Consider the following 108,194-nt stretch of genomic DNA (forward strand, 5'->3'; position numbering starts at 1 on the left):
AATCAAAACCGCGATCATCGATATGGAAACATGGCTTGTTTATCACCGTACACGAGTATCGGCAAAAGTCCCATTGGGTGAGGCTTTAAAATATATCGCCAAATACTGGGATGGCCTCTGCCTGTTCTTATCCTCGAGCGAACAATCCGACCAATCGCATTGAACAGAAAAAACGCACTCTTTGCAGGCCACGAAGCAGGTGCCAAAAACTGGGCGATGCTCGCATCGCTAATCGAGACTTGTAAGCTCAACGCCATCGATCCGCAAAAGTGGCTGACAAGCACACTAACTGCAATCGTCAATGGCCATAAACAGTGCGACATAGACCAACTTTTACCATGGAACTATCCAAACAAGGTGTGATCGAAACATCGCTTACAAACCGCCTGTCGTCCCCGCGTTTAACGGAGAGGACAATGCACTATTTAAATGATTACGGGCATCTTGCTCGCGCTTGTGGGCACCGCCTCAGCCAATGAGACAGTCGACATCACATCACATGCAAACAAATGCTGGAACGCACCAACTGGGGTTGAGCACTTAGAGCTAACAGCTCATTTCGATGTGGAGTTTGATAATGATGGCGCAGTGATAGACATTACTTCGACTGACAAAAAAACTCTCAGCGGCGAGCAGAGGGTGTTCATTTTATCAGTATCTCGCGCTATTGAGCATTGCTCTCCATATCAAGGCATAAAATCCGGAGTTCAAAAAGTCGTCTTCTCAACAGGGCCTCACCCCAAATCAATAGATCCTTTCAAATAGAAAAAGCACCAGAAGGCGCTTTATTCAAATCATATCCGGCAGCGCGTCTTTTAGGGTGCTGCCCCCTGTAAGAACGTGCTGTCTTCGGGCTAATGTTTCTCGATAATCTTGTGCTTCAATATCTTTAAAAAACGGTGCTTCGGGTGCAAGCCGTGCAACCGCCTTCTCTACATCATCCAAAGAGGCACGAAAGAATTCTTTGCGGTAATTCTGGGTATTGACACGGGTTGGCTCAAATTCATTATGAAGGGCGCGCTCCAATGAAGGCGCGTCATCACTATAGATTATAGCGTGCGTGTCGAAGATGAAGGGGACACTAGCGTCTCCAAGTTCTCTCACTCTATCCATCGGGTCAAGACGTCTGGTGAGTCCGATTTTAATTACGTCACCACCAAATGAACCTATGTTCGATATAATATAAACATATCCCGATCTGGTTTTTTCGGCCATTGCTTGAGCGCGTTCAAATTTTGCATGCGCTTCTGCTAAATTCATTTCCAGTAATTTTATCTGCTCATTATAAGCTTCAAGCTTCGGCCCTACCGCTTTTTCTGCGTCTGCTTTTGCTTTATTCAAAAGCCGCTGATAACGGTCTTCCTCTTCTTCTGCACGCTCCATGTCACGAAGTAATTTTTGTTCCTCTCGAGCAAGACGAGCCGCCTCAACCCTCTCATCGCGCTCAACCTTTAGCTTTTCACGGTATTCATGGGTCAAATATAACTCTTTAAGCTTAAGCGATAAATATTGCTTAGAGACATAGGTCGTATTCGACTCGTTCAACTTATCAATTTGGGTGCAAGCGTTTACTATGCGCTTTTCCATGGCATTGGCATTGTTCCATCGAATATTAGCAATGGCGGCGTCACATTCATTGTTAAAAGCCCTCAACGTGAGACGTATATTGCGGTTGGCCATGGTCTTTCCCTTGGCTCGACTACCTTCAACCGTCCAATCAGTGGGGCAAATAACGGCCACCTTATTGCTAACCATAGCCTTCTGCTGATCTCTAACATCAACAATTGCCGCTTTATATTCTTCACTATCTGTAAAATCGAAATGAGGCTCATATACTCCCATTTCTGCAAACGCTATTTTTTCATCAAAAATAGCGACTTCTCTTAAAAGGCGATCATAAATCGACTTTTTCTCCCCATACAAAGACCTTAAATCACCTACTTGTATGTTAAGATCAGTAATCTCAGCACTGAGCCTCAATACCTCAGCGTCCAAATCAAGCACTGGTTTGAATCTTTGCTTGATCGCCTCAATCTCAGAAACTAACAATTTTTTAGATCGATATATACGATATAACAAATATAAAAGGAAAATCGGCAGCAGCAAAATAACTGCTAAAATAATAAAAGCCATTGTTGGTGACATGAACTCCCCCTTTATTCTTAGATTTGGAGTTCATACAAAAACACCCTCTAAAGGCCAGACAATTTTTCTCCGTCTTTCGTCCAATAGAAAAGCGCCCCGTAGGGCGCTCTCATATTATATCAAAATTTCCATTTTCGATTATTTCCCATTTTGGGAATTTTTTTACTTGTTCCCAATTCGGGAATGAGTTATATAATGACATGCAGATCATAGCCAAAAAAGCACTCAAAGAATTCTGGGTTAAGCACAATCAAGCTGAGGCACCTTTGACAGCTTGGTATCTAGCGGTAAGCAAGGCCGAATGGTCTAGTCCGCAGGATATCAAGGCTATGTTCGGCTCCGCAGACTTTGTTAGTGACAATCGCGTTATTTTTGACATTGGCGGCAACAAATACCGTATCGTTGTGCATGTGGCATACAAGTTTCACCGTGTTCTCATCAAGTTTGTCGGGACACATAAAGAATATGACAAAATCAATCCGGAGAAGGTGTGATGGAAAATATTCGTCCTATTAAAACCGAAGCCGACTATGATTGGGCTATTGTCGAAATTACCAAATACTTCGAGAATGAACCAGAAGTAGGCTCCCCTGATGGTGATCGCTTCGATATCCTCGCTACTCTCATTGAAGCATATGAGGATAAACACTACCCTATTACGACACCCGACCCTATCGAAGCCATTCAGGCACATATGGATATGGCCGGATATAAGCAGGCTGCCCTTGCTGATGTAATCGGATCACGCTCTCGCGCTTCCGAAGTTCTAAGCAAGAAGCGCCAACTTACTATGGATATGGCATTCAAACTCAACAGAGACTGGCACATTCCGGCAGAGGTTTTAATTCAGCCGTATCATTTGGTAAATGATGCCCCAAGAGATAAAGCCAACGCAGCTTAACGTTCAAACTCCTTGCCTTCTAATGTCGAGGGGAACCACCCCACCAAGACGGACGAATAAAGCGCCCTAAGGGCGCTTTATTATGCTGCTTTATGATAGACTATCTGATTATAAGGAATGCTAATCCCATTTTTATCAAAAGCATACTTAACCTCTTCAATAGTTTTGCGGCTGACAGTCCAGTATTCAGATGCTGCAATCCAATAACGACAATTCAATACAACTGCATTTTCCGCGAGTTCAGCGACGAAAAAAATCGGTTCGGGTTCATTAAGAACACCTTTTTGGGCAGTTATAATTGAATTAATTAGTTGGAAAGCGGCCTGAATATCATTCTCGTAACTAATGCGCACTTGAAAATCATGCAGCCGAGTATCAAGGCGGCTATAGTTGGTAACTGGGGTATTCCAAAGAACTGAGTTTGGAACCACAATATTTAATCCATCATAAGTGGTCAGCTCCGATGTAAATAGGTCAATTTCCTTAACTGTGCCTGCAACCGCACTTGTTGATATATAATCACCTACCGCAAAAGGGCGTAATATCAGTAACATGATGCCCGCAGCAATATTTTGCAGCGTACCTTGCAATGCTAAGCCAATCGCTAAGCCGATGGCACCTAAAGCTGCCAGTATTGAAGCTGTTTGTATTCCAAACTGCCCAAGAACCATAACCAGAACAATCAACAATGTTCCGTAGCGTATAAATTGACTGAGAAAACCCGTTAAAGTTGCATCAAAACCATGAATTTTGGCAAGAGACTTTTTGGCAATCCGTTCCAAATACCCCGCAATTATCCATCCTAAAAGAAGAATGACAATAGCCCCGATTACTGAAAAGGCATATGTCACCAACAAGTCCGATATTTGTAATACTATTTCATTAGTGTTCGAAATAAACTGCTGTGTTTGCTCGCGCATACTTCCACCATCTTAACCAATTGAAATCACAGCGAGTCAAACATTTCACAGTTAAGAAAATCCTTACTTATAGTTTCTTATTAAAAACTTGAGCACTCTCCTTCAATCCTAAGCTCACGCATACGGCCAATACTCATACCTTAGTCTCACTCCCACCCGTTAAACGACTCGCGTCATATGGAGGCGTTAACAAGTGGGAGAACTATGATGAAATCCTTGTGGCTTACCTATGCGTGGGTATCCATATCGCGCAAGATACGGCGCTCCCACGGCTTTATGCCAAGCTGCAAGCCTGATGAATAAGCCTCAATCTCTGCCCATGATATAGGGCTGACGCTCATTCCTGTTGATCGGCTTGCGTTCAAATCCATGAACCACTGCCAGAGATATTGAAATGCGTCAGGCAAGTCTCGCAGATTGTCCGTACCCACTCACAGAATCTGGTTTAAAAAGCGCAATGCGACGGGCTGTAAAAAACTCAGGCGTACAAAACTTTCGCTTCCATGGTATAAGACATACCACCGCTACAAGAATTCTACGTGCCAGCAACCTACGGGTTGCGCAAAAACTTCTAGGACATGAAGATATAAAAACTACGACAAAATATGCTCATGCACTGGTTGAGGACATCAGAAATGCGCTGCACGCAATTAGTCCCACAGAAATCCCTGCAAAGGACAGTGCATCAAATAATAACATATTGATTTTAAAAGAGAGTTCGAAGTAGGGAAACTTTTCCCCATTCAAGTGCGCTACTTAGCTGCGCTACGCTCCGAACCTATGAAAGCCTTAGAATATAAAGACTTTTTAAGCAAGTTCATTAAATCAAGAAAAAGAACATATTGGATATAAAATGACGCCGTGGCACTTTCGTGGACATAAAACGTCACGGAAAACGCCTCAAGCTTTGGCCACGTTGAAATGAATTATGAATAGTCTCATTAATTTAAAACTATCAAATAACCCTATGACGCTTGCATTAATAACGAAACATGAAATTACCAAAAAGTTGAAATCAACAAAAGTTCAAACCAAGGGTTGACATTGCGATTATCTACCATACATTAGGCGTATCGATATTTGCTTGTTTAGCTTTGCTTTTTGCGCACTTTGTGTGTCTTTAACGAACCTTCTTTCAAAAAATCGCTTTCACGTTCACAGTACGCTCTTGTGCTGGGATATCCTATTGTTGCTAAGAAAGGGTTCGTTATGACCACAGGCACAGTTAAATGGTTTAATTCAACAAAAGGCTTCGGCTTTATTCAGCCTGATAATGGCGGCGCAGATGTATTTGTACATATTTCTGCTGTTGAGCGTTCAGGTATGCAGTCTTTGACAGAAGGCCAGACAATTTCCTTCGATACAGAACGCGATAATCGTTCAGGTAAGACATCTGCTTGCAACCTGCAAGCTGCTTAATTGTATAGCCGCCTTCCTTTGACCACGGACGTACTGGCACTGGAATGGCTATAAATTTTGAAGGCTGAGCAATCGCTCGGCCTTTTTTATTTCATTTAATTACCAACAACTCCAATCGTTTATAAAAGCGAGAAAGAGCCTAAATTGCAAGTTCTAGTAAGAGATAACAATGTTGATCAAGCATTACGCGTTTTAAAAAAGAAAATGCAACGCGAAGGTATTTTACGTGAGCTAAAAGCTAGACGCGCCTATGAGAAGCCTTCCGAGCGTAGAGTTCGTGAAAAGGCTGATGCGATTAGCCGGGCACGTAAAGCCGCTAAAAAACAAGCACAAAAAGACGGCCTTCTTCCAAAGCCTAAAAGAAAAACCCCTCTACAAAGAGTGAGATTATCTTCTCCTCAATCGAGCAGTACATCAGCTGCCATTAACGAGTAGTTTCAAAGGCCTGTTGCGTATTGGGCGATAGGCAGTAATTTGTTAATCGCATAGCCTGAAACCACTATCTGAAGCATCAGCATCCACCGAGCGTCATTTGTTTAATTGGCAGCGCTGATGCATTTGGGTAACCTTCGCTCAAGTTGTTCAACATTCAGAGAAAAACTGCCCATATAATTATTAATTGTCTCATTCACCCCTACCCTTTTATAATGACTGACTGACGGCTTTGGCAGCTTTAAGCGTTATTTGATGCTTGCCATCATGACTCCCAACCATATCAGAACGAAATATGAAACAACACCTGCGATTAATATGCGCAGAATGGGTTATAAAGTGGTAACCTTATGCAGTGTGTTCACGCATGCGCTTATCACCGCTAATTCATTTTATAATTAGTGGTGACACCTCTCCCATCCAATCAACAAATGCAATTAAACGCTTAAGGAAATCATATTCCACAGTCGGTGTTTCTTTAACTTGCTTCAAGAAAATATTGTATTTCAGGAATTTTATCATGAAATAGACTTTGAAGCCGATGAGCATATGACTCTAAACTTACCGGCCAGTCAGTATTGACGTCATCCCACAATATATTTGTTGATCTAATTGCTTTTCTAGCGGCTTCACGACGAAGTTTTATAAATTCAGACGATGTTGAGCAGGCAGATATACGCAAAGAATAATGATTTAAAATCTCCAGATAATTACCATTTACAGCCATTGCTAGCTCCAACGATGGCTTGAATGGTGAAATTCCAACAACCAAATCCTCCCTATACAAACAACATAAATGATGTTTTAACCAATGTTACCATGCCATACTTGTATTGACATGATTAATACTTTCGATATCAAAATAAACATTAATGACAATTGAATTATTACTTTAAAGCATCTTCCTGATGCTCTCTAATCTCCCAGTGTCATCAATTGAGGGTGTATTATTGAGGAACAATGTAAGAACAATGTCTGATTGATAAGATACATCTTTGGGCGTTTATATATATTGCTCAGCATCTACTCCATAATCGTTGCTCACCTAATGCATTACTACGTCATCATCGACCAACATAGACAACTCAAAAGATCACTGCCGCTCTCTCGCCCCCCCATCTCATCCAGGCTTTTGTTACTGATAACACAAGCATCTTCAGCTATCTGAAATATGAATAGATTATTCAGTGAGCGTTCATTCTCCCACACGTAATTTGAGATCAGTTCAATGGCAGGAATGATTATGAAACGCAAATATCTTACAAAACTCGCGGTCGTATCTGTATTATTGATGGCACCTTTTTCTCAAGCCTTCGCCTACTCTATCCATGTTAATAACGGCGTATATGTCATTGAGTGCAAGAATGGTTTCACATCACAAGGAACACATCTGCAAGTTAGCCATGCGCAGACTGAATATTTCTGCCGGGTTCGCGGGAGTAGCATAAAGAAAAAAGACGTGGCCCCGAAGGCTGAAATACAGCCTTTCAAAAAGATGATAATCAGCAACTGACCTGTTAATCAATAGAACCAAGAAGCCCCGTGCAGCGTCAATTGCATGGGGTTTATTTTTTAATACTGCTTTCTCAACACATCATAAGCTTTGATAATGGCAGCATAACCTATCAAGCCAAACCCTATTAATAGCTGCAACAGCGACAATCATGAATTTTTTATTGCGCTTGACAGCAGCTACGGTGTGAAACAAGTCTATTTTGAAATCTTGTTTAATATAGAACGGGTTAAAATGCGTCTCATTCTGCCTACGTTTATGCTATCTCTTACCGTCACCTCTGTATTCGCTCAAGCAACAACGGATGGAGTAGACAAAGCTAAATTTAGCCAGTGTGAAGAATTTCTAAAGAACGTGAATGTTCTCAAGCCCCGCAAGGATAATGCCGTTCGGGACATTCCTGAAGGTTGCATCATTTCAAACAGTATTTATGATTCATCGAGTTTCATGGACTGGTCAATTGAAAGAGCCATCGTCGAATTTGACCGCTTTCAGGATTACTTGTCGGATACGCCTGACTTGAATAAAGCTCCGCCGCAATGGGGACGGATTGCGGTAGACGGTATCCGTATGATACTGCAAAGCGGCAACCATATGTCGAATTACATCACCTCAATTCAACAATGGCCAATGGATGTCTCAGCCTCCTACCGCTTTAATCCAGAAAGCGGATTTCTACATATTCAGAATGCAGAAATCAGCAGCACAAAGCTCGGCAAAGCTTCAATCTCTGCCGAAATAAATCTGCCGGCCGGTTCATCGGTTGCATCACTCATAGCTCATCCAACCGCCACACTTTCACATCTGCGTATACGGCTTGATAATCAAGGCATATGGGAGAGTTTCGCCCTACCTGTACTTGCCAATTACGCTGCCTTGCCCTCAGAAAGCGAAGAAAGAGATCTGGAAGCCGATATTGCGCGCCTGCGTGATTTAGCAAGCAAAGCTATTGAAATGCTGCCCGACAGCCAGATCAATGCTAGTTCCCGACAAGCCTTACTCAAATTTATCCAGGATATGCCACATCCGGCAGGATTCTTTGCAATGGATTTACAATTTGATCCACCTTTACCAATCGACAGTGATTTCATTGAGAGCGGCAAGTTGACAGATCAGGCACTCATTGGTGGAAAAATCACTGCCATCTATAGGGCACGCTAAGGCTTTGAAGTGCGAATGATCAGCCTTATATATGGGCGCATTTATGCAAACATATCAATATGCTGAACAAAAATTGGCATTTATCAATTGTATGGAGAAAAATTCTGAGCAGTTTTATAATGACAGCAATTATATGCGGCAATCAAAGCCGCCTTATCAATGATATTTAGTGTGTTATACTTCCTTTGCCTTGCTGATCATCCAACCAAATGTGACATGATAAAATAAAAAATTATGTCTTTATCCATTGACGTTTCAGTCACTGTCGCGTCGAATAGACATTAATTTGAAACTCATCAGCTCAATCGGAGGCCTGGCCAATGAAGAAAGCTATTCCTATCTTTACCGCTGCCCTTATGCTCAATTTATCAGGTGTTTATCAAATCGCAGAAGCGGCTGTAAGCCCATCCAAGCAACGGGCGGCAGAGGTAAAAGCAATCGTTGATACTGTTGCTAAAAAACTGCCCAAACACCCGATCCACTCAGTTATGTATATCCGAGCCAATAATTTTGAAGTGCTTGCTGGTACCTGTTCGCTTCGCGCACATATTTTAACTTCAAAAACAGTGGCAGAAGGTAAGGCTGACAAAATAAAAGTCCGACTTAATCGTGAACGCTGCCAATAATTATGCAAACAGATCAGTATCGTGTCCAAAGAAACATCTGCTTTTCCGCAATCATAGCGATAATATTTGGCGCGATAACTGCTTTATTGTTTTATTATATCACTATATTTGGCACTGGTAATGACGGCTATTTGATAATTTATTGCATTTTTACTGTGCCGATAGCCCTTATTTTCGGTTTGTGGGGATTGTTTTATCACAGGAGCAAACTTGCATTAATCGGGCTTCTACTTTGCTTCTCCCCGCTTGTGGAACTCAATTTTATTTAAAATCCATATTTATTCTGCAATTCAAATTTCATAATTCATAATAAAAACTCTAAAAAAAGGATATAATTGGCTACGGTAACAATACAATCTTGGCCTAAAGCATCACACCTGATTTGCTTCAATAAAAGCGTGTTTTCAGGAGAGACTATGAGTGATAAAATCTATTCATTGATCGCTCTCATCATCGTAGCAATCATTGCCTTCATTGTTACAAAACCGTTCTGATTATGCTTAATCGGAGTGAGTTACCGTAAAAAATCCGTCGAATAATTTTCTAAAACCCGAATGACACTTTCACGATCCGATAAGCTTAAAGGCAAAAGTGGTTTAGGAAGTGCGGCATCTGCTATTTCAAAATAATCAAGCATTTCGTAAGTAACGCGCAAACTGGAATATTTTTTGAAAACATCCCAGAGCGGTTGCAAGCGCATGTTTAAATCCCGCGCTTTGTTGATATCACCGGTTTGCGCTGCATTTGTTAATTCAACACAAATACCCGGAAATGTGCCAGCTAAGACGCTATACCATGTATCAGCGCCTGCAATCAGTGCATCAGCGCAACCCCAATCTCCACTATAACCGATTTCAAAACCCGTTGGCATATTGACTCTTTGGCGTTGTAAATGTTCTTTGATTTCACAGACTGGCAAAGGGTTCTTAATCCCGACGATATCGGGCATTTGAGCTAAACGGAATATCAAGCGCTCTGAAAAAGTAAAATGAGTCGTTGAAGGGTTGTCATAAATACATAATGGCAGGCCGCTTTGACGGGCAACTGTTGTAAAATGCACAAATACTTCATCTTCGGTGAGTGGTGTGTAGGATACAGCAGATAGTAATCCGGCTGTCGCTCCCATTGCTTTCGCGTCTTTGGCATAATTCACCGCATCATCAGTACGCATGGCACTGATGCCGACGACAAGCGGCACCCGTCCGTTATTCTGTGTCTGCGCCACTTCAATGGCCTGCCGCCTCGTTCTCTCATTCAGGTACATATATGCACCCGTACTACCCAAAAGACCGATAGAATGAACACCTGCGGTAATCATCCGTTCGGTTAATTGCTTCAAAGCTTCACTATTTAAAATCCCCTGTTCGCTGACGGGCGTCACAGGAAAAGCAGAAAGACCGTGAAGCATTACATGTACCCTTAATTCATATTTGGATATTTTTATGAGCGAACATTAAACCTATAGCAATAAGGCGGCCCGCAGGCCGCCCGTAATCAAGATAATTATTTGCTCGACTTAATCGATTTTTGCTCCCAATGACCGGGATTGATCGTCAGCCCACTTGCCTCATCAAACTGAAGAGCTAGCGGATAACGATCTGCAACAGTAAAAAGATTTTCTGAAACTGCAGAGAGTTTAACCGGTTTTTCTTTACCAATTGCAAAAGCAGGTCTGTCACCCACTGCCTGCGCATAAAGCTGACCATCTTTATGCGTAATTTCGACAGTTACAAAAGGACTGAAAACATATTTACCTGTCATTTTAGCCAAGTTATCTTCTGATAATTTCAGATCTTCGGCAGGAACCAATTTTTTCGGCTGCTCAGGCACTGAAGCGAGAATAGCATCCCACATCACTTCTGATGCAATTGCACCCAGATCACCTGTACTAATTCCTGCCCCCAAATCACTTGCAGACATGCCGCCTGCCTTGACATCGTCCCCGACTTCGCCGGTTGAGACTGCATAGAGAACGTCACCGTCATTGACGGTGGCGAAAGGCTGTAACCCTCGTCCCATTGAGGTATGTACTTGCACTGCCAATCTTTGCAGTTCCGCATAGGTCATTTTTTGATTGGTCACAACGAGACTGATGGTTGTATTTTTATTATCGGCACCTTGCGGAACACCATCCCAACCAAGTTTACGGCTATGAGGAACACCTGCAAAAAGATCTGCGGTTTTAGTAGATTCCGGCCAGGTACTGTCTTTAAAGCAAGTGACAATTGATCCATCACGATCAGTAATCACACCGCCTGCATTTACAACCGTAAAAGCAGCGATTTTAATATCACCAATCTGACGGAAAGCGCCCCCTTGACCTGAATAGGAGCCGCAACCAAAGAAGCCACCGGAACGGGCAAAACGCCCTGCTCCCTGCGAACCAAGAGGAAACACACCTGGTCTCACAGCCCGCAATGCAGCCTGCGCCAGTTTTTTATCCGGATAAACTTCATTGAGACGACGGTCGCCAAAATCGTAAATAATGGCACCCACTGTCAGCGCCAAATTATCCCAATAACCATTGCGGATATTGTCGTCTTTCAGACCTGTTGCCACTGCTGTGGTGCTTTCCAAGCCGTACCAAGAGCCTCCTGAAAAAACCACTGCATCAAGTTCCGGCTTTTCATAGCCAAGGCGCAAATAATCCGTGTTCACAGTACCGGGCGCACCGCCGCGCACATCCACTGCGCCAAGTGATTTCTTGCCAAATTTGAATACGGTAACCCCAGTCGGACCTTCTTCATATTCTCCGGTGCCAATTTGAAGTGCCGGCCAGTCAAATTCCAATAATTTCTCGCCAGAATTAATAAGCGGCTTTAAATTCTGCTCTGCCAAAACAGGTGTTGTGATAAGACAAGCTGCTAAAGCAAAGCTTGCCATTCGAAGGGGTGCCCCCCCAGTCGTTCTTATTTTCTGATGTTCCCGAATATAATTTTTTTTATGACCAGTATCCATTCTCTTCTCCCATTGAATGTTACTATTCTATCTATACGAATAGATTATATAGTTATTGTCAATGTGCTTATTTCAGCAATTTTATTGCTATTCAAAATGAATATATGATCAAATTAGAAGATGAAGATATCGAAACAAGTTTTTGTTTATATTGAATAATATCAGTATATTTATCTAATGTTATGGCTTCAATCTAAAACATCCCATTTTTGAACCAATATTACGTAAAATGTAATGAAAAAAATCTGAACATCAAAAAAACGACTCATACGAAAGTCTAAGAAAGATAAAAATGGCTATAAATACCGCTCCCCATAAGGCGGCATCATATAAAACTCAGCTCAAAAAATAATGAATGAGATGGATATCATCCGGCTCCATCTCATAGAGTTTCTTATCTGGTTTTGTGGTTAAAACACCACCTTGGTGCATATAAAAATCAACGGTTCGGCGTGTGGATGTCGCAGATATATAAAAGCCTTTCGCACCCTGTTCTAGCGCGATTTCTTTGCAAAGCCCATAAAACTTGGATGCCAGCTTTTTTCCGCGCCAATCATGGCTGACATGCAAAAACGGCAATTGGCGCAAATCCGGATAATCGATTACAGGACGTGCATCAACAACGCCGGCAGCCACTAATTTTTCATCATTAAATGCTCCTAAAAACACACCGCCATGATCAAAGCAATCAAGCAAGACCGGTGTATAAAGCTCCGGCTCACCATCCGGCCAGTCGCGCGTGTCATAGAATTCAGAGCGAAGATACAAATCGCCATCTTTTACATAATAAACATCTTCAACAATTTCGCGTCGTTCAATCTGCCAGACATTTTTAACTTCATCTCTTTGAAGACGGCGAATAATGATATCGTCCATACTTTTCTAAGCCACATTTTGAATGTAATAAATTTCATGCTTTCTGACAGTTTGGTATCAATTTAACAAGTCGGCAGCCTTTATGAGTATGATTTTTAAAATGAATAGTTTCTGCGTTATCAAAAAAACAAAGCCGCAAAATGCCCTTATTAAAGGATGTCTCTATGGTTATCGACGGTAACATCGCGGCGGTATTAATCCATGTTTCAAACAATTAGCGCATCCCTTTATCGTGGCCCGATTACAATTCAGGACAATTTAAAAACGTGCCAATTTATAGATCCTTGGGGCAATTGCATTGGCTTGAGAGGTGCATGAAATGCGCAGACACAACAGAAAGTTAAACGGATGATTATCTCAGTCGAAATAGCGCCAAAAAGCTTGAAACCACAAATTCATGCGCTGTTGCTGACTTATCTTCATGAGCTCAGCACCTATGATGAAATAGATGATGATTACCCGTTGTCGGCGATGAGGCAGATGACGTGCCGGTACTTTTACAGCTGATTGCCATGCAAAGAGGCATACACTTTACGGCTCGGCTATTGCCAAAACTCTGCCTCAGGATGTGGTCGCCATTCCACTGGAAGATATGCATTGCAATTTCAATATCGGCATCGCTTGGGATAGACAGCGTGAAACCCCGTTGATGAATGACTTCATCCGGTTTATTGAGGCCAATTCCTTTATGATTAACACCCAATAAATAACCTTCAGGAATATTCAATGCGTAATAGCTTAAACCAAAAAGTCATTGAGGTTTGCAATCAAAAGATTGCAGCCAAAGGTGATAATGTCGGCCTTTCTTTTTACGCATTTTTTGCCAATAAAAATGATGATCCGGAGCTGTTGATGGAAGCAGCAGAGTGGTGGATCAGAACGCATAAGCTCGACCACTTTGAAAAAACAGTCAAAATCAAAGCTATGGTTGAGCGTGAGATATCTTAAAATTTCGCTTGTTATTTTAACATCTTCATCAAGGCGGTAAATTAATCAATGCTCAGTCAGCTATTCAAGCCTTTGATTACATCTTTGATCGCAGGCAATATTTTTATATTCACGTCGCCATTCGCATCTGCCGCCAATTGGGAGATTTGTGATCTGACGGTTCAGGTTCAAAAGCCTCAAACGAATGAGCATATGCTTTTTGCAAAGATTATCAGTGTGAAAGCGCAAGGTCAGGCAGAATGTCCAAAAACCGGCGAAGCATTCAACTTTCAGCCGGAAAGTGAGGACTATCAATCCATGATCCCGCGTAAGAAGTGGCCAAAACCAAATCAGATCATTTCTGTACGCTATCGTTATCTGGATGGTATATGTAAAAATTCCGGCCCCTGCCGTATCAAACACTCTTCGCTCATGAAAAACTAGCGCGAGCGATTATAAAAAATTTTGAGCAATCTTGAAAAGTCATAATTCGCTTCCCAGTTTCATTTGAAAGCAAATGAGGAGTCTTAAAGATAATGCTCTGCCCTATTGATAATAGTGAACTGGTCATGTCCGAGCGTCAGGGAATTGAAATTGATTATTGCCCTAAATGCCGTGGCGTCTGGCTGGATCGCGGTGAGCTGGATAAGATTATTGAACGATCAGTTCCCGCAGAAGAGCCAAGAACCGCTTACCATAATGATCAGCGCTCCGGTGATCGTCAATATGACGGGCGCGCTCATGACGGTCGTTACAGACGTGATGATGATTATGAGCATAAAAAATATCTTAAAAAGAAGTCGCTGCTCGGCGAATTATTTGACTTCTAAGATTTGCAGCCATCACTTGCGGTTGTTTCTAAAAGTCCCGTTTTCATCAACGGGACTTTTTTAATGATAGAACGGTTTCTTCAGACTTTGCTGGTCGTGATTACATTGCCCCAAGGATCTTCAAATGTATTCGAAGCGCCGCCACGGCTGTCTTCAAGTACTACAAATGACAATCCTGCGCGGTCTAAATCGCGTTTTTCTGCACGATTACTTTGCCAGGAATTGGCAGCGATATGGTGATGATAGCCGCCGGTTGACAAGAAAACAGCCTTGTCACCATAAGCTTGCACCGTATCAAAACCCAGCTCGTCATGCCAAAAAGTTTCGGCGTGCTGTGCATTGCCAACGCGCAGATGCACATGACCGACAACTGTGTTTTGCGGAGCCTCAAGCCACTCACCGCCTGCATGTTTTCCAGCATCCAGCAAATTGCCAACATCCAGAGCTTCAGTTCCCATCACCACCTGTGAGCCGTTCCATTGCCAGCCTTCATGCGGACGATCGGCATAAATTTCAATGCCGTTGCCTTCCGGATCGGTGAGATAAACCGCTTCACTGACATTATGGTCGGAAGCACCGGCAACCGGAATTTGTTTATCAATAGCAAAGCGCGCCCAACGTGCCAGATCAACACGCGAAGGCAACAAAAAGGCCGTATGATAAAGACCCGCGCTACGTGGATCATCTGGTTTGGCAGAAGAAAACTGCTCGATTTCAAGTAATTCCCGATCACCCGCCCCTAGAATAATCGTATGATTACGACGTGCTATTTCCTGTAAGCCAATTATATTCCGGTAATATTGAGCCAAACTTTCGGCATCGCGTGATTTCAAGCCGACACGGGCAACACGCACCGGCGTTGTCATGGCAAAAGGCAATGGCGAAACGACTGGTGACAATTTCTCATCCATGGTCACTCTCTCCTGTGACAGATCCCCGGCAAAGCCAACACCCGCTGTGGTCAAAATAGATGCCGTACTCGCCAAACCGGCAGCAATAAAGGAGCGTCTGTTCATCGCCTTTTGATCTCTTTTCATCCTCAGCATAAGCGCTTTTCTAATAGAGAGATCGTCTTTATTCATTGTTCAAACAAGTCGTAAAATTGCAAACAGCCTGTTCACAAAAAGAGATCAATAGCATTGGCGGCCTTTATTGAAAGCTGCCATTGCTGATTTCATAAATTTACTTTTTACTGGCAATGCCCGCCGAGAAAATACCAATCACAGTCAGCAATGCGATGCCGAATGTTACATAACGCGCGGCATCAATGGCAGCATCATCTCCTGCCGCCATCAATGTACCTGCCAATGCAGAGACAACACCGGTAGCGCGCGCCTAATGACGCTCAGGCAATGGCGGCACGACCAACAATTAAAAGCTCCATTGTCGGACTGACTGCATTGACACCTGCTCCGATCGCAAAAATGACAAAAGCCATGACATAAGTAAAAGCTGGCCCCTTCCATTCTAAAGTGCGGCTGACAAAAAACGAGGCGACAATAACAGCGATCACAAAACCTGTCGTGACCCAGGCATAATATTGCTGTCCGCCGATATCCTCAACAATGGAAGGTAATAATGCAGCCGTAAAATAAAGGTTCATAGCATAAAGCAAAACGCCGCTTGCCATGACTACAACGATAGCCAAATGACGGCCGGATAATAGTTCAGACCAATTATCTGCACCAGCAATTGGCTGATCCGGCATAGTAGTACTCTGCACGGGTAAATCTCCGGTAAGATTTGAGAATGACATGGAAGGAATTCAGTCAGATTGTTTATTGACGAGCAAAGACAGCCACAGAGAAATCAGTGACACTGTCAAAACAACCAGTGGCGCAACCGCGTGACCGTAATCGGCATTCCAAACTGTGGTTAATGAGGCGGCCACCATAACCAATGCTCCAAGCAATGAACCCAAAGAGCGACTTAATCGGTTTATCAGCAACATACTGGTCGTAAATTCAAGAATGGCGGTCACATAGTGGAACCAGTCCGGATAGCCCCATGCTGCATAAGCAGCAGCGTTTTTTTCATTGAGAAAGAAATTGCTATAAGCACCGAATAAAAAGAAAACAGCCAATATCAAGGCGATTACAGTGGATAGAATTGGACGAAGTTTGCGCATATATGTCTCGCTAAGCAGATAATGAATTCATCCCTAAAGATCTGGACGGAAGGATGATTCCACTATAGTTTGAGCGATCACTCTATTTATTTTTAACAGGCCGTCAAGGTTATTAGAGTGATCACTCTATAAATTGGAGAGCGAAAATGGCGCGCAAAATTAATCCCGAACAGCATGAAGCAAAGAGACAGGAAATTTTAGCAGCTGCCCATGATTGTTTTCTGGCTCACGGACTGCAAGGCGCATCCATATCCATGATATGCAAGGAAGCCGGCATGAGCCCCGGCCATCTTTATCATTATTTTGCCAGCAAAGATGCCATCGTCGAAGCTATGGCGGATGATTACCTGAAGAAATTACACGCTTATTTCGATGTGCATTCCGAAAGTGATGAGACTGCAACTGTTCTGGTATCGGAATTATGGAGCATGAAAAGCTGGACGGAAGTTGAGCATTGCCGCATCACTTTTGAGCTTTTTGCCGAAGCCGCCAGAAATGAAAATGTCCGCCAAATCATGATAGCCAATACGGATAACGTCAGACAACTTTTGATTGCCACTTTGCGCGCCGGACAGGCGCGCGGAGATGTTGACGCAAGTTTTGATCCTGAGCACACCAGTGCGGTCCTCATCTCATTGATTTACGCTGCTCCGATGATACCGCTTATTGCACCTCAAAGTAGTTTTGAAACGAGCCGCGGATTGATTACCATGATGATCCGAAAATTTTTGAAACCAGCAGCATAATGTACAATGGCATCCACTTCACCCTGCCAGCTTTTATTTAAGTAATGGCGACTGAGGCCTGATGTGATAAACAATAGCCAGTCTATTTTCGCATGAGATCAAATGATGCCTGTTGCTAGCGCCCTTAGCCTTTATATTCTTGCCGCCTTGGCCGAAATTGCTGGTTGTTATGCTTTTTGGGCGTGGCTTCGTCTGAATAAAAGCCCGCTCTGGCTTGTCCCAGGCATTCTTTCATTGGTATTTTTTGCCTGGATTTTAACCCGAATAGACTTGGATTTCGCCGGACGCGCCTATGCAGCATATGGCGGCATTTATATAGTCGCCTCAATCTTCTGGTTGTGGTTTATCGAGCAACAAATGCCAAACCGTTGGGATATTATCGGCGCTGGCTTATGCCTTTGCGGCATGATGATTATTATATTTGGGCAACTTGCAAAGATTTAGACAATAAAAAAGCCGCCCTTTCAGGCGGCTTTTTAAAATCACGAATGTATAAGATCAGAACTTATATGCAACACCAAGGCGTACTTCATTAACAGTGAACTTGTTGCGGGAATTAAAATCAAGACCATCAACAGTTCCGGCGAAATCTTTACGACCGTAATCCGTATAACGGTATTCCAGACGCATGATTACATTGTCTGTTGCGGCATAATCAAAGCCACCACCAACGGTCCAGCCAGTACGGGTTTTGCTATGGGAGTATGTTTCACCATCAATAGTCAGTCTGTTTTTCACTTCACCGAACGCAACACCACCAGCCAAATATGGTAGGAAGCGGTCATAAGCGATACCAACACGGGCACGAACAGCACCTGATGTACGCAGTTTGCTTTCTAAGCTATCATCTCCCAAAAACTCATCGGTATCATGAACAGTCTTCTTCAGACCATTAAAGGTTACATCACCATCAATACCGAAGATAAAATTGCTGCCGGTATCAAAGTTATAACCCGCATAAAGACCACCGAGGAAACCGTCAGGCTTTACTTTTTCCGAGCCATCCTCACCGCTGAATTTTGAAGAAGCCCAACCATAACCAATCTGACCACCGACATAACCGCCAGCCCAGCTGAATACAGGCGCAACAACTACCGGAGCTGGTTCTTCATAAACAATCGCATCAGCTGCATTCGCATTGTAACCAGCCAAAACAACAACTGTTGATGCCATTAAAATCGACTTGATATTCATACCAATCCCCAATCACTGTATAAGCGAATTCAATTACGTTTCGAATATAAATATAAGCCAATTGCAAAATATGTCTGTAGCAAAATGGGCACAGTGACCATTAACTTGATTCCAAAAATCGCTCACACTTTATTTACCAAGTCAATAAAGCATCTAAGTCATTGTGAAATATGATACATTATTTATAAAGCAGTAAAACGAAAAGCCCGTAACACATTTATGTGAACGGGCTTTTTTTACTTTGACAGGTTATTTTTTATTTAATCAGCAAGCTTAAACTCAAATAAAGAAGCGCTGACAAAATACCGGTTGCAGGTAATGTAACAACCCAAGCCGCCCCAATTGTCATAACATGGGATCGGCGAACCAGTTTACGGCGGCGCCGTTCTTCCGGAGCAATTCTGTCTTCTGTAGGAATAGTCAAGTGTGCTTTACGCAAACGACGTTCTGCATCCCATTCACGAAAAAATCCAACGCCGAAAATAGCGCCGACCGCAATATGGGTTGAGCTTACCGGCAAGCCAAGCCAGCTGGCAATAATGACGGTTACAGCAGCGGAAAGCGCTACACAATAAGCGCGCATCGGATTAAGCTTGGTGATCTGGCTACCGACCATCCGGATAAGTTTTGGTCCAAACAGGAACAAGCCAACCGAAATACCAAGCGCACCGATTAGCATCACCCAAAAAGGAATCGTTACTTCCTCGGCAAACATACCTGTATGCGAAACCTGTACGATGGCAGCCAACGGCCCGACGGCATTAGCCACATCATTGGCACCATGCGCAAAGCTCAAAAGAGCTGCAGACACAACCAATGGAATACCAAACAGAACTTTGATGGACTTGTTGCGGTTTTCAAGACCTTCAGACTGGCGACGGATAATCGGCACCATAATGAAACCAATCAGCACACCAATAGCGAAGCCTGCTAATAAAGCCGCCTGAATAGAAATCGGATAGATGTTCTGCATCGCTTTGAGAACAAGATAAGTTGCAAATGTCCCGGCCATAAAGCCAACCAATACAGGCACCCATTTGCGTGCCGCAGCAATTTTATCCGGCTGATACACAATACGCGCTTTGATAAACCACAAGAAGCCCGCGGCAATAATACCACCCAAAACCGGCGAAATCACCCAGCTTGCTGCGATCATCCCGATCGTACCCCAGCTGATCGCGCTCAAGCCTGCCGCTGCAATCCCTGCCCCCATTACGCCACCAACAACAGAATGTGTAGTGGAAACCGGAGCACCAATCCATGTGGCTATATTGACCCAAATCGCAGAGGATAGAAGCGCTGCAACCATAGCCCAGACAAAGGATTCCGGCGTTCCCATTGATTGTGGTGCGATGATACCGGTGGCAATTGTAGAAACCACATCGGCACCGCCGATAAAAGCTCCAGCACTTTCGAAAATGGCAGCAATCGCAATGGCGCCACCCATGGTCAGCGCATTGGCACCAACAGCCGGCCCCATATTGTTAGCGACGTCATTTGCACCAATATTCAATGCCATATAGGCACCAAAGATAGCGACGATGACAATAAAGAGGCTGTTATTGGTTTGCCCTAAAGATACCAATGCGATCAAACCGGCTAACACGATAAAAACAAAGCCAAGGCCGGGGGCAACCATAGGACGCGCTGTATAACTAGCTGCACGTTCAAGCGTTGAAAAACGCCCGAGGTCACGATCAAGCGTATCGAGATGATCCGCTTCGAAGTCATTGCCAGACATAGTGTCTCCGCAGTTTCGAAAGTCGCAAGATGTCACCAGACACACCAGTGCATGATGCAACGATCCATTGATAAATGATGAAAACGAACATAGAGGTTGATGAGTTCGATTTAATCAGGCTTTTTTAATTATACACATAATTCAAACTTCATACTGAACACGAGTGCATAAACCAGCCAACGAATAGCAAAACCTGATTGTATATCGTCCTCATTGTGGAAAAAGCAGAAACAATCCAATTCATCGTGATACGTTTTACTGAGATGGTTCGAAATTTTTAACCATTACACGAAAATCTGAATAGCCAGAATTGAGCAAAACCGATTCTCAATCGGCCTTATAGCAGGTCATACAATAATTACGCATTTTTTTGTCAAATTCTTCAAAAGGTGATAGTAATTTGAATACGATCAATGATTACAACTAACCACTACAATATCGAAAACATGTTATAATTCTGCCTCATAACCGCGATCAAAACCTTATCAAGGTAATAAAATTTATCTCATAGCGCTTATTCAAAACCATGAGCGCTTTCAGCATTTATATGCATAATAATAAACACGTTACCACTTCAATAGAAAATGATCTCAACTGTGTTTTTCGCAAATCTATTTTACAATTTAAAATTTGAAACGAATTCAGTAGTAATGGCCTGCATTACAAAAGCACTTCATACTTTGACAGCCAGGTTGCAACACAACAAAAGACTATCAAGATACAATCAAAGCCAAGCACTCGATTGCACACAGGAGATAAATTTTCAAATTAAGAATGGTGGTGCGGACGGCGGGACTTGAACCCGCAAGCTCTATGAGCGGCAGATTTTAAATCTGCTGTGTATACCGATTTCACCACGTCCGCGGATGATGCGATTCATATGTCACAAGTCAGGCTCTAAGTTCAAGAGCTTTCTTCTGTTTTTCGCTTCAATACCACAAATAATCAAAGAGATAGCTGTTCTTTATCACTGGTTGACGCGCAATACATCGCTCATACAAAAAAACGGCCGCAAAAGACTACGGCCGCTTATTTTTTTAAGAAAAAGCTTAAATATCTTCTAACTACGCGGAACCTTCGGAACCGTACTTCTTGCCTTTTTCACCGGCTTTTCATTATCCGGAGCTGTTGTTACTTTTTCCTTCGCCTTAGCGATTGTTTTTTTAGGCTTTGCTGCTGGTTTCTTAACAGGTGACGCTTCTTTTTTTGGGCGCACAACACGTTCTGCCACTGTTTCAAGTTTCAGAACTTCATTACCCTGCTTGTCCGTAGCTACATCCAGTTTGACAGTACCGCCATTCTTCAGCTTGCCGAACAAAACCTCATCCGCCAACGGTTTCTTGACATATTCCTGAATGACACGACCCAGCGGACGTGCACCCATTCGCTCGTCATAACCTTTATCGGCGAGCCAGCTTATGGCAGCTTCGCTCAGTTCAATCGTTACGCCACGCTCGGCCAATTGTGCTTCCAATTGCAGCACAAATTTCTGTACCACTTGGTGAATAACAGCAACAGGCAGCGGGCCAAACGGAATGATCGCATCCAGACGGTTACGGAATTCCGGCGTAAACAGGCGGTTGATTGCTTCCAGATCATCGCCTTCACGCCGTCCCGAACCAAAGCCAATAGCCGCTTTTGCCATATCAGCCGCACCGGCATTGGTTGTCATGATCAAAATCACATTACGGAAATCGATCTTTTTGCCGTTGTGATCGGTAAGTGTACCGTGATCCATTACCTGCAACAAAATGTTGAAGAGATCAGGGTGCGCCTTTTCAATTTCATCCAGCAAAAGCACACAATGCGGATGTTGATCCACACCATCAGTAAGCAATCCGCCCTGATCAAAACCGACATAGCCGGGAGGCGCGCCGATCAGACGTGAAACCGTATGACGTTCCATATATTCGGACATATCAAAGCGTAAAAGTTCGACGCCAAGTGACGCCGCCAATTGGCGCGCAACTTCTGTCTTTCCCACACCCGTCGGGCCTGAGAAAAGATAGGAACCAATCGGCTTATCAGGTTCACGTAAGCCCGCACGGGCAAGCTTGATCGCAGCAGACAATGCATCGATTGCCAAATCCTGCCCATAAACAATACGTTTAAGCTCGGCCTGCAGATTGGCAAGCACCACCTGATCGTCTTTAGAGACAGTTTTCGGCGGGATGCGGGCCATGGTCGCAATCGTTGCCTCAATCTCGCTCAAACCAATTGTTTTCTTGCGCTTGTCCTGCGGCAGCAACATCTGGCTCGCACCGGTTTCATCAATCACATCAATTGCTTTATCCGGCAATTTACGATCTGAAATATAACGCGCCGAGAGTTCCACCGCCGATTTGATCGCCTCATCGGTATATTTCACTTTATGGAAATCTTCGAAATAAGGGCGCAGACCATTCATGATCTCAATCGCATCAGGAATGGTTGGTTCCACCACATCAATTTTCTGGAAACGGCGCACCAATGCACGGTCTTTTTCAAAAAACTGCCTGAACTCTTTATAGGTTGTCGAGCCCATGCAACGGATGGCACCAGAAGAAAGCGCGGGCTTCAGCAAGTTAGAGGCATCCATAGCCCCGCCCGATGTCGCACCTGCCCCGATAACCGTGTGAATTTCATCAATGAATAAAATCGCGCCCGGATATTCTTCGAGCTCTTTAACAACCTGTTTCAGACGCTCTTCAAAATCACCGCGATAGCGGGTACCTGCAAGCAGACTACCCATATCGAGCGAAAAGATCGTCGCATCGAGCAGCACTTCCGGCACATCACCATCAACGATACGCTTGGCCAAGCCTTCCGCAATCGCTGTTTTACCAACACCCGGATCACCCACATAAAGCGGATTATTTTTGGAGCGACGGCAAAGCACTTGGATTGTACGGTCAATCTCGCTTTGACGACCGATCAAACGATCAATACGGCCACTTTTAGCTTTTTCATTCAAATTGACGCAATAAGCCGTCAATGCATCCGGTTTTTTCTTCGGTGTTTCGTCAGTTTCACTATTCGCCGAATTTTCTTCTGAACTCGCCTCAGCCCCGCGCGGGATACGAACTTCGTTGCTTTCAGGCGCTTTTGAAATACCGTGAGAAATGAAATTGACTGCATCATAGCGAGTCATTTGCTGCTCTTGCAGGAAATAAGCCGCATGACTTTCACGCTCGGCAAAAATTGCAACCAGCACATTGGCACCGGTCACTTCTTCACGGTTGGAAGATTGGACATGGATAACCGCACGTTGAATCACACGCTGGAAAGCGGCTGTCGGCTTTGAATCTTCGTCATAGCCGGTCACCAGATTATCCAACTCGCGGTCAATATAATCCGTTACAACGCGTTTTAAATGTTCAAGGTCAACACTACATGCACGCATCACCGCGCCTGCGTCCTGATCGTCAATCAACGCCAGCAACAAGTGCTCCAGCGTTGCATATTCGTGGTGCCGTTCGTTGGCAATGGTCAGGGCCTGATGCAGTGCCCTTTCAAGACTGGTAGAAAACGATGGCATATGACCTCACTTTTTCTCCATCACGCATTGCAGCGGATGCTGGTTTTGGCGAGAGAATTCCATGACCTGATTAACTTTAGTCTCAGCAACCTCATAAGTATAAACGCCACATTCGCCCACACCATGATTATGAACATGCAACATGATACGGGTGGCATCATCAATCGATTTCTGGAAAAAACGCTGCAAAACATGCACAACGAATTCCATCGGCGTGTAATCATCATTCAAAATAAGGACGCGGTAAAGGTTTGGCTTTTTTATGACAGTTTTTGTGCGCGTAATAACAGCTGTTCCGTGGCCGGTTCCACCACGGTCGTCCTCTTCATGATCCTGCATTACGATATTAAAAGATTTCATCTTGTCGAAAACCACTTAAAGCCCCAGCTGCATCGGATGATACATATGTAGAGAATGTTTTAAAGATTTTAAGCCCTCTGGCAAAAGTTACAACAGCCAAGAACACGAAACTGACAGCAATTTTAACGGACTGCTTTCAACCACAAAAATGCAAAATCAGTATGCCCGCATTCAACGAACATACTGATCGGATTTTTTAAAGCAATTGACTACAATCAGACTTGCTTAGTACCAGCCAACTGCAACTTGCGCTTCTTCAGACATGCGATCCGGCGTCCAAGGCGGATCAAAGGTCATGGTAACTTCAACATGGGAAACACCTTCAACCGTACCGACCGCATTTTCAACCCAGCCCGGCATTTCGCCTGCCACCGGACAGCCCGGTGCTGTCAGTGTCATCTCGATTTTGACCGTATAATCATCTTCGATGTCGATCTTGTAAATCAAACCGAGCTCGTAAATATCGGCCGGAATTTCCGGATCATAAACAGTTTTGACAGCCGCAATAATATCATCGGTCAGCCGCAGCAGCACATCTTCAGGAATGACCGAAGATGTATGAAAAGGAGAGCTTTTTTCCGCCTCATCCTGCGGCTTGTTATCGGTTTCTTGTGTCATCATTCTTATCCGAAAAATTTCTTGGCTTTTTCAAGCGCTTCTGCAAGCACATCAATTTCAGCAAGTGTATTATACATTGCAAAGGATGCACGGCATGTAGAACTAACACCAAAGCGCTTCAAGAGTGGCTGCGCACAATGGGTGCCGGCACGAACAGCCACACCTGCACGATCAATCACCATCGACACATCATGGGCGTGAATGTCGTCCAGCATGAAGGAAATGATTGCACCTTTATTTGGTGCTTTGCCGATAATGCGCAAACCTTCAATTTGTTCCAGACGTTCATGCGCATAATCACGCAATCTTTCTTCGTGCGACCAGATGGCGTGACGGCCGACGCTTTCCATATATTCAAGCGCTGCCCCCAAACCAATTGCCTGCACGATTGGTGGCGTTCCTGCTTCAAAACGGTGTGGCGGATGATTATAGGTCACATTTTCAACTGTGACATCTTCAATCATTTCACCGCCACCTTGAAACGGGCGCATTTTTTCCAGCATTTCTTTGCGTCCATAAAGTACGCCGATACCGGACGGCCCGTAAACTTTATGACCTGTGAAAACATACCAGTCGCAGCCCATATCCTGCATGTCCACATGCATGTGGACTGCACTCTGGCTACCATCCACCAATACGGGAATGCCCCGTTCATGGGCAATGCGCACGATTTGTTTAATCGGCGTTACTGTGCCCAAAGCATTTGACATATGTGTAATGGCAACCAGCTTGGTTTTTTCGGTCAGTGTTTTTTCAAACTCTTCAAGGTGCAAAGTGCCCTGATCATCGACAGGGGCGAAAACCAGTTTTGCACCTTGCCGCTCACGAATAAAATGCCACGGTACGATATTGGAATGATGCTCCATAATGGAGAGCACAATTTCGTCACCCTCCCCGATTTGCGGCATTCCATAACCATAAGCGACAGTGTTAATCGCTTCGGTAGCATTTTTGGTAAAAACAATCTCGTCGGTTGAATTGGCATTGAGAAAACGGCAAACCGTCTCACGCGCCTTTTCATATGCATCGGTTGTCGCATTAGACAAGAAATGAAGACCGCGATGCACATTGGCATATTCATTGGAATAGGCTGCCGTTACCGCGTCAATCACAGTTTTCGGTTTTTGCGCAGAGGCACCATTGTCCAGATAAACAAGCGGTTTTCCGTGCACTTGCCGTGACAAAATCGGAAAATCAGCACGAATAGCTTCAACATCATAAGCCGATGCAGGCGTCATAATTTTGTTCATGATTATTCCCTTTGCCAACGGCAATCATGTCCGGGCAGTCAAATCTGCCCGGACGTGATTAATCAGGCATGCGCTTCAAGCCAGTCGGAGAGAATTGCTTCCAATGCTTCCACCAATGACTCGTTTTCAAGTTCTTCGATGATTTCAGCAATAAATGCCTTAACCAATAAGCCACGTGCAACCGGCTCAGGAATACCACGTGCCATCAGATAGAACAGATGATCATTGTGGATTTCGGTAACAGTTGCACCATGACCGCAAGCAACGTCATCAGCAAAGATTTCAAGTTCCGGTTTTGCATCAAACTCGGCACCATCAGACAGCAACAAAGTGTTGCATGCCATACGGGCATCGGTTTTCTGTGCAATCTGGGCAACTTTAATCATACCCTGAAACACACCCCGTGCTTCACCGGTCACAACGTTACGTACGATTTCAACCGAGCGGGTGTTTTCCACCAGATGGCCGACAGTCATAGTGACGTCTGTGTGGCTCTTGTCACTAAGCAAGTTCAATGTGCGCATCTCGAAGTCGGAATCTTCGCCGAGAACATCAACGTGGATTTCCTGACGAACCAGATGACCACCTGCATTGACAATGTAAAGCGTGAGCTTGGCATCGGCACCAATTGTTGCATTGAACTGAGAAAACTGTGTCGAGCTTTCATCAAACTCGCGAACAATTACCCAAATGATATCCGCACCATCTTCCACGCTCACATGACTGACCGAAGATGACAGGGTTTCACTGGTACCACCGATCTGGCGCTCAATGATTGTAGCCTTAGTGTTCTTGCCAAACTTTGCCGGAAAACGCACATGGCTTTGGCCGCCGAACTGCACATTCTGTAACTCAAGTGGAGCTTGCAATTCTGTGCCGTCGGCCAGTTCCAGTGCCCAACCATCGGAAACATAAGCCGTGTTGATCTGCCCGACAGCATCATCAAAGCCCTTTGTTACCATTGTGCCAGCAATCGAACCATCGTGCAGCATATCGCGCACGAGGGTTACAGTGACATCACTGACCGCCTTGGCAGCTTGCGCAACACCGTTAACCACAGCCAGTTGGCTGGAGCCTGCAACTAATACAGGGCGCAGTTTTACGTCTGAACTGCTGACAAACGGTGCGGTACTCTTAAATAATGTGCGCAGATCCGTATAATGCCAGCTTTCAATACGACGTGAAGGCAAGCCATTATTTTTGAGTTCTTCAAGCGCATTATCACGCGCAGCAAGAACCTCCGGTGTGCCGGAAAGCGCCCCGATGCGCTCGCCAAACATATCAATGAGAGCGCTTTCAGCCGGTGTTTTCGGCCTGACGGTCTGAATATTCATAACCAGCCCCCCTTCAAGCGACTTCGCCGATGGTGTCAGCGTAACCATTGTCTTCCAGATATTTTGCCAGATCCTTGTCGCCAGATTTAATAATCTGACCTTTGTAAAGAACGTGAACGGAATCAGGCACGATGTAATCGAGCAGACGCTGATAGTGAGTAATAACAATCACTGCACGATCAGGCGAACGCAATGCATTCACACCGTCGGAAACGATCTTCAACGCATCAATATCAAGACCACTATCTGTTTCATCAAGGACGCAAAGACCAGGCTGCAACAGTTTCATCTGCAAGATTTCAGCGCGCTTCTTTTCACCGCCGGAGAAACCAACATTGAGCGGACGCTTCAGCATTTCCATGTCGATGTTGAGTGTTGCAGCAGCTTCTTTAACCAGCTTGATGAATTCAGGAATTTTCAGCTCAGGCTCACCGCGTGCTTTACGCTGTGAGTTCATAGCAACTTTCAAAAATTCCATAGTGGCAACACCTGGGATTTCCATCGGATACTGGAAAGCCAGGAAAATACCTGCGGCTGCACGTTCTGCCGGATCCATTTCGAGGATGGATTCACCGTTGAACAGAATGTCGCCTTCAGTTACTTCATAATCACTGCGGCCTGCCAGAATGTAAGACAGGGTCGATTTACCGGAACCGTTTGGCCCCATAATCGCTGCAACTTCACCGTTTTTAACGGTCAGGTTCAAACCACGGATAATTTCTGTATCTGTGCCAGCGATATTGGCGTGCAGGTTTTTGATCTCAATCATATTCTTAAACCTTATAATCGTGCTGGTACTCAGCCAGCTGAAACTTCAGCGTGTTTAAACACGCAAAGATTAGCCCCTTATCGGGTGAAAACGCGTCGTTAACCGACGCTGCCTTCAAGCGAGATACCAATCAACTTCTGTGCCTCGACGGCGAATTCCATCGGCAGTTCCTGAATAACTTCTTTAACAAAGCCGTTGACGATCAGAGCAATCGCCTCTTCTTCCGGAATGCCGCGCTGCATCACATAGAACAGCTGATCATCTGAAATCTTCGATGTCGTTGCTTCATGTTCAAACTGGGCAGTGGAATTTTTCGCCTCAATATAAGGCACGGTATGAGCACCGCAATCATTGCCGATCAGCAAACTGTCACACTGGGTGAAGTTACGGGCATTTTCCGCCTTGCGATGGGCAGAAACCTGACCGCGATAGGTATTGCTGGAATTACCGGCAGAAATACCTTTCGAAATGATGCGGCTGGAGGTGTTCTTGCCAAGATGGATCATCTTCGTGCCGCTATCGATCTGCTGATATCCGTTGGAAACAGCAATCGAATAGAACTCGCCGCGGGAATTATCGCCACGTAAAATACAGGACGGATATTTCCATGTGATCGCAGAACCGGTTTCAACCTGTGTCCACGAAATTTTCGAGTTCTTGCCGCGGCAATCACCACGCTTGGTCACGAAGTTATAAATACCGCCCTTGCCGTCTTTGTCGCCCGGATACCAGTTCTGAACGGTGGAGTATTTAATTTCAGCATCATCAAGAGCAATCAGTTCAACAACAGCTGCGTGCAGCTGGTTATCGTCACGCTGTGGTGCAGTGCAACCTTCCAAGTATGAAACATAGCCGCCTTCTTCCACGATGATCAGCGTGCGTTCAAACTGACCGGTATCTTTTTCGTTGATACGGAAATAGGTCGACAATTCCATCGGGCAGCGTACGCCCTTCGGCACGTAAACGAACGAACCGTCAGTGAAAACAGCCGAATTGAGTGTTGCGTAATAATTGTCTGAAACCGGCACAACACTGGCCAGATATTTTTTCACCAGTTCCGGATGTTCACGGATCGCTTCTGAAATCGAACAGAAGATTACGCCAGCTTTCGCCAGCTCCTTCTTAAAAGTGGTGACCACTGAAACAGAATCAAAAACCGCATCCACTGCCACACGGCCGGAAGCGTAAATATTATCTGACGGATCTTCATCCATCGGGCTCGGCTCACCATGTTTGCGCACACCGGCAAGCAATTCCTGCTCACGTAAAGGAATGCCAAGCTTTTCATAGGTGCGCAAAAGTTCCGGATCAACCTCATCCAGCGACTTAGGGCCGGTCTGATCTTTCGGCGCTGCGTAATAGCGGATATCCTGAAAATCAATTTTCGGATAATCCACACGCGCCCAATCAGGCTCTTCCATTGTCAGCCAGCGTTCATAAGCCTTCAGACGCCATTCCAGCATCCATTCCGGTTCATCCTTTTTGGCGGAAATGAAGCGGATAATGTCTTCGTTAAGGCCTTTTGGCGCTCTATCCATCTGGATAATGGTCTCAAAGCCGTATTTATACTGATCCACATCAAGATTGCGGACCTGATCGATCGTTTCCTGCACGGCAGGCATCGGCGTTCTCCATCCTCGTCAGGTTCAAGGCCCGACAGTTGCAAACGTCAAGACAGTAAAATCTTACTATCTCTATGTAGTGCGCGACTGGCGCTTTTGTAACCTGTATTGCCTGATATCCGAAAATATCTGGCCATTATTTACAACAACAGAGCTTTCACGCACTGATGTTGTGTTTATCATTCACACGCTGCTGTCTACTAACAATTTCGTGTAAAACCTGCATGAAACGGTCAATGTCAGCGCTATCAGTATCAGGTGATAACGACACGCGGATCGCACCGGTTCCATGTTCATAGCCCATCGCCACAATCACATGGCTGGGGCCAACCTTGCCGGATGAACAGGCAGAGCCTGCCGATACGGCAATGCCGCCTAAATCAAAGGCGATCTGTACTGTTTCCGCCTTCATATTTTTCAGCGAAAAAAATGTTGTATTCGGCAGACGCTCGACTTCTGCACCGTAAATCAGCGTAGAAGGTGCCACTTCCAGAATGCGGCGTTCCATAGCGTCACGCAAATCAGCAGACCAGCCACCATTTAAAATACGCTGATGTGCCTGATGCGCTGCTGCACCAAAACCGGTAATTAATTGCAGTGCTTCCGTTCCGGCACGATGGCCTTTTTCCTGACCGCCACCACGAATAAGTGCTTTCGGCATTAGCAGATCAGAAACAGCAACAATCGCGCCCACCCCTTTTGCCCCACCTATTTTGTGCGAGGAAAGGATGAAGTAATCACCACAATTATTTGTAATATCTAATGGAATTCGCCCAGCCGCCTGCACGCAATCCACCACCAGAATGCCGCCGGCATTTTTAACAACGCTCGCCACTTCTGATACCGGCTGAATCACACCTGTTTCATTATTGGCATATTGCACAGCCACAAGCGGCAAACCTTGCGCGCCATCATGCGCCGACAAGTTTTCGCGCAACGCTTGCATATCCAAAAGACCAGTCTGATGAACCGGCAATGTCACTATATTATCAGGTGAAAACTGACCACCGGCCAACATGCAAGGATGCTCGGTCGCGCTGACATAGAGCTTCGACATACGCACCGGCGCACGTCCCATCATATAGGTCGGACTCAACAGTGTTGACGCAGCTTCAGTCGCCCCTGATGTAAAGAAAACGTGATCAGCACGGGCATTGGTGAGTGCCGCCACCTGTCGGCGTGCTGTTTCCATCATAGCCTTGGTGGCGCGCCCTTCACCGTGAACCGAAGAAGGATTTCCGGTCACATCAAGTGCAGCGATGATTATATCGCGCGCTTGGCTCAAGAGCGGAGCGCTGGCATTATAATCAAGATAGAGCCTTTTCTTGCTCCCGCCCACGGGCTATTCTCCTAATTCTGCATCATTTAGGCGCTCAAAGCGCAATTTTCTTGAAATTTCAACCAAGAAAAGCCTATGAAGCCTATATAGAACAATGAAACGGTTCAGTTTTGAAACGTTCTAAAGTGGTTTTAGGTGTCATTCGTCCTTGCGTCAAGGAAAACTATACCTAAATCCTCCGATATTGCGGTTAACAGCGGAGTATATATGCCTGAAGTCATTTTCAACGGACCTGCAGGTCGTCTCGAAGGTCGTTATCAGCCTTCTTCTGAAAAAAATGCGCCTATTGCTATCATTCTGCATCCGCATCCCCAATTTGGCGGAACGATGAACAACAAGATCGTTTACGATCTGTTTTACATGTTCCAGCAGCGCAATTTCACCACTTTGCGCTTCAACTTCCGTGGAATCGGCAGAAGTCAGGGCGAGTTCGATCATGGCCCTGGTGAATTGTCCGATGCAGCCAGTGCGCTGGACTGGGTACAATCTTTGCACCCTGATTCTAAAAATTGCTGGGTTGCCGGTTATTCTTTCGGCTCATGGATCGGTATGCAGCTTTTGATGCGTCGCCCTGAAATTGAAGGTTTCATTTCAGTGGCACCTCAGCCGAATATTTATGACTTTGCGTTTTTGGCACCGTGCCCTTCATCCGGCCTCATCATTCATGGTGAGAACGACAAGGTCTCGCAGCCAAAAGATGTGCAGGTGCTGGTTGACAAGCTCAAGACCCAAAAAGGTATCACCATCACGCAAAAGACCATGGAAGGTGCTAACCACTTCTTCACCGGCCATGGTGATGAACTGATTGCAGAATGTTCCGAATATCTCGACCGTCGCCTTGCTGGCGAACTGGTTGAACCTCGTATGAAGCGCCTGCGTTAATCGCTGCCGCATTATTATATAAAAAATCCGGCACTCACCTGCCGGATTTTTTTATGTGTCACGCTCTGTTATGGTACCCATAAAGCTGAAACCCTATAATTTAAGAAACCAGTCCATATGCTCCGATTTCTCGCAGCCCTTTCAGATATTTATCGTGTTGCCACCATGAGCGGCGCTGATTATGCGCGCAGACGTGGTGTGAAAGTCGGTAAAAACTGCGATATCCATACATTCAAATGGGGATCTGAACCATTTTTGATCGAACTCGGCGACAATGTCGTCATCTCATATGATGTATTGTTGGTCACGCATGATGAATCAACGGCTCTTGTTCAAGACGAAAACGGCCGCCGCTATCACATTGCACCGATTAAAATCGGCAATAATGTTTTTATCGGAGCCGGCTGCATCATCCTGCCCGGTGTCATCATAGGTGATAATGTAGTGGTAGGCGCCGGAAGTGTTGTCACCAAAAGCGTACCCGATAATGTCGTCGTTGCCGGAAATCCGGCAAAATTTATGCAGACATTTGATAGTTTTCATCAAAAATCATTGGCAAAATCTTCTGCAAAAGTCTTTCCTAAAACAGACAACCATCAAAATTGGGCAATCAATATTGCCGATCGCACGCCACGGCGCAGCATCACCACAGATCAATCATAATTCAGGCTGAATACTGTTTAAAATCAAACGCTCTACGCTTTCAGCGGCAATCTTTATCAATCCGCCCGCCAAATTGATATTTAGCCGCAGCAGCTTTCTTTTTGTTTTCAAAATTTTATGTTAAGGGCAGAGCATAAACAATGAGTAAGTATTGTTATACTTCGTAACACATAGTCAGGAAAAGGGTATGTCCGGCTTCAAGTCCGATTTTCTTCGCACGCTCTCTGAGCGCGGTTTTATTCATCAGGTCTCAGACGAAAGCGGCCTTGATGAGTTATTCACCAAGGAAATCGTTACGGGTTATATCGGCTTTGACCCGACCGCATCCAGTCTGCATGCGGGCGGCCTTATTCAGATCATGATGCTGCATTGGATGCAGAAAACCGGCCATCGCCCTGTAGCGCTGATGGGTGGTGGTACAGGCATGATCGGTGATCCGTCCTTTAAAGATGAAGCACGCAAGCTGATGACCGAAGAAACCATCGCTGAAAATATTGCAGGTATCAAAAAAGTATTTGCCAATTATCTGACCTTTGGTGACGGCCCGACCGATGCGCTGATGGTCAACAATGCGGACTGGCTGCGCGGCCTCAACTATCTTGAATTCCTGCGCGATGTCGGCCGTCATTTCTCGGTCAACCGTATGCTGTCGTTTGATTCTGTCAAACAGCGCCTTGATCGCGAGCAATCTCTGTCATTCCTCGAGTTCAACTATATGATCTTGCAAGCTTATGACTATGTTGAGCTGAACAAGCGTTATGGCATGCGTCTGCAAATGGGCGGTTCCGATCAATGGGGCAACATTATCAATGGTATTGATCTTGGCCACCGCATGGATACACCTCAGCTTTATGCACTCACCTCGCCGCTCCTGACCACTTCGTCAGGTGCAAAAATGGGTAAATCGCTCTCCGGTGCGGTTTGGCTCAATGCAGACATGTTGAGCGCTTATGATTTCTGGCAATATTGGCGCAATACCGAAGATGCAGACGTAGAACGCTTCCTTAAGCTCTACACCACCCTGCCTTTGGATGAAATTGCCAAGCTTGCAGAACTTGGCGGCTCGGAAATCAACGAAGCCAAGAAGATTTTTGCCACTGAAGTCACCGCTATGCTGCATGGCCGTGAAGCGGCTGAAGAAGCGGCAGAAACTGCACGCAAAACCTTTGAAGATGGCGAAATTTCCGACAATCTGCCAACAGTCGGCGTTCACCGTGCTACATTGCACGAAGGCATCGGCCTGCTGGCTCTGATGACATTGGCCGGTCTCGTCAACACCAATGGTGAAGGTCGTCGCCATGTTGAAGGTGGTGCTGTACGCCTCAATGACGTTGTCATCAGCGATCCGCGCATGGTCGTCAATGCCGAGCATTTAAACGATCAGGGCGTTATCAAGCTGTCGCTTGGCCGTAAAAAACATATTCTGATCCGCCCTGCATAAGACAGTGAAACAAAGACATTAAAAAAGGCGGTTCATCATGAGCCGCCTTTTTATTTAAAAATCATAAACTTAATCAATTACCGCTGCCGCAACAAAGCTTGTCAGCGCAGCACCAACCGAAAGTGCCACCAATCCTACTTTAACCGTCAGCGATGCAACCTCGCCCGAATGCTTGCGACTGGTGCTATTGAGATAAAACAGAGCGTATCCAATAATAAATATTGAAAATACAATTGCAGAAACCCACTGGGCAAGCTCCGACATAAGAGACGTTCACTTCTGATTGCGTGTTGAGAACTGAATAAAATTAGCATTCATTTATGACGTTAGTATAAATTTTTAATCCTGAAAATCGCCAAAATCAGTGATTATTATCTTTAAGTAATAAAAAAGGCCGGGGCGAACCGCACCGACCTTCCTCAGGCCATTTTCACCAGTGCCAGTACATCCGTGGTCAAAGGTTTAAAATGACAGCAACATTCGCGAACAGCTGACGCGTTACAGCGCTCATAAACAATGTCTTATTTTCTTTATAAGAACATATTGCGTTCAAATTAAGACAATTGCATATTTATAAAAGGATGTGTGATTTTCCAACAATCTGACACCACTTAATAAAGTGGTGAGCGCGCACGGGTTCGAACCGTGGACCTACTGATTAAAAGTCAGTTGCTCTACCTGCTGAGCTACGCGCTCCCTTGGGGGAAGAAGTTGTCTCCCTCAGAAGTTGGCCGATACATAAGGCGCACTTTCCGTTTGGTCAACACAGAAAAATCAGAAATCGGAAGAAAACGCATTTTATTTCGTTTTTAACGCAAAAACAATTACCATTAATTGATATTAAACCCGGTTAAACACTGAATGGTTGTATATTTTATCCACAGAACGGCATTTTCTGCTGCAAATTGATTCCTCTAGCTTATTGAAATCGCATCACTTTACCCTGAAACGCGAATCTTCTCGCCGAATCCTGTCAATGATTCACTCGATTCTATGTTTTGATTCTGAAAAAGCGAATGATTGCACCTGAAAAACAAAAAAGGCGCTTGTTATAAGCGCCCTTTCAGTAAAATCACCTTTGAAGAATATTACTTCTTTTGAAGACTTTGAATTTTTCCGGCAACAACCCAGCCGATAAATGGTGTTATAATAAAGCTCACGGCAGCCAGAATGATCATAGGATAGACCGGGCTTTTAGCCAAAGCAGGCACCGTCAGAATTACAATAAAGCCAGATCCGACCAAAACCATAAAGGCAATCGAGCCCAGAAATAACGACATCTGCATTTGAGTGGACATAATAACTCCGTTAGGGGCAAAAACTGATCACTTCAAGCCTTAGGCTATCGCGTGAATTAGAATGATTCAATCTTATAAACACTGTTCACGCATTGATCCTGATCAACTTTAAAAATATATCATATTGTAAACAATTAAATTTTATTTGAACTGCATAATGCCGGAGTGAATTTTGCATACCGAACAATCCATTCTCAAAACCTCAATTACTGTCACAATATTTTTAGCCGGTTTCGGCGTCGTTTTCGGTCTGCTTGCCGGCTCGTTTTCTATTGTATTTGATGGTGTTTATCTGCTCATTGATGCAGCACTCAGTGGCCTTGCATTGATCGTGGCGCGGCTGATCAGCCTCTCTACCCTACCCGAACCGCCTAGCGGCAAATTGCGTGATCGCTTCACCATGGGATTCTGGCATCTGGAACCAATGGTGCTTGGCCTCAATGGCCTGATGCTGACAGGCGTATCCATCTACGCACTGATCAATGCCATTGGCAGTTTGATGTCTGGTGGCCGCCATCTCGAATTCAGTTATGCCGTCTTTTATGCTGCCTTCGCATTAGTTGTCTGCATATTAATGGGCTGGCTGGAAATGCGTGCCAACCGCAAACTAAAATCAGACTTTGTCGCCCTTGATGCCAAAGCATGGTATATGTCGGCTGGTATTACTGCGGCACTCTTTATTGCATTTATGATCGGGATAATACTTGAAGGCACAAGTCTGGATTGGATGTTATCCTATATCGATCCGGCTGTGCTAACGATTGTATGTCTTATTATTATACCGATGCCGTTTGTCACAATCAAACAAGCGCTGGCAGATATACTTCTATTCACGCCGATTGAACTAAAAGAAAATGCCGAAAGCGTCGCTCAAGAATTTGTCGAGCGTTATGGTTTTCTGTCCTATCGCGCTTATGTCGCCAAAGTTGGACGTGGCACCCAAATCGAGCTTTACTTTATTGTGCCAGCGAATTGGCCTGCAAAAAAACTGGAAGAATGGGATGCCATCCGCGATGAACTGGCAGATGCTCTGGGTGAGCGAAGCCCGGATCGCTGGCTGACCATCGCCTTTACGACAGAGCCTGAATGGGCAGATTAAGTCCTGCCCACGTTGGTTTAGTTCTTTGTCATTAAGGTTGCGGCTCCAGCCGCAACCAAGCCCCCCCCACCAGCGCGCCCCATCCAGATTTTCGTTTTTTTTGAACTGACTAATAAAGAGCGCGCTCTCGCAGCCGTTAAAGCATATAATGCATCCGTTATTCCAACCACCACGGTGAAAGTGCAAATCAACAATATGGCCTGCGGCCAGTATGCATGGTTGCCATCAATAAATTGCGGCACAAACGCCACAAAAAACACAATTGTTTTAGGATGAAAAACGCCGATCAGAATATTGCTGCGAAAAGCAAGGCTTGCTGAAATAGGATTGATGGCTGCAGCCGTATCATTAGCGTTCATATGACTGCTCCGGATTGCAAGAATACCAAGCCAGATCAGATAAAATGCCCCTGCCCATTTAAGAAGCATAAAAGCAGTTGCGGAGCTTGCAAGCAATGCGCCAACGCCGGCCAGCGAGAGTGTCATAGCAAATAGATTGCCAACGGCCATACCGGCAACGGACGCTAAAGCTGTACGCGTGCCGGAACTAATTGCATAGCCGACGATACTTAATACACCCGGCCCCGGCACGATACCCACAACAATAGAGGCCGCTATAAAGCCAAACCACAAATGATAGTTCATATACGTCACGCCTGTGCAAATAAAACAATCGGAACGTGGCCATCGCCATGCAATATTATGAATGCACGACTGTATATAACTGACAAAACATTTCAATCCACGTTCGGTCAAAAAAAGTCACAACGAACTGACTGCTTTCGTAAGCTCTGACATAGCCTGACTTACAGCCAATAACCTCTCGTCTCCCATTTGCTGCGATAATTCTTGTTTTGCCGCTTTCCAGACCGGCACAACATTTATCATTAAAGCCTGTCCGGCATCCGTCAGGTTCAGTCGTTTTCCCGAACGACCACGTCCGCCTTCCGTATATATCAGACCGCGTGTCACCAGATGCTGCACATTACGGCTAAGGGTCGTTGCATCAACCCCCGCACTCATTGCCAGCTGAACCACAGTCGCATCTTTATTAGCGCCGACACCAACTAAAAGAGCGAACTGCTCAGCCGTTAATCCAAATGGTTTGAAACATATATTATAATAACGAGTGATTGCGCGTGCCGTGGCTCGTGCCTGAAATGCAGGGCATTCAGAAGCAATCATCTCCAAAGATGCAGAATCCCATTCACTCATTAATGTCACCTCGACAATTCCATTAAATTAAAATACTGTATATACATTATTTAGCAATATGGAGATAAAACAATGCCAGCATATGTTCATATTAATCTTCGTGTAACAGACCCCATCAAACAAGCAGCTCTTGCGCCGCGCTTTCAAACTGCCCTTCAGGATGCAGGTGGAAAAATAGTGCACTTCGGCCCCGTTGTGCAGGTTCTTGAAGGAGATGATACACCTCTTCCGCTGGCTGGCATTTTTGAATTTCCCACACTTGCCCAAGCGACTGATTTTTATAATTCAGAAAAATATATGCCCATCAAGCTGGAGCGCATGCAGGCTCAAGAAGCAAGAATGTTCATCGTCGAAACCAAATAAATTTTGTCACTCGCGCAGTTTTTATCGCGTTCGACAAAACACTATTTTCAATGGCTCATACGGAGCCATTTTTGTTTGTCACCTCGCATTCGCACCATCTTCCCTTTTTAAATTCAAGATTTTTATGCAGACTCACGATAACTCTGCTTGCGGCGCGCCTTACAGCGTCTTATAGGGATAACTTGCCATGACATCACAAAACGTTTCCCCGCTGTTCCCTCATCGCCATTTGCTTGGTATCAAGGGACTATCGCCGCTGGACATTAACTGCCTGCTTGATCTTGCCGATCAGGAAGTGGCTGTTTCGCGCCAGTTTGAAAAGAAAAAATCCATCTTGCGCGGCAGAACGCAGATCAATCTGTTTTTTGAAGCTTCTACGCGCACGCAATCTTCCTTCGAGCTTGCAGGCAAGCGCTTGGGCGCAGACGTCATGAATATGTCTGTCGGTAATTCCTCCGTTAAAAAAGGGGAAACACTGATTGATACGGCCATGACACTCAATGCCATGCAGCCGGATATTCTGGTCATCCGCCATGCCTCTGCCGGTGCTGCCGCTCTTCTTGCCCAAAAAGTTGGTTGTTCTGTGGTCAATGCTGGCGATGGTGCCCATGAGCACCCGACCCAAGCCCTGCTTGATGCCCTCACCATCCGTCGCGCCAAAGGCAAGATCGGTCGTTTGATTGTCGCCATCTGTGGTGATGTTCTCCATTCTCGCGTTGCACGTTCCAACATTTTACTGCTCAACACGATGGGTGCGCGTGTACGGGTGATTGCCCCCTCAACGCTTCTGCCCGCAGGCATTGCCAATATGGGCGTTGAAGTCTTCAACTCGATGGAAGAAGGCTTGAAAGACGCAGATGTCGTGATGATGCTGCGCTTGCAGCGTGAACGTATGGCCGGTTCTTTTGTGCCATCCGTGCGTGAATATTTCCGCTTCTACGGCCTTGATAAAGAAAAATTAAAAATTGCCAAACCAGACGCGCTGGTGATGCATCCCGGCCCGATGAACCGCGGTGTGGAAATTGCCTCCGATGTCGCCGATGGCCCGCAAAGCGCCATTCAAAATCAGGTGGAAATGGGCGTTGCCGTGCGCATGGCCGTCATGGAAGCCCTGCTTGATCCGCGACGCAATCAAAGCACGGGAGAAGCCTGATGAAACCGATCTGCTTTACTAATGCCCGTATCGTTGACCCATCCCGCCAGCTGGATGAAATCGGTAGCCTGATTGTTCAGGATGGAAAAATTTTGGCCGCTGGCGCAAATGCACATAATCAAGGCGCACCTGATAATTGCGAAATCATCGATCTGCAAGGCAAATCCATTCTGCCCGGACTTGTCGATGCTCGCGTTTTTGTCGGTGAACCAGGCGCCGAGCATCGTGAAACCATTGCATCAGCCAGCCGTGCAGCTGCTGCCGGCGGTGTCACCTCCTTTATCATGATGCCGGATACCGATCCGGTGATTGATGATGTGGCGCTGGTTGAATTTGTCAAACGCACTGCACGCGACACGGCCATCGTCAATGTTTATCCGGCTGCTGCCATTACGCGTGGCCTCAAGGGCGAAGAACTGACTGAATTTGGCCTGTTGCGTGCCGCGGGTGCCGTCGGTTTCAGCGAAGGCCGCAATACAATTCATAATACCCAGACGATGCGCCGCGCCCTCACCTATGCACGTGATTTCAATGCGATTATTTCCTGCGAAGCACGTGACCCGTATTTGGGTGCCAATGGCGTGATGAATGAAGGCTTGCTTGCTAGCTGGCTTGGTCTTTCAGGTAGTCCGCGTGAAGCTGAACTTATTCCGCTTGAACGTGATTTGCGCTTGGCAGCTCTTACCAAAGGCTTTTACCATGCCAGCCAAATTTCATGCGAAATGTCGGCCAATGCTATCCGCAGAGCTAAAGCTGACGCTGTGAATGTAACTGCTGGCATTTCCATCAATCACTTGTCGCTCAATGAAAACGACATTGGTGAATTCCGCACATTCTTCCGCCTGTCACCGCCACTGCGACAGGAAGAAGACCGCTTGGCGATGATAGAAGCGGTCAAAGACGGTACGATTGATATTATCGTCTCTGCTCACGATCCGCAGGATGTTGATACCAAGCGCCTGCCATTTGCCGATGCGGAAGCCGGTGCAATCGGCCTTGAAACACTGCTTGGAGCAGCGCTGCGTCTTTATCATAATGAAGATTTGAGCCTGCTGCGCCTCACAGAAGTGCTTTCCACGGCACCAGCGCGCATTTTCGGCCTTAATGCCGGCACTTTGAAGCCGGATGCTTCAGCGGATTTGATTATTGTCGATCTGGAAGAGCCTTGGGTCGTGCATGAAAAAGACCTGCATTCCCTATCGAAAAACAGTTGTTTTGAAGGTGCACGTTTAACGGGACGTGTTCTGCAAACAATGGTTGCTGGAAAAACCGTTTTCAAACTGTAATATAAAAAATAAACAGGCTATCCTCATCAGATAGCCTGTAAACTTGTCGGCATCGATTCAATCGTTAAATTTTGATGATGCAACTCATAAGAATACCTCATGGGAGGCCCACATTTTTTTAATTATTGCAGCTCTTGCCCTCGGCTATTTGCTGGGCTCCATTCCTTTTGGCCTTGTGCTCACCAAGATGGCAGGGCTTGGCGATGTGCGCTCCATTGGTTCAGGCAATATTGGTGCCACCAATGTGCTGCGCACCGGTAATAAAAAACTCGCAGCCGGCACATTGATTTGTGACATGCTGAAAGGCACAGCGGCTGTATTGCTCGCCAGCTATTATGGCGCAGATTTCGCACTGGCTGCGGGTCTTGGCGCTTTTATCGGCCACACTTTTCCGGTTTGGCTGGGCTTCAAGGGTGGCAAAGGTGTTGCTACCTATTTAGGCGTGTTGATTGCCCTTGCTTGGCAGGTTGCCCTTATCTTTGCCGGTGTCTGGCTGTTGATTGCGCTTCTGACCCGTTATTCATCACTTTCGGCACTTGTGGCCTGCGTGATGGCGCCTATTGCGCTTTATTTGCAAGGTAATATCAACACGGCTATTTTAATGGCCGTTCTGACTGTGATTATTTTCATCAAACATCACGCCAATATCATCCGCCTGATTGATGGCAGTGAAAGTAAGATCGGACAAAAAAAATGAACGATCAGGCGGTTTCACCTCATGGAATACGCCTGTCCGACCAGCAAAGACTGAACTGGCTACGCCTTATCCGCAGTGAGAATATCGGCCCAGTCACATTCAGGGATCTGATTTTACACTGCGGTTCTGCCAGCAATGCGCTGGAAATGCTTCCCGAACTCAGCCGCCGCGGTGGTTCTTACCGTCGTATTCGCCTCGCCTCGCTTGAGCAGGTAACACGCGAAATGGAAGCCGTTGAACATTTGGGCGCACGCCTCATCGGCATGGGCGAACCCGATTATCCGCTTTATTTAAAAAATTGTGATGCTCCACCGCCATTAATTACGGTTCAAGGTGATTTATCGGTTTTCACCAAACCGCCTGTCGGCATTGTCGGTTCACGCAATGCCTCGATTGCGGGCGCACGTTTCACACAAAAAATCGCAGCAGAATTAGGCAAAGCAGGCTTTGCCATTATTTCCGGCCTTGCACGCGGTATTGATGCCGCCGCCCACCAATATAGCTTAAAAACCGGCACTGTTGCGGTATTGGCCGGTGGTATTGATCGTCCCTATCCGCCACAAAATATTGGCCTCTATCACGAGATTCCGGAAAATGGTGGCGCGGTTGTGAGTGAAATGCCGCTTGGCTGGGAGCCGCGTGCACAAGATTTTCCACGCCGGAACCGAATCATCTCCGCTCTTTCATCAGGATTACTTGTCGTCGAAGCCGCAAAACGTTCCGGCTCACTGATTACAGCAAGAATGGCTGGCGAAATGGGGCGGGTAGTATTTGCTGTTCCCGGCTCACCGCTTGATCCACGCGCAAGCGGCACCAATGAACTGATTAAACACGGCGCATTGCTTGTGACCGAAGCCAATGACATTATCGAAGCCTTGTCACCGCAACTGGTTAGGCAAAGTCAACAAAGCACAGACAAGCAATTTACGCACCAACCGGATCAACTGAGTTTGAAAATAGAAGAAGTGGAGCAAGACTATCAGTCGCACTCCTTGCTGAATACAACACCACATCCGGAAAAAATGACGCCTCCTGCTTCCGATAAAGACAGAGAGCAAATCTTTAATCTGTTAAGTCCTGTTCCGGTTTCCGTTGATGAGATTATCCGTCACACAGGCATAGAACCGGCACAGGTTTTTCTCATTTTGCTGGAGCTTGATCTGGCAGGTCAGCTCAGCCGATATCCCAATGGACATGTAGCTTTAATGCCCAGCATGTGAGGGTGAAATTCTAACACCCACGCTCTGATTTTCTTCTGCTTCAATCTGATCGCGGCTTTCAATTACCGCCATTTCAAGCAAGTACACAAGCACATGACAATCCGTCGACTTCGCCATTATCCGCATATCGCAAAGCATATCTTCAATAAATTGCAGAATTTCAATTTTATTAAATCGCCCATCACCCATTAACTCCCCCGCTCCGTCATTTAAAATTGCTCATCTGAAATAATTTTAAGTATGGCTCACAATATCGTATTTTCTTTTAGAGATTAAAATTGGTACTCTTGATGAGAGTGCTTATCAACAAATAAAACCAAAGGTTGTATTTTAAACAAAAATCAAGGCGCACTCTTGACCAAATGGTCTGCGCTGTTCATGTGATGGGAAACCCTCGCCATTCGGGCATGTGCGTAAAAACACTGTGGGGGACCAAGAATTTAGGCTGTTGTAATGAACGTCGTCGTTGTCGAATCGCCTGCCAAGGCTAAAACTATCAATAAATATCTGGGGTCAGACTATACGGTTCTGGCATCTTTTGGCCATGTGCGCGATTTGCCTGCCAAAGATGGTTCTGTCCGCCCTGATGAAGATTTTGAAATGTCGTGGGAAGTTGACAGTCAATCTTCCAAGCGACTTGCAGATATTATCAAAGCACTGAAAAACAGTGACAGCCTCATTCTGGCAACTGACCCTGATCGCGAAGGGGAAGCCATTTCTTGGCATGTGCTGGAAGTTTTGAATAAGAAAAAAGCAATTGGCGCCAAGCCGGTTAAACGCGTTGTCTTTAACGCGATTACCAAAAAAGCAGTATTGGATGCAATGGCTAACCCGCGTGATATCGACATGCCGCTGGTGGATGCCTATCTGGCACGCCGCGCGCTCGATTATCTCGTCGGCTTTAATCTGTCGCCGGTTTTGTGGCGTAAATTGCCGGGTGCCCGCTCGGCTGGCCGTGTGCAATCTGTGGCATTGCGCCTTGTCAGCGACCGCGAAAATGAAATCGAGCGTTTCGTTCGTGAGGAATATTGGAGCATTGCCGGCAAGCTGCAAACACCACGCAATGATGATTTTGTCGCGCGCCTCACCTCATTGGACGGCAAGCGCTTAGGCAAACTCGACATTAAAAATGAAGAACAGGCAACGGCCATCCGCACTATGCTGGATGGTGCCGAATTTAAAGCAGCTTCTGTTGAAGCAAAGCCTACAAAGCGCAATCCGGGCCCGCCATTCACCACCTCGACGCTGCAACAGGCGGCCTCCGGTCAGCTTGGCTTTAGTGCATCGCGCACCATGCAGGTAGCGCAGCGCCTTTATGAAGGTATTGATATCGGTGGCGAAACAACCGGTCTTATCACCTATATGCGTACCGATGGCGTGCAAATGGCGCCTGAAGCCATTCAAGCCGCACGTGCTGCCATTGGCAAAACCTTCAGTGATAAATATGTGCCGGAAAAGCCGCGCTATTATTCGACCAAGGCCAAAAATGCTCAGGAAGCGCACGAAGCAATCCGTCCGACGGACTTTATGCGCACACCTAAAGAAATGCGCCGCTATCTTGATGACGATCAGGCACGTCTTTATGAGCTGATCTGGAAACGCGCTATCGCTAGCCAAATGCAGTCGGCCGATATTGAGCGCACAACCGTTGATATTGAAGCCACCAATGGTTCGCGTGCTGCCATGCTACGCGCTACTGGTTCTGTCACGCGCTTTGACGGTTTCTTGGCGGCCTATATGGATCACCGCGAAGAAGAAGATGAAGACGAGGACAGCGCACGTCTGCCGGAAATCATCGCCGGTGAAAAACTGGTACGTCAAACCATTGATGCGACCCAACATTCCACCGAGCCACCGCCGCGTTATTCTGAAGCATCACTCATCAAGAAAATGGAAGAACTTGGTATTGGCCGCCCTTCCACCTATGCAGCGACACTCGCCACCTTGCGTGACCGTGAATATATTACGATTGAAAAGCGTAAACTTATTCCGGAAGCCAAAGGTCGTCTGGTAACAGCTTTCTTGGAAAACTTCTTCAAACGTTATGTGGAATATGATTTCACTGCGGATCTGGAAGAAAAGCTCGATCTGATTTCCGACGGCAAACTGCTTTGGAAAGATGTGCTGCGTGAATTCTGGACGGATTTCTCCGGCACGATTGACGGCACCAAAGAACTGCGCGTTACCAATGTGCTGGATGCGCTCAATGAAGCGCTGGCTCCAATGGCCTTCCCTGATCGGGGTGACGGCAGTGATCCGCGCAGCTGCCCCACATGTGGCGTTGGTCAGCTCTCGCTGAAGCTTGGTAAATATGGTGCATTTGTTGGTTGTTCCAACTATCCGGAATGTAAATTCACCCGCCAGTTCAACGGTGAAGAAGGGGCCGATGGCGCCAATGGTTCGAATGAGCCAAAAGTGCTGGGCCAAGATCCCGAAACACAGGAAGATATCACTGCGCGTACTGGCCGTTTTGGCCCTTATTTGCAACGTGGTGAAGGCAAAGAAGCCAAACGTGCCAGCCTGCCGAAAGGCTGGACGCTGGATACGGTGGACTATGAAAAAGCACTGGCTTTGCTTGCATTACCGCGTGATGTCGGCTTGCATCCTGAAACAGGCAAGATGATTTCTGCCGGTATTGGTCGTTATGGCCCTTATGTGATGCATGACGGTGCCTATGCCAATGTTGAAAATGTCGATGAGGTATTCACCATCGGCATCAATCGTGCTGTTTCTGTACTCGCCGACAAAGCCTCCAAAGGTGGCGGACGCACGCGCTCCACACCAGCAGCTTTGGCAATCCTTGGCGACCATCCGGATGGCGGCTCCATTACGGTGCGTGACGGACGCTATGGCCCATATGTCAACTGGGGCAAAATCAATGCCACATTGCCAAAAGGTAAAGAACCGACAACCGTCACTTTGGAAGAAGCCTTGCAGCTGATTACCGATAAAGCAGGTTCTACAAAGACAAAGGCCAAGAAGGCTCCGGCTAAAAAAGCTGCTGTAAAAGAAAAAGCACCAGCCAAAGCCAAAGCTCCGGCTAAAACAAAAGCTGCGGCCAAGCCAAAGGCTGCGGCTAAAACAACGACGAAAAAGAAAGCCGTAACGGCTGAAGAGGAATAAAAATTGGCACGTCGCTTCCCCACCAATCCCGACAAGGGTAAATCTATGCGTACAGAACGACGTGCCTCAAAAGCAAATTCGGGCCCGCATGATTCTGATCGGACTGATACCAATCTCGCTTATTTGCCGACGCGTGCAGATATTCTCAAATTCATTGAAGAAAATCCTGATCGCGCCGGCAAACGTGACATTGCCAAGGCGTTTAATCTCAAAGGCAATGCGCGTATCCATCTAAAAGATATTTTACGCGATCTCACCGATGAAGGTGAGTTGGAAAAACGTTCCAAAAAATTATCGCGTCCGGGCACCATGCCGTCCATTGCCGTGCTCGACATTACCGGTCGTGACAGTGATGGCGGCCTGATGGCGCGTCCTGCCGAGTGGCCGACAAATGGAAGTGATGATGATGAGAATAAAGCGCCGCTTGTTCTCATTCGCCGCTCCCGTGAGGATAAAGGCCCGACGGTTGGCATTGGCGACCGGATCATGGCAAAAATCTTCCGTAATTCAGATAATTCCGGCCCGCGTTTTACGGCACGTTTAATTAAGCGGCTGGAGCGCCACGAAAATTCTGTGCTTGGTGTTTTGCGCCATTCTGAAAAAGGCGGCTGGCGCATTGAACCGGTTGACAGAAAACAACCGGAAGTGCTGATCGATACAGATCAGATTAGCGAAGCGAAAGCTGGCGATCTGGTTGAAGTTGAGGTCACGCGCTCAAAACGCTTCGGCCCTGTCCGCGGCAAGGTTTCTCAGGTCGTTGGTGCTCTCGACAGTGAAAAAGCTCTGTCGATGATTGCTATCCATGCACATGATATTCCGCATGTTTTTCCGGAAAGCGTGTTGGAACAAGCCGAAAAATGCAAACCGCTGGAACTTGGCAAACGCGAAGACTGGCGCAATATTCCGCTTGTAACCATCGATCCGGCAGACGCCAAAGACCATGATGATGCAGTCTTTGCTGAGCGCGATGAAGACCCGAATAATTTAGGCGGATATATTGTCTATGTCGCCATTGCCGATGTCGCGGCCTATGTGACATCCGGTTCAGCAATGGATAAGGAAGCGCTGCACCGCGGTAATTCGGTTTATTTCCCGGACCGGGTTGTGCCGATGTTGCCGGAGCGTATCTCCAATAATCTTTGCTCTTTACGTGAAGGCGAAGACCGTCCTGCACTCGCAGTACGGATGATTTTCAGCGCTGAAGGGCGTAAAAAATCCCATACATTCCACCGCGTCATGATGCGCTCGGCGGCACATCTGGCCTATGGTCAGGCACAAGCTGCCATTGATGGCGCACCGGATGATGTGACAGCACCGCTCATGGAAAAAGTGCTCAAACCGCTGTGGGAAGCTTATTTTGTCATGAAGCGTGGCCGCGACAAGCGCGAACCGCTCGAACTTGACCTGCCGGAAAAGAAAATCCTGCTCACTTCTGAGGGCAAAGTCGACAAGGTGATTATCCCTGAGCGTCTTGATGCACATAAGCTCATCGAAGAATGCATGATTCAGGCCAATGTCTCAGCTGCCGAATCTTTGGAGCAGAAAAAACAACCACTGATTTTCCGCATCCATGATTCTCCGTCAATGGCGAAGCAGGAAGGTTTGCGCGAGTTTTTGCGCAGCCTCAATATCAGTCTTGCGCGTGGTGCAGAGCTCAGACCATCACAGTTCAACGGCATTCTTTATCAGGTCAAAGACACCGATCACGAAGAGCTCGTTAATCAAGTAGTGCTGCGCTCGCAAAGTCAGGCAGAATACAGCCCTGAAAATATCGGCCATTTTGGCTTGAATTTACATAAATATGCGCATTTCACCTCGCCAATCCGCCGTTATGCCGATCTGATCGTGCATCGCGCGCTTATCGGCTCTCTGCATTTGGGGACTGGCGGTATCACGCCTCAGGAAGAAGCCAATCTAGCAGAAATTGCCGCCGAGATTTCGATAACCGAGCGCCGTGCCATGTTGGCGGAGCGTGAAACCGTTGACCGTTTGATTGCACATCATCTGGCAGGCCAGATTGGGGATACATTTCAAGGTCGCATTTCAGGTGTCACCAAGGCCGGTCTGTTTGTGGCACTTGCGACATATGGTGCAGATGGCTTTATTCCCATTTCAACTTTAGGTTATGAATACTATTTATATGACGAAGCTAATCATTCAGTAGCGGGTGAGCGCAGCGGTAAAGGGTACCGGCTCGGCGATATTGTGGATGTGAAGCTTATCGAAGCCCTGCCGGTTGCCGGTGCACTTCGTTTTGAAATGGTTTCTGAACCGCGTCCACTACCCTCAACGACGAAATCCTATCATAAGTCAAAGAGGGCAAGTCGCATGAGCCGAGGAAAATCCGGTCCCTCAACCGCATTTTCTGGCAGCCGAAAAAGAGGTCGCTGATGAGCGCGTTACAGGTAAAAACAGTTGAAACCCCGCAGGTTTTCGGCGGTGAAAATGAACATACACAACGCCCTGCCCGTTCACTTGGTCAAGCTATGTGGCGTGGTATGCTATGCCGTTGTCCCCATTGCGGTGAAGGCAAACTCTTTCGTAAATATCTGAAATCCGTTGATGAATGCACTGTTTGCGGTGAAGATTATCGCGCCCAGCGCGCTGATGATCTGCCGGCTTACCTGACCGTTGTGATCGTTGGTCACATTGTCATTGCCGGCGCAATGATCATGGAAGCATCAACCACATGGCCGCTGCTGGTGCATCTGGCTATCTGGTCGCCACTAACGGTCATCCTCTCCCTTGCAATGCTCCAACCGATCAAAGGCTCGATCATCGGCCTGCAATGGGCACTTTATATGCACGGCTTCGGCGGTGAAGAAAAAGGGGATGCGTAAAAAAACGCTCTCCATTATAAATAAAGAATAACGATCGGCCGGCTTTTATTTCATAAGTGTCGGCCGTTTTGATAAGCATTCAAATCCTGTACCATCTGCATTGCCATGCTGTTCAATTTCAAACAAATTACATGGCGGCAGGATTTTAGGATGGTTTTAAGGGCAATTATTTCATGTCGGCGTTTCAATATAAACCGCGCGATGCAGAATCTTTTCCGCAAAAACCAGTGTCGGACAAGCCTGTTTCCAGAAAACGTCCCAAAGACGCCGCCTCGCTTTTATTGATTGACCGTTCGCAGTCAAAGCCGCGCGTGCTTATGGGGCGGCGCAATGCAAAACTGGTATTCATGCCCGGCAAATATGTCTTTCCTGGTGGCCGTACCGATCTGCAAGACGGCTCAATTTCTTCTGCCTCAGAACTACTCGAAACAGATCAAAATAAACTATTGGCAAGTATGGGATCACGTCCCTCCATGCGCCGTGCGCGCGCCTTGGGACTATGTGCGATTCGTGAAACCTTTGAAGAAACGGGCTTACGTCTCTCCACACCTGTGCGCGTTGGTGATTCCACCGTCTCGGATTATAATCATCCGGAATGGAGTGATTTTTTAAAATCCGGTGACCTCCCCCATCTCTCGAAACTTCGCTATTTTGCCCGCGCCATTACGCCGCCACATCATGTCCGCCGCTTTGATACCCGTTTTTTCATGGCTTTTCGCGACACATTACCCGATTTGCACATGCAAGAACTAAAACCGAGCGGCGAACTGGAGAATTTGAGTTGGCTAACTTTTGATCAGGCACTCAATCTTGATATTCTGGAAATTACCGAATCTATTTTAAAACATGCACAAGTACTGTTAGACGATAACCAACCGTCATTACCCGCTTCTATTCCGGTGGTGCAATATAGCCCCCGTTATGGTCGTTATCATCGCGAAGTAATCTGATTTATGACAAATCTGCCATCCTCTGACGAAGCTGTCGAGTTAAACTGGCGCTCATTGGGCGCAGCCATCGCAACAATCAGTGCCGTTGGTGCTGCAATCGGCTTAGGTATTCCGCTATTAAGCGTACTCCTTGAAAGCCGTGGCTATTCTTCTACCGTCATTGGTGCCAATACAGCCTTTGCCGGTCTTGCCTCCATTGCTGCTGCTCCTCTCGCCTCGCCCATTGCCTCCAGGCTCGGTGTAGTGCGTACCATTTTACTGATGCTGCTTGTCGGTGGTGCCGCTTTTATCGGCTTCCATTTCTTTCAAGATTTGTGGATGTGGTTTGCCCTGCGTGTCATGCTGCATTTTGCATTGACCGTTTTGTTTGTTCTCTCCGAATACTGGATAAACGCTTCCGCCCCGCCAGAAAAACGTGGATTCGTACTTGGCATTTATGCCACCTCTCTATCGATAGGTTTTGCTTTCGGCCCTTGGCTGTTTTCCAGAATAGGCAGTGGCGGTATGATGCCTTTTGCCGTCGGTTTCAGCATTATTATGCTTGCGATCATTCCGGTTATCATCGCATGGCGCGACAGTCCGGATTTTGACGAAGGCGAACATGTGCCCTTCCTGCCATTTATTTTTGCAGTACCAACCGCCACGATGGCCGTATTTGTCTTTGGTGCTGTGGAAACAGGCGGCTTTGCACTCTTTCCGGTGTTTGGTGCTAAAATAGGCTATCCTGAGAGCGATACAGCCCTGCTGCTGACAATGATCGGCCTCGGCAATGTTATGATGCAAATTCCGCTTGGCCTCGTCAGTGACCGTATTTCAGACCGGCGCAAGCTATTGCTCTTTTGTGCAATAACCGGATTGGCAGGTATGATCGGCATGCCCTTCCTGCTCGGCAATTGGTATTTACTGGCGGCTTGTCTGTTTTTATGGGGCGGTGTTGTCGCAGGACTTTATACGATCGGCCTTGCCCATCTTGGCTCGTCTCTCAAAGGACGCGAGCTTGCATCAGCCAATGCAGCCTTTGTTTTTTGCTATGCAATCGGCATGCTGGCAGGCCCGCAATTCGTCGGAATAGGCATGGATATTGTCGGCGTAAATGGTTTTCCGCTGGTTCTTGGCATCTTTTTTGCCGGATATGCCCTGATTGCAGCAATACGCTTGATGAGATTCAATAAGCGGGGTTGACATTCTTGTGTTTTTTCGTAGTGTCGCGCGGAATTTCCGCTACCGGGTGAAGTCGCCGGAATCGCTGGCGGTTTCAATTTTAAAAGAGCAGGTATAGCGAAATGGCTAAGGCTAACACGATCAAGATCAAGCTTTTGTCAACCGCAGATACGGGTTTCTTCTACGTTACCAAGAAGAACAGCCGTACAATGACGGAAAAAATGACAAAGACTAAATACGACCCAGTCGTAAGAAAACACGTTGAATTCAAGGAAACCAAGATCAAGTAATCTTGCTCCTGAAATCATTTAAAAAGCCACTCTTTCTCGAGTGGCTTTTTTTTATAAATCCCCCCCGATATTAAACATCAGCCGCGACCAAAAGAACCGCCCCGCCCATAAATGGGTGCAGGCCTTGCCTTGGCTCATGCTTATTGTCATTATCACTTCTAATTCCCATATCTGTTCGGCAAATATGCGAATTACGGTTTAATTCTTTGAATTGGCGGAGAACAACATGGCTATGGATGCTCACGAGATCGAAAAACTCATTCGCGTCGGAATACCTGACGCACAGGTGACGATCCGTGACCTTGCCGGAGATGGTGACCATTACGCTGCTGAAGTTGTTGCGGAGAGCTTCCGTGGCAAATCACGCGTACAGCAGCATCAGATGGTTTATGATGCTTTGAGTGGCAATATGGGCAATGCTCTGCACGCCCTCGCCCTGCAAACAAGCATTCCTGAAAAGGCATAAGCCTTAAAGATCATGCTAAAGCTGTAATTGCCGCAGGGTTCAAGACAATCTTGCATTGAACTTAAAAAAGTGTTTTTTACAGCTTAACAACGAACAGACCGGATCATTTAAATGATCACACCCTACAATTTAGACAGAAATTTCTGCTGATTGGGCGGGAAAAGAGAAGGACGAAGAATATGAGCGGCATCAACGAACTTATTGACAGTGAAGTAAAAAATAATGATGTCGTACTTTTTCTGAAAGGTACGCCTGGTTTCCCACAGTGCGGTTTTTCCGGACAGGTTGTGCAGATTCTGGATTACATCGGCGTTGATTACAAAGGAATCAACGTGTTGGCATCCGATGAAATGCGTCAGGGGATTAAAGAATATTCCAACTGGCCGACCATCCCTCAGCTTTATGTTAAAGGTGAATTCGTAGGTGGCTGTGATATTACCCGTGAAATGTTCCAGTCCGGCGAACTGAAAGCACTGTTTGAAGAAAAAGGCATTGCTGTTAAAGCAGCCTGATTCATATCATTCATCTTCATTGGATGTTTGAAGGTGCCGGTCTCCGGCACCTTTGCTGTTTTTGAGCCTCAGTGTTATTTGATGTAATATTGAGGCTTTCATTATCTTCACGAGTTCGTGAGCCAGCTTCTTTTTTTAAAGATACTGTCATTCATGAATGAGTTTCACTATTCAATTGATATAACCAATCATTGAAAAAAATTTTTAAAACATTATTGCTTGATTATACCGGCCAATCATAAGGCCGGGGGTCGAACGATAATTTTTGATCAACTCAAACGTATTTCACGCGCACGATACACTTGGACAATATGGTTCAGGTGCAGTCGCGGGTTGATCAGATGTATGCCGCAGACAGGAGAGTATTTTGCCAATTGATATAAAACAGGGTCACACAGGACAAGGTAACAGCATGCGCGGTCGGGGCGAATTCATTGCTCTGATTGCTGCTGTGATGGCGATCAATGCTCTGGCAATTGACATCATGCTTCCCGGTTTACAGGAAATTGGGGCAAGCCTTGGTGTCGAATCTGAAAACCATCGTCAGTTCGTTATTACTGCTTATTTGCTGGGTCTTGGCGTTTCTCAATTATTTTACGGCCCGTTGAGTGATCGCTTCGGACGTCGCATTCCGCTTTTCGTCGGAACCAGCATTTATATTGTCACCGCGCTGGCATCCGCTTTTACCACCAGTTTCTCGATGCTGATCCTTTTACGTGTATTGCAAGGTATTGGTGCCGCAGGCACGCGTGTTATCGCTGTTTCCATCGTACGCGACCTATATGGTGGCCGTCAGATGGCGGAAGTCATGTCGCTGATCATGATGGTCTTTATGATCTTGCCGGTCATTGCACCTGCAACCGGTCAATTCATCATGTTTTTTGGTGAATGGCACCTGATCTTTGTTTTCATGGCTATTTCAGCAGCTGTGGTGATGGTCTGGGTTTATTTCCGTCTTCCGGAAACATTGGCGGAAGAAAAAAGACGTTCATTATCTGGCGCAAGCCTCGCACAGTCTTTCAGCCTGGTGCTGACCAACCGTGTTGCCTTCTTTTATATGCTCGGCACCTCGTTCATTTTAGGCACGCTGTTCGGCTTTATCGGCTCCTCACAACAGATTTATGTTGGTATTTATGAGCTTGGTGAATTATTTCCACTGGCTTTCGCCGCGGTAGCAGCCACTATGGCGCTGTCTTCATTCCTGAATTCACGGTTTGTCGGTCGCTATGGTATGCGTCGTATTTCACAAACTATGCTGTTTATCTTTATTGGTTTCAGCCTGCTATGGTTTGTACTGTCATTGAGCTTTGAAGGGCCCGTGCCACTATTCCTGCTCCTGCCGCTTTACATGGTCATCATGTTCTCGTTCGGGCTAATCACGTCCAACTTTAATGCACTCGCCATGGAGCCGTTGGGTGCTGTGGCCGGAACAGCCTCCTCGGTACTGGGCTTCACCCAGACGACTTTGGGCGCGACATTGGGAGCTGTCATTGGTCAGTCCTTTGATGGCACGACTACACCCATTGCATTAGGCTTTACCATTTTGGGCGTTATCAGCTTCATCTGTATGCTGATTGCAGAACGTGGCAAACTCTTTGCTTCACAACATCAGGCACCCAAAGCATAAAAAGCATCGCTATCTATGCAAATGAAAAGTCCGTCATGACATAAAACAATCATGCCGGACTTTTATATTTTAAGAAGCAATCAAAACATCGAAATCTTTTTATCCTTTGCAGTCTGTCAATCGTGGAAAATGTCAATCTCACGTAAAACCCGTGTAAAACTTGACCTTTTGCAACGAATAATGCAGAACATAAAGCGAACCTTATTCGCTTTGTTAGAATTTGCATGGCATGATAAGAATGATTCGTAACAACGCATTGCTTGGGCTTTTGCCCATGTTAAAACGATAAATGACGACCCGTAATTGTCTGCACGTTTGATGCGGTATATTTAATAGATAGGCTGAACCAAAGCACATGGACGACAACAACGATCTTTTTTCAAGTGTTGTGAGTAAAGCCCGTGAAAGGCAAATGACATCGCAGGCTGACATCAGTGCGGTAGCCCCTGCCCCTGTGGCAGAAAAAGCCGCACCAACAATACCTGCCGTTTCTGCTGCACCTTCTGCTCCCACACCGGTTGAGTCCGTCAAGCGTGCAACATTAGCTGCCGATAATGGTGATTATAATGCCTCTGCCATCCGTGTTCTGGAAGGCTTGGAGCCGGTACGTCTGCGCCCTGGTATGTATATCGGCGGTACCGACGAAAAAGCGATGCACCATCTCTTTGCTGAAGTCATCGATAACTCGATGGACGAAGCGGTGGCTGGACATGCAAACTTTATTGAAGTCAGCCTTGATGCTGATGGTTTCTTGTCTGTCAGCGATAATGGTCGCGGTATTCCGATCGATAATCACCCGCAGGTTCCGGGAAAATCCACGCTTGAAGTCATTATGACCAAGCTGCATGCCGGCGGTAAATTCGACGGTAAAGCCTATGAAACATCCGGCGGGCTGCACGGCGTTGGTGTCTCGGTCGTCAACGCGCTTTCCGATGTGTTAGAAGTAGAAGTTGCACGTAATCGCCGCTTGTATCGCCAATGCTTCTCGCGCGGTATTCCGCAAGGCGGTTTGGAAGAACTCGGTGAAGTGCATAACCGCCGCGGCACACGCCTGCGCTTCCATCCGGATCCGGATATTTTCGGTAAAAATGCCAAATTTGACCCGACGCGCATTTATCGTATGGCGCGCTCGAAAGCCTATTTGTTCGGTGGTGTTGAAATCCGCTGGAGTTGTGACCCTTCACTTCTCGACCCGAAACAGGATACGCCTGAAAAGGCTGTCTTCCATTTCCCAGGTGGTTTGAAGGATTATTTGTCCACCACATTGGGCAAAGACTTTCAGGTCACACGCGAAATTTTTGCCGGTAAAACCGAAGCGCAAGGTCGTCATGGTGCCTTGGAATGGGCTGTCAGCTGGTATGGTGGCGATGCGTTTGTACATTCTTATTGTAACACGATCCCGACCGGTGATGGTGGTACCCATGAGGCTGGCCTTCGTATCGCTCTCACACGTGGTCTGAAAGCCTATGCCGAACTGACCAATAATAAACGTGCCTCTGTCATTACCACCGATGACGTGATGACATCAGCAGCTGCCATGCTGTCTGTTTTTATTCGCGAACCGGAATTTGTCGGCCAAACCAAAGACAAGCTTGCCACTGTTGAGGCGCAGCGTATCGTTGAAAATGCCATTCGTGATCCGTTTGATCATTGGCTGGCTGCCTCGCCGCAGGAAGCCTCCAAATTGCTCGACTGGGTGGTTGAACGTGCTGAGGAACGTCTGCGCCGCCGTCAGGAAAAAGAAGTCAACCGCAAGACGGCTGTACGCAAATTGCGGCTGCCGGGTAAACTCGCAGACTGCTCACAAAACTCTGCCAACAATGCAGAACTGTTTATTGTTGAAGGTGATTCCGCGGGCGGTTCCGCCAAACAAGCACGTAACCGCACCAATCAGGCGATCCTGCCACTGCGCGGTAAAATCCTGAACGTAGCGAGCGCCGGACGCGATAAGCTTACAGCCAACCAACAGATTGCCGATATTATTCAAGCGCTTGGCTGTGGAACACGGTCAAAATACCGCGAAGAAGATCTGCGTTATGACCGCATTATCATCATGACGGATGCTGACGTGGATGGCGCGCATATTGCTTCGCTTTTAATCACCTTCTTCTATCAGGAAATGCCGGAAATGATCAGTAACGGCCATCTCTTTCTCGCGGTGCCTCCGCTTTATCGCCTTAGCCAAGGTGGCAAAACTGCCTATGCCCGTGATGATGCACATAAGGATGAATTGCTGCGTACGCATTTCAGCGGACGTGGTAAGATTGAAATCGGCCGCTTTAAGGGCTTGGGTGAAATGCGTGCCGAGCAATTGAAAGAAACGACGATGGATCCGGCCAAACGCACACTCTTGCGTGTGGAGATTGATCACAGCACTGAAGAAGCCACCAAGGCAACGGTTGATGACCTGATGGGCACCAAGCCGGAAGCCCGCTTCCGCTTCATTCAGGAAAATGCCGAATTTGCCGACAAACTCGATATTTAGATGGTGTTTTACCGATAAGTTTTTAAGTTCCCAACGTACTGACTAGAGCATGTTTCCCAAAAGTGGGCACCGGTTTTGGGATAAAGACATGCGTAAAAACAAAACGGTAGAGCGAGCACATTGGATACGATTAAGTGAGACACGCTCTAGAAATTGATCATTCAGTTTGTAGGGAGCTTAAATGTGGCGAGAAACATTGTTAATGGTCTGCTGATACAGAATAATAAGCTTTTATTGGCACGTCGTAGTTCTCATCGTCATGCCTATGCTAATTGCTGGAGTTTTCCTGGCGGACATGTCGAAAACGGTGAAACTCAAGAACAGGCTTTGAAACGCGAACTGCGTGAAGAGTTAGGTATTGCACCGCAAAAATACAGCTTTATCTATGAGATAAAAGACCTGAACACTGCCGAAAAAGTCACTTATTATTTGTATATTATAAAGCAATGGGAGGGAAATCCGGCAATTCGAAATGACGAGCATTCCGAATTATGCTGGATCCCCTTGAATGAAGCCAATAATCTCAAAGAACTTGCTTTGGATTCCTATCTGACTGTTTTTAAATATCTGGATAATTACATCAGCCCTGACGCTCAGGCAGACGCACAATAAGGCCGTTGATTTCATCACGAACGCGGATCTGGCAGGAAAGACGCGAATTTGCCTGAACATCATAGGCAAAATCCAGCATATCCTCTTCCATTGCATCAGGTTCGCCCACAATTTCCTGCCAATTTTCATCGACATAAACATGGCAGGTCGCGCAAGCACAAGCTCCGCCGCAATCGGCATCAATACCCGGAATACCATTACGAATTGCCGCCTCCATGACACTGGAACCGTTCGGGCTTTCCACCTCGTAAGGGGTACCATCCGCAGTGATATAAGTAATTTTTGTCATTACCCGTCCTAGATTTTATAAAACTCCGGTCATCATCCGGTTAACTCTTTAGTCGTATCCGAGGAGATACGTATTTATGCGTGAAAGTTCAACCAGACAGCGTCAAAGTGACCGCGCTACGATCAGCTGTCCCGGAACCGGCTGGCCTTGTTCATGACGTACAATAATGTTCTGACAAGCCAGACATTCAAAACCATGCGCTTCCACCAAACGACGTAAATAATTTTCTGCGTGCGCAAAACGCTGATAGGCACCAACCATATAATCACGCTTCTGAAAAATTTCATCTGATTGTGTTTCGGATGAAAAAGCAATCACACCACCTTGATTGATATGTGCTTTCAATCCGGCAAAAAAATCTTCCAATGCACCCATATAGGGCAAAACATCAGTTGCAACGATCAAATCCCACGGTGCAGCTGTGTTTTTTTGTAAAAACAACACCGCTTCGCTGACAAATAACGCATCATAATCACCTTTTTCATAGGCGATTTCGATCATGTTTTCAGAAATATCAACGCCGGTTTTGTGCGTGGCAATATCATCCAGCGCATCTGCCGAAAGGCCAGTGCCACAACCAAGATCAAGCATACGCTCAAACTGGCAATCTTCGTCCAACTTCAAAAGTACTTCACGCAATTGCAGCGGCACATCATAACCAAGCTGATCGACCAAAATCGTATCAAACATATCTGCATGCTGATCAAACAACGTTGCCACATAAGCATCCGGCGCTTTAGGCGGCACATCCCCTTTGCCCATACTGGCAAGTCTGACAGCAGCACCGGCATGATCAGAAGGATCGATTTGCAAAACTTCCTTATAAGCTAAGCTGGCAGCTTCAAAATCACCGGCTTTTTCAAGGCTTAACGCGCGCTCATAAGCTTCTTCCAAGGCTTCTTCATCAAAAGCTGCCGGTGTTTCATTATTCAAAGTCATTCTTTTTCCTTCGGCGAGCAAGTAGCGCATCAGCACACTTACAGCTTTTTATTGATATCCGTTTGGATTTTTACACTGCCAGTTCCACATGTCCTGACACATATCATTGAGTGTTTTTTGCGCCGACCAGTTCAATATCTCTTTTGCCCGTGCTGGATCGGCATAATATTCAGCAATATCACCAGCTCGACGCTGAGCAATCTCGTAAGGAACCGATTTTCCAGTCACTTTTTCATAAGCCCTGATTACTTCAAAAACACTATATCCCTGCCCTGTACCCAGATTGAGTGTCAAACATTGCGGCTCATCCAACATTTTCAAGGCTCGCACATGACCTTTAGCCACATCTTCCACATGGATATAATCACGCACACCCGTGCCGTCATGGGTCGGATAATCATTACCCCATATGGTCAATTTTTCACGTTTGCCGCTTACAACTTGCGCAATTAATGGCATCAGATTATTAGGCACACCTTTCGGATTTTCACCTATTAACCCGCTTTCATGCGCACCAACAGGATTGAAATAACGTAAAATAGCAATTTGCCAACTCGGATTACCACGATAAATATCGCGTAAAATATCTTCCACCACCAGTTTGCTGCGCCCATAAGTATTGGCGGGCAGCAACCGGTGATCCTCGGTAAATGGCAACTGCTCCGGCTCGCCATAAACTGTTGCCGATGAACTAAATACAATCCTTTTGACATCCACCGCACGCATAGCTTCCAGCAAACGAATAGTGCCGACTACGTTGCAATCATAATAATGCAACGGTTTTTGCGTTGATTCCGTCACAGATTTAAGGCCGGCAAAATGCATCACTGCATCACATTTATGACGCTTTAAAACTTGCTCCAGAAATATACGGTCACGCACATCACCTGCTTCGCGAAACAGCTTCCGTCCTGTAATTTCTTCCACCCGACGCAGAATTTCCGGATAACTATTATCAAAATTATCAACGACCACGACATCATAGCCAGCCTGCAACAGCTCAACACATGTGTGCGATCCGATATAACCGGCACCTCCGGTCACCATAACAGCCATGTTTCTGCCTTCCTGAAATGCCTTATCCGCTGCGCCTTCATATTATATCGGTCAATCTCACAAAATTGAAAGGAATGATCAAAAAATAGATGAGGCAACGCTCAACCATGATAGACATATTGAGAATCGCATAGCATCGCAACGGATAGATTTGGAGACTATTTTGCAACCTTCCGGCAAAATTGAAAGACTGCTTGAAATCATGGCAGCACTTCGCAATCCTGAAACTGGCTGCCCTTGGGATGTAGAGCAAAGCTATGAAACTATTGCTCCTTATACTTTGGAAGAAGTCTATGAAGTGCTGGATGCTATCGAGCGTCAGGACAAAGATGATTTACGCGAAGAATTAGGCGATTTGCTGTTGCAAGTCGTGTTCCATGCGCGCATCGCCGAGGAAGAAGGCGCATTTGACTTTGAAGATGTCGTACATGCCATCACCCATAAAATGATCCGTCGCCATCCGCATGTGTTTGGCGATGAAGAAGCCCGTAATGCCGGTATGGCTAAAGGGGCTTGGGGGCGCATTAAGCAGGAAGAAAAAGCCGAACGTGAACAGCGCCGTGCTAACGCGGGATTGCCTACGTTGGAGAAGAACGGTTATCTCGATGATATTCCACGTGCTTTTCCTGCATTATTGCGCGCTTTAAAGCTCCAATTAAAGGCTGCCAAAGTTGGCTTTGACTGGAGCGAGCCGGAACCGATTCTCGCAAAGATCGAAGAAGAAATAGCAGAACTCAAACAAGCGAAACTATCGGCTGATCAGAAGCATATTGAAGAAGAATATGGTGATTTGCTCTTTGCTATGGTCAATCTGGGACGACATATGAATATCGACCCGGAAATTGCTCTGATGCGTGCCAATGATAAGTTTCTCAACCGGTTCCACTATATCGAGAAAAGCCTCAAGCAAAACGGTTCATCACCGGAACAATCCAATTTGGAAGAAATGGAAACGCTCTGGCAAAAAGCCAAAGCAAGCGGTTTGTGATGGTTTCTTGATCACAATCAATGCATCTGCGGCTCCAGCATTTAATATCCAAATATCACACCAAAGGGGATTTCATGTTCAAGCATATTCTAGTCGCAGCCGATGGCTCCGAAACCTCCATCAAAAGCATCAAATATGCTGTTGAACTGGCCAAAAAACATGAAAGCAAGCTCACGGTTCTGACCGTCAGCATTCCCTATTCCCTCTCAAGTTTCACGGTAGCATGGCAAAATGCACCAATCGACAGCGATGATTACGACAAAACCATCGAAGAAGCCGCCTCCCGCATTCTGCAAGAGGCAAATGATATTGCCACTGTTTCCGGCGTTGTGATGGCTACGCGTCATATTTCGGAAGTGTCTGCCGCCACAGCGATTGTCGACACTGCCGATCAATTGGATTGTGATCTGATCATCATGGCCTCACACGGACGACGCGGCGTCGTAAGAAGGCTTTTAGGCAGCCAGACCAACGAAGTTTTACAAATGAGCCGGATACCAGTGCTGGTCTATCGCTGATAGAAAATAAGATTCGTACTATTTTTCATATATTTATCTTCGGTTTTTGATATTTTGATGCGACTGATTATATCCGCCGCATCATTTTTCTAACGATCCAAAGCCGATAATCGTTTTTTTAAATTTTAGCCTGTGGGTAATGAAAACTTTTGTCATATTCTGCAAAATACAGCATTGACGAATGCAATATATAACATTAAACAACCACTCATGTTCAGCAGCAATGCTAAACAGCTAAGGCCTTCAAATAGAAAGCCTCTTTTAAAATGCGCGGGTGTAGCTCAGTTGGTTAGAGTGCCGGCCTGTCACGCCGGAGGTCGCGGGTTCGAGCCCCGTCACTCGCGCCATTTTAAAAACAACAGTTGAGAATTCTCCTGCATTTCCTTCCGGTCTTTAAACTACCCATTCATGGTTATGACTTTGATAATCATTGCTCTGCTTTGGTAAAAACGCCTTTGCATGATGATCTTTTAAAATAAAATTTTTTGACTTTAGAAATAAAAAGCCACCCATTAAGGGTGGCTTTTAACTGAGCAAAATTGAACGCTTAACTCATATCACAAGGAAAGACCAGCTGACGATTTCAGCTGCGGTTTTCTCAAATGCCTGGTCCAAAGCAGCAAGATAAGCATTATTACCGCTACCACGAACCTGCACGACATTACGGAATACTTTCGTTGATCGTATATGTCCGTTCTTATCATCCATAACCCGTACAGCAAGCTCAACGACTGCCGTTTGCGGTGATGTGGATGCACGAATGCCGAATTCACGAATATCTGTCAGTATCTGATAATTGATCGCCAGACCATCACCCGGACGCCCTACGCCACCGAGCAAGCCGGTATTTTCGTAAGCCTGCACAAGACGCGACTGGATAATATTCGGCAGACGATCCCCCCATTGGGCACCGCTCAGATATGCAATTGATCCCGATGCCGGATTGACCACAATATTCTGACTATCTAGTGCCTTGAGTGCGGCAGGAGCTGCCACCAAGATTTGTACAGATTTACGGCTTTTTGCTGTAACTGCGGAGTTTGGCGCACTCAAACTATAGGTATCAAGCGGCGCGGTGGTGCCGCAGGATGCCATTAATCCGGCAAGTCCAGCAATCATCAAGCCAAAACGGGCTCGCTTCAGGAGCTTGACATCAAATTGACTCATCGACGTGATCTCCCGTCATATTGCGGCACATTACCCTGACCGCCAAAGATAATACGTTGCGGATTCTTCTCAAGATCGGTGATGGCCTGCTCGATACGCTGGATCGCACGTCTGCTCTCATTGACCGCAGTCTCCACATCACGCAATCCCTGCCCCGAGAAACGCTGTATATTATCGGTAATCGGTGCCATACGATTATTAAGATTATCGGAGGTTTTACGGATGGATTCGAGCGTTGCATTAAGCTGTGCAACAACACCGTTTTTATCATCAGCAGACAACATATTATCTGCTTTTTGCATAATATCTTCCACACGCATCGAAGCATTATTCAGTCGTGACATCATTTCACGCGCATCCTTGATCATCAGCTGAATGTCTTCTGCATTTGAACCAAGTTTCTCAACAATGTCGGAATTTTTGGCCAAAGCATCTGTGAAGGTGCGCGTGTTTTTCACTGTATCTGTCAGTGGCTCACGTACATCGCGGATAAAACCTTCCAAAGCACCGATAGCACTGTTGGCACGGGCAAAAATATCCTGTGCCGTGGCAAGCAAATTGTTCACAATCGACGGATCGGCATTGATACGGGCAACATAGCCCCCTTCATTAGCTGTGGTCAGCAAATTCGGCTCATCCAGACGGCCACCTTTAAGCTCGACATAAGCCTGTCCGGTCAAACCCTGGAAGCCAAGAGTTGCAACCGTTGAACGCGTGATCGGCGTTGTTGCATTCACCTGCGTCAACACAATCACCATATCAGGATTGGTTTCATCCAGATGGAGACGGCGTACATCGCCGACTTTAATCCCGTTGAACAGCACCTGACTGCCCTGCGCAAGGCCTGTGACAGAGCCCGGAATTCTGATTTCGAGCGGCAGTGAATCGCGTGCCTCACCATAGCGCGCAATCCAATACACAAATCCGAAAGCAATGAGGCTGACGATCAGTGTAAAAACGCCCACCAGAACGTAATTGGCTTTCGTTTCCATAATTTACCCTGCCTGCGAGCGGAAAGTGCCGGGTCTGCGCCGGCTCGGTGCGGAAAGATCAATCTGCCGCGCCCGCTTGCCACGAAAATAAGATTTAACCCAAGGATCATCAAACTCCAGCATTTCTTCCATACTGCCGCTGACGAGTACTTTTTTATTGCCCAATACCGCTATCCGGTCACAAATTGCAAACAAACTGTCAAGATCGTGGGTCACCATATAAACGGTCAATCCCATCGTATCGCGCAAATTAGCGATCAGATCATCAAATTCTGCTGCACCAATCGGATCAAGTCCGGAAGTCGGCTCATCAAGAAACACCACATCCGGATCAAGCGCCAAAGAACGGGCCAAAGCTGCACGTTTGATCATACCGCCGGAAAGTTCAGACGGAAACTTTTCGGCCGTATCAGGTTTCAGCCCCACCAAATCAATTTTCAATCTGGCCAGCTCATCCATCAGCTTTGGCGAAAGATCGAGATATTCGCGCATTGGTACCTGAATATTTTCCAAGACATTCAGCGCAGAAAACAGCGCACCATGCTGGAACAATACCCCCATACGCATATCAACGGCCATTTTTGAACGTTCATTCAAACCATCAAGATTTTGTCCGAACACTTCGATTTTGCCGGTTTTCTTAGGGGTCAGGCCTAAGATTGCACGCATCAAAACAGATTTTCCGGAACCTGACGGCCCGATAAAACCCAAGACTTCACCGGGGTAAATATCAAGATTGAGCTTGTCCAGCACAGTGTTTTTGCCAAAAGCCACAGTGACATCACGAACAGAAATAATCGGTTCATGTTCATTATTGCCCATTGTCTCATGCTCACCGTTGCTCAAGACATGTGCTTTCTGGTTACCTTGATACTGCTGCTCCATATATACTCTTTAACTCAATCTGACGTATTTTACGAATATCAATAATATTCTAAAATGATTATTCTTTAGACCTGTGATCATTTAGTCATGGCAATGATTGTTATAACCACTTTTATTGCTGTACCTCATTAAAAATCAATCGCAGCATAGAACATTGCAAACAAACCATCGATCACAATCACCACAAAAATGGATTTGACCACCGAAGCTGTTACACGCCGACCCAAAGATTCTGCACTGCCGCCAACTTTCAAACCTTCGACTGAAGCCATAATACCGATAATCATCGCCATGAACGGCGCTTTGATCAATCCTGCAAAATAAGTATTCAATGCTACCGCATCATGCAGACGCGCAATAAATGCCTCTGGTGAAATATTGGAATAAAACCATGCAACGCCACCGGCACCCAAAAGGGCTGCCACATCGGCCAGAATAGTCAACAATGGCAACACAATCACCAAAGCGACCAAACGCGGAAAAACCAATACACCGACAGGGTTGAGCCCCATAACCTTCAAAGCGTCAGTTTCCTCACGCATTTTCATCGAACCGATTTCTGCGGTAATCGCACTGCCTGACCGGCCGGCAATCATAATGGCCGTCAGCAAAACCCCCAGTTCGCGCAATACCAAAATACCGACAAGGTCAACGACAAAGATTTCAGCACCGAAATAACGTAACTGGAACGCGCCCTGCTGCGCAATAATTGCTCCGACAATCATCGACATCAACATGACGATGGGTATTGCACCCACGCCCATCCGGTGCATTTGATGCACGATTGCCGGCATACTGATACCAGTACCGCGCCCCTGCTTCATTTGCGACCCGCGAATAGTGGATCCTAAAATATACATCGACATTTTAAAGTCTTTGTACATCGAGAAGACACCTTCGCCGATTGCGGCAAAAAATGTCGTCAAGAAGAAGTCTTTTTTGTCTTTTTTGCGCTGCGTAACAGGTTCGACTGCCTTGCCGACCTCTTGCATCAATGGCTGCCAACTAGCCTTCAAGCCGATGATCTCAACCTGAACATCAGTCCCCTCAAATGATTGACGCAGACGCTCGATCAACCAAGCACCTGCCGTATCCAACCCCTGCACATCGCTCATATCAATCTGGATGAAACCGGAACGATGCGAACGCTCAAGCTTGCGCATCTGCATATCGATCTGGTTGACACAATGCGTCGTCCAACGACCGCTCAAGCAAAGCATTTCGCCGTTTTCCTGTTTCGTGACGCTGATTTGGGGGGCGGCACGCATTTGTTTTTTTGCATCACTTACAGTGTCGGTCAACATGCAGCTTTCTATATACGAGTCGCACAAACCTTAACAGCCTATTAAAATTGGCTTTATTTCGATCAATATACAACCGTTTAGTTAAGCGCATTTAGCAGACGAATGACAGAAAAGCGATAATCCTATAATAAAGATATTATTATAACATCTGGATGCTTGCTGCATGTCGATTTAAGCTTTAATGCAGAAGGAGAAGTTTGCCAATGATACCGGAGCACTCCTGATGCCACCGCCTGCGCCATATCATCATAAGCCAGCCACATATCTTGATATGTGTTTAAAAGCGGGCGCATTCAGCGGCGACAAATCATCACCTTTAAGTGACATGAATATTCGTTAAAGGTGATTATCAATTCTGGCTCTAATCACCAAACCAATCCCTGATATATTGCTTTGACCGTAACAGAAGAAAATACTGTCAAGGCAGAAAGCGGAAAAATCACGCTGATGAAACAGGATGGCTGCCAGAGTAATATTATGAAAGCGAGACGAACATGACGACTAAAACCCCTTCGGGCCGTTCAGATTTCGACGAAGCAGCGCTTTATTTCCATCGCTACCCGAAGCCGGGCAAACTGGAAATTCAAGCGACCAAACCTTTAGGCAACCAGCGTGACCTTGCACTCGCTTATTCGCCAGGTGTTGCAGCGCCTTGCCTTGCCATTCAGGAAGATCCGGCATTGGCTGCCGATTTTACTGCTCGTGCTAATCTTGTGGCAGTCGTCTCCAACGGTACTGCGGTTTTAGGCCTCGGCAATATCGGCCCGCTTGCTTCCAAACCAGTGATGGAAGGTAAAGCAGTTCTCTTCAAAAAATTTGCTGATATTGATGTTTTCGATATCGAAATTGATGCTCTCAAAGTCGAGCAAATGGTTGATACCATTAGCGCGCTGGAGCCGACCTTCGGCGGTATCAATCTCGAAGACATCAAAGCACCGGAATGTTTTGAAGTTGAAGAGCAGCTTCGTGAAAAGATGAATATTCCAGTATTTCATGACGATCAGCACGGCACGGCGATTATCGTTGCAGCCGCTGTCATGAATGGTCTGGAACTTGCCGGTAAAAAATTGAGCGATGTCAAAATCGTCACCTCCGGTGCGGGTGCTGCCGCAATCGCGTGTCTTAACCTTCTCGTCTCGATGGGTGCAAAACGCGAAAATATCTGGGTCAATGATATTGATGGTCTGGTTTACGACGGTCGCAACACATTGATGGATCGCTGGAAATCCGTTTATGCGCAAAAAACCGACCATCGCGCATTGGCAGATGTCATTGGTGGCGCAGATGTATTCCTCGGCCTTTCCGCCGCTGGCGTTCTCAAGCCTGAACTCTTGAGCCAGATGGCACCAAATCCGCTCATCATGGCACTGGCCAATCCGACACCCGAAATTATGCCGGAAGCTGCACGCGCTGTTCGCGCCGATGCAATCATCTGCACCGGTCGCTCCGACTATCCAAATCAGGTCAATAACGTTCTTTGTTTCCCTTACATCTTCCGCGGTGCATTGGATGTTGGCGCAACCGCCATCAACGAAGAAATGAAGATGGCAACTGTGATGGCGATTGCTGGTCTGGCACGTGAAGAAGTGTCGGATGTTGCAGCCAAAGCCTATTCGGGCGATACGCCAAGCTTCGGCCCTGACTATATCATTCCATCACCATTTGACCCTCGCCTCATTTTGCGCATTGCACCAGCCGTTGCAAAAGCTGCAATGGACACCGGCGTTGCCACTCGCCCAATTGAAGATATGGAAGCTTATATTGATAAGCTTAACCGTTATGTCTTCCGCTCCGGTCTTATTATGAAACCGGTTTTTGCCGCATCCCGTTCGGCCAGCAAAAAGCGCGTGATCTACGCCAATGGTGAAGATGAACGTGTGCTGCGTGCAGCACAAGTGGTGTTGGAAGAAGGCATTGCTATTCCAACCCTTATTGGCCGCCCAAGTGTAATCGAAACACGCTTGAAACGTTTTGCCCTCAAAATCCGTCCCGGAGTTGATTTTGAAATCATCAACCCGGAAGATGATCCGCGCTACCGTGACTATGTCGAGCTGATGCACAAGCTGACTGGTCGCCAAGGCATCACACCGGAAGCGGCGCGTGCGCTGGTTCGCACCAACCCGACTGTGATTGCGGCTTTGGCAGTGGTGCGTGATGAAGCCGATGCGCTTATCTGTGGCTTGGAAGGTCGTTTTGAACGCCAGCTAACATTGGTTAAACAGATATTGGGCATTGAAGCACCATTGCGTGATCTTTCAACGCTCAGCCTGCTGATTTCTCCGCGTCAGACTTTATTCTTCACCGACACCTATGTGAATATTGATCCGACCGCAGAAGAAATCGCCGAAATGACTATTCTGGCTGCGAAAGAAATTCGCCGCTTTGGTATTGAACCGAAGGCGGCACTTCTCTCGCATTCCAACTTCGGCTCGCGCGATTCCGAAAGTGCAGCCAAAATGCGCAAAGCCTGCAACATCTTACAACAGGTTTCGCCCGAACTTGAAGTTGATGGCGAAATGCATGGCGATGCGGCTCTGTCGCAAATCCAGCGTGATCGTGTCTTCCCGAATTCACGCCTCAAAGGCGAAGCCAACTTGCTGGTGTTCCCGAATTTGGATGCTGCCAACATCACCATGAATGTGGTGAAGATGATGACAGATGCACTGCATGTCGGCCCGATCCTGCTGGGTGCAGCCCGTCCGGCGCATATTCTGACCCCATCGGTAACCTCGCGCGGTATCGTCAACATGACAGCTTTGGCTGTTGTGGAAGCTTCACAACGTGCAGTTCAAAAATAAACTCAAGGTTGCAAAATACAACTATTAGTAGTTAGTTAACTATAATATGCAAATATTCCCCCAGATTTCATTCATCGTTCTGGGGGAATATCGACGTGCAATATACTTCACGACTTTCAGTACGCATTTTTACTTTTTTTATATTTTTGACATTAACCTTGATTTTAGCTGGCTGTTCACAAACAAGCCAACCTAAAAGCTGCACGGCAGCTCAAAAAAACAAACTAATCAAAGAATATAATTTACTCAGCTATCAAATAATTAAAAAACGAAGTGAACTTATCACTGCGCATGAGAATATATTAAACTCCAATTGCCGAAGATCACCATTTTCTACTCGCGGGAAATCTAAATTCTGTGACTGGCAAGTTGCGAAAATTGCTGCACTTCAGTCAGATATGCAAACATTGCAAAATCAGGCAGAGATCTATCACGCCGTTATCAATGGCAACTCAATTACACATCCTTCATTACGTGATGACGGATGCACTATTCGCGATAGCCATCGATATAAGCAGAAAATCAATGCTTCACGAAAAACAGATAAAACATCGGCTCGAGCAAAAGCTGCAAAATATTCAAAGCTGAACAACGCGGAAAATTCCGTTAAAGAATTGTCTGGAAAACTAGAAAGACACCCGTTGGAGGATGAGGAATATAAGGTCTACACACCGCCGGCATCGGTGAAAATTACCCATGAAATAGTGCCGGAAACACTGGATAAAAAAGACAGCGAGCTAAAAAACGAACCGGTTAAAGCTTTGTCCTTTTCACCGGTTTCACAGGAGCTAAAAAACGTGGCAGCAGGGGCAGAGCGCCCCTATCAGCCCGATCCAAAAATTAGGGTAGTCGGTTCAAAGTTCTTTCCCGACCAAGAAGCGGTAACATCTCAGCCAGTTCCGGACCAGACTCCTTAAGTGTCAATGCCAAACGCAAGGGCATGAACAAAGATTTGCCCTTGCGTCCTGTGGCAGCCTGCACTTGCTTCGTCCATGTTTTCCATGTGGTATTGTCCCATGGTTCAGCTGGCAAAAGTGCAAAAGCTTCACGAACAAAATCACGGTCTTCGTCAGAAAGTTCGGGCTTGTCGCGCAAATCGCCAAACACAATCGGCCACCAAAGAGCCGCATCGGCCACACGTTCCAGATTGCCGCGAACCAGCAGCCAGAAACTTTCGGCTTTGTCACCTTGAATGCCCTGCTCTGCCAAACGGTCAGCAACATCGGCATAGCTATATTGATGGATCAATGCACGATTTAATGCATCCAAATCAGACGGATCAAACTTGGCAGCAGATTTGGATGTAGCCGCGGCATCAACTTTTGTCGCAAGCTCCGCCATTGTTGCAACAGGTACCACATTTTCAGAGGTACCAATCAGCACAGCCAAAGATGCAACCGCCATAGGCTCATAACCACTGTCACGTAGGCTTCCGATAGACAATGCACCACTGCGCTTCGACAGCCCCTCACCTGAAACGGTGGTCAGCAGATTATGATGTCCAAACACTGGCGGCTTTGCACCAAGCGCTTCAAAAATTGCAATCTGCACACCGGTATTGGTGACATGGTCATCACCGCGAATAATATGGGTGATGCCCATATCAATATCATCAACTACGGATGGCAGCGTATAAAGATAAGTTCCATCCTCGCGCACCAGCACCGGATCAGACATTGAAGCCAGATCGACAGTTTGTGGGCCACGCACCAGATCATCCCAATGCACTTCGGTACGCTGGGTTTCAAATGGATTTTCAGCAAAATTTGGCAGCAGGAAGCGCCAATGCGGTTTGCGGCCTTCAGCTTCAAAAGCGGCTTTTTCTTCTTCCGTAAGTTTCAGTGCTTCACGACCATAAACCGGCGGTAGGCGACGGGTCAGGCGAATTTTACGGCGACGTTCCAGCTCTTCAGCCGTTTCATAGCAAGCATAAAGTAGCCCTGCTTCTTTCAGTTTATCAACTGCCCGCTGATAAACATCAAAACGCTTTGACTGATATTCAACGCGCGAAGGTTTGATACCCAGCCAATCAAGATCGGTAGCGATGGCTTCCGAATATTCTTGTTTGGAGCGTTCAACATCGGTATCGTCATAACGTAAAACATAATTGCCGCCATTTTTAAGGGCAAACAACCAGTTAAACAAAGCAGGACGGGTATTGCCGATATGGATATATCCCGTTGGTGACGGAGCAAAACGCACTGTAACAGTCATCTGATTTACTTTTCTAAAATGTCTCTATAGCGATTGGTGATCGGATAACGCCGATCACGACCAAAATTTTTCGTGGTAATTTTTACCCCCGGTGCAGATTGTCGGCGTTTATATTCAGCAATATACACCAAATGCTCAATGCGTTTAACCACAGCCCGATCATGCCCGCGCGCAACGATTTCGCTTACACTCATGTCACCCTCAACGAGACATTGCAGCATGTCATCCAGTTCCGGATATGGTGGCAGGCTGTCCTGATCAGTTTGATTTTCACGCAGTTCTGCGGTTGGCACCTTGGTGATGATATTGGCCGGTATCACCTCGCCTGCATGCCCCAAGGATGTGGCAGGCACGTGCTTGTTACGCCATTCACACAAAGCATAAACGCGGGTTTTATAAACATCCTTTATCGGATTGAAACCGCCATTCATGTCGCCATAAAGGGTCGCATAGCCAACAGCCATTTCCGACTTATTACCGGTGGTCATCACCATTGAGCCAAACTTATTCGACAGCGCCATCAAAATGGTACCGCGCGCGCGGCTTTGCAGGTTTTCCTCCGTAACATCGCTTTCTGTTCCAGCAAAGAGCGGAGAAAGCGCGCTTAAGAAACCTTCAACCGGTTCGGCAATCGGCACAATATCATAACGGCAGCCCAACGCCTTGGCGCAATCGGCAGCATCTTTTAAGGATTCTTCCGTGGTATAACGATAGGGAAGCATAATACCGCGCACACGATCAGCCCCAAGCGCATCAACTGCAATGGCAGCACAAATGGCTGAATCGACACCACCGGAAAGCCCGAGGATCACATCCTTGAAACCATTTTTATTGACGTAATCGCGCAAGCCCAGCATACAAGCTGTGTAATCAGCTTCCAAATCATCCGGCAGCGTTGCAATGTTATTGCTTGTACAAACCCAGCCATCTTCGCCGCGTGCCCATTCTGTCACGGTTATTTGCTCTTCAAACTGCGGCATTTGCAATACTAGCGAGCGATCAGCATTGAAGATAAACGAGCCGCCATCATAAACCAGCTCATCTTGTCCACCAACCTGATTGGCATAAATCAGTGGCAGACCGGTCTCGATCACCTGGCGCAACACAACCTGATGACGCATTTCTAATTTATCACGCTGATAAGGCGAACCATTGGGCACCAGCAGCAGTTCTGCGCCACTTTCACACAAGGTTTCGGCCACGCCGAGATCACCCCAAATATCCTCGCAAATCGGAATACCAATGCGGATACCGCGGAAATTGACCGGCCCCGGCAGTTCACCACTGGCAAAAACGCGTTCTTCGTCAAATTCGTCGTAATTAGGCAAATCAACCTTAAACCGTTCGGCAATGATTTCGCCACCATCCAACACAACAACCGCATTATAAAGTTTGCCATCACGCAAAAGCGGCATGCCAATGATAACACCAGCGCCTTGATCGGCGGTATCTGCGGCAAGTTCTTTAACCGCCTTCTCACAAGCAGCAACAAAGCTTGGGCGCAACACCAAATCTTCCGGCGAATAGCCACTGATGAACATTTCAGTAAACAGCACAAGATCAGCACCGGCAGAGACAGCCTGTGCCCGTGCAGCACGCGCTTTTGCCAAATTTCCGGCAATATCACCTAAAACAGGATTGAGCTGTGCAATCGCAATTCGCATCATGGCAGGATTCTCATCAATGTGACTCATGAGAAAGCTTTACCCCGCGCGTGCTATGGATGCAATTGTCAGCAACCGCCATTAGCCCAAAAGACGATATGTGCCGTCTTTCAGTTCAACCAATAGGTATTGATCAACACATAGCCCCAAATGGTTGCTGCAACGATAATCGCAATCAGCACAGCCAGCGAACCGGCATCTTTGGCAACCTGAATATTCTTGTTAAAATCGGTAGTGACAGCATCGCAGGCAGCTTCTATAGCTGTATTGATTATTTCAACCAATAATACCAACAGAACGGCGCCAATAAGCACTAAAAATGTTAAAAAGCTTGGCGCCAGAAAAAACGCCACTGGTAAAGCGATCAGCAATAAAACCAATTCCTGTTGCACAGCCTTTTCATGGCGCGCCATATGGCTCAGTGCTCTGATTGAATTGATAAAGGCCAGATAAATACGACGCATTGCTCATCCGTTTTGCGAAATTCAAACTGGTCTTTAGCCGAAAGAACCCGATCAAGCCAAGTTGATAATCTGGGTTTGAAGCGAATATGTCAGGAAACCAAGATTTTTACATAGAAAAAAGGCGGAAAACTCATTTTCCGCCTTTCCAGATATTTTAAGCAGTTGCTGCTCTGGCAACCGGATTGGCGTCGCGTTCATTTTTCAGAAGCTCTGCGAGCAAGAATGCCAGTTCAATGGCCTGATCTGCATTGAGGCGCGGGTCGCAATGGGTGTGATAGCGGTCAGACAGATCATCAGCAGAAATCGCGCGCGCACCACCGGTGCATTCAGTTACATTCTTACCGGTCATTTCGATATGAATACCACCCGGATGAGTACCTTCTGCCTGATGGATGGCAAAGAAGTTTTCCACTTCTTTGAGAACACGATCAAACGGACGGGTCTTGTAACCGCCGGCACTGATTGTATTGCCATGCATCGGATCACAAGACCAAACAACCTTGCGGCCTTCACGCTCGACAGCACGGATAAGGTTCGGCAAATGGTCACCCACTTTATCATAACCAAAACGGGCAATCAGTGTCAGACGGCCAGCTTCGTTTTCCGGATTGAGAAGATCAATCAGACGCAACAAATCATCCGGCTGCAAGGAAGGCCCGCATTTCAGACCGAGCGGGTTTTTAATGCCGCGGCAATATTCGATATGGGCATGATCGGCCTGACGGGTACGGTCACCAATCCAGATCATATGGCCGGATGTGCCATACCAATCACCGGAGGTGGAATCCACACGGGTCAAAGCTTCTTCATAGCCCAAAAGCAGTGCTTCATGGCTGGTATAGAAATCAGTTTCACGAAGATTACGCTGAGCATCGGCATTAATACCAATAGCCTTCATGAAGTTCATCGTATCAGAAATACGATTAGCCAGAGCCGCATAACGCTCGCCTTGCGGGCTGTTGCCGACAAAACCAAGCATCCATTGATGTACGTTTTCCAGATTGGCATAACCGCCTTGTGCGAAAGCACGAAGCAGGTTGAGTGTCGCAGCTGACTGGCGGTATGCCATGTCCTGACGCATTGGGTCAGGGATACGCGATGCACTGTCAAAACCGATACCATTGATAATGTCGCCGCGGTATGAAGGCAGCTCAACATCATTCAATGTTTCGAAATCGGATGAACGCGGCTTGGCAAATTGACCGGCAATACGGCCAACTTTTACAACCGGCTTGGAAGCACCAAAAGTAAGCACGACAGCCATTTGCAAAAAGACGCGGAAAAAGTCACGGATATTATCCGCGCCATGTTCAGCAAAACTTTCTGCGCAATCGCCACCCTGCAATAGAAATGCACGTCCCTCGGCAACATCTGCCAACTGGTCTTTTAGCTTACGTGCTTCGCCTGCAAAAACTAAGGGTGGATAACTACGAAGACGGTTTTCGACATCAGCCAAAGCCTGTGCATCCGGATAAGACGGCACTTGCTTGATTGGCATGTTTCTCCAGGAATGTGGGGTCCAGTTCTTCGTCATGTTAACACCTGTTATAAAAATTCGTAAACTTTTACGAACTCAAGTCCTCCTTTCACGAAAGCCCGAAGCTCTTCTCCGGGCGCGCGTGATTGTGCTGATATAGTCTAAAGACACAACATATACCAGCGCAATTCGTAACAGCTTGATATTTTGAGGCGTGAGCTTTGCCTTAAATACGTTTGCCGTTTACTACCCGATAAGTCGGGCTATACATGGTAACAAACTCTTCGGCGGCTGACGGGTGTACAGCCATAGTACGATCAAAATCATCCTTTGAAGCTCCCGCTTTCAAAGCAATGCCGATGAGCTGCGCCATTTCACCGGCATCCGACCCCAAAATATGAGCGCCGAGCACTTTGCGGCTCTTACCATCCACCACCAGCTTCATCAGCATTTTATCAGCGCGCCCCGACAAAGTGTTCTTCATCGGACGGAAATGCGCGCGGTAAATTTCAACCTCTTCGTAATGCTTGATCGCCTCGTCTTCCGACATGCCCACTGTGCCGATTTCCGGCTGCGAAAAAACAACCGTCGGGATCAATTCATGATCCGGCCGTGTCGGATTGTCCTTATAGACCGTCTCAAGGAAACACATCGCTTCATGAATGGCGACAGGTGTCAGCTGAACACGGTCAGTCACATCGCCCACAGCATAAATATGTGGCTGCGTTGTGCTTGAATATTCATCAACAATCACCGCACCATGATCACCCTTGGCTAACTTCACGCCAGCTTTATCAAGGCCGACGCCCTCGCTATTGGGCAGGCGGCCAATCGCAAGCATTGCCTGATCGACACTCAGTGTTTCGCCATTAGACAATTCAACAGCCAAGCGATCACCTTCTTTGCGTACCGCATCGAAGACGGTTTCCGTCACAATGCGAATGCCTTTGGCAGTCATTGCCTCAGCCAAAAGGACACGCAGATCATGATCGAAGCGCGAAAGAATTTCTTTGCCGCGATAAACAAGCGTTGTTTCAACACCTAACCCATGGAAGATATTGGCAAATTCGACCGCAATATATCCGCCACCCGAAATCACAATGGATTTCGGCAGTTTGGCCAAATCAAAAGCTTCATCGGAGCTGATGCAATATTCATGCCCCGGCATTGATGTGTTACGGTTTACACGCCCACCGGTCGCAACCAAAATACGCTCAGCCGTCACACGCTGACCGGTGCTTTTCAGCTCAATCGTATGTGCATCAACCAGTACTGCCCGGCTTTCGAAAATATCGACTTTGGAGCCTTCCAAGCCTTTACGATAAAGACCTTCCAGACGGGTGATCTCTTTTTCCTTGGCATCCACAAGCTTGCGCCAATCAAATGTGCTTTTTCCCACGCTCCAGCCATAGCCGACAGCATCTTCAAAGCTTTCAGCAAATTGTGAGGCATAAACATAGAGTTTTTTCGGCACGCAACCGCGTATCACGCAGGTACCGCCCATGCGATATTCTTCTGCAAGACCAACCCGCTTGCCCATAGCCCCTGCCAATCGCCCTGCCCGCACACCGCCGGAACCGCCGCCGATAACAAACAGATCATAATCATAGGTCGCCATAGTCAAACTCCACATTTTTTTGCTCATTGCTGCATATATAATAATGTTGCATTCAGCAAATTACATCACCAGCCTTTTTTGTTGTCAAAACGCGGACTTCCGCCACCGCCCACCGTTATAATTTAGCCATATTAATGACTTAACTGTAATAATATCTGATTTGAAGATATTATTCTTCGATGATATTCGCATTCATTAAAAGGTCGTGATGCAATTGCATATTCATTTGCAATAGTGGAAAATTGGCCAGTCAGGTTACAGTAACGGAACGAGCAGACTATTGTTATTTTAGCGAATCGTCCCACTATAAAAATAAAGAGAATATTCGCCATGAACATATTTGCTCCCGATAGTGTGGTTACCCAAAAAAAAATAATGCTGCCAAATGGCCGCTTGCAACAAGTGGCGGCTTTGGTATGGCGCATTGAAAATGGTGAACTGCAATTGCTCACCATTACCAGCCGTGGCACAGGTCGCTGGATCATACCTAAGGGCTGGCCGCAAACAGGGCGCACTTTAGCTCGCACTGCCATGCGCGAGGCTTTTGAAGAAGCCGGCATTCGCGGCGTGATTGATCCCATCCCTGTCGGCACTTATGATTATCAAAAATATGATATGCCACCCGAAGCTATCAGCAGCTTTACAGTTGCTGTTTATGCCGTTGCTTTCACTGAACAGCTGGATAAATGGCCGGAGCGTGGCGAACGCATATTAGATTGGGTTTCGCCAGACGTGGCAGCTGATCGGGTTGAAGAGCCGGAATTGAAGAAATTGATCCTTGGTTTTGCGCCACAATTATCGCCCTCGATCACCTCAGGCGAACAATAATAACAGTAGGATTATATCAATGAAGCTGGTTGAACCAGCTTCATTTCCGGCTTTGTCTGATTTGCAAGGTCGTGGCCGCCATTTTTTATTTTCTCCCCACTATCCACATTTTTTCGATTACCTATCCACAATATCTAGTGCACGTTAGTTTAATTTAAACCAATGCTTGACCCTTGGCGCCGAGTCATCTTTATAAAGAAGTAGTTGGGTATCCAGTGATTTGCCGGGCGTATTCATCTTCCGGCCGTTCTTTCACAGACATAAATAATTTCAATCGAAAATAGGTGCCCAAAAGTGCTGTTCTCGAAATGATATTTCATGTCTGCATTTTGTCATGCAGATGAAAAACTTTCTTTGCATGAGCATAATTTGATGTAAGAACACGCTGGACACGCTACATCTTGTGTGCGTAAACTAATTAGACACAATTTGATGTAATAATCAGTGTCGAGTCATTTTCCGCATACCGTGTATGGCTTATTATGAAAACCGTTTGCAACCGCATCTGCATTCAAACGTTTTTCACAATGAGAATGCGCTTCTCTCGTTTTTTCAACGGAGAACGTTCAGCAAAATTCTATGGTTACAACTTGCAAAAGTGGTAACCGACAGCAGTTCAAAACCTTGAATTTCACAGGAAGCATTGAAGCTCCTGTATCAACCGCATGACACACAAGCCACACTATATATAGCGCTGTGGCACACAAGAAGTTGGATGGGACAGATGAAGATCGAACGTCGTTTTACCAAAGAAGGCCAGTCGGCATATGCAGAAATAGTATTTCGCACGGCCACCAGTGAGATCAAAAACCCTGATGGTTCGGTTGTGTTCCGTCTTGAAAACATCAATGTTCCGGCGCAGTTCAGTCAGGTTGCTGCCGACATTCTGGCACAAAAATATTTCCGCAAAGCCGGTGTTCCTGCCAAGCTCAAAAAAGTTGAAGAAAACTCCGTCCCTTCATGGTTGTGGCGCTCGGTTGCTGATGAAACCGCTTTGGCCCAATTGCCGGAATCAGAGCGCTACGGCTCCGAAATGGATGCTTGTCAGGTTTTCGATCGCCTGGCTGGCACATGGACCTATTGGGGCTGGAAAGGCGGCTATTTCAACTCTGAAGAAGACGCTTTGGCATTCCGTGATGAACTGGCTTACATGCTGGCAACCCAACGCGTGGCGCCAAACTCACCACAATGGTTCAACACCGGTCTGCATTGGGCTTATGGCATCGATGGTCCGGGTCAGGGTCACTATTATGTCGATTGGAAAACCGGCAAACTGACCAAGTCAAAATCCGCTTACGAACATCCGCAGCCGCATGCTTGCTTCATTCAGTCCGTTGCCGATGATCTCGTCAATGAAGGCGGTATCATGGATCTTTGGGTTCGTGAAGCACGTCTGTTCAAATATGGCTCCGGCACCGGTTCCAACTTCTCACATTTGCGCGGTGCAGGTGAAAGCCTCTCCGGCGGCGGTCGTTCATCCGGTCTGATGAGCTTCCTCAAAATCGGCGACCGTGCAGCGGGAGCGATCAAATCAGGCGGCACCACACGTCGTGCAGCCAAAATGGTTGTCGTTGATGTCGACCATCCGGATATTGAAGAATATATCGACTGGAAAGTGAAAGAAGAGCAGAAAGTTGCGGCTCTCGTCACCGGTTCCAAGATCGTCAAACAGCACCTTTCCGCCATTATGAAAGCCTGCATCAATTGCGAGGCTGACAATAATGATTGTTTTGATCCGGCCAAAAACCCTGCTTTGAAGCGCGAAATCAAGCTGGCCAAGAAAAATCATGTACCTGAAAACTATATCGGTCGCGTCATCCAGTTTGCGCGGCAGGGTTACACGGACATTCAGTTCAAGACCTACGATACGGATTGGGATTCAGAAGCTTATCTGACCGTTTCCGGTCAGAACTCCAACAACTCCGTATCCTTACAAGACGGCTTCTTGCAAGCTGTTGAAAATGACGGTGACTGGAACCTGACTGCACGCAAAGACGGCAGCACCATCAAAACCCTCAAGGCACGCGAATTGTGGGATAAAATCGGCTATGCTGCATGGGCATCGGCTGATCCGGGTCTGCATTACAACACCACAATGAATGACTGGCACACCTGCCCTGCCGAAGGTCCGATCCGCGCATCCAACCCTTGCTCGGAATATATGTTCCTTGATGATACAGCCTGTAATCTGGCTTCCATCAACTTGCTGACCTATCGTAATGCAGACGGCACATTCGACATCAATGCCTATGAACACACAGCCCGCCTGTGGACCATTGTGCTTGAAATTTCGGTAATGATGGCGCAGTTCCCGTCCAAGGAAATTGCTACCCGTTCTTATGAATATCGCACATTGGGCTTGGGCTTTGCCAATATTGGCGGGCTTTTGATGACCTCCGGTATTCCTTATGATTCAGACGAAGGTCGCGCTATTTGCGGCGCCTTGACAGCAATCATGACCGGTATTTCTTACGCAACCTCGGCTGAAATGGCGAAAGAACTGGGTGCATTCCCGTCTTATGAACCAAATGCTGAAAATATGCTGCGCGTTATCCGCAACCATCGTTTGGCAGCCCATGGCGAAACAGAAGGCTATGAAGGCCTCTCCGTCAATCCGGTTGCCCTTATTGCACAAGATTGCCCTGAACAGGCACTGATTACCCATGCACGTGCTGCTTGGGACAAAGCTTTGGAATTGGGCGAAAAACACGGCTACCGCAATGCGCAAGCCACCGTTATTGCACCAACAGGTACCATTGGTCTGGTGATGGATTGCGACACCACCGGTATTGAACCTGACTTTGCTTTGGTGAAGTTCAAAAAGCTTGCCGGCGGCGGTTACTTCAAAATCATCAACCGTGCAGTGCCGGAAGCTTTGCGCACCCTCGGCTATGCTGAAAACCAGATCGCTGAAATAGAAGCATATGCAGTCGGTCACGGCAATCTCAATCAGGCACCGGGCGTCAATCCTTCCGCCTTGCGCGCCAAAGGCTTTACCGATGAGAAGATTGCCGCGCTCAATGCAGCTTTGGCCAGCGCTTTCGACATCAAATTTGCCTTTAACAAATGGACACTCGGCGAAGATTTCTGCAAAGATGTTTTGAAGCTTACTGATGAACAACTCAATGATTTCTCCTTTGAAATCCTGCCTGCAATGGGCTTTTCCAAGAGCGATATTGAAGCCGCCAATGTTCATATTTGTGGAGCGATGACACTTGAAGGCGCGCCTTTCCTCAAGGAAGAGCACTATCCTGTTTTCGATTGCGCTAATGCTTGCGGTAAAATCGGCAAGCGTTACCTGTCGGTTGAAAGTCACATCCGCATGATGGCTGCCGCCCAGCCTTTCATCTCCGGTGCGATTTCCAAAACCATCAACATGCCGAATGAAGCAACCGTGGAAGATTGCAAGAATGCTTACATGCTTTCATGGAAGCTGGCATTGAAAGCCAACGCGCTTTACCGTGATGGTTCCAAGCTGTCACAGCCATTGAATGCATCGCTGATTGCAGATGAAGACGACGAAGATGATGCACTGGAAAACCTGATTGAAGCACCGGCAGCAGCACGTGCTGTTCAGGTCACAGAACGCATCATTGAAAAAGTAGTCGAAAAGGTTGTGCATCAACGCGATAAAATGCCGAACCGCCGTCAGGGTTACACCCAGAAGGCGCTGGTTGGCGGCCATAAGGTTTACCTGCGCACCGGTGAATTTGGTGATGGTCGTTTGGGTGAAATCTTTATAGATATGCATAAAGAAGGTGCAGCCTTCCGTGCAATGATGAATAATTTTGCCATCGCAGTTTCGCTCGGCCTGCAATATGGCGTACCGCTTGAAGAATATGTGGAAGCTTTCACTTTCACCAAATTCGAGCCTGCCGGTATTGTTCAGGGCAATGATGCGATTAAAAACGCAACATCCATTCTCGATTACCTGTTCCGTGAACTGGCGGTTTCCTATCTCGGACGCCATGATCTGGCGCATGTTGATACATCAGATTTTGGCAATACCGCTTTGGGCAAAGGCATCAAAGAAGGTAAAACCAATCTGCTGGCCACCGGCTGGACACGCGGTTACAAGCCCACACTGGTGAGCGGTGACAGCAATCCATCGGGTGCCAAAGGTTCGGCTGGCACACAGACAACCCAGACTTCAAATGTAACAACGCTGAAAACCACCACGACAACCGCCTCTGCAACGTCGCGCACGACAACAGTAGGTCTGGTCAGTGATGGTGCTACAGCTTTCAAGCGTGACTATGAAGAACACGCAATTCCGGCCGTTGAAACTACACCGGAACAGCCGTCAGCAACAGAACTGTTCTCCGATAAAGCAGCGGCTGATGCTGCGGCTGCAAAAGCTGAAAGTGTAAGCTCGGCCAAGAAACTGGAAGCTGACCGCCGGATGAAATCCATGATGCAGGGCTATACCGGTGACAGCTGTACCGAGTGCCAGAATTTCACCATGGTTCGCAACGGCACCTGCCTGAAATGCGACACTTGCGGCGCGACGAGCGGTTGCAGCTAATAGGTTTAGCTTAAAAACACAAAAACCGGCTGATGCAAATCAGCCGGTTTTTTATTGCTCAATAAAAAGCGCACCGTGATTTTAAAACCACGATGCGTTTAAACTTAATGACTTCGTTCCTTAGATAATGAAATCAGACAGAACCTGATTGTCGGTAATATCTTGATAAGCCCAACCAGAGGCATCGAATTTCTCAACCAGCCTGTCGAAATTTTCGGTATCTTTGGTTTCGATACCAATCAACACCGAACCAAAGTTACGCGCAGATTTTTTCAAATATTCAAAACGCGCCACGTCATCATCAGGCCCAAGCAGATCCAAAAATGTACGCAAAGCGCCCGGACGTTGCGGAAAACGGAAGATGAAATATTTCTTCAACCCTTTGTAGCGCATAGCGCGTTCGCGCACATCCGGCAGGCGTTCAAAGTCAAAATTACCGCCTGAAACGACAATGACGATCTTTTTGCCGCGAAGCTCTGCCTTATCAAAACCTTTCAGCGCATCAATGCCGAGCGCGCCTGCCGGCTCTAGCACCACACCTTCCACATTGAGCATTTCAATCATGGTGGCGCATAACCGGTTTTCCGGCACAGTCATCACCTGATCAACGCTAAACTGCTGCAAATATTTGAAGTTTTCTGCACCCAGTTCTGCAACGGCCGCACCATCAACAAAATTATCAACCTTTTTAAGCTTGATGCGTTCACCCGCAATCAAGCTTGCTTTGAGGCTTGAGGCACCATCAGGCTCAACGAAATAAAATTCCGTCGGCCAACCAAGATCGCGCAAATAATGGGTCACACCGGCAGACAAACCACCGCCACCAACAGGCAGCAGCACCATATCCGGTCTGGTGCCTTCGGGCAGTTGTGCCGCAATTTCATAAGCCACACTTGCTTGTCCTTCGATGATGGCAGCATCATCAAATGGCGGCACCATCACGCCGTTATTTTCACGCGCATAGGCTTGCGAAGCTGCATAACATTCATCAAAAATGTCGCCAACCAATACGATATTGATAAATTCTCCACCAAAAGTGCGCGTTTTATCAATCTTCTGCTGTGGTGTCGTCACCGGCATGAAAACCACGCCCTTGCGGCCAAAATGGCGGCAAACAAAAGCAAAACCCTGTGCATGATTGCCAGCAGAGGCACATACAAAAACCGCGCTTTCATCCACCTTATTGAGAGCAGCACTAATGAAATTAAATGCGCCGCGAATCTTGTAAGAACGAACCGGTGTTAAATCTTCACGCTTGAGCCAAATTTCCGCGCCATATTTTTTCGACAAGAAATCATTTAGCTGTAACGGGGTTTCCGGAAACAATGCACGCATCGCTTCCACTGCTTGGGAGACAGATTGTGTGAAGGCAGACATTTAAAAAATCATTTTCTGTTTATGACAAGATGCCACAGTCATAGTACCTTCTGGTACATTTTCCAATAATTAAAGCATGTTTCGCAAAACTTTGAATGCGTTTTGCGAAATATATGCAAATTTGAATTGAGTTTCAAACTGTTACAAAGCGATAAACCGACTTTCAACTAGTGAATCAACTCAACATCTACTACGCCTTGAATTGACTTCATCGCACTGGCAACCTGCGGGCTCACCCGATAACGATGCGGCAATTCGATTTCAATTTCACGCTGACCGTCTTCTTTGATGACAATGAAACTTACCTGCCCGTCCCCACGGGTGTTGAAATGTGGCTGAATATGTTTAAGCGCTTCGGCACTACGTAAATAGAGACGCAATGCTTTTTGCATCCGGCACGCTTCGTCTTCCAACGAAACCACTGTTTGAATGCGCAAGCCCACGCCTTCCGGCCGGTCTTCCGCGGCCACCGTAATCACCACAGATTTACCGGTTTCGAGCAAATCGCGATATTGTGCCAAACCTTCAGAAAACAGCACCGCCTCATATTGCCCGGAGGCATCCGACAAGGCCACAATACCCATCTTGTTGCCGGTGCGGGTTTTACGCTCCTGCTTGGTGGTAATGGTACCTGCAAGCCGTCCGGCATTGGCACCCTTTTTGACAGCCGCCGAGAAATCAGCCCAGTTTTGGACGCGCATTCTGGCCAGCACTTCGTTATATTCATCAAGCGGATGCGCCGACAAATAAAAGCCTACCGCCTGAAACTCACGATGCAATTTTTCAGCCGGCAGCCAAGGGGCAGCAGAAGGCAATTGCAATTTTTCTTTTGGTGCGCCACTCAGTCCAAAAATATCCGACTGGCCACTTAAAGCATTTTCTTGTGTGCGCTGTGCATAGCCGGTCACGCGATCCATACCGGCACTTAAAGCAGCGCGATCATGACCAAAACAATCCAACGCTCCGGCATTGATCAAGCTTTCCCAAACGCGGCGATTGACCAGTTTCGGATCAATCCGCTCGCAGAAATCTTCCAAGTCTTCAAATGGTTTATCACCGCGCACTTCGGCAATGTGATCAACCGCTGCCTCACCAACACCTTTAATTGCAGCGAGTGAATAAAAAATTTTATTTTCGCCCACTTCAAACGGACGATATGATGTCTGCACCGATGGCAGCACCACCTCGATGCCAAGGCGCTTTGCTTCACGGCGGAAATCGTTGAGCTTGTCCGTATTGGACATATCATAAGTCATCGAAGCAGCGAGAAACTCAACCGGATGATGCGCCTTCATATAGGCTGTTTGATACGACACAATCGCATAAGCAGCCGCGTGCGATTTGTTAAAACCATAATCGGCAAATTTAGCAAGAAGATCAAAAATCGTATTGGCCTGCGCCTTGCCAACGCCGCCTTCCATCGCACCATCCACGAAACGGACGCGCTGCTTGTCCATTTCCTCACGTATTTTCTTACCCATCGCACGGCGCAGCAAATCCGCTTCACCGAGCGAATAGCCCGACAGAACCTGCGCGATCTGCATCACCTGCTCCTGATAAACGATAACGCCCTGCGTTTCTTTTACCAGATAGTCAATTTTCGGATGGATAGAGGCGATTTCTTCTTCGCCATGTTTGCGCGCATTATAGGTCGGAATATTTTCCATGGGCCCCGGACGGTAAAGCGCCACAAGCGCAATCACATCCTCGATACGGTCAGGGCGCATACCAATCAGCGCCTTACGCATCCCCGCACTTTCCACCTGAAATACGCCAACCGTTTCACCAAGCGAAAGCATGTCATAAGTCGGCTTGTCATCAAGCGGCAGGTGAGACAAATCAATCTCGATGCCTTTGCGCGCCACCAGTTTGACCGCTGTTTCCAAAACGGTCAGGGTTTTCAGCCCCAAGAAGTCGAACTTAACGAGACCGGCCTGCTCCACCCATTTCATGTTGAACTGGGTGACCGGCATATCGGAACGTGGATCGCGATACATCGGCACCAGCTCGGAAAGCGGGCGGTCACCAATCACAATACCGGCAGCGTGGGTGGAAGCGTGGCGATAAAGCCCTTCCAGTTTGAGCGACATATCAAGCAAACGGCCAACAACCGGTTCCTGCTCACGCTCTTCGTTGATTTTTGGCTCGGTTTCAATCGCCTGCCCCAGCGAAACCGGATTGGCAGGATTGGACGGCACCAATTTACATAGGCGGTCAACCTGACCATATGGCATTTCCAGCACACGTCCAACGTCGCGCAACACCGCGCGCGCCTGAAGTGTTCCGAAAGTAATGATCTGCGCTACCTGCTCGCGGCCATATTTGCGTTGCACATAACGGATGACCTCTTCGCGCCGATCCTGACAAAAGTCGATATCAAAGTCCGGCATCGACACACGATCTGGATTAAGAAAGCGCTCAAAAAGCAAGGAAAAACGTAACGGATCAACGTCGGTAATGGTGAGCGCATAAGCTACCAAAGACCCCGCACCCGAACCACGACCCGGCCCCACCGGAATGCCTTGTGATTTTGCCCATTTGATAAAGTCGGCAACAATCAGGAAGTAGCCCGGAAACTTCATCCGCTGGATGATGCCGATTTCATATTCCAAGCGCTCGTCATAGTCTTTTTCACTATAACCTTCAGCAAGACCTGCCGTTTTAAGACGGAATTTCAAGCCTTCGCGTGCTTGACGCGCGAGTTCATCGGCTTCTGCCTGCAAAGCTTGTTCGGGGTCATCAGACTCACCCGTAAAGCGCGGCAAAATCGGTGCACGCGTCTGCGTAAAATAGGAGCAGCGCTGCGCAATCTCGATGGTATTTTCAATCGCTTCCGGCAAATCAACAAAAAGTTTTGCCATTTCACCCTGCGATTTCAAATAATTATCCGCAGTCAACCGGCGGCGATCATCATTGGAAATGATCTGCCCTTCAGCAATAGCCAGCAAAGCATCATGCGCTTCAAAATCTTCCGATTTTAAGAAAAAAGCTTCGTTTGTTGCCACGAGAGGCAATTCGTATTTATAAGCAAGCGCAACAGTTTTGGCTTCCAAAACTTTGTCATAATTGGCAAATCTTTGTAGCTCGACATAAAGCCGGTTGCCGAAATGCTCTTTCAGGAAAGCCAAACGCTGCTCGGCTCTCTCTTCACGATCCGCACTGATCGATTTGCCGATTGGCCCCAATGGGCCGCCGGTGAGCAGGATAATGCCCTCAGATAGTTCTGCCAACCATTCCGAGCGGATATGTACCGGATCGCCATCAGCGGTTTCCAGATATGACCGGCTGACAAGGCGCACCATATTGGCATAGCCTTCTTCAGTACTGGCATAAAGAACGACAGGCGCCAGATCCAACACATCACGACGGTTCGCAGTACGGCTATTTTCAACATGATCGCCGAAGCAAATATCAAGCTGGCAACCGATAATCGGCTGCACACCATCTTTGGAGGCTTTTTGCGCAAATTCAAGCGCACCAAAGAGGTTATTTGTATCGGTTACCGCAATCGCCGGTGCATCATCGGCAATCGCATGTTTGATAATTTTTCCAATCTGCAATGCACCTTCAAGCAGCGAATAAGCAGAGTGGACACGTAAATGCACAAATTTTGGTGCCTGAGCATTGATTACAGCTGGCAGATCATGATGTGCATCAGTCATATATATATTCCCGGATCTTCATTGAAGCAGCAAAATATCACGCTTTGCAATTGCTTCATCAGTCATTTGACGCACCCTATCACGAGCACTTTTAAAAAGGCAGAGAAATCGCATCTTAATGACGACTCTGCCTCCAACCTGACAATGACTGTCGGGGAATAAATATTGAAAGTCCAGCCTCATCAATCATGAGAACGCTATCAGATTAAGCGATCCCATTTTATCAACAGACGGACAGTTTAGCCGAGACTATATTGCGCTGATCCAAATTGCGAATGTCGCAATGAACAGACTGACAGAAATAAAAGACATCACATCCTGAATAAGATCCGTCATCGGGAAACTCCATTGTTTGTTCTCTTATGTTTTTAATTTGTTCCATTATTGTTCCAAAGTCAAGCACTTTGTACCATGTATGTTCTACTCATAGTTTATGATTTATGAAATTTTCTCTGAAAGCATTATGGTGGGAAAAGAGCGTTTTATAGCTGCAAACCATGACAGGCATAAAAAAAGAGGGCTTAAAAGCCCTCTTCAGTTTGCCAAAAATATAAGTAAAATAATGGCTTAAACGTCGATGACTTTGCCATCCTGCAAGGTCACACGGCGATCCATCCGGCGTGCCAGTTCATGGTTATGTGTGGCAATCAATGCAGACAAACCTGACTGACGCACCAATGCTTCCAGCGCCTCAAACACATAAGATGATGTATGCGGATCAAGATTGCCGGTTGGCTCATCTGCCAGCAGAACAAGCGGCGCATTGGCAACGGCACGGGCAATCGCCACACGTTGCTGTTCACCACCCGACAATTCAGCCGGACGATGCGATGCACGTTTACCGACTTTCATATAATCCAGAAGCTGTTGCGCACGACTTTCTGCTGCTGCCTTTGGCAAACCACGGATCAATTGCGGCATCATCACATTTTCAAGTGCTGAAAATTCCGGCAGCAAATGATGGAATTGATAAACAAAGCCAATGTCATTACGGCGAATGGCCGTACGCTCACCCTCGCCCAATTCGCTGCAGGAGCGGCCATTGAGAAACACATCACCATGATCGGGACGTTCCAGCAAGCCTGCCGTGTGTAAAAGTGTGGATTTACCTGCACCCGATGGCGCAACGAGTGCCACCATCTCCCCGCGTTTCAGACTAAATTCAGCATCTTTCAAAATGACCAGTTCACGGTCAATTTCTTTATAGGCACGACTGACACCGGAAAGGCGTAAAATCGGTTCCGCAGCCATTATTCGTACCTCAGAGCTTCAACAGGATCGAGCTTGGCAGCGCGCCATGCCGGAAAAATGGTTGCGATGAAAGACAATACCAGTGCCATGATAATGACCGTGAGCGTTTCGCCCAAATCCATCTTGGCCGGAAGCTGGCTCAAGAAGTAAAGCTCCGGGCTGAACAATGTGGTGCCGGAGATCCATGAGAAAAACTGGCGGATCGATTCCACATTCAATGTAACAACCACACCGAGAATCACACCAGCCAATGTGCCGGTAAAGCCGATAGCAGCGCCGGTCATCAGGAAAATGCGCATCACGGAACCGCGGGTAGCACCCATAGTGCGTAAAATTGCAATATCGCGCCCTTTATCCTTCACCAGCATGATGAGGCCGGAAATAATATTCAAGGCTGCCACCAATACGATCAATGTCAGAATCATGAACATCACATTGCGTTCAACCTGAAGGGCTGAAAAGAAGGTCTGGTTGCGCTGTCGCCAATCGGTCAACAGCAGCTGCCTTGCTGCCACTTCTTCCACCGGCCCTTTTAATTCGTCAACTTTATCCGGATTATCGATAAAGATTTCCAAGGATTGTACACGACCTTCCTGATTGAAGAAAAGCTGTGCTTCATTCAAGGGCATCAAGACAATCGAGGCATCATATTCCGACATGCCGATTTCAAAAATCGCAGCTATATCATAAGATTTCACGCGCGGGTTCACACCAAAAGGTGTCACATCCCCGTCAGGCGATATCACCTTGAGACTGTCGCCAATGGTCAGCCCCAGATTTTGCGCCATACGCGTACCGATAGCCACACTGCCACCGTCATCAAAGCCTTGCAAAGTACCCTGACGGATATTTTCAGCAACCAGTTCCAGCTTATCAATATCTTCTTCACGAAGACCGCGCACCAAAGCACCGGTTCCGGCACCAATATTGCCCTGCACCAGTGCCTGCCCTTCCACTACAGGAATGGCAAAGGTAACCCCTTTGATATCATCCACACGCTTGATCAGATCAGCATAATCTTCCAGTGGCTGATCTATTGGCTGCATGATCAAATGACCATTGATACCGAGAATACGGGTCATCAATTCGCTTCGAAAACCATTCATGACCGCCATAACGATAATGAGGGTCGCCACCCCCAGCATGATGCCGGTGAAAGAAAAACCGGCAATCACCGAGATGAAAGTCTCGCGGCGGCGCGCTCGCAAATAGCGCCAAGCGATCATGCGTTCAAACACCGAAAACGGTTTCGAATCCAAACTGGATGCTTTTTTCTCGACGCGTTTGGCAGAAGCTGCCGCCGTTTTTGTCATTATCGGCCTGCCAGGAAATTAATCGCTGCTTCAACGGAAAGGGTCTGTCTTTCGCCGGTTGCACGGGTTTTAATTTCAACTTCACCATTGGCAACACTGCGCGGGCCTGCAATCACCTGATACGGCAAGCCAATCAAATCCATGGTTGCAAATTTCACGCCTGCACGCTCGTCGCGGTCATCCAACAACGGATCAAGACCGGCATTGATCAATGCTTCGTAAATCTTGGAAGAAGCGGCATCACAAGCCTCGTCACCCGGCTTCATGTTGACAATACCAACATCAAACGGAGCGATAGCTTTTGGCCAGATGATACCATCATCATCATGCGAGGCTTCAATGGTCGCAGCGACAACACGTGACGGACCGATACCATAAGAACCCATCGAAACCAGATGTTCTTTACCATCAGGGCCTTGAACCTTAGCGCCCATTGGCTCGGAATACTTGGTACCGAAATGGAAGATATGGCCAACTTCGATACCGCGTGCAGCTACCTGTTTGCCAGCTTCCACTTTTGCCCAATCAGCTTCGTCATGCATTTCTTCGGTGGCCGCATATGGTGTCGTCCACTTATCAACAATGGCTGCCATTGCTGCATCATCAAAGAAGTTGATGTCGGCGCCCGGCACTTCCAGATCAAGATAGGCGCGATCACAGAAAACCTGACTTTCGCCGGTTTCAGCCAGAATAATGAATTCATGGCTAAGATCACCGCCGATAGGGCCGGTGTCAGCGCGCATCGGCACAACCTGCACACCAATGCGGGAGAATGTGCGCAAATAGGATACAAACATACGATAATAAGCCGCTTTTGCGCCTTCGTAGTCGATATCGAAAGAATAAGCATCCTTCATCAGGAATTCGCGTGAGCGCATTACACCAAAACGCGGGCGCACCTCGTCGCGGAACTTCCACTGAATGTGATAAAGATTAAGCGGTAAATCTTTATATGAACGCACATAAGAGCGGAAAATGTCGGTGACCATTTCTTCATTGGTCGGGCCAAAGAGCATTTCCCGTTCAGAGCGGTCCTTAATGCGCAGCATTTCCTTGCCGTAAGCGTCATAGCGACCACTTTCACGCCAAAGATCAGCAGACTGGATGGTCGGCATCAAAATTTCATTACCGCCGGCGCGGTTCTGCTCTTCGCGGATAATCGCATTAACTTTGTTAAGGACTTTCAAACCCAGAGGCAACCAGGCATAGATACCGGCAGACTGCTGACGGATCATACCAGCGCGCAGCATCAAACGGTGCGAGACGATTTCCGCCTCTTTAGGTGTTTCCTTAAGAATGGGCAAAAAGAACTGCGAAAGACGCATTAAAACCACCAATCAGAGAATAGCCCGTTCGGCAAAGAATCAGGCAAAAAACTATATAAAGCTCTTAATTTCATAGCCACATCTGCAGATAATGGGAACCCGAAGAGTAAGCTTTGTTACCATTGTTGCACTTTGAAAAAGCTTTAAAGTCAATTCGGCACCAAATCATGGCAAAGAGTAAAGCCCGACCAAATAGTTGCGTAACATTTTTTGTAGCCGCTTGTTTTGCAGCCACAACAAAAAAACACGGCACCAACCAGACTTTCAAAGTCTGACCAATGCCGTGATTGCATATCAATTATTTAAAGCCAAACGCCTTAATCAGACGTTTTCGTTTTTCAAACGCACCAAATCCGGTGGTGTTGCCTCTTTCACCAGTGATGCAACAGCCTCATCAAGGCTCATGGACGATTGGTCACGTGAACCAAGACGGCGGATATTGACGGTGCGCTCTTCCGCTTCACGATTACCGCAAACCAGAATAACCGGCACTTTCTGCAGTGAATGTTCACGAACCTTATAATTGATCTTCTCATTGCGAAGATCGGTCGTGACCTGCAAACCGGCAGCTTTCAGCGTTGCAGCCACATCGCGCGCATAATCATCTGCATCGGATGTAATCGTTGCCACAACCACCTGAATTGGCGCGAACCACAAAGGCATATGACCGGCAAAATTTTCGATCAAGATACCAAGGAAACGCTCCATTGAGCCGCAAATCGCGCGGTGAATCATCACCGGCTGCTTCTTCTCGGAATCATTACCGATATAGAAAGCACCGAAACGTTCCGGCAAATTGAAGTCGACCTGTGTTGTTCCGCATTGCCATTCACGACCAATCGCATCACGCAGCGTATATTCGAATTTCGGACCGTAGAACGCGCCCTCGCCTTCGAAGATCGACGTTTTAATTTCCGGAGACTGTTCTTTAATTGTCTCCAGAACTTCCATCATCACACCTTCGGCGCGATCCCAAAGCTCATCCGAGCCGACACGCTTTTCAGGACGCGTCGACAATTTGATCGTTATGCCTTCAAAGCCAAAGTCTTTATAGACAGACAAGATCAGGTCATTGATACGAAGGCATTCTGCCGCCAACTGTTCATCAGTACAGAACACATGCGCGTCATCTTGCGTAAAGCCGCGAACACGCATCAAGCCATGCAGAGCGCCTGATGGTTCATAACGATGCACATTACCAAACTCAGCCAAACGAATTGGCAGATCGCGATAGGATTTCAAACCATGTTTGAAAATCATCACGTGACCCGGGCAATTCATTGGCTTCAACGCAAAGACGCGGTCATCATCAGTGTCATCACCGGCAACAGTTACCTTGAACATATTGTCGCGATACCAGCCCCAGTGACCTGATGTTTCCCAAAGGGATTTATCAAGCACCTGCGGTGCATTAACTTCCTGATAGCCGTGATTGTCCAGACGACGACGCATATAACTGACGAGTGTCTGGAACATGCGCCAGCCTTTAGCATGCCAGAACACAACGCCCGGCCCCTCTTCCTGAAAATGGAACAAATCCATTTCACGTCCCAGACGGCGATGGTCGCGCTTTTCAGCCTCTTCAAGCATTGTCAGATAGGCTTGAAGGTCTTTGTCGCTGGCAAAGGCTGTACCGTAAATACGCGTCAGCATCGGATTATTGCTGTCACCACGCCAATAAGCACCAGCGACTTTCATCAGCTTGAAAGCATTACCCACCTGACCGGTAGATGCCATATGAGGACCACGGCAAAGATCAAACCAATCACCCTGATAATAAATATTCAGGTTCTGATCTTCCGGAATAGCGTCAATCAGCTCAACCTTATAGCTCTCGCCTTTGTCGGCAAAAACTTGCTTGGCTTTATCGCGCGACCAGACTTCCTTGCTGAAGGCTTTATTGCGACCGATAATCTCGCGCATTTTCTTTTCAATCACCGGCAGATCATCCGGTGTGAAAGGTTCGTTACGCGCAAAATCGTAATAAAAGCCGTTTTCGATCACAGGGCCGATGGTAACCTGTGTACCGGGAAACAGTTCCTGCACAGCTTCTGCGAGGATATGAGCACAATCATGCCGAATAAGCTCAAGCGCGCGCGGGTCTTCGCGGGTCAGAATTTCCACATCACCAGAAGCGCCGAGCGGATCGCTCAGATCACGGATGGTGCCATCCATGACATAGGCCACAGCTTTTTTCGCCAGTGATTTGGAGATTGATTCTGCCAACTCCGCGCCGGTCATGGCACTGTCATATTCACGTGACGAGCCATCAGGGAATTTTAACGAAACAACATTCGACATAATTTTGTCCTTATCCAGTCCCGCCAACGATTGCGGGTGGTTGTCTTCATTGAATTGATTATTTTGATTGCAAACTAGATTTTTCAAGAAAATTCTAAAGTTTACAGTCTGCACAAGCTCATAAATGTTTTTGCAGCCAAGGTAAAGCTTTCAAGCCGTATCAAGCTTTGGTTTTGCGGGCGATAAGCCAATAGCGCCACGGCTTATACCAGCGATAACTCTCCGGAATTGCCTGCGGCACCGGATCAAAACCATCAGTACCAAAAGGTCCGCAACGCATTACGCGAAAAAGCCCCATCCAGCCACCGCTCCACAAACCATACCGCGCAATGGCTTCATAGGTATATTCCGAGCATGTCGGCAAATGGCGGCAGGAATTGCCGATAAAGCCCGATAATGTCAGTTGATAAAGCCGGACGAAACCGGTGCCAAACAACCGCCCCGGCGTTTTTCTCCATGCACCATTGAAATTGCGCCCCATATAGGGCTTACGCTCTGCCTTGGCTTTGGGCGCATGATCATGACCGCAGCCGCACATCAGCCAGCCTGCCCCACATGTTCGCCCTGCTCAATTTGTGTCAGGCAATCCACCACCGCGTCAAACACCAATAATGTTGACGCATGGCGCGCCCGATAATCACGCACAGGCGCAAAATATTTAAAATCGCCAAAACGTCCCTTCGGCGCATCACCGTTATTTTTCAGCATTTCATACATGCACTCACGTAAAGTTTTCAGCTCTTCCGGTGTCGCACCAATGATTGTGCGCGCCATAACCGAAGCCGTTGCCTGCCCTAAAGCGCAGGCTTTTACATCTTGCCCGTAATCACTGACAATTCCATCAATCACGTCCATATCTACGATGATGGTCGATCCGCATAATCTGGAATGCGCCTTGGCGCTTGCCTGCGGGTGTTCCAGGCGCTCGGTCTTGGAAATACTACCGGCAAACTCCAAAATCCGCTGATTATAGAGATCGTCAATCATGGCTCAATCTGTCTCGCAAATCCGATAAGGCACACATAATAATAAACATGCCCTTTTTTTGATGCTGTTTCCATACTATATAATCATCTGATAAAGCTTGCGCCATAGTTTAAGCCAGCATAGCGATAATTGTCGTGCAATCTTTAAGTATTTCAGCTAATAGCTGTTAAGCTTGCGATAGCCAGACCAAACAAATACTCTTTTATTTAAAAGAGACAAAAATCCTTCCAATACACACCTGCAATCTATCAGGTTTAATATGTATTGCCGTTCAACTCGTCTCCTCCGCGAAGGAGACTACGGGAGATACTAAAATGGATCATCCATGCGACAACAAGATTGAAGCCGCTGTAAATAGTGACATGATGGCAGCTGTAAAGCGCCCGTCACAACAAGAAGCCGAAGCAGCAGTACGTACCTTATTGCTCTGGGCTGGCGAAAATCCCGATCGTGAAGGCCTGCTGGAAACGCCAAAGCGCGTCGCCAAATCCTATAAAGAACTTTTTGCCGGTTATGGAGAAAATCCGGAAGACATTCTCGGCACCACTTTCGAGGAAGTCGGCGGCTATGATGATCTGGTATTGGTGAAAGACATTAGTTTCCACTCTCACTGCGAGCATCATATGGTGCCGATCATCGGCAAGGCACATGTGGCCTATCTGCCGGATGGCGAAGTTGTCGGCCTTTCCAAAATTGCCCGCACGGTCGAAGTCTTTGCCCGCCGTCTGCAAACACAGGAAAATATCACCGCCCAAATCGCTAACACAATCCAGACGATTTTAAAGCCACGTGGCGTCGCTGTTTTATTGGAAGCAGAACATATGTGCATGGCCATGCGCGGCATCCGCAAGCAAGGCTCCAGCACCATCACCACCACCTTCACCGGTGAGTTCCGCGATAATGTCAACGAACAGGTTCGCTTTATGAGCCTGATCCGCGCATCTTGATTACAAAAGTTTGAAGAGAACCGCATGAGCGTTGAATTTTTGTCCCAGAGCGAATGCACAAAACACGAAATTGAAGAAGGTTCCATTTTCGCTCCCCGTTTTGACAGTAACGGCCTGATCACCGCAGTTGTCTGCGATGCGCGTGACAACACTATTTTGATGGTCGCTCATATGAACGCGCAAGCACTCAGCCTGACACTGGAAACAGGTATTGCCCATTACTGGTCGCGCTCGCGCCAGCAATTATGGAAAAAGGGCGAAACATCCGGTAATTTACAAACGGTTGTTTCGCTTAGCACTGATTGCGATCAAGACGCACTCTGTCTTCATGTGGAGGTAGCGGGCAATGGCCCTACCTGCCACACGGAAAGACGCTCGTGTTTTTACAGGCAAGTCAGTCTCGTTGATGGCGAAACCCGTTTAACAATCAAAGCAGAGTAATTTTTTTAAAGATCTCACCCCACCGGTGAGGTCTTTTTTCTATGTAAGTACCTCAACGAGATTCGGGCGCATGAATCCAATTCAGCGAAAAATCAACCTGACAGTGTCCCGCAATTATCTCCACAACTTACAAAACAACTATTGTGGAAAACCTGTTTCTTTTCTCGCACATGCCAGATCGGATCAGAAGGCCGGAAATACTGGCTTTTTGCTGCATTGAATCATGAAAAACGTAATTGCAGCAATGTTTTACGAAAATAATCATGATAATTTTATTATAGGGCTTGTGCAGTCATAAGTGATTTGCTAAATCGCCTTCACCGAAGCAGTTCGGTTTCTACCACACAGTGCGGTCGTGGCGGAATTGGTAGACGCGCAGCGTTGAGGTCGCTGTGGGGCAACCCGTGGAAGTTCGAGTCTTCTCGACCGCACCATTCTCTCCTTACGAGGATTGAGATTTAATTAACAAATTCAATTCGTTAGTTTAAAGTTATATTTTTACAATCCCTCACCATACCGCCAAAAACCTCCATTGATTTTATTATGGAACTTAAATTAAGCCATCACCCTTTCACCCTGCAATAACCGGCAAACGCTACCGGCCAAATGTCGCAAACGCGCCTCCAATTGAAACGGCGACGATTGATATAAGCATCATCGCACCACTCCGCGTTTAAACCACTTCCTGATTCCTTCCCCCTCTTTAACCGAGTGTCCAGTACGTCAAGCTTTTGGTGGCTTGGGCGCGCCAGACCGCTCGCCATATTGTTTTTGAAACATCACAGACAATGAAAACATTAGTGTATTTCGTGTTTTCCACACCCTACCACAAGGAACATATGCCTAGATATTGACAAATATTCCTATTTCGTTCACCTTAGAACAAAAGGAGTACGAGTCATGAGCAGCAATGTCCAAACAGCCGAAAAGTTCATTGTAATCCCCTATCGTAAAAATCGCCGTAACTTAGTCGCCGCAGAAATGAGACCAACACAAACCGCAGAGAGTGCGACAAGGATTGCTGGGCTCATGGCAGAACGCTTTGCCGGCGTTGTTGCTTATGCAGTCACGGTAGACACAGAAACAGGCGATATGAATAACCCACGCCTGCTCGCCTCTTATGGCGAAGTTCCAGCACAACAAGAAGACTAACAACCAATTCACATTTTGTAGACATGAACTTGCGCATTTTGTTGCGTGAGATTGATGTAACTCGCCTTAGTTTAGGAAAAAGTTATGCGTAAGCCGGAAACGATTGAACGGCTATATCTGGACTTTGACGGCTTCTTTGCCAGCGTTGAGCAACAATGCGACAAACGTCTGCGTGGCAAGCCCATCGGAGTTGTGCCTTTTGCTGGCACCGACCGGACAGCCGTGATTGCATGCTCAAAGGAAGCCAAAGCGCGCGGCGTGAAGAACGTTATGAAAATCAAAGACGCCATGCAAATTTGCCCCGATCTGATTCTGGTGCCACAAAAGCCTGATCTGTACCGCCGCGCGCATAATGCCCTGCTCTGCGAGATAGAAACTATTATTCCCATTGATGCAGCCAAAAGCATTGATGAGCTGACTTGTGTGCTGGATGAAAATGGTCGTCAAAATCCTGAAGCTCTAGCGCAAGCAATCAAGACACATCTTGCAGAAACAATCGGCCCATACATCACCTGCTCAATAGGATTTGGAGCTAACAGGCACTTGGCCAAGATGGCATGCAAGGCTGGCAAGGAGGCAACCAAACGAGCAGGTAACTCTGGCAACGGCTTAGCCGTCTGGCACCCTCACCTGATGCCTGCCCCACTTTTTGAGGTGCAGCTGGAAGACATTCCGGCAGTCGGTCGCAACATGGCACAAAGATTATACCGCCATAATATCTATACGACTGAGGCACTTTATAACCTTCAGCCGAAACACATGCGAAAAATCTGGAACAATGTCACCGGCGAGCGCCTTTGGTATGCTCTGCACGGTTACGACATTCAGACACAGCCGCAAAAGCGCGGCATGTTCGGCCACGGTCGTGTGCTGCCGCCTGAAGCCAGAAGCATCAATGGTGCCTATGAGATTTCAAGGCTACTGCTCACCAAAGCTGCCAGACGGTTAAGGCGCGAGAACTATTATGCCGATGGCTTATCGCTTTGGCTATCCATCCGTGATGACGGATGGTTTCGCAATATCAAAATTCCGACCGTCAATGACGATCAAGCCATCCTGTCTGCCTTACGAGAACTATGGGACATGGTGCACCGTGATTTTCCACGCGGCCTCACCATTTTGCGTGTCAGCGTGACGCTTTACGATCTAAGCTCTGCCGATGCACGTCAGATGGATATGTTGAACAATGACGATATGATGCGCCAGAAATGGGAGAAAGCCAGCACAGCCATCGATAGCTTAAACAATCGCTATTCCAAAACCATGGTTAGTATGGGCGAATGGAAACCACCGGCAGGCGGCCATGTTGGCGGCAAGATAAGCTATGTGCGCATCCCATCGCCTGAAGATTTTTGGTGATCAAATGACGCGTCTTTATGGATTAAGCCACAATGACCTCTACTCTTTTTCATCAGGGATAATGATCTATCCATTTGAATTATTAAAAAAACAAAACAACGCTAAAAAACTTAAATACAAGATGGATAAAAATCTCATAATATAGACGCCTACAAATTTAAAACTTGGAAAAAATAATAAAGCCCCGCATAAAGCGAGGCTTTAAATATTTTATCTGCAAATGATCTGAAAAATTAGAATAGCCGACAATTGTTTACCAACAAATTTTTCATTGATTATTAGCATCAGCCTTCTTTCATTATATTATGAAAGCTAAACTCTTTTATATATTATCCAAACACCTTGAAACGGGCAGAATCATCAATAAATGTTTTTTCCGCAAATGGTGCTTCATTGGAACCAAAAGGCATTTGGGCGATTAGTTTCCATGAGGATGGAATATCCCAAGTTTTTGCCACTTCATTATCGATCAGTGGGTTATAATGCTGAAGACTGGCACCGATTCCAGCTTCGGCAAGAGCTGTCCAAACAGCAAATTGAGCCATACCTGCAGAGTGCTGTGAAAAGATCGGGAAATTATCGGCATAAAGCGGAAAGCTTTCCTGAAGCTTCTTAACGGCATCCTGATCTTCATAAAATAAAATAGTACCTGCACCAGCTGCAAAACTGTTCATTTTGGCTTCAGTTGTCGCAAAAGCATCAGCAGGTACAAGTTTACGCAATGTTTCTTTGGTAATCGACCAGAGTTTTTCACTCTGCTCCCCAAACAAAATAACAGCACGTGATGTTTGTGAATTAAAGGATGATGGAGCCAATTTGATTGCTTTTTGAGCCAAATTTATAACTTCATCTTGAGAGATCGGCAGGTTTTTACCCAAGGCATATTGCGTGCGTCTTTTGCTGATCAGCTCAATTGTAGTGCTGGTTGTCATAAGATCGGTACCTTTACATTTCATCTATATTTTATTGACCGCCTGACCTCAATTTCGACCGGGCTTAAAATCTTGCACTGTACATAAGTGACTAATTGTGAATTGACTAGATTGAAGAACAGAACGGTGTGTTAATCACATGAATACAATCATTAAGGCTTGCACGAATCAAACCGGGCTTCGTGTCTGTATAGCTGCCTCTACCGTATGAAGTTTGTGCCGTTAACCGGTTCCAATCAAAATTCAATTGACTTTTTTGCGTCAAAGAACAAATAAAGAACGGTCAATAAGGTCTCAATCAATGACAACTGAAACAGCTTCTGAAAAATACATCATCATTCCATATCGCAAAAACAAACAAAAACTTGTTGCCGCTGAAATGCGGCCAGCGCAATCTGCTGTCAGTGCTGAAAGAATTGCTGCTGCAATGGCAGAGCGTTTTGCAGGTGTTGTGGCCTATGCCGTTACGATTGATGAAGAAACCGGTGACATGATGGAGCCGCGGTTACTCGCCTCTTTTGGCGAAGTACCGGCTGAACAGGATGATTAAACTTCTCACAGGATTCTGCCTGGAGCAGGTCTCCCAAAAGTGGGCACCGGTTTTGGGATAAAGACAAGCCTAAAAACAAAACGCTAGAGCGAGCACAGTGGATATGATTAAGTGCGACACGCTCTAGTTTAGGCTATCTGCAAGTAATCATTTAGAAAAAGGCAAGCTTTGCATGGTGATTAGCATCGTTACGACTAAGGAAAGGCCCGAGCTGGCACAAATTACCGGCGCATGGCGATGGGAGGCTTTCTTCAGTGATACGGATGTTTCTCTTCAAGATGTTGTCGCGATAGATGTCGCATGTACAAGTGAAGCGGATATTTTACCAACCGTCTGGGTTCTGTTAAAGGATGAACAGGCCATTGGTATGATTACACTTTGCCTTGATGATTTGGAAAACAGACCTGAACTTAATCCTTGGCTGGCAGGACTTTACATTGTCCCGCAATATCGAGGCCAAGGTCATGCTTTACAGTTGATTGCACATCTCGAAACAGAGGCCGCAAAAGCAGCCATCAAACGTTTATCGCTCTATACCGAGGGATCCGTCGGACTTTATTCAAAAGCCGGTTGGAATGTAATTGAAACCTTTGATGAAAAGGGGGGTACTTATTCCATCATGCAAAAACAGTTTAATTTGAGCTGATTGAATTTTCAGCTTACATAATATGCAAAAAAGGCGGGAAATCTGGAAGCGGTCACTATAACAACTGCCCCTTTATTTTCCCGCCTTTTTTTGACATTCCGTTAGTTTATTTGGCAGTTTATTCCGCTTGTTCAAAAACGAATGGTTCGGCATCAACGAATTTATCGGATACTTCACCAACCATAATACGCCCCATGTCCACCCCTAGATCCAGTTTACGGACTTTTGCACCTTCCGAAAAATCCAGCTTTTTCAAATCCACCCAAAATACATTGGGGGCTGTGGCTGATTCTGCTTGAAATTGCAGCGATTTTTGATCTGCCACAATGCGCCAGCGCGTTGTTGACAGATTGGGTGCATCCGGAAGGCTGACGCCATAAGGCACAGACGCATTGCGCACCACACTGAAAACCGCGGCTGAAGCAATACGCGGATCATCTGTTTGTGTGACGGCATTCACATAAAATCCGGCACGAACAAAGCGGTCTTCAGAGCGGCCGCTCCCCGGCAAAAAGTTCAAAGAATTGATCTTTGACCAATATTCTTTGTTGGCAAGCTGGAAATCATATGCAGGATCATTGGTGACCGCCTGATATGCCCGGTCATGGTGGATATTCAATTTACCATCGATCCATTCCAGAATGGCACTATCGCCGCTCGAATCGGAAAGTGTCAGATGTAGAGGTGCCAGACTGCCGGGGCGCCCCGGAACTTCACCACTAACGACCTGAATCGGGTTTTGACGGGTATAATCAATGGCTTCTTTAACACTTGCAAATTGATCCAGATAAAACTGAGCCCAAATTGCCAGCGACATACGCGGTGTTTTTTTGTCATCAGCGGGATATTGTGATGCATTCAACCAGAGAAGGCTGGCATTAAGACCTGCTTCATTCATGCCGTCTACGGTTGAAATATCATAGCCGGAAACAGCAAGGCTTCCATATTTGGATGTCCATTTAACCGAACGTTCACCAGCCTGCCCCCCACGCTCCATACCTTTCGGGAAAACCCAGAAATTGCTGATCATCGGATCTTTAAAATCCATACTGCGGCCGGTCAATACGCGCCCTGCTTCACCGTGATAAACCACGCGTGTGCAAGCCTGCACTTCAGCGGTCATTAGAGCCGCAATTGCCGTTAAAGCAGCTGCAAATTTGGTATAGCGATACATAGTAACCACCTATTCATTGAAGGACTGGTTTCAGTTAAATTGCAGTATAAACAATAACAACTTTATATTATTTGAAAATAATGTTCACTATCATGTTTTAAATATTTTATCGTCAATTGAGTGCGATCAATTGTTGCAAATGATCATTAAAATCACCGCCTTCGCCACCCGCATTAATGGTGTCAAAATAAGTATGCCAACCGGACTGGGCAATACCATTAACTAATGCATCGAGTGCCACATTATCGTTGCAGCGCCATATTGCATAAAAACTATTTTTGCTTGAAGAAAGTTTGGTTTGATCAATAGTGCCCAAAGAAATCGCTTCCACACCGAGAGCCGCCAAAGCTGGCATCGCTGCGCCAACCTGATTTAAAAAATACAAGCGTTCCTCAGATGATAAATTCAGCCATGCTTGTTTGGGGCTGTAGAGCTCAGCAAGATAATGCGCCATTATTTTTTCCTTTGAAATTTAAATACTCAGTTTCGAATCGAGCGCATTGCACGTTTACAAATGCGTTGGGTTGCCTTTGAGGGCAAATTTTCCATCCACCGCAAACATAAGTCCTGAACCCAATCAGCACGATCTTTCGATGCATCATTGAGCCAGTTTGCAACCGAATCCTGCACATAAGGAGAAGGATCAGCTTTGAGCGCCTCCAGTAAAGGCATAACTATTTGTGGATTTTGTTTTAAAATGCCGATATGGGCGCACCATACTCCACGCGGGCGCAGAGATTCAGTTGCGAAACGACGAATATATTCGCTGCTGTTTTGTGTCCAAGGCTGTAATAAGTTGACCGCTTGTTCGATGTTTTTAGCCAAGTCATCACGAACAGCCATCCACGACCATTCACGCACCCCAAAATGGCGATCATCAGCCAGTGGTTTAATCGCGTCCAAACGTTGCGGCAGCGTTAAATCCGTTTGCTGTCCGGTCATAAAGCATACCCATCCACGAACCGTATCAGAAGGGTGCTTTGAAAGTTTTTCGATAAACGCAGTGCCATATTCGGCTAAAATGAAAGTCGCCATCAAACGCATTCGCCTGGAGATACCTGCATCTGCCTGTGCTTTTATCTCCGCAAGTTTTTTTTCGCTGAGATCAGGTAAGACTTGCTGAACCAGTTCTCTAAAATCCACCGCCAGACATTCGGTCAGATTTGTGGTTTCGACACCATGGTTCAAAGCATACAAACGTTGCGGCGTAATATCTTTTACGCCGCGCGATTTGTTTTGTGTTTCGCTCATGATGAACCACCATCTAAATTTTTACGAATACGCTGCAAGAAACCATCTAATGATTTTCGCTCTTCATCAGAAAAGCCGGCAAACAAGGCTGAAATCCATCGCGTATGTTCGTTAAACAGTTCATGCGCTGTTTTGCTGCCCTGCTCTGTCAGCATGATCGTGATTTTGCGCCTGTCATCCGGGCTTGGGCACCGTTTGATGAATTGATCGCGCTCCAAGCCATCAAGAAGCCCCGTAATTGTTGCGCGCGTGACACCTGCCCGCTCTGCCAATTCAAATGGTGACAAACCATTGAGCTGTCCGTTTAGCAAAAACAGCAGCACAAATTTTCCCTCAGAAAGACGATATGGCGCAAGACGCGCTGCGCAATCTTTGTCGATCGCACCAGCCAATGCCAACAACTCAAAACAAGCATACAGATTATCGGTCTGCATTTGGCCGCGCCGCTCTGTCTCTTCAATAAGCGCCAGATGTTTTTGTTCTAAATTTTTCATAAGCTGACATATAATATGGCGCCTAACTAAAATCAAATAAAAAAAGACCAAATCCGGAAATTTATAAAACACCGGATTTGATCCCATTCAAACACTTAAAAAACGCTGAACTTACTCGCTCCACGGCCCTTGATATTCACTCACCTTGGCTGTCATATCTGCCCGCGGACGTTCAGGAACATCGACCTGCGATGTACCGATATGAATAAAACCTGCGACACGCTCATTTGGAGCAAGACCTAGAATTTTAAGCCCCTCTTCATCACGAGAGTACCAATTGGTGATCCAATTGGTACCAAATCCCAGCGCATTGGCTGCGTGGCATAAATTCATTGCCGCAGCTCCGGCAGACAAGAACATTTCCCATTCCGGAATACGCGGATGTTCAACCGGTGAAGACACAACACCAACAACCAAAGGTGCGCGATCAAACCGTTTCAGCTCCTGCTCTTTACGGCCATCTGTTAACGGGCCTTCAAGCGCTTCCGCGCGCTCTGCCAATAATTGCCCCACTTTTTGGCGTGCATCGCCCCGATAGATAATGAAGCGCCATGGCGTCAAACGTCCGTGATCCGGCACACGCGCAGCAAGTTTTAAAATCAACTGCAGCTGATCTTCATCAGGCCCGGGTGCAGAAAGCGCAGAAATGGGCGTCGAGTGACGCTTGGAAAGAAATTCAATAACCGGCTCTTGCATTTACAGACCTCATTCAACAGTTCATTCAACGGCTGGCAACTGCGAAAGCAGCCGCTTTTCCATTCTGATGGCGAATAAAACGAATGGTTTGTCGCTTGCCATTCATTTGACAGAGATAAGTTTCATTTTACACCAAAATGATAGAATTCTTTTTTAAGGCTTCGGTATTTTAAAACAAGCAGAAGCTTCGTTTTTTCCGACCATTTTATGAGTTTTGTCATCAACAAATAAAATAAATCAGAAAAAGACAATTCAGGCCTTGAAAAGGCCGTCAGACTGGTTTCAAAAATAGATATGTCATATCAACTGTTCCGTTTTTCTTTTGCTAATTTTTCGGTGCGCCTTGGTGCAAGCCTTTGTGCTGCGTTAATGGCCGTAACTGCCGGCACAGCGCCCCTGATGGCCCAAGAATTAAACATCCAGCCGAAGCTGCCGGATTTGTCACATATTCTGCCGCCAAGTACAGACCTGAAGCCGCTGCCTTTTTCCACGATGAGCGAACCGGAGAAAGAATATCCCGAGCTCGTTTTAAAGGCGAAATTAACCGATGAGTCGCCAGATATTACCAACGGATTGATTTGGCGGGTTTTTTCACCTGATGCTGGCGATGATGGCCAGTTGCCGCTGATTGCAACAGCAAAAGGCGGAACAGTAACATTTACACTACCTAAAGCCAGCTATCTGGTTCATGTTGCTTACGGACGTGCGGGCGCCACAAAACGCATTACCATGCAGAATGAAGCACGCCATGAAACCATGGTGCTTGAAGCCGGCGGCCTTAAACTGAATGCCGTTTTGCCTGAAGGCAAAAAACCGATTGCCGATCTCTTGCGTTTTTCCATTTATGGTGATGATGACACCTCCAACGACAGGTCGCTGATCCTGCCTGATGTAAAACCGGATGTAATTACACGTTTAAATGCCGGCACCTATCATGTGGTTTCCAATTATGGCGCTGCAAATGCTGTCATTCGCGCGGATATTCGCGTTGAAGCCGGTAAATTGACAGAAGCAACAGTTGAGCATCGTGCAGCCAATATCACGCTGAAACTGGTACGTGAAAAAGGTGGTGAAGCACTGGCTGACACCTCATGGTCTGTTCTCAACGCCTCCGGCGATGGTGTGCGTGAAAGTGTTGGTGCCTATGCTTCCATGGTTTTGTCGGAAGGCGAATATATCGCTATCGCAAAAAATAAAGACCGGATCTATCAACGTGACTTCAAAGTGGTTTCCGGTCAAAATGACGAAGTTGACGTGATTGCCAGCGCCGAATTTGAAGCCAATAATGGTACGATCGATAATGAATGATATTTCAGACAGGACATAGCCGTGACAACTGCGCATCAGGATGAAACCGTCAAAGCTGCCATGCTTGCCATTGGTGATGAATTATTATCAGGGCGCACCAAAGATAAAAATATCGGTTATCTAGCTGAAATAATGACCGAAATCGGTATTGATCTGAGCGAAGTGCGTATCGTTCCCGATGATGAAGCGCGTATTGTTGCCGCCATCAATGAATTGCGGCAGCAATATCATTATGTTTTCACCTCAGGTGGTATCGGTCCTACCCACGATGATATTACCGCCGATGCGATTTCAAAAGCTTTTGGCGTTGCATGCATTTATGATGAAAAAGCTCTGCAAATGTTGGCGGAAAATTATAAAAGCCGCGGCCTTGAGTTTACCGAAACCCGAAAACGTATGGCACGGATGCCGCAAGGCGCTGTGCATATCGACAATCCGGTTTCGACTGCGCCTGGTTTTAATATTGGCAATGTCTATGTGATGGCCGGAGTGCCTTCCGTATTTGAAGCCATGCTGCATAATGTTGCCCCGACATTGCAAACCGGCAAAAAACTGTTGTCGAAAAGTGTCGATTGTCCGTTTGGTGAAGGTGTTATCGGCATCCCCCTTTCACAAATTCAAGAAAATCACGCGGATACAATTATCGGCTCTTATCCGAGTTTTAAAAACGGTAGTTTTTCAACGCAACTCGTTGTGCGTGGTCATGAGCAAGGCGCTATTGATGCAGCCGTGCGAGAAATTCAGTCAATGCTTGACGATTTATTGGCAAAACAAGTGCAATAATTTTTATCATTTTTATACAAAAATCTGAAATCTGTGCTTATATATAATAAGTACATCAGGAGGTCGAAGAATGTCCTATAAGACCGTACTCGCCTATATCAGAAGCGAATCTGAACTACCGCGAATTTTATCTGCTGTTGAGTTGGTTGTTGCCAAACATCCGGATGCCCATATTGTCGGGCTCTACTCTATTCCGGCAGCTGCAGTTTATGCCGATATTAACGGATTTATTGATCCGGGCATGTTCGAGATGCATGATAAGCATCACGATGAAAACGCCCTAAAAATCAAAAAATCCTTTGATGCCGCCATGAAGAACGGCACCAATAGTTATGAATTCCAGATTATCAAATCCGATACCGGAACCGGCGCACAAGGTGCAACCCAGATTGCCTGTGGTGCAGACTTGATTATTACCGGCCAAACAGATCTTGATGATCCTGATATCGCCAATGATGCAATTGATACATTGGTGTTCGACAGTGGCCGCCCTGTCCTTATGGTGCCTCTCAAACCTGTTAATCCGATCAAGGCGCTTGACCGCATTGCCATTGCCTATAATGGCAAAAGAGAAGGCTCGCGCGCTGCAATGGATGCGCTGCCATTATTAAAAACCGCTGAAAGGGTCGAATTGCTCTGGATTGATCCTCCGCTTGATGATCAGGGACAAGGTATTATCCCTCAGGCGCAAGAGCTGGCAAAAGCACTCAACCGTCACGGCGTTGATATCAGCATACAAACACTGACATCATCCGGCCGCTCGGCCATGGAAACCTTGCAAGAATATTTGCAAGCGACCAATACAGATATGATGGTGATGGGCGCTTACAGCCATTCACGGCTGCGTGAACTGGTTTTTGGCGGCATGACAAAATCTGTCCTCGGCAATATGCCCGCACTGACATTATTCTCTCGTTAAACCAATTGAACAATCAAAATAACACCGGAACACCATTTGCTCCGGTGTTATCTAAAAAACTGCATCGAACAAAAAAGCGCATCTCTAAATCGAGATGCGCTTTTTATCTGTAAAATATTTTAAAAAGCTATTCAATTTCAAATAAATAACTTTATTTCTTAATGTTTTAACTTACCGACCATCCGGTGTACGCAAGCCAATCCATTTATCTTTAACAGCTTCATAATGCTGCTCTGGCTTATATTCTGCTACCTGAAGGCTCAGATGACGAGCAGTCATGCGACCGGAAGCATTAAGAATTGCATAGCTGGCAACAACCAGATCATGTTGTGCCTTAACCTGCGCAATTTGCACATCGGTCAGATCATTCTGCGCCTTCAACACATCAAGCGTTGTTCGCTGACCAACATTCCGCTCTTCAATCACGCCTTCAAGCGCCAATTGTGCAGCAGAAATACCGGTACGTGTTGAAACCACATTGGCTTTTGCAGCTTCATATTGCGCCCAAGCTGAGCCGATACCCTGGCGAACCTGATCGCGGATGACATCAACTTCAATACGTGCTTGACCGAGCTTCTCTTTGTTCTGACGAACCAATGCAGACGTACGGCCACCCTGATAAATCGGAATAGTTACCCCCAAACCGATAGAAGCACTGTTTCCATCGGTAATGCTGCTATTGGTACCACCTGCATAAGTGTCAGTACGCGATGCCCCGGCGTTCAAATTAACACCTGGCAGCAAGGCACCTTCAGCCGATTTAACATCATAACCAGCGGCATCAACTGCATATTGAGTTGCCAGGATGCCCGGATGCGTATCATTGGCAATTGCCAGTGAGGCGGCAGGATTGCGCGGCAACAACTTGTCGGCCGGCGATGCAGCAGAAAGTTTATCCGGCTCGGTACCAATAACTTCTCGATATGCTGCTTCTGCAGACTTCACATTGGCCTTGGCAGCGTTCAAAGATGCAACAGCATTGGCACGGCTTGCTTCCGCCTGAGCAACATCGGTACGTGTCCCTTCGCCAACATCAAGACGGGCACGCGCGGCACGAACCTGTTCGTTCATCGCGGCCAGATTACGCTCATAAAGCGCTGCAATCTGACGAGCCTGATAAACATCCATATAAACGGTAACAGCACCATAAAGACTGTTCATCTCTTCGTTTTTAAGCTTCTCACGGGTTGCGAAAACCATCGATTCAGCAAACGCTACTTTGTTTTGGGTTTGAAACCCGTCAAAGAGCATCTGATTAAGCTCAACACCTACCTTTCCAACGGTTGCGTAGGTATTGCCCAGTGAATTGTGGCTACGCGAGCGAGCGACATTATAAGAGCCGTTAACTGTCGGACGGTAGCCGGATTTAGCAACAGCGACACCTTCGTCGGTCGCCCGCAATCCGGCGCGAGCAGAGTTAAGCTTGGCATTATTATGATATGCCTTTGTCAAGGCGCCTGTCAGCGTATCTGACCAGGCTGAACCGGACATCAATACGGAACCGGCTAATAATGCAGCTGTCAAAATGTTCTTGCGCGCCTTGTGCACCGTAAACCTCATCTCATTAAGTCAAATATCTACCGAACCAACTAGTTCGGTAACGTATCAATAACCATAAAACCGTTTCATTTCTAGCGCCCAAGACAACAGATCAACAAACAATCTCAGCAAGGTTGCAGATTTGCCTCAATCTTTTGGTTCAAAATGTAAATTCGGCTTTACGAGCAAATTCACGAAGCGGTTTTACCGACAAATTAAATGCATCACGACAAGAAACAACAGCATTTTCCTTGGTATAAACCCGTGCAATACCGAGGTTTCCTTGTCCTTCAACTGTTACCAGCCTACCGCCATCCTTAAGCTGGTCTTTCAGTGTTTGCGGCACAAAATCCGCGGCACCTTCGATCAGGATGACATCATAAGGTGCTTGCGCACTATGACCAAGGCCAAGTTCGCCGGACACGATCACAACATTGTCATAACCAAGAGAGCTCAAAACCGAGCCCGCCCGATCTGACAAATCAGAATCACTTTCCAGCGCAATGACCGAGCCTGCAAGCTGTGAAAGAATTGCAGCCGCATAACCACTGCCCGCTCCCACATCCAAGACCAGATCACTTGGCTTAATCTCTGCCAACTGAATGAGTTTTGCAAGAGGTGAGGGCTCCATCAGATAACGAGAAGCATCATCCTTAAGCTGAATGTCTTCATCAATATATGCAAGCTCTTTACGATTTTCCGGAACAAATGCCTCACGAGGCACTGTCAGAAACGCGTCCAGAAGCGCCAGATCAGTGACATCAGTGGTGCGGATCTGGTTATCGACCATTTTGGTACGAAGGTTTTGAAAATCAGCCAACATGGCCTCGCCTTTCAGTTACTCGCTGCTCACACGCAGTATCGGTTAGCAAGCACATTGAGAGAGATACGACATTATCAATGCCCTGAGCCCCCTCAACGATATGCAATTGGATATTCACATGTGATGTCGCAAAAAAACTCTGTCCAGTCAATCAATAGACCGCGTGACGAAACAGCACTTAGTCAGATTGATTCTGCTGAAGGTAACTTAAAGACCAAAAAAGAACACGGGAAACGATCAATGCAAAAACATGCACTATGGCTGATGCAGATTTTATCTGTTGATGAAATCTGAAGAACGATTTGCTTTTGAAGAAGAGTGGCTCCCCGGGCCGGATTCGAACCAGCGACCAACCGGTTAACAGCCGGTTGCTCTACCACTGAGCTACCGGGGAACAGTGCTCTATAAGCAATATGCTTACGTTTTAACTGAAAATCAACTGCTCTTCTTGACAAGAAGAGTGGCTCCCCGGGCCGGATTCGAACCAGCGACCAACCGGTTAACAGCCGGTTGCTCTACCACTGAGCTAC

At 46.8% G+C, this 108,194-nt stretch carries 102 protein-coding genes, 5 tRNA genes and 1 pseudogene; 52 read left to right on the forward strand and 56 right to left on the reverse strand.

All coding sequences use genetic code 11. From position 1 onward, the window contains the following. Positions 1-363, forward strand: a pseudogene (locus tag JNC77_RS11820) (transposase domain-containing protein); the annotation flags it as partial. 66 nt (positions 364-429) lie between these two features. After that, a complete protein-coding gene (locus tag JNC77_RS17660) occupies positions 430-765 on the forward strand; it encodes a UCP034077 family protein (RefSeq protein WP_510186620.1) in 336 nt (111 codons plus the stop codon). A 24-nt stretch (positions 766-789) separates the two neighbouring features. On the opposite strand, the gene JNC77_RS11825 is transcribed toward JNC77_RS17660, so the two are convergent. Continuing rightward, a complete protein-coding gene (locus JNC77_RS11825; RefSeq protein WP_374832738.1) occupies positions 790-2,145 on the reverse strand; it encodes an SNIPE associated domain-containing protein in 1,356 nt (451 codons plus the stop codon). A gap of 200 nt (positions 2,146-2,345) precedes the next feature. On the opposite strand from JNC77_RS11825, the gene JNC77_RS11830 reads away from it, so the two are divergent. Together JNC77_RS11830 and JNC77_RS11835 are read left to right on the forward strand one after the other, a co-directional pair. Further along, a complete protein-coding gene (locus JNC77_RS11830; RefSeq protein WP_374832740.1) occupies positions 2,346-2,639 on the forward strand; it encodes a type II toxin-antitoxin system HigB family toxin in 294 nt (97 codons plus the stop codon). Further along, the gene (locus JNC77_RS11835) at positions 2,639-3,046 is read left to right on the forward strand and encodes a helix-turn-helix domain-containing protein (protein ID WP_374832742.1); all 408 of its coding nucleotides are present in this window, start codon (positions 2,639-2,641) and stop codon (positions 3,044-3,046) included. The genes JNC77_RS11830 and JNC77_RS11835 overlap by 1 nt, the downstream gene beginning before the upstream one ends. An 80-nt stretch (positions 3,047-3,126) precedes the next feature. Here the strand turns inward: JNC77_RS11835 and JNC77_RS11840 are convergent, their stop codons facing one another. Beyond that, complete coding sequence (locus tag JNC77_RS11840; RefSeq protein WP_374832744.1) at positions 3,127-3,966, reverse strand: mechanosensitive ion channel family protein; 840 nt, start codon at positions 3,964-3,966, stop codon at positions 3,127-3,129. Positions 3,967-4,193: 227 nt separating this feature from the next. Further along, complete coding sequence (locus JNC77_RS11845) at positions 4,194-4,397, reverse strand: phage tail assembly chaperone (protein ID WP_445482848.1); 204 nt, start codon at positions 4,395-4,397, stop codon at positions 4,194-4,196. On the opposite strand from JNC77_RS11845, the gene JNC77_RS11850 reads away from it, so the two are divergent. The 3 genes from JNC77_RS11850 to rpsU all read left to right on the forward strand — a co-directional run bounded on the left by JNC77_RS11850 (position 4,361) and on the right by rpsU (position 5,820). Continuing rightward, positions 4,361-4,693: a tyrosine-type recombinase/integrase gene (locus JNC77_RS11850; protein ID WP_374832748.1), complete on the forward strand. Its 333-nt coding sequence runs from the start codon at positions 4,361-4,363 to the stop codon at positions 4,691-4,693. The two genes, JNC77_RS11845 and JNC77_RS11850, sit on opposite strands and share 37 nt — an antisense overlap. A gap of 482 nt (positions 4,694-5,175) precedes the next feature. Continuing rightward, positions 5,176-5,385, forward strand: a complete 210-nt coding sequence (locus tag JNC77_RS11855) for a cold-shock protein (protein WP_374832750.1) — start codon at positions 5,176-5,178, stop codon at positions 5,383-5,385. Between the two features lie 144 nt (positions 5,386-5,529). Beyond that, on the forward strand, positions 5,530-5,820 hold the full coding sequence (gene rpsU / locus JNC77_RS11860; protein ID WP_374832752.1) for a 30S ribosomal protein S21: 291 nt from the start codon (positions 5,530-5,532) through the stop codon (positions 5,818-5,820). A 475-nt stretch (positions 5,821-6,295) separates the two neighbouring features. Here the strand turns inward: rpsU and JNC77_RS11865 are convergent, their stop codons facing one another. Then, a complete protein-coding gene (locus JNC77_RS11865; protein WP_374832754.1) occupies positions 6,296-6,544 on the reverse strand; it encodes a hypothetical protein in 249 nt (82 codons plus the stop codon). A gap of 516 nt (positions 6,545-7,060) precedes the next feature. On the opposite strand from JNC77_RS11865, the gene JNC77_RS11870 reads away from it, so the two are divergent. From JNC77_RS11870 to JNC77_RS11880, 3 genes are all read left to right on the forward strand, one after another. Further along, complete coding sequence (locus JNC77_RS11870; protein WP_374832756.1) at positions 7,061-7,330, forward strand: hypothetical protein; 270 nt, start codon at positions 7,061-7,063, stop codon at positions 7,328-7,330. Between the two features lie 186 nt (positions 7,331-7,516). Continuing rightward, complete coding sequence (locus JNC77_RS11875) at positions 7,517-8,491, forward strand: hypothetical protein (RefSeq protein ID WP_374832758.1); 975 nt, start codon at positions 7,517-7,519, stop codon at positions 8,489-8,491. A gap of 320 nt (positions 8,492-8,811) precedes the next feature. Next, positions 8,812-9,117 (forward strand): hypothetical protein, encoded by a 306-nt coding sequence (locus JNC77_RS11880; protein WP_374832760.1) that lies wholly within the window; start codon positions 8,812-8,814, stop codon positions 9,115-9,117. A gap of 514 nt (positions 9,118-9,631) precedes the next feature. Here JNC77_RS11880 and JNC77_RS11885 read toward each other — a convergent pair. The 3 genes from JNC77_RS11885 to JNC77_RS11895 form a co-directional block, all read right to left on the reverse strand. Then, a complete protein-coding gene (locus JNC77_RS11885; protein ID WP_374832762.1) occupies positions 9,632-10,525 on the reverse strand; it encodes a dihydrodipicolinate synthase family protein in 894 nt (297 codons plus the stop codon). Between the two features lie 95 nt (positions 10,526-10,620). Continuing rightward, complete coding sequence (locus JNC77_RS11890) at positions 10,621-12,000, reverse strand: P1 family peptidase (RefSeq protein ID WP_374832764.1); 1,380 nt, start codon at positions 11,998-12,000, stop codon at positions 10,621-10,623. Between the two features lie 411 nt (positions 12,001-12,411). Then, positions 12,412-12,951 carry a GNAT family N-acetyltransferase gene (locus tag JNC77_RS11895; protein WP_374832766.1) on the reverse strand — a complete coding sequence of 180 codons (540 nt, stop codon included), beginning with the start codon at positions 12,949-12,951 and terminating at the stop codon, positions 12,412-12,414. Positions 12,952-13,677: 726 nt separating this feature from the next. Here JNC77_RS11895 and JNC77_RS11900 point away from each other — a divergent pair. The 3 genes from JNC77_RS11900 (at position 13,678) to JNC77_RS11910 (ending at position 14,708) form a co-directional block, all read left to right on the forward strand. Next, complete coding sequence (locus JNC77_RS11900; RefSeq protein WP_374832768.1) at positions 13,678-13,899, forward strand: DUF6500 family protein; 222 nt, start codon at positions 13,678-13,680, stop codon at positions 13,897-13,899. Positions 13,900-13,947: 48 nt separating this feature from the next. Further along, positions 13,948-14,322 carry a hypothetical protein gene (locus JNC77_RS11905; RefSeq protein WP_374832770.1) on the forward strand — a complete coding sequence of 125 codons (375 nt, stop codon included), beginning with the start codon at positions 13,948-13,950 and terminating at the stop codon, positions 14,320-14,322. 92 nt (positions 14,323-14,414) lie between these two features. Continuing rightward, positions 14,415-14,708, forward strand: a complete 294-nt coding sequence (locus JNC77_RS11910) for a TFIIB-type zinc ribbon-containing protein (protein ID WP_374832772.1) — start codon at positions 14,415-14,417, stop codon at positions 14,706-14,708. 80 nt (positions 14,709-14,788) lie between these two features. On the opposite strand, the gene JNC77_RS11915 is transcribed toward JNC77_RS11910, so the two are convergent. The 3 genes from JNC77_RS11915 to JNC77_RS11925 all read right to left on the reverse strand — a co-directional run bounded on the left by JNC77_RS11915 (position 14,789) and on the right by JNC77_RS11925 (position 16,836). Next, the gene (locus JNC77_RS11915) at positions 14,789-15,619 is read right to left on the reverse strand and encodes a VOC family protein (RefSeq protein WP_374832982.1); all 831 of its coding nucleotides are present in this window, start codon (positions 15,617-15,619) and stop codon (positions 14,789-14,791) included. Positions 15,620-16,053: 434 nt separating this feature from the next. Then, on the reverse strand, positions 16,054-16,431 hold the full coding sequence (locus JNC77_RS11920; protein WP_374832774.1) for an MFS transporter: 378 nt from the start codon (positions 16,429-16,431) through the stop codon (positions 16,054-16,056). Positions 16,432-16,473: 42 nt separating this feature from the next. Beyond that, positions 16,474-16,836: a DoxX family protein gene (locus tag JNC77_RS11925; RefSeq protein ID WP_374832776.1), complete on the reverse strand. Its 363-nt coding sequence runs from the start codon at positions 16,834-16,836 to the stop codon at positions 16,474-16,476. A 146-nt stretch (positions 16,837-16,982) separates the two neighbouring features. Here JNC77_RS11925 and JNC77_RS11930 point away from each other — a divergent pair, with 146 nt between their 5' ends. Continuing rightward, a complete protein-coding gene (locus JNC77_RS11930) occupies positions 16,983-17,582 on the forward strand; it encodes a TetR/AcrR family transcriptional regulator (protein WP_374832778.1) in 600 nt (199 codons plus the stop codon). 105 nt (positions 17,583-17,687) lie between these two features. After that, the gene (locus JNC77_RS11935) at positions 17,688-18,026 is read left to right on the forward strand and encodes a YnfA family protein (RefSeq protein ID WP_404907916.1); all 339 of its coding nucleotides are present in this window, start codon (positions 17,688-17,690) and stop codon (positions 18,024-18,026) included. Between the two features lie 54 nt (positions 18,027-18,080). Here the strand turns inward: JNC77_RS11935 and JNC77_RS11940 are convergent, their stop codons facing one another. The 11 genes from JNC77_RS11940 to JNC77_RS11990 all read right to left on the reverse strand — a co-directional run bounded on the left by JNC77_RS11940 (position 18,081) and on the right by JNC77_RS11990 (position 31,326). After that, on the reverse strand, positions 18,081-18,776 hold the full coding sequence (locus JNC77_RS11940) for an outer membrane protein (protein ID WP_374832782.1): 696 nt from the start codon (positions 18,774-18,776) through the stop codon (positions 18,081-18,083). A 256-nt stretch (positions 18,777-19,032) separates the two neighbouring features. Next, the gene (locus JNC77_RS11945) at positions 19,033-20,517 is read right to left on the reverse strand and encodes an inorganic phosphate transporter (protein WP_374832784.1); all 1,485 of its coding nucleotides are present in this window, start codon (positions 20,515-20,517) and stop codon (positions 19,033-19,035) included. Between the two features lie 778 nt (positions 20,518-21,295). After that, positions 21,296-21,381, reverse strand: a tRNA-Leu gene (locus tag JNC77_RS11950). Positions 21,382-21,577: 196 nt separating this feature from the next. Beyond that, entirely contained in the window at positions 21,578-24,034 is a 2,457-nt protein-coding gene (clpA, locus tag JNC77_RS11955; RefSeq protein ID WP_374832786.1) for an ATP-dependent Clp protease ATP-binding subunit ClpA, read from the reverse strand. A gap of 6 nt (positions 24,035-24,040) precedes the next feature. After that, positions 24,041-24,394 carry an ATP-dependent Clp protease adapter ClpS gene (gene clpS, locus JNC77_RS11960; RefSeq protein ID WP_374832788.1) on the reverse strand — a complete coding sequence of 118 codons (354 nt, stop codon included), beginning with the start codon at positions 24,392-24,394 and terminating at the stop codon, positions 24,041-24,043. Positions 24,395-24,619: 225 nt separating this feature from the next. Beyond that, entirely contained in the window at positions 24,620-25,012 is a 393-nt protein-coding gene (locus JNC77_RS11965; protein WP_374832790.1) for an SUF system Fe-S cluster assembly protein, read from the reverse strand. Between the two features lie 5 nt (positions 25,013-25,017). Beyond that, the gene (locus JNC77_RS11970; protein WP_374832792.1) at positions 25,018-26,262 is read right to left on the reverse strand and encodes a cysteine desulfurase; all 1,245 of its coding nucleotides are present in this window, start codon (positions 26,260-26,262) and stop codon (positions 25,018-25,020) included. 62 nt (positions 26,263-26,324) lie between these two features. Then, complete coding sequence (gene sufD / locus JNC77_RS11975) at positions 26,325-27,596, reverse strand: Fe-S cluster assembly protein SufD (protein ID WP_374832794.1); 1,272 nt, start codon at positions 27,594-27,596, stop codon at positions 26,325-26,327. 13 nt (positions 27,597-27,609) lie between these two features. Beyond that, complete coding sequence (gene sufC, locus JNC77_RS11980; protein WP_374832796.1) at positions 27,610-28,365, reverse strand: Fe-S cluster assembly ATPase SufC; 756 nt, start codon at positions 28,363-28,365, stop codon at positions 27,610-27,612. Between the two features lie 98 nt (positions 28,366-28,463). Next, entirely contained in the window at positions 28,464-29,987 is a 1,524-nt protein-coding gene (sufB, locus tag JNC77_RS11985) for a Fe-S cluster assembly protein SufB (RefSeq protein WP_374832798.1), read from the reverse strand. A gap of 157 nt (positions 29,988-30,144) precedes the next feature. Beyond that, a complete protein-coding gene (locus JNC77_RS11990) occupies positions 30,145-31,326 on the reverse strand; it encodes a cysteine desulfurase family protein (RefSeq protein WP_374832800.1) in 1,182 nt (393 codons plus the stop codon). A gap of 207 nt (positions 31,327-31,533) precedes the next feature. Between JNC77_RS11990 and JNC77_RS11995 the strand changes: the two genes are divergently transcribed. The 3 genes from JNC77_RS11995 to tyrS all read left to right on the forward strand — a co-directional run bounded on the left by JNC77_RS11995 (position 31,534) and on the right by tyrS (position 34,312). After that, positions 31,534-32,208 (forward strand): alpha/beta hydrolase, encoded by a 675-nt coding sequence (locus JNC77_RS11995; RefSeq protein ID WP_184223170.1) that lies wholly within the window; start codon positions 31,534-31,536, stop codon positions 32,206-32,208. A 117-nt stretch (positions 32,209-32,325) separates the two neighbouring features. Continuing rightward, on the forward strand, positions 32,326-32,871 hold the full coding sequence (locus JNC77_RS12000) for an acyltransferase (protein ID WP_374832802.1): 546 nt from the start codon (positions 32,326-32,328) through the stop codon (positions 32,869-32,871). A 187-nt stretch (positions 32,872-33,058) separates the two neighbouring features. After that, complete coding sequence (gene tyrS / locus JNC77_RS12005) at positions 33,059-34,312, forward strand: tyrosine--tRNA ligase (protein WP_374832804.1); 1,254 nt, start codon at positions 33,059-33,061, stop codon at positions 34,310-34,312. A 69-nt stretch (positions 34,313-34,381) separates the two neighbouring features. On the opposite strand, the gene JNC77_RS12010 is transcribed toward tyrS, so the two are convergent. The 3 genes from JNC77_RS12010 to JNC77_RS12020 all read right to left on the reverse strand — a co-directional run bounded on the left by JNC77_RS12010 (position 34,382) and on the right by JNC77_RS12020 (position 35,610). After that, the gene (locus tag JNC77_RS12010; protein ID WP_374832806.1) at positions 34,382-34,576 is read right to left on the reverse strand and encodes a hypothetical protein; all 195 of its coding nucleotides are present in this window, start codon (positions 34,574-34,576) and stop codon (positions 34,382-34,384) included. Positions 34,577-34,932: 356 nt separating this feature from the next. After that, positions 34,933-35,008, reverse strand: a tRNA-Lys gene (locus tag JNC77_RS12015). A 392-nt stretch (positions 35,009-35,400) separates the two neighbouring features. Beyond that, positions 35,401-35,610 carry a hypothetical protein gene (locus tag JNC77_RS12020; RefSeq protein ID WP_374832808.1) on the reverse strand — a complete coding sequence of 70 codons (210 nt, stop codon included), beginning with the start codon at positions 35,608-35,610 and terminating at the stop codon, positions 35,401-35,403. 172 nt (positions 35,611-35,782) lie between these two features. On the opposite strand from JNC77_RS12020, the gene JNC77_RS12025 reads away from it, so the two are divergent. Beyond that, positions 35,783-36,709: a cation diffusion facilitator family transporter gene (locus JNC77_RS12025; RefSeq protein ID WP_374832810.1), complete on the forward strand. Its 927-nt coding sequence runs from the start codon at positions 35,783-35,785 to the stop codon at positions 36,707-36,709. 17 nt (positions 36,710-36,726) lie between these two features. Here the strand turns inward: JNC77_RS12025 and JNC77_RS12030 are convergent, their stop codons facing one another. Both JNC77_RS12030 and JNC77_RS12035 read right to left on the reverse strand, forming a co-directional pair. Then, entirely contained in the window at positions 36,727-37,353 is a 627-nt protein-coding gene (locus JNC77_RS12030) for a LysE family translocator (RefSeq protein ID WP_374832812.1), read from the reverse strand. A gap of 117 nt (positions 37,354-37,470) precedes the next feature. Further along, positions 37,471-37,923, reverse strand: a complete 453-nt coding sequence (locus JNC77_RS12035) for a MarR family winged helix-turn-helix transcriptional regulator (protein ID WP_374832814.1) — start codon at positions 37,921-37,923, stop codon at positions 37,471-37,473. Between the two features lie 72 nt (positions 37,924-37,995). Here JNC77_RS12035 and JNC77_RS12040 point away from each other — a divergent pair, with 72 nt between their 5' ends. From JNC77_RS12040 to dprA, 5 genes are all read left to right on the forward strand, one after another. Then, positions 37,996-38,286, forward strand: coding sequence for a DUF1330 domain-containing protein (locus tag JNC77_RS12040; protein WP_374832816.1), 291 nt, complete (start codon positions 37,996-37,998; stop codon positions 38,284-38,286). A 187-nt stretch (positions 38,287-38,473) separates the two neighbouring features. Then, entirely contained in the window at positions 38,474-39,439 is a 966-nt protein-coding gene (locus JNC77_RS12045) for an aspartate carbamoyltransferase catalytic subunit (protein WP_374832818.1), read from the forward strand. Continuing rightward, positions 39,439-40,725 carry a dihydroorotase gene (locus JNC77_RS12050; protein ID WP_374832820.1) on the forward strand — a complete coding sequence of 429 codons (1,287 nt, stop codon included), beginning with the start codon at positions 39,439-39,441 and terminating at the stop codon, positions 40,723-40,725. Before JNC77_RS12045 ends, JNC77_RS12050 begins: the two co-directional genes overlap by 1 nt. Positions 40,726-40,837: 112 nt before the next feature. Continuing rightward, on the forward strand, positions 40,838-41,422 hold the full coding sequence (gene plsY, locus JNC77_RS12055; RefSeq protein ID WP_374832984.1) for a glycerol-3-phosphate 1-O-acyltransferase PlsY: 585 nt from the start codon (positions 40,838-40,840) through the stop codon (positions 41,420-41,422). After that, positions 41,419-42,642: a DNA-processing protein DprA gene (gene dprA / locus JNC77_RS12060; protein WP_374832822.1), complete on the forward strand. Its 1,224-nt coding sequence runs from the start codon at positions 41,419-41,421 to the stop codon at positions 42,640-42,642. The genes plsY and dprA overlap by 4 nt, the downstream gene beginning before the upstream one ends. Here the strand turns inward: dprA and JNC77_RS12065 are convergent. Then, the gene (locus tag JNC77_RS12065; RefSeq protein ID WP_374832824.1) at positions 42,625-42,831 is read right to left on the reverse strand and encodes a hypothetical protein; all 207 of its coding nucleotides are present in this window, start codon (positions 42,829-42,831) and stop codon (positions 42,625-42,627) included. The genes dprA and JNC77_RS12065 overlap by 18 nt on opposite strands. 264 nt (positions 42,832-43,095) lie before the next feature. On the opposite strand from JNC77_RS12065, the gene topA reads away from it, so the two are divergent. The 11 genes from topA (at position 43,096) to JNC77_RS12120 (ending at position 56,708) form a co-directional block, all read left to right on the forward strand. Beyond that, complete coding sequence (gene topA / locus JNC77_RS12070) at positions 43,096-45,765, forward strand: type I DNA topoisomerase (protein WP_374832826.1); 2,670 nt, start codon at positions 43,096-43,098, stop codon at positions 45,763-45,765. Between the two features lie 3 nt (positions 45,766-45,768). Then, positions 45,769-48,156, forward strand: a complete 2,388-nt coding sequence (gene rnr, locus JNC77_RS12075; RefSeq protein ID WP_374832828.1) for a ribonuclease R — start codon at positions 45,769-45,771, stop codon at positions 48,154-48,156. After that, entirely contained in the window at positions 48,156-48,605 is a 450-nt protein-coding gene (locus JNC77_RS12080) for a DUF983 domain-containing protein (protein WP_374832830.1), read from the forward strand. Before rnr ends, JNC77_RS12080 begins: the two co-directional genes overlap by 1 nt. A gap of 173 nt (positions 48,606-48,778) precedes the next feature. Continuing rightward, positions 48,779-49,555: an NUDIX hydrolase gene (locus tag JNC77_RS12085; protein WP_374832832.1), complete on the forward strand. Its 777-nt coding sequence runs from the start codon at positions 48,779-48,781 to the stop codon at positions 49,553-49,555. Between the two features lie 3 nt (positions 49,556-49,558). Beyond that, entirely contained in the window at positions 49,559-50,737 is a 1,179-nt protein-coding gene (locus tag JNC77_RS12090; protein WP_374832834.1) for an MFS transporter, read from the forward strand. Between the two features lie 101 nt (positions 50,738-50,838). Then, a complete protein-coding gene (gene rpmG, locus JNC77_RS12095) occupies positions 50,839-51,006 on the forward strand; it encodes a 50S ribosomal protein L33 (RefSeq protein WP_184223200.1) in 168 nt (55 codons plus the stop codon). 226 nt (positions 51,007-51,232) lie between these two features. Further along, a complete protein-coding gene (locus JNC77_RS12100) occupies positions 51,233-51,472 on the forward strand; it encodes a BolA/IbaG family iron-sulfur metabolism protein (protein WP_374832836.1) in 240 nt (79 codons plus the stop codon). A 179-nt stretch (positions 51,473-51,651) separates the two neighbouring features. Next, on the forward strand, positions 51,652-51,984 hold the full coding sequence (gene grxD / locus JNC77_RS12105; protein WP_374832838.1) for a Grx4 family monothiol glutaredoxin: 333 nt from the start codon (positions 51,652-51,654) through the stop codon (positions 51,982-51,984). A gap of 367 nt (positions 51,985-52,351) precedes the next feature. After that, entirely contained in the window at positions 52,352-53,611 is a 1,260-nt protein-coding gene (locus JNC77_RS12110) for a multidrug effflux MFS transporter (protein ID WP_374832840.1), read from the forward strand. 355 nt (positions 53,612-53,966) lie between these two features. Then, positions 53,967-56,096, forward strand: coding sequence for a DNA topoisomerase IV subunit B (gene parE / locus JNC77_RS12115; protein WP_374832842.1), 2,130 nt, complete (start codon positions 53,967-53,969; stop codon positions 56,094-56,096). 183 nt (positions 56,097-56,279) lie between these two features. Then, a complete protein-coding gene (locus JNC77_RS12120) occupies positions 56,280-56,708 on the forward strand; it encodes an NUDIX domain-containing protein (protein WP_374832844.1) in 429 nt (142 codons plus the stop codon). On the opposite strand, the gene JNC77_RS12125 is transcribed toward JNC77_RS12120, so the two are convergent. The 3 genes from JNC77_RS12125 to galE all read right to left on the reverse strand — a co-directional run bounded on the left by JNC77_RS12125 (position 56,677) and on the right by galE (position 58,992). Further along, positions 56,677-56,997 (reverse strand): 2Fe-2S iron-sulfur cluster-binding protein, encoded by a 321-nt coding sequence (locus JNC77_RS12125; RefSeq protein WP_374832846.1) that lies wholly within the window; start codon positions 56,995-56,997, stop codon positions 56,677-56,679. The genes JNC77_RS12120 and JNC77_RS12125 overlap by 32 nt on opposite strands. A 102-nt stretch (positions 56,998-57,099) precedes the next feature. Beyond that, entirely contained in the window at positions 57,100-57,936 is an 837-nt protein-coding gene (locus JNC77_RS12130) for a class I SAM-dependent methyltransferase (RefSeq protein WP_374832848.1), read from the reverse strand. Between the two features lie 48 nt (positions 57,937-57,984). Then, on the reverse strand, positions 57,985-58,992 hold the full coding sequence (galE, locus tag JNC77_RS12135) for a UDP-glucose 4-epimerase GalE (protein ID WP_374832850.1): 1,008 nt from the start codon (positions 58,990-58,992) through the stop codon (positions 57,985-57,987). Positions 58,993-59,155: 163 nt separating this feature from the next. Between galE and mazG the strand changes: the two genes are divergently transcribed. The 3 genes from mazG (at position 59,156) to JNC77_RS12150 (ending at position 60,845) form a co-directional block, all read left to right on the forward strand. After that, entirely contained in the window at positions 59,156-59,980 is an 825-nt protein-coding gene (gene mazG / locus JNC77_RS12140; protein ID WP_374832852.1) for a nucleoside triphosphate pyrophosphohydrolase, read from the forward strand. A gap of 74 nt (positions 59,981-60,054) precedes the next feature. Next, positions 60,055-60,498, forward strand: coding sequence for a universal stress protein (locus tag JNC77_RS12145; protein ID WP_374832854.1), 444 nt, complete (start codon positions 60,055-60,057; stop codon positions 60,496-60,498). A 270-nt stretch (positions 60,499-60,768) separates the two neighbouring features. Continuing rightward, positions 60,769-60,845 (forward strand) — tRNA-Asp (locus JNC77_RS12150). Positions 60,846-61,050: 205 nt separating this feature from the next. Here JNC77_RS12150 and JNC77_RS12155 read toward each other — a convergent pair. The 4 genes from JNC77_RS12155 to JNC77_RS12170 form a co-directional block, all read right to left on the reverse strand. Next, positions 61,051-61,665 carry an ABC-type transport auxiliary lipoprotein family protein gene (locus JNC77_RS12155; protein ID WP_374832856.1) on the reverse strand — a complete coding sequence of 205 codons (615 nt, stop codon included), beginning with the start codon at positions 61,663-61,665 and terminating at the stop codon, positions 61,051-61,053. Further along, positions 61,662-62,657 carry an MlaD family protein gene (locus JNC77_RS12160; protein WP_374832858.1) on the reverse strand — a complete coding sequence of 332 codons (996 nt, stop codon included), beginning with the start codon at positions 62,655-62,657 and terminating at the stop codon, positions 61,662-61,664. The genes JNC77_RS12155 and JNC77_RS12160 overlap by 4 nt, the downstream gene beginning before the upstream one ends. A 3-nt stretch (positions 62,658-62,660) precedes the next feature. Then, positions 62,661-63,542, reverse strand: a complete 882-nt coding sequence (locus tag JNC77_RS12165) for an ABC transporter ATP-binding protein (RefSeq protein WP_374832860.1) — start codon at positions 63,540-63,542, stop codon at positions 62,661-62,663. A gap of 128 nt (positions 63,543-63,670) precedes the next feature. After that, on the reverse strand, positions 63,671-64,846 hold the full coding sequence (locus JNC77_RS12170; protein WP_374832862.1) for an ABC transporter permease: 1,176 nt from the start codon (positions 64,844-64,846) through the stop codon (positions 63,671-63,673). A gap of 494 nt (positions 64,847-65,340) precedes the next feature. Between JNC77_RS12170 and JNC77_RS12175 the strand changes: the two genes are divergently transcribed. Next, positions 65,341-67,644 (forward strand): NADP-dependent malic enzyme, encoded by a 2,304-nt coding sequence (locus tag JNC77_RS12175; RefSeq protein ID WP_374832864.1) that lies wholly within the window; start codon positions 65,341-65,343, stop codon positions 67,642-67,644. Between the two features lie 95 nt (positions 67,645-67,739). After that, the gene (locus JNC77_RS12180; protein ID WP_374832866.1) at positions 67,740-68,561 is read left to right on the forward strand and encodes a hypothetical protein; all 822 of its coding nucleotides are present in this window, start codon (positions 67,740-67,742) and stop codon (positions 68,559-68,561) included. On the opposite strand, the gene gltX is transcribed toward JNC77_RS12180, so the two are convergent. The 5 genes from gltX to gor all read right to left on the reverse strand — a co-directional run bounded on the left by gltX (position 68,485) and on the right by gor (position 75,081). Continuing rightward, the gene (gene gltX, locus JNC77_RS12185) at positions 68,485-69,858 is read right to left on the reverse strand and encodes a glutamate--tRNA ligase (protein WP_374832868.1); all 1,374 of its coding nucleotides are present in this window, start codon (positions 69,856-69,858) and stop codon (positions 68,485-68,487) included. The genes JNC77_RS12180 and gltX overlap by 77 nt on opposite strands. 5 nt (positions 69,859-69,863) lie before the next feature. Beyond that, complete coding sequence (locus JNC77_RS12190) at positions 69,864-71,525, reverse strand: NAD+ synthase (RefSeq protein ID WP_374832986.1); 1,662 nt, start codon at positions 71,523-71,525, stop codon at positions 69,864-69,866. 107 nt (positions 71,526-71,632) lie between these two features. Further along, positions 71,633-71,986, reverse strand: coding sequence for a diacylglycerol kinase (locus tag JNC77_RS12195; protein ID WP_374832870.1), 354 nt, complete (start codon positions 71,984-71,986; stop codon positions 71,633-71,635). 154 nt (positions 71,987-72,140) lie between these two features. Then, positions 72,141-73,520, reverse strand: a complete 1,380-nt coding sequence (locus JNC77_RS12200) for a class II 3-deoxy-7-phosphoheptulonate synthase (protein ID WP_374832872.1) — start codon at positions 73,518-73,520, stop codon at positions 72,141-72,143. Between the two features lie 169 nt (positions 73,521-73,689). Then, positions 73,690-75,081 (reverse strand): glutathione-disulfide reductase, encoded by a 1,392-nt coding sequence (gene gor, locus JNC77_RS12205; protein ID WP_374832874.1) that lies wholly within the window; start codon positions 75,079-75,081, stop codon positions 73,690-73,692. A gap of 330 nt (positions 75,082-75,411) precedes the next feature. Here gor and JNC77_RS12210 point away from each other — a divergent pair, with 330 nt between their 5' ends. Next, positions 75,412-75,909 (forward strand): NUDIX hydrolase, encoded by a 498-nt coding sequence (locus tag JNC77_RS12210; protein ID WP_374832876.1) that lies wholly within the window; start codon positions 75,412-75,414, stop codon positions 75,907-75,909. Positions 75,910-76,633: 724 nt separating this feature from the next. Then, a complete protein-coding gene (locus JNC77_RS12215) occupies positions 76,634-80,434 on the forward strand; it encodes a vitamin B12-dependent ribonucleotide reductase (RefSeq protein ID WP_374832988.1) in 3,801 nt (1,266 codons plus the stop codon). Between the two features lie 120 nt (positions 80,435-80,554). Here the strand turns inward: JNC77_RS12215 and ilvA are convergent, their stop codons facing one another. From ilvA to JNC77_RS12255, 8 genes are all read right to left on the reverse strand, one after another. After that, positions 80,555-81,811, reverse strand: coding sequence for a threonine ammonia-lyase IlvA (gene ilvA / locus JNC77_RS12220; protein ID WP_374832878.1), 1,257 nt, complete (start codon positions 81,809-81,811; stop codon positions 80,555-80,557). A gap of 167 nt (positions 81,812-81,978) precedes the next feature. Then, the gene (gene dnaE, locus JNC77_RS12225; RefSeq protein WP_374832880.1) at positions 81,979-85,473 is read right to left on the reverse strand and encodes a DNA polymerase III subunit alpha; all 3,495 of its coding nucleotides are present in this window, start codon (positions 85,471-85,473) and stop codon (positions 81,979-81,981) included. A gap of 567 nt (positions 85,474-86,040) precedes the next feature. Further along, positions 86,041-86,724, reverse strand: coding sequence for an ABC transporter ATP-binding protein (locus JNC77_RS12230; RefSeq protein WP_374832882.1), 684 nt, complete (start codon positions 86,722-86,724; stop codon positions 86,041-86,043). Next, positions 86,724-88,037, reverse strand: coding sequence for a lipoprotein-releasing ABC transporter permease subunit (locus JNC77_RS12235; protein ID WP_374832884.1), 1,314 nt, complete (start codon positions 88,035-88,037; stop codon positions 86,724-86,726). The genes JNC77_RS12230 and JNC77_RS12235 overlap by 1 nt, the downstream gene beginning before the upstream one ends. Further along, the gene (gene proS, locus JNC77_RS12240; protein WP_374832886.1) at positions 88,037-89,362 is read right to left on the reverse strand and encodes a proline--tRNA ligase; all 1,326 of its coding nucleotides are present in this window, start codon (positions 89,360-89,362) and stop codon (positions 88,037-88,039) included. The genes JNC77_RS12235 and proS overlap by 1 nt, the downstream gene beginning before the upstream one ends. Before the next feature lie 321 nt (positions 89,363-89,683). Next, a complete protein-coding gene (gene thrS / locus JNC77_RS12245) occupies positions 89,684-91,663 on the reverse strand; it encodes a threonine--tRNA ligase (protein ID WP_374832888.1) in 1,980 nt (659 codons plus the stop codon). 160 nt (positions 91,664-91,823) lie between these two features. Next, entirely contained in the window at positions 91,824-92,201 is a 378-nt protein-coding gene (gene yidD, locus JNC77_RS12250; RefSeq protein ID WP_374832890.1) for a membrane protein insertion efficiency factor YidD, read from the reverse strand. After that, a complete protein-coding gene (locus JNC77_RS12255; RefSeq protein ID WP_374832892.1) occupies positions 92,201-92,650 on the reverse strand; it encodes an iron-sulfur cluster assembly scaffold protein in 450 nt (149 codons plus the stop codon). The genes yidD and JNC77_RS12255 overlap by 1 nt, the downstream gene beginning before the upstream one ends. Before the next feature lie 362 nt (positions 92,651-93,012). On the opposite strand from JNC77_RS12255, the gene folE reads away from it, so the two are divergent. The 5 genes from folE (at position 93,013) to JNC77_RS12280 (ending at position 96,549) form a co-directional block, all read left to right on the forward strand. Further along, positions 93,013-93,597, forward strand: a complete 585-nt coding sequence (gene folE, locus JNC77_RS12260) for a GTP cyclohydrolase I FolE (protein ID WP_374832990.1) — start codon at positions 93,013-93,015, stop codon at positions 93,595-93,597. Positions 93,598-93,621: 24 nt separating this feature from the next. Continuing rightward, entirely contained in the window at positions 93,622-94,038 is a 417-nt protein-coding gene (hisI, locus tag JNC77_RS12265; protein ID WP_374832894.1) for a phosphoribosyl-AMP cyclohydrolase, read from the forward strand. Positions 94,039-94,387: 349 nt separating this feature from the next. Next, positions 94,388-94,472, forward strand: a tRNA-Leu gene (locus JNC77_RS12270). Between the two features lie 466 nt (positions 94,473-94,938). Then, positions 94,939-95,190 (forward strand): hypothetical protein, encoded by a 252-nt coding sequence (locus JNC77_RS12275; protein ID WP_374832896.1) that lies wholly within the window; start codon positions 94,939-94,941, stop codon positions 95,188-95,190. Between the two features lie 84 nt (positions 95,191-95,274). Beyond that, positions 95,275-96,549 carry a Y-family DNA polymerase gene (locus JNC77_RS12280; RefSeq protein WP_374832898.1) on the forward strand — a complete coding sequence of 425 codons (1,275 nt, stop codon included), beginning with the start codon at positions 95,275-95,277 and terminating at the stop codon, positions 96,547-96,549. 329 nt (positions 96,550-96,878) lie between these two features. On the opposite strand, the gene JNC77_RS12285 is transcribed toward JNC77_RS12280, so the two are convergent. After that, the gene (locus JNC77_RS12285; protein ID WP_374832900.1) at positions 96,879-97,481 is read right to left on the reverse strand and encodes a nitroreductase family protein; all 603 of its coding nucleotides are present in this window, start codon (positions 97,479-97,481) and stop codon (positions 96,879-96,881) included. A gap of 301 nt (positions 97,482-97,782) precedes the next feature. Here JNC77_RS12285 and JNC77_RS12290 point away from each other — a divergent pair, with 301 nt between their 5' ends. Beyond that, positions 97,783-98,031, forward strand: a complete 249-nt coding sequence (locus JNC77_RS12290; protein WP_374832902.1) for a hypothetical protein — start codon at positions 97,783-97,785, stop codon at positions 98,029-98,031. Positions 98,032-98,203: 172 nt separating this feature from the next. Further along, positions 98,204-98,677 (forward strand): GNAT family N-acetyltransferase, encoded by a 474-nt coding sequence (locus JNC77_RS12295; protein WP_374832904.1) that lies wholly within the window; start codon positions 98,204-98,206, stop codon positions 98,675-98,677. Between the two features lie 118 nt (positions 98,678-98,795). Here JNC77_RS12295 and JNC77_RS12300 read toward each other — a convergent pair whose 3' ends face one another. The 5 genes from JNC77_RS12300 to JNC77_RS12320 all read right to left on the reverse strand — a co-directional run bounded on the left by JNC77_RS12300 (position 98,796) and on the right by JNC77_RS12320 (position 102,292). Next, positions 98,796-99,851, reverse strand: a complete 1,056-nt coding sequence (locus JNC77_RS12300; protein ID WP_374832906.1) for a linear amide C-N hydrolase — start codon at positions 99,849-99,851, stop codon at positions 98,796-98,798. Between the two features lie 112 nt (positions 99,852-99,963). Next, positions 99,964-100,305, reverse strand: a complete 342-nt coding sequence (locus JNC77_RS12305) for a DUF6616 family protein (RefSeq protein WP_374832908.1) — start codon at positions 100,303-100,305, stop codon at positions 99,964-99,966. A 26-nt stretch (positions 100,306-100,331) separates the two neighbouring features. Beyond that, on the reverse strand, positions 100,332-101,102 hold the full coding sequence (locus tag JNC77_RS12310) for a DNA alkylation repair protein (RefSeq protein WP_374832910.1): 771 nt from the start codon (positions 101,100-101,102) through the stop codon (positions 100,332-100,334). Beyond that, the gene (locus JNC77_RS12315; RefSeq protein WP_374832912.1) at positions 101,099-101,596 is read right to left on the reverse strand and encodes a MarR family winged helix-turn-helix transcriptional regulator; all 498 of its coding nucleotides are present in this window, start codon (positions 101,594-101,596) and stop codon (positions 101,099-101,101) included. The genes JNC77_RS12310 and JNC77_RS12315 overlap by 4 nt, the downstream gene beginning before the upstream one ends. A gap of 111 nt (positions 101,597-101,707) precedes the next feature. Beyond that, complete coding sequence (locus JNC77_RS12320; protein WP_374832914.1) at positions 101,708-102,292, reverse strand: nitroreductase family protein; 585 nt, start codon at positions 102,290-102,292, stop codon at positions 101,708-101,710. Between the two features lie 294 nt (positions 102,293-102,586). Between JNC77_RS12320 and JNC77_RS12325 the strand changes: the two genes are divergently transcribed. The 3 genes from JNC77_RS12325 to JNC77_RS12335 all read left to right on the forward strand — a co-directional run bounded on the left by JNC77_RS12325 (position 102,587) and on the right by JNC77_RS12335 (position 105,302). Next, positions 102,587-103,600: an RgsD C-terminal domain-containing protein gene (locus JNC77_RS12325; RefSeq protein ID WP_374832916.1), complete on the forward strand. Its 1,014-nt coding sequence runs from the start codon at positions 102,587-102,589 to the stop codon at positions 103,598-103,600. A gap of 60 nt (positions 103,601-103,660) precedes the next feature. Further along, on the forward strand, positions 103,661-104,383 hold the full coding sequence (locus JNC77_RS12330; RefSeq protein WP_374832992.1) for a competence/damage-inducible protein A: 723 nt from the start codon (positions 103,661-103,663) through the stop codon (positions 104,381-104,383). A gap of 70 nt (positions 104,384-104,453) precedes the next feature. After that, entirely contained in the window at positions 104,454-105,302 is an 849-nt protein-coding gene (locus JNC77_RS12335; RefSeq protein ID WP_374832918.1) for a universal stress protein, read from the forward strand. A 171-nt stretch (positions 105,303-105,473) separates the two neighbouring features. On the opposite strand, the gene JNC77_RS12340 is transcribed toward JNC77_RS12335, so the two are convergent. From JNC77_RS12340 to JNC77_RS12350, 3 genes are all read right to left on the reverse strand, one after another. After that, positions 105,474-106,862 (reverse strand): TolC family outer membrane protein, encoded by a 1,389-nt coding sequence (locus tag JNC77_RS12340; RefSeq protein WP_374832920.1) that lies wholly within the window; start codon positions 106,860-106,862, stop codon positions 105,474-105,476. A 139-nt stretch (positions 106,863-107,001) separates the two neighbouring features. Continuing rightward, positions 107,002-107,664, reverse strand: a complete 663-nt coding sequence (locus JNC77_RS12345; RefSeq protein ID WP_374832922.1) for a protein-L-isoaspartate O-methyltransferase family protein — start codon at positions 107,662-107,664, stop codon at positions 107,002-107,004. A 319-nt stretch (positions 107,665-107,983) separates the two neighbouring features. Continuing rightward, a tRNA-Asn gene (locus JNC77_RS12350) sits at positions 107,984-108,058 on the reverse strand. Between the last annotated feature and the right edge of the window lie 136 nt (positions 108,059-108,194).

The organism is Paenochrobactrum pullorum (genome assembly GCF_041929845.1).
In the GTDB taxonomy this organism is placed as follows: Bacteria; Pseudomonadota; Alphaproteobacteria; order Rhizobiales; family Rhizobiaceae; genus Paenochrobactrum; species Paenochrobactrum pullorum.

Coding starts and splice junctions, on each gene's coding strand:
- JNC77_RS17660 (WP_510186620.1), top strand. CDS start 430: ATGATTACGGGCATCTTGCTCGCGCTTGTGGGCACCGCCTCAGCCAAT.
- JNC77_RS11825 (WP_374832738.1), bottom strand. CDS start 2,145: ATGTCACCAACAATGGCTTTTATTATTTTAGCAGTTATTTTGCTGCTG.
- JNC77_RS11830 (WP_374832740.1), top strand. CDS start 2,346: ATGCAGATCATAGCCAAAAAAGCACTCAAAGAATTCTGGGTTAAGCAC.
- JNC77_RS11835 (WP_374832742.1), top strand. CDS start 2,639: ATGGAAAATATTCGTCCTATTAAAACCGAAGCCGACTATGATTGGGCT.
- JNC77_RS11840 (WP_374832744.1), bottom strand. CDS start 3,966: ATGCGCGAGCAAACACAGCAGTTTATTTCGAACACTAATGAAATAGTA.
- JNC77_RS11850 (WP_374832748.1), top strand. CDS start 4,361: ATGCGTCAGGCAAGTCTCGCAGATTGTCCGTACCCACTCACAGAATCT.
- JNC77_RS11855 (WP_374832750.1), top strand. CDS start 5,176: ATGACCACAGGCACAGTTAAATGGTTTAATTCAACAAAAGGCTTCGGC.
- JNC77_RS11865 (WP_374832754.1), bottom strand. CDS start 6,544: ATGGCTGTAAATGGTAATTATCTGGAGATTTTAAATCATTATTCTTTG.
- JNC77_RS11870 (WP_374832756.1), top strand. CDS start 7,061: ATGAAACGCAAATATCTTACAAAACTCGCGGTCGTATCTGTATTATTG.
- JNC77_RS11880 (WP_374832760.1), top strand. CDS start 8,812: ATGAAGAAAGCTATTCCTATCTTTACCGCTGCCCTTATGCTCAATTTA.
- JNC77_RS11885 (WP_374832762.1), bottom strand. CDS start 10,525: ATGCTTCACGGTCTTTCTGCTTTTCCTGTGACGCCCGTCAGCGAACAG.
- JNC77_RS11890 (WP_374832764.1), bottom strand. CDS start 12,000: ATGGCAAGCTTTGCTTTAGCAGCTTGTCTTATCACAACACCTGTTTTG.
- JNC77_RS11895 (WP_374832766.1), bottom strand. CDS start 12,951: ATGGACGATATCATTATTCGCCGTCTTCAAAGAGATGAAGTTAAAAAT.
- JNC77_RS11900 (WP_374832768.1), top strand. CDS start 13,678: ATGCGTAATAGCTTAAACCAAAAAGTCATTGAGGTTTGCAATCAAAAG.
- JNC77_RS11905 (WP_374832770.1), top strand. CDS start 13,948: ATGCTCAGTCAGCTATTCAAGCCTTTGATTACATCTTTGATCGCAGGC.
- JNC77_RS11910 (WP_374832772.1), top strand. CDS start 14,415: ATGCTCTGCCCTATTGATAATAGTGAACTGGTCATGTCCGAGCGTCAG.
- JNC77_RS11915 (WP_374832982.1), bottom strand. CDS start 15,619: ATGGATGAGAAATTGTCACCAGTCGTTTCGCCATTGCCTTTTGCCATG.
- JNC77_RS11925 (WP_374832776.1), bottom strand. CDS start 16,836: ATGCGCAAACTTCGTCCAATTCTATCCACTGTAATCGCCTTGATATTG.
- JNC77_RS11930 (WP_374832778.1), top strand. CDS start 16,983: ATGGCGCGCAAAATTAATCCCGAACAGCATGAAGCAAAGAGACAGGAA.
- JNC77_RS11935 (WP_404907916.1), top strand. CDS start 17,688: ATGCCTGTTGCTAGCGCCCTTAGCCTTTATATTCTTGCCGCCTTGGCC.
- JNC77_RS11940 (WP_374832782.1), bottom strand. CDS start 18,776: ATGAATATCAAGTCGATTTTAATGGCATCAACAGTTGTTGTTTTGGCT.
- JNC77_RS11945 (WP_374832784.1), bottom strand. CDS start 20,517: ATGTCTGGCAATGACTTCGAAGCGGATCATCTCGATACGCTTGATCGT.
- clpA (WP_374832786.1), bottom strand. CDS start 24,034: ATGCCATCGTTTTCTACCAGTCTTGAAAGGGCACTGCATCAGGCCCTG.
- clpS (WP_374832788.1), bottom strand. CDS start 24,394: ATGAAATCTTTTAATATCGTAATGCAGGATCATGAAGAGGACGACCGT.
- JNC77_RS11965 (WP_374832790.1), bottom strand. CDS start 25,012: ATGACACAAGAAACCGATAACAAGCCGCAGGATGAGGCGGAAAAAAGC.
- JNC77_RS11970 (WP_374832792.1), bottom strand. CDS start 26,262: ATGAACAAAATTATGACGCCTGCATCGGCTTATGATGTTGAAGCTATT.
- sufD (WP_374832794.1), bottom strand. CDS start 27,596: ATGAATATTCAGACCGTCAGGCCGAAAACACCGGCTGAAAGCGCTCTC.
- sufC (WP_374832796.1), bottom strand. CDS start 28,365: ATGATTGAGATCAAAAACCTGCACGCCAATATCGCTGGCACAGATACA.
- sufB (WP_374832798.1), bottom strand. CDS start 29,987: ATGCCTGCCGTGCAGGAAACGATCGATCAGGTCCGCAATCTTGATGTG.
- JNC77_RS11995 (WP_184223170.1), top strand. CDS start 31,534: ATGCCTGAAGTCATTTTCAACGGACCTGCAGGTCGTCTCGAAGGTCGT.
- JNC77_RS12000 (WP_374832802.1), top strand. CDS start 32,326: ATGCTCCGATTTCTCGCAGCCCTTTCAGATATTTATCGTGTTGCCACC.
- tyrS (WP_374832804.1), top strand. CDS start 33,059: ATGTCCGGCTTCAAGTCCGATTTTCTTCGCACGCTCTCTGAGCGCGGT.
- JNC77_RS12010 (WP_374832806.1), bottom strand. CDS start 34,576: ATGTCGGAGCTTGCCCAGTGGGTTTCTGCAATTGTATTTTCAATATTT.
- JNC77_RS12020 (WP_374832808.1), bottom strand. CDS start 35,610: ATGTCCACTCAAATGCAGATGTCGTTATTTCTGGGCTCGATTGCCTTT.
- JNC77_RS12030 (WP_374832812.1), bottom strand. CDS start 37,353: ATGAACTATCATTTGTGGTTTGGCTTTATAGCGGCCTCTATTGTTGTG.
- JNC77_RS12035 (WP_374832814.1), bottom strand. CDS start 37,923: ATGAGTGAATGGGATTCTGCATCTTTGGAGATGATTGCTTCTGAATGC.
- JNC77_RS12040 (WP_374832816.1), top strand. CDS start 37,996: ATGCCAGCATATGTTCATATTAATCTTCGTGTAACAGACCCCATCAAA.
- JNC77_RS12045 (WP_374832818.1), top strand. CDS start 38,474: ATGACATCACAAAACGTTTCCCCGCTGTTCCCTCATCGCCATTTGCTT.
- JNC77_RS12050 (WP_374832820.1), top strand. CDS start 39,439: ATGAAACCGATCTGCTTTACTAATGCCCGTATCGTTGACCCATCCCGC.
- dprA (WP_374832822.1), top strand. CDS start 41,419: ATGAACGATCAGGCGGTTTCACCTCATGGAATACGCCTGTCCGACCAG.
- JNC77_RS12065 (WP_374832824.1), bottom strand. CDS start 42,831: ATGGGTGATGGGCGATTTAATAAAATTGAAATTCTGCAATTTATTGAA.
- topA (WP_374832826.1), top strand. CDS start 43,096: ATGAACGTCGTCGTTGTCGAATCGCCTGCCAAGGCTAAAACTATCAAT.
- JNC77_RS12080 (WP_374832830.1), top strand. CDS start 48,156: ATGAGCGCGTTACAGGTAAAAACAGTTGAAACCCCGCAGGTTTTCGGC.
- JNC77_RS12085 (WP_374832832.1), top strand. CDS start 48,779: ATGTCGGCGTTTCAATATAAACCGCGCGATGCAGAATCTTTTCCGCAA.
- JNC77_RS12090 (WP_374832834.1), top strand. CDS start 49,559: ATGACAAATCTGCCATCCTCTGACGAAGCTGTCGAGTTAAACTGGCGC.
- rpmG (WP_184223200.1), top strand. CDS start 50,839: ATGGCTAAGGCTAACACGATCAAGATCAAGCTTTTGTCAACCGCAGAT.
- JNC77_RS12100 (WP_374832836.1), top strand. CDS start 51,233: ATGGCTATGGATGCTCACGAGATCGAAAAACTCATTCGCGTCGGAATA.
- grxD (WP_374832838.1), top strand. CDS start 51,652: ATGAGCGGCATCAACGAACTTATTGACAGTGAAGTAAAAAATAATGAT.
- parE (WP_374832842.1), top strand. CDS start 53,967: ATGGACGACAACAACGATCTTTTTTCAAGTGTTGTGAGTAAAGCCCGT.
- JNC77_RS12125 (WP_374832846.1), bottom strand. CDS start 56,997: ATGACAAAAATTACTTATATCACTGCGGATGGTACCCCTTACGAGGTG.
- JNC77_RS12130 (WP_374832848.1), bottom strand. CDS start 57,936: ATGACTTTGAATAATGAAACACCGGCAGCTTTTGATGAAGAAGCCTTG.
- galE (WP_374832850.1), bottom strand. CDS start 58,992: ATGGCTGTTATGGTGACCGGAGGTGCCGGTTATATCGGATCGCACACA.
- JNC77_RS12145 (WP_374832854.1), top strand. CDS start 60,055: ATGTTCAAGCATATTCTAGTCGCAGCCGATGGCTCCGAAACCTCCATC.
- JNC77_RS12155 (WP_374832856.1), bottom strand. CDS start 61,665: ATGAGTCAATTTGATGTCAAGCTCCTGAAGCGAGCCCGTTTTGGCTTG.
- JNC77_RS12160 (WP_374832858.1), bottom strand. CDS start 62,657: ATGGAAACGAAAGCCAATTACGTTCTGGTGGGCGTTTTTACACTGATC.
- JNC77_RS12165 (WP_374832860.1), bottom strand. CDS start 63,542: ATGGAGCAGCAGTATCAAGGTAACCAGAAAGCACATGTCTTGAGCAAC.
- JNC77_RS12170 (WP_374832862.1), bottom strand. CDS start 64,846: ATGTTGACCGACACTGTAAGTGATGCAAAAAAACAAATGCGTGCCGCC.
- JNC77_RS12175 (WP_374832864.1), top strand. CDS start 65,341: ATGACGACTAAAACCCCTTCGGGCCGTTCAGATTTCGACGAAGCAGCG.
- gltX (WP_374832868.1), bottom strand. CDS start 69,858: ATGACTGTTACAGTGCGTTTTGCTCCGTCACCAACGGGATATATCCAT.
- JNC77_RS12190 (WP_374832986.1), bottom strand. CDS start 71,525: ATGATGCGAATTGCGATTGCACAGCTCAATCCTGTTTTAGGTGATATT.
- JNC77_RS12195 (WP_374832870.1), bottom strand. CDS start 71,986: ATGCGTCGTATTTATCTGGCCTTTATCAATTCAATCAGAGCACTGAGC.
- JNC77_RS12200 (WP_374832872.1), bottom strand. CDS start 73,520: ATGACGAAGAACTGGACCCCACATTCCTGGAGAAACATGCCAATCAAG.
- gor (WP_374832874.1), bottom strand. CDS start 75,081: ATGGCGACCTATGATTATGATCTGTTTGTTATCGGCGGCGGTTCCGGC.
- JNC77_RS12210 (WP_374832876.1), top strand. CDS start 75,412: ATGAACATATTTGCTCCCGATAGTGTGGTTACCCAAAAAAAAATAATG.
- JNC77_RS12215 (WP_374832988.1), top strand. CDS start 76,634: ATGAAGATCGAACGTCGTTTTACCAAAGAAGGCCAGTCGGCATATGCA.
- ilvA (WP_374832878.1), bottom strand. CDS start 81,811: ATGTCTGCCTTCACACAATCTGTCTCCCAAGCAGTGGAAGCGATGCGT.
- dnaE (WP_374832880.1), bottom strand. CDS start 85,473: ATGACTGATGCACATCATGATCTGCCAGCTGTAATCAATGCTCAGGCA.
- JNC77_RS12230 (WP_374832882.1), bottom strand. CDS start 86,724: ATGGCTGCGGAACCGATTTTACGCCTTTCCGGTGTCAGTCGTGCCTAT.
- JNC77_RS12235 (WP_374832884.1), bottom strand. CDS start 88,037: ATGACAAAAACGGCGGCAGCTTCTGCCAAACGCGTCGAGAAAAAAGCA.
- proS (WP_374832886.1), bottom strand. CDS start 89,362: ATGCGTCTTTCGCAGTTCTTTTTGCCCATTCTTAAGGAAACACCTAAA.
- thrS (WP_374832888.1), bottom strand. CDS start 91,663: ATGTCGAATGTTGTTTCGTTAAAATTCCCTGATGGCTCGTCACGTGAA.
- yidD (WP_374832890.1), bottom strand. CDS start 92,201: ATGTGCGGCTGCGGTCATGATCATGCGCCCAAAGCCAAGGCAGAGCGT.
- JNC77_RS12255 (WP_374832892.1), bottom strand. CDS start 92,650: ATGATTGACGATCTCTATAATCAGCGGATTTTGGAGTTTGCCGGTAGT.
- folE (WP_374832990.1), top strand. CDS start 93,013: ATGATGGCAGCTGTAAAGCGCCCGTCACAACAAGAAGCCGAAGCAGCA.
- hisI (WP_374832894.1), top strand. CDS start 93,622: ATGAGCGTTGAATTTTTGTCCCAGAGCGAATGCACAAAACACGAAATT.
- JNC77_RS12275 (WP_374832896.1), top strand. CDS start 94,939: ATGAGCAGCAATGTCCAAACAGCCGAAAAGTTCATTGTAATCCCCTAT.
- JNC77_RS12280 (WP_374832898.1), top strand. CDS start 95,275: ATGCGTAAGCCGGAAACGATTGAACGGCTATATCTGGACTTTGACGGC.
- JNC77_RS12285 (WP_374832900.1), bottom strand. CDS start 97,481: ATGACAACCAGCACTACAATTGAGCTGATCAGCAAAAGACGCACGCAA.
- JNC77_RS12290 (WP_374832902.1), top strand. CDS start 97,783: ATGACAACTGAAACAGCTTCTGAAAAATACATCATCATTCCATATCGC.
- JNC77_RS12295 (WP_374832904.1), top strand. CDS start 98,204: ATGGTGATTAGCATCGTTACGACTAAGGAAAGGCCCGAGCTGGCACAA.
- JNC77_RS12300 (WP_374832906.1), bottom strand. CDS start 99,851: ATGTATCGCTATACCAAATTTGCAGCTGCTTTAACGGCAATTGCGGCT.
- JNC77_RS12305 (WP_374832908.1), bottom strand. CDS start 100,305: ATGGCGCATTATCTTGCTGAGCTCTACAGCCCCAAACAAGCATGGCTG.
- JNC77_RS12310 (WP_374832910.1), bottom strand. CDS start 101,102: ATGAGCGAAACACAAAACAAATCGCGCGGCGTAAAAGATATTACGCCG.
- JNC77_RS12315 (WP_374832912.1), bottom strand. CDS start 101,596: ATGAAAAATTTAGAACAAAAACATCTGGCGCTTATTGAAGAGACAGAG.
- JNC77_RS12320 (WP_374832914.1), bottom strand. CDS start 102,292: ATGCAAGAGCCGGTTATTGAATTTCTTTCCAAGCGTCACTCGACGCCC.
- JNC77_RS12325 (WP_374832916.1), top strand. CDS start 102,587: ATGTCATATCAACTGTTCCGTTTTTCTTTTGCTAATTTTTCGGTGCGC.
- JNC77_RS12330 (WP_374832992.1), top strand. CDS start 103,661: ATGCTTGCCATTGGTGATGAATTATTATCAGGGCGCACCAAAGATAAA.
- JNC77_RS12335 (WP_374832918.1), top strand. CDS start 104,454: ATGTCCTATAAGACCGTACTCGCCTATATCAGAAGCGAATCTGAACTA.
- JNC77_RS12340 (WP_374832920.1), bottom strand. CDS start 106,862: ATGAGGTTTACGGTGCACAAGGCGCGCAAGAACATTTTGACAGCTGCA.
- JNC77_RS12345 (WP_374832922.1), bottom strand. CDS start 107,664: ATGTTGGCTGATTTTCAAAACCTTCGTACCAAAATGGTCGATAACCAG.